At 62.3% G+C, this 112,249-nt stretch carries 111 protein-coding genes (2 of these 111 only partly in view); 60 read left to right on the top strand and 51 right to left on the bottom strand.

Annotation, left to right across the window (positions count from 1 at the left end; translation table 11 throughout):
- From arcD to gltS, 7 genes are all read left to right on the top strand, one after another.
- Positions 1–33, top strand: partial view of an arginine-ornithine antiporter gene (gene arcD / locus AC3RCM_RS05485; protein WP_064493358.1) — the 3' end only. 1,395 nt of this gene lie to the left of the window's left edge; only the last 33 of its 1,428 coding nucleotides appear in the window; its start codon lies beyond the left edge, outside the window; it ends in the stop codon at positions 31–33.
- 33 nt (positions 34–66) lie between these two features.
- Positions 67–1,320: an arginine deiminase gene (arcA, locus tag AC3RCM_RS05480; protein ID WP_021781892.1), complete on the top strand. Its 1,254-nt coding sequence runs from the start codon at positions 67–69 to the stop codon at positions 1,318–1,320.
- 69 nt (positions 1,321–1,389) lie between these two features.
- Entirely contained in the window at positions 1,390–2,400 is a 1,011-nt protein-coding gene (locus AC3RCM_RS05475) for an ornithine carbamoyltransferase (protein WP_010952185.1), read from the top strand.
- 164 nt (positions 2,401–2,564) lie between these two features.
- Positions 2,565–3,494 (top strand): carbamate kinase, encoded by a 930-nt coding sequence (gene arcC, locus AC3RCM_RS05470; RefSeq protein WP_014589851.1) that lies wholly within the window; start codon positions 2,565–2,567, stop codon positions 3,492–3,494.
- A gap of 56 nt (positions 3,495–3,550) precedes the next feature.
- The gene (locus tag AC3RCM_RS05465) at positions 3,551–3,919 is read left to right on the top strand and encodes a DUF5064 family protein (RefSeq protein WP_020189900.1); all 369 of its coding nucleotides are present in this window, start codon (positions 3,551–3,553) and stop codon (positions 3,917–3,919) included.
- A 140-nt stretch (positions 3,920–4,059) separates the two neighbouring features.
- Positions 4,060–5,568, top strand: a complete 1,509-nt coding sequence (gene gcsR, locus AC3RCM_RS05460) for a transcriptional regulator GcsR (protein WP_003255078.1) — start codon at positions 4,060–4,062, stop codon at positions 5,566–5,568.
- Positions 5,569–5,695: 127 nt separating this feature from the next.
- Positions 5,696–6,901, top strand: a complete 1,206-nt coding sequence (gene gltS / locus AC3RCM_RS05455) for a sodium/glutamate symporter (RefSeq protein WP_014589849.1) — start codon at positions 5,696–5,698, stop codon at positions 6,899–6,901.
- Between the two features lie 77 nt (positions 6,902–6,978).
- Here gltS and AC3RCM_RS05450 read toward each other — a convergent pair whose 3' ends face one another.
- Positions 6,979–7,620 carry a DUF1109 domain-containing protein gene (locus tag AC3RCM_RS05450; RefSeq protein ID WP_104960866.1) on the bottom strand — a complete coding sequence of 214 codons (642 nt, stop codon included), beginning with the start codon at positions 7,618–7,620 and terminating at the stop codon, positions 6,979–6,981.
- Complete coding sequence (locus AC3RCM_RS05445; RefSeq protein ID WP_010952180.1) at positions 7,610–8,194, bottom strand: sigma-70 family RNA polymerase sigma factor; 585 nt, start codon at positions 8,192–8,194, stop codon at positions 7,610–7,612. The genes AC3RCM_RS05450 and AC3RCM_RS05445 overlap by 11 nt, the downstream gene beginning before the upstream one ends.
- Positions 8,195–8,417: 223 nt before the next feature.
- Between AC3RCM_RS05445 and AC3RCM_RS05440 the strand changes: the two genes are divergently transcribed.
- The 10 genes from AC3RCM_RS05440 (at position 8,418) to AC3RCM_RS05395 (ending at position 18,160) form a co-directional block, all read left to right on the top strand.
- Positions 8,418–8,705, top strand: coding sequence for a BufA1 family periplasmic bufferin-type metallophore (locus tag AC3RCM_RS05440; protein ID WP_010952179.1), 288 nt, complete (start codon positions 8,418–8,420; stop codon positions 8,703–8,705).
- A gap of 16 nt (positions 8,706–8,721) precedes the next feature.
- The gene (gene bufB / locus AC3RCM_RS05435) at positions 8,722–9,555 is read left to right on the top strand and encodes an MNIO family bufferin maturase (protein WP_492629412.1); all 834 of its coding nucleotides are present in this window, start codon (positions 8,722–8,724) and stop codon (positions 9,553–9,555) included.
- Positions 9,552–10,325, top strand: coding sequence for an HvfC/BufC N-terminal domain-containing protein (locus AC3RCM_RS05430; protein ID WP_492629411.1), 774 nt, complete (start codon positions 9,552–9,554; stop codon positions 10,323–10,325). The genes bufB and AC3RCM_RS05430 overlap by 4 nt, the downstream gene beginning before the upstream one ends.
- Positions 10,318–10,785: a DoxX family protein gene (locus AC3RCM_RS05425; protein WP_014589844.1), complete on the top strand. Its 468-nt coding sequence runs from the start codon at positions 10,318–10,320 to the stop codon at positions 10,783–10,785. Before AC3RCM_RS05430 ends, AC3RCM_RS05425 begins: the two co-directional genes overlap by 8 nt.
- A gap of 303 nt (positions 10,786–11,088) precedes the next feature.
- The gene (gene gcvH, locus AC3RCM_RS05420; RefSeq protein WP_104886633.1) at positions 11,089–11,472 is read left to right on the top strand and encodes a glycine cleavage system protein GcvH; all 384 of its coding nucleotides are present in this window, start codon (positions 11,089–11,091) and stop codon (positions 11,470–11,472) included.
- Between the two features lie 11 nt (positions 11,473–11,483).
- On the top strand, positions 11,484–14,339 hold the full coding sequence (gcvP, locus tag AC3RCM_RS05415; protein ID WP_324737429.1) for an aminomethyl-transferring glycine dehydrogenase: 2,856 nt from the start codon (positions 11,484–11,486) through the stop codon (positions 14,337–14,339).
- 150 nt (positions 14,340–14,489) lie between these two features.
- Positions 14,490–15,866, top strand: coding sequence for an L-serine ammonia-lyase (locus AC3RCM_RS05410; protein WP_003255090.1), 1,377 nt, complete (start codon positions 14,490–14,492; stop codon positions 15,864–15,866).
- Between the two features lie 27 nt (positions 15,867–15,893).
- Positions 15,894–17,015: a glycine cleavage system aminomethyltransferase GcvT gene (gene gcvT / locus AC3RCM_RS05405; RefSeq protein ID WP_492629410.1), complete on the top strand. Its 1,122-nt coding sequence runs from the start codon at positions 15,894–15,896 to the stop codon at positions 17,013–17,015.
- Between the two features lie 357 nt (positions 17,016–17,372).
- Positions 17,373–17,582: a cold-shock protein gene (locus AC3RCM_RS05400; RefSeq protein ID WP_014589840.1), complete on the top strand. Its 210-nt coding sequence runs from the start codon at positions 17,373–17,375 to the stop codon at positions 17,580–17,582.
- Between the two features lie 89 nt (positions 17,583–17,671).
- Positions 17,672–18,160, top strand: a complete 489-nt coding sequence (locus AC3RCM_RS05395; RefSeq protein ID WP_003255094.1) for an RDD family protein — start codon at positions 17,672–17,674, stop codon at positions 18,158–18,160.
- 146 nt (positions 18,161–18,306) lie between these two features.
- Here the strand turns inward: AC3RCM_RS05395 and lptG are convergent, their stop codons facing one another.
- Both lptG and lptF read right to left on the bottom strand, forming a co-directional pair.
- Positions 18,307–19,368, bottom strand: coding sequence for an LPS export ABC transporter permease LptG (gene lptG, locus AC3RCM_RS05390; protein WP_010952171.1), 1,062 nt, complete (start codon positions 19,366–19,368; stop codon positions 18,307–18,309).
- Positions 19,361–20,476, bottom strand: coding sequence for an LPS export ABC transporter permease LptF (gene lptF, locus AC3RCM_RS05385; RefSeq protein WP_004575655.1), 1,116 nt, complete (start codon positions 20,474–20,476; stop codon positions 19,361–19,363). Before lptF ends, lptG begins: the two co-directional genes overlap by 8 nt.
- A gap of 301 nt (positions 20,477–20,777) precedes the next feature.
- On the opposite strand from lptF, the gene AC3RCM_RS05380 reads away from it, so the two are divergent.
- The 5 genes from AC3RCM_RS05380 to rlmF all read left to right on the top strand — a co-directional run bounded on the left by AC3RCM_RS05380 (position 20,778) and on the right by rlmF (position 27,279).
- On the top strand, positions 20,778–22,271 hold the full coding sequence (locus tag AC3RCM_RS05380; protein WP_064493188.1) for a leucyl aminopeptidase: 1,494 nt from the start codon (positions 20,778–20,780) through the stop codon (positions 22,269–22,271).
- A gap of 50 nt (positions 22,272–22,321) precedes the next feature.
- Positions 22,322–22,750, top strand: a complete 429-nt coding sequence (locus AC3RCM_RS05375; RefSeq protein ID WP_010952168.1) for a DNA polymerase III subunit chi — start codon at positions 22,322–22,324, stop codon at positions 22,748–22,750.
- A 5-nt stretch (positions 22,751–22,755) separates the two neighbouring features.
- Complete coding sequence (locus tag AC3RCM_RS05370) at positions 22,756–23,121, top strand: hypothetical protein (RefSeq protein ID WP_003255102.1); 366 nt, start codon at positions 22,756–22,758, stop codon at positions 23,119–23,121.
- A gap of 179 nt (positions 23,122–23,300) precedes the next feature.
- On the top strand, positions 23,301–26,147 hold the full coding sequence (locus AC3RCM_RS05365; protein WP_003255103.1) for a valine--tRNA ligase: 2,847 nt from the start codon (positions 23,301–23,303) through the stop codon (positions 26,145–26,147).
- A gap of 178 nt (positions 26,148–26,325) precedes the next feature.
- A complete protein-coding gene (gene rlmF, locus AC3RCM_RS05360; protein ID WP_010952165.1) occupies positions 26,326–27,279 on the top strand; it encodes a 23S rRNA (adenine(1618)-N(6))-methyltransferase RlmF in 954 nt (317 codons plus the stop codon).
- A 47-nt stretch (positions 27,280–27,326) separates the two neighbouring features.
- Here the strand turns inward: rlmF and AC3RCM_RS05355 are convergent, their stop codons facing one another.
- Entirely contained in the window at positions 27,327–27,608 is a 282-nt protein-coding gene (locus tag AC3RCM_RS05355) for an HU family DNA-binding protein (protein ID WP_003255106.1), read from the bottom strand.
- Positions 27,609–27,977: 369 nt separating this feature from the next.
- On the opposite strand from AC3RCM_RS05355, the gene yejK reads away from it, so the two are divergent.
- Positions 27,978–28,985: a nucleoid-associated protein YejK gene (gene yejK, locus AC3RCM_RS05350; RefSeq protein ID WP_010952163.1), complete on the top strand. Its 1,008-nt coding sequence runs from the start codon at positions 27,978–27,980 to the stop codon at positions 28,983–28,985.
- Here the strand turns inward: yejK and AC3RCM_RS05345 are convergent.
- The 4 genes from AC3RCM_RS05345 to AC3RCM_RS05330 all read right to left on the bottom strand — a co-directional run bounded on the left by AC3RCM_RS05345 (position 28,933) and on the right by AC3RCM_RS05330 (position 31,797).
- Complete coding sequence (locus AC3RCM_RS05345; protein WP_064493187.1) at positions 28,933–29,274, bottom strand: GIY-YIG nuclease family protein; 342 nt, start codon at positions 29,272–29,274, stop codon at positions 28,933–28,935. The genes yejK and AC3RCM_RS05345 overlap by 53 nt on opposite strands.
- A complete protein-coding gene (locus tag AC3RCM_RS05340; RefSeq protein WP_104886638.1) occupies positions 29,267–29,743 on the bottom strand; it encodes a nuclear transport factor 2 family protein in 477 nt (158 codons plus the stop codon). Before AC3RCM_RS05340 ends, AC3RCM_RS05345 begins: the two co-directional genes overlap by 8 nt.
- A 109-nt stretch (positions 29,744–29,852) precedes the next feature.
- Positions 29,853–31,133, bottom strand: a complete 1,281-nt coding sequence (locus tag AC3RCM_RS05335; protein WP_064493186.1) for a CynX/NimT family MFS transporter — start codon at positions 31,131–31,133, stop codon at positions 29,853–29,855.
- A gap of 13 nt (positions 31,134–31,146) precedes the next feature.
- Positions 31,147–31,797, bottom strand: coding sequence for a FadR/GntR family transcriptional regulator (locus tag AC3RCM_RS05330; RefSeq protein ID WP_010952159.1), 651 nt, complete (start codon positions 31,795–31,797; stop codon positions 31,147–31,149).
- 139 nt (positions 31,798–31,936) lie between these two features.
- On the opposite strand from AC3RCM_RS05330, the gene AC3RCM_RS05325 reads away from it, so the two are divergent.
- Entirely contained in the window at positions 31,937–33,121 is a 1,185-nt protein-coding gene (locus tag AC3RCM_RS05325; RefSeq protein ID WP_064493185.1) for an alkaline phosphatase family protein, read from the top strand.
- A gap of 529 nt (positions 33,122–33,650) precedes the next feature.
- Here AC3RCM_RS05325 and hisC read toward each other — a convergent pair.
- From hisC to AC3RCM_RS05275, 10 genes are all read right to left on the bottom strand, one after another.
- Positions 33,651–34,697, bottom strand: coding sequence for a histidinol-phosphate transaminase (hisC, locus tag AC3RCM_RS05320; protein ID WP_104886639.1), 1,047 nt, complete (start codon positions 34,695–34,697; stop codon positions 33,651–33,653).
- A gap of 2 nt (positions 34,698–34,699) precedes the next feature.
- Positions 34,700–36,025 carry a histidinol dehydrogenase gene (gene hisD, locus AC3RCM_RS05315; protein ID WP_064492416.1) on the bottom strand — a complete coding sequence of 442 codons (1,326 nt, stop codon included), beginning with the start codon at positions 36,023–36,025 and terminating at the stop codon, positions 34,700–34,702.
- Between the two features lie 286 nt (positions 36,026–36,311).
- Positions 36,312–36,947 (bottom strand): ATP phosphoribosyltransferase, encoded by a 636-nt coding sequence (gene hisG / locus AC3RCM_RS05310; RefSeq protein WP_003255118.1) that lies wholly within the window; start codon positions 36,945–36,947, stop codon positions 36,312–36,314.
- Between the two features lie 91 nt (positions 36,948–37,038).
- Positions 37,039–38,304, bottom strand: coding sequence for a UDP-N-acetylglucosamine 1-carboxyvinyltransferase (murA, locus tag AC3RCM_RS05305; RefSeq protein ID WP_003255119.1), 1,266 nt, complete (start codon positions 38,302–38,304; stop codon positions 37,039–37,041).
- A gap of 23 nt (positions 38,305–38,327) precedes the next feature.
- The gene (locus AC3RCM_RS05300; RefSeq protein WP_003255121.1) at positions 38,328–38,567 is read right to left on the bottom strand and encodes a BolA family protein; all 240 of its coding nucleotides are present in this window, start codon (positions 38,565–38,567) and stop codon (positions 38,328–38,330) included.
- A gap of 117 nt (positions 38,568–38,684) precedes the next feature.
- The gene (locus tag AC3RCM_RS05295; RefSeq protein WP_003255122.1) at positions 38,685–38,987 is read right to left on the bottom strand and encodes an STAS domain-containing protein; all 303 of its coding nucleotides are present in this window, start codon (positions 38,985–38,987) and stop codon (positions 38,685–38,687) included.
- Entirely contained in the window at positions 38,984–39,631 is a 648-nt protein-coding gene (locus AC3RCM_RS05290) for an MlaC/ttg2D family ABC transporter substrate-binding protein (RefSeq protein ID WP_003255123.1), read from the bottom strand. Before AC3RCM_RS05290 ends, AC3RCM_RS05295 begins: the two co-directional genes overlap by 4 nt.
- Before the next feature lie 9 nt (positions 39,632–39,640).
- The gene (mlaD, locus tag AC3RCM_RS05285; protein WP_014755441.1) at positions 39,641–40,126 is read right to left on the bottom strand and encodes an outer membrane lipid asymmetry maintenance protein MlaD; all 486 of its coding nucleotides are present in this window, start codon (positions 40,124–40,126) and stop codon (positions 39,641–39,643) included.
- Positions 40,126–40,923, bottom strand: coding sequence for a lipid asymmetry maintenance ABC transporter permease subunit MlaE (gene mlaE, locus AC3RCM_RS05280; RefSeq protein WP_003255125.1), 798 nt, complete (start codon positions 40,921–40,923; stop codon positions 40,126–40,128). Before mlaE ends, mlaD begins: the two co-directional genes overlap by 1 nt.
- The gene (locus AC3RCM_RS05275) at positions 40,923–41,732 is read right to left on the bottom strand and encodes an ATP-binding cassette domain-containing protein (RefSeq protein WP_003255127.1); all 810 of its coding nucleotides are present in this window, start codon (positions 41,730–41,732) and stop codon (positions 40,923–40,925) included. Before AC3RCM_RS05275 ends, mlaE begins: the two co-directional genes overlap by 1 nt.
- A 248-nt stretch (positions 41,733–41,980) precedes the next feature.
- On the opposite strand from AC3RCM_RS05275, the gene AC3RCM_RS05270 reads away from it, so the two are divergent.
- The 10 genes from AC3RCM_RS05270 (at position 41,981) to AC3RCM_RS05225 (ending at position 48,992) form a co-directional block, all read left to right on the top strand.
- Complete coding sequence (locus tag AC3RCM_RS05270) at positions 41,981–42,955, top strand: KpsF/GutQ family sugar-phosphate isomerase (RefSeq protein WP_274145385.1); 975 nt, start codon at positions 41,981–41,983, stop codon at positions 42,953–42,955.
- Positions 42,956–42,967: 12 nt separating this feature from the next.
- Positions 42,968–43,492 (top strand): KdsC family phosphatase, encoded by a 525-nt coding sequence (locus AC3RCM_RS05265; RefSeq protein WP_020192841.1) that lies wholly within the window; start codon positions 42,968–42,970, stop codon positions 43,490–43,492.
- An 8-nt stretch (positions 43,493–43,500) separates the two neighbouring features.
- Entirely contained in the window at positions 43,501–44,073 is a 573-nt protein-coding gene (gene lptC / locus AC3RCM_RS05260) for an LPS export ABC transporter periplasmic protein LptC (RefSeq protein ID WP_019438078.1), read from the top strand.
- A complete protein-coding gene (gene lptA / locus AC3RCM_RS05255) occupies positions 44,060–44,584 on the top strand; it encodes a lipopolysaccharide transport periplasmic protein LptA (protein ID WP_003255131.1) in 525 nt (174 codons plus the stop codon). The genes lptC and lptA overlap by 14 nt, the downstream gene beginning before the upstream one ends.
- Positions 44,585–45,310 (top strand): LPS export ABC transporter ATP-binding protein, encoded by a 726-nt coding sequence (lptB, locus tag AC3RCM_RS05250; RefSeq protein WP_003255132.1) that lies wholly within the window; start codon positions 44,585–44,587, stop codon positions 45,308–45,310.
- Positions 45,311–45,485: 175 nt separating this feature from the next.
- Complete coding sequence (locus tag AC3RCM_RS05245) at positions 45,486–46,979, top strand: RNA polymerase factor sigma-54 (protein ID WP_003255133.1); 1,494 nt, start codon at positions 45,486–45,488, stop codon at positions 46,977–46,979.
- Between the two features lie 79 nt (positions 46,980–47,058).
- A complete protein-coding gene (gene hpf / locus AC3RCM_RS05240) occupies positions 47,059–47,367 on the top strand; it encodes a ribosome hibernation-promoting factor, HPF/YfiA family (protein WP_003255135.1) in 309 nt (102 codons plus the stop codon).
- Between the two features lie 12 nt (positions 47,368–47,379).
- Positions 47,380–47,844, top strand: coding sequence for a PTS IIA-like nitrogen regulatory protein PtsN (gene ptsN, locus AC3RCM_RS05235; RefSeq protein WP_003255137.1), 465 nt, complete (start codon positions 47,380–47,382; stop codon positions 47,842–47,844).
- 2 nt (positions 47,845–47,846) lie between these two features.
- A complete protein-coding gene (rapZ, locus tag AC3RCM_RS05230; protein WP_010952145.1) occupies positions 47,847–48,701 on the top strand; it encodes an RNase adapter RapZ in 855 nt (284 codons plus the stop codon).
- A gap of 18 nt (positions 48,702–48,719) precedes the next feature.
- Positions 48,720–48,992, top strand: coding sequence for an HPr family phosphocarrier protein (locus tag AC3RCM_RS05225; RefSeq protein WP_010952144.1), 273 nt, complete (start codon positions 48,720–48,722; stop codon positions 48,990–48,992).
- Positions 48,993–49,019: 27 nt separating this feature from the next.
- Here AC3RCM_RS05225 and AC3RCM_RS05220 read toward each other — a convergent pair whose 3' ends face one another.
- The 6 genes from AC3RCM_RS05220 to pmbA form a co-directional block, all read right to left on the bottom strand.
- Complete coding sequence (locus AC3RCM_RS05220) at positions 49,020–49,913, bottom strand: ZIP family metal transporter (protein WP_049586462.1); 894 nt, start codon at positions 49,911–49,913, stop codon at positions 49,020–49,022.
- An 11-nt stretch (positions 49,914–49,924) separates the two neighbouring features.
- Positions 49,925–50,536: a superoxide dismutase gene (locus AC3RCM_RS05215; protein ID WP_492629409.1), complete on the bottom strand. Its 612-nt coding sequence runs from the start codon at positions 50,534–50,536 to the stop codon at positions 49,925–49,927.
- Position 50,537: 1 nt separating this feature from the next.
- Positions 50,538–50,999 (bottom strand): DUF2753 family protein, encoded by a 462-nt coding sequence (locus tag AC3RCM_RS05210; protein ID WP_064492413.1) that lies wholly within the window; start codon positions 50,997–50,999, stop codon positions 50,538–50,540.
- A gap of 27 nt (positions 51,000–51,026) precedes the next feature.
- Complete coding sequence (locus AC3RCM_RS05205; RefSeq protein ID WP_492629408.1) at positions 51,027–52,403, bottom strand: class II fumarate hydratase; 1,377 nt, start codon at positions 52,401–52,403, stop codon at positions 51,027–51,029.
- A complete protein-coding gene (locus AC3RCM_RS05200; protein WP_012051310.1) occupies positions 52,396–52,797 on the bottom strand; it encodes a hypothetical protein in 402 nt (133 codons plus the stop codon). The genes AC3RCM_RS05205 and AC3RCM_RS05200 overlap by 8 nt, the downstream gene beginning before the upstream one ends.
- Positions 52,798–53,039: 242 nt before the next feature.
- Positions 53,040–54,386: a metalloprotease PmbA gene (gene pmbA / locus AC3RCM_RS05195; RefSeq protein WP_265978171.1), complete on the bottom strand. Its 1,347-nt coding sequence runs from the start codon at positions 54,384–54,386 to the stop codon at positions 53,040–53,042.
- A gap of 109 nt (positions 54,387–54,495) precedes the next feature.
- On the opposite strand from pmbA, the gene yjgA reads away from it, so the two are divergent.
- A complete protein-coding gene (yjgA, locus tag AC3RCM_RS05190; RefSeq protein ID WP_003255152.1) occupies positions 54,496–55,017 on the top strand; it encodes a ribosome biogenesis factor YjgA in 522 nt (173 codons plus the stop codon).
- Positions 55,018–55,074: 57 nt separating this feature from the next.
- On the opposite strand, the gene tldD is transcribed toward yjgA, so the two are convergent.
- From tldD to mreB, 8 genes are all read right to left on the bottom strand, one after another.
- On the bottom strand, positions 55,075–56,514 hold the full coding sequence (gene tldD, locus AC3RCM_RS05185; RefSeq protein ID WP_003255154.1) for a metalloprotease TldD: 1,440 nt from the start codon (positions 56,512–56,514) through the stop codon (positions 55,075–55,077).
- A 2-nt stretch (positions 56,515–56,516) separates the two neighbouring features.
- The gene (locus AC3RCM_RS05180) at positions 56,517–57,368 is read right to left on the bottom strand and encodes a carbon-nitrogen hydrolase family protein (protein ID WP_014589818.1); all 852 of its coding nucleotides are present in this window, start codon (positions 57,366–57,368) and stop codon (positions 56,517–56,519) included.
- 8 nt (positions 57,369–57,376) lie between these two features.
- Positions 57,377–61,198: a YhdP family protein gene (locus tag AC3RCM_RS05175; protein ID WP_492629407.1), complete on the bottom strand. Its 3,822-nt coding sequence runs from the start codon at positions 61,196–61,198 to the stop codon at positions 57,377–57,379.
- 82 nt (positions 61,199–61,280) lie between these two features.
- Positions 61,281–62,738 (bottom strand): ribonuclease G, encoded by a 1,458-nt coding sequence (gene rng, locus AC3RCM_RS05170; protein ID WP_010952135.1) that lies wholly within the window; start codon positions 62,736–62,738, stop codon positions 61,281–61,283.
- 53 nt (positions 62,739–62,791) lie between these two features.
- Positions 62,792–63,403, bottom strand: coding sequence for a Maf family protein (locus AC3RCM_RS05165; RefSeq protein ID WP_064492410.1), 612 nt, complete (start codon positions 63,401–63,403; stop codon positions 62,792–62,794).
- Positions 63,404–63,435: 32 nt separating this feature from the next.
- Positions 63,436–63,924, bottom strand: coding sequence for a rod shape-determining protein MreD (gene mreD / locus AC3RCM_RS05160; protein ID WP_003255161.1), 489 nt, complete (start codon positions 63,922–63,924; stop codon positions 63,436–63,438).
- Positions 63,924–64,916: a rod shape-determining protein MreC gene (gene mreC / locus AC3RCM_RS05155; RefSeq protein ID WP_003255162.1), complete on the bottom strand. Its 993-nt coding sequence runs from the start codon at positions 64,914–64,916 to the stop codon at positions 63,924–63,926. Before mreC ends, mreD begins: the two co-directional genes overlap by 1 nt.
- 226 nt (positions 64,917–65,142) lie before the next feature.
- On the bottom strand, positions 65,143–66,180 hold the full coding sequence (gene mreB, locus AC3RCM_RS05150; protein WP_003255163.1) for a rod shape-determining protein MreB: 1,038 nt from the start codon (positions 66,178–66,180) through the stop codon (positions 65,143–65,145).
- A gap of 205 nt (positions 66,181–66,385) precedes the next feature.
- Here mreB and gatC point away from each other — a divergent pair, with 205 nt between their 5' ends.
- The 5 genes from gatC (at position 66,386) to AC3RCM_RS05125 (ending at position 71,204) form a co-directional block, all read left to right on the top strand.
- Entirely contained in the window at positions 66,386–66,673 is a 288-nt protein-coding gene (gene gatC, locus AC3RCM_RS05145; RefSeq protein ID WP_003255165.1) for an Asp-tRNA(Asn)/Glu-tRNA(Gln) amidotransferase subunit GatC, read from the top strand.
- A gap of 15 nt (positions 66,674–66,688) precedes the next feature.
- On the top strand, positions 66,689–68,140 hold the full coding sequence (gene gatA / locus AC3RCM_RS05140) for an Asp-tRNA(Asn)/Glu-tRNA(Gln) amidotransferase subunit GatA (RefSeq protein WP_004574465.1): 1,452 nt from the start codon (positions 66,689–66,691) through the stop codon (positions 68,138–68,140).
- 11 nt (positions 68,141–68,151) lie between these two features.
- The gene (gene gatB, locus AC3RCM_RS05135; protein ID WP_064492409.1) at positions 68,152–69,597 is read left to right on the top strand and encodes an Asp-tRNA(Asn)/Glu-tRNA(Gln) amidotransferase subunit GatB; all 1,446 of its coding nucleotides are present in this window, start codon (positions 68,152–68,154) and stop codon (positions 69,595–69,597) included.
- Between the two features lie 128 nt (positions 69,598–69,725).
- On the top strand, positions 69,726–70,100 hold the full coding sequence (locus tag AC3RCM_RS05130) for a septal ring lytic transglycosylase RlpA family protein (RefSeq protein ID WP_003255170.1): 375 nt from the start codon (positions 69,726–69,728) through the stop codon (positions 70,098–70,100).
- A gap of 60 nt (positions 70,101–70,160) precedes the next feature.
- Entirely contained in the window at positions 70,161–71,204 is a 1,044-nt protein-coding gene (locus tag AC3RCM_RS05125) for a calcium/sodium antiporter (RefSeq protein ID WP_064492408.1), read from the top strand.
- Between the two features lie 143 nt (positions 71,205–71,347).
- Here the strand turns inward: AC3RCM_RS05125 and AC3RCM_RS05120 are convergent, their stop codons facing one another.
- The 3 genes from AC3RCM_RS05120 to AC3RCM_RS05110 all read right to left on the bottom strand — a co-directional run bounded on the left by AC3RCM_RS05120 (position 71,348) and on the right by AC3RCM_RS05110 (position 74,788).
- The gene (locus tag AC3RCM_RS05120) at positions 71,348–72,709 is read right to left on the bottom strand and encodes an amino acid permease (RefSeq protein ID WP_003255172.1); all 1,362 of its coding nucleotides are present in this window, start codon (positions 72,707–72,709) and stop codon (positions 71,348–71,350) included.
- A 56-nt stretch (positions 72,710–72,765) separates the two neighbouring features.
- Positions 72,766–73,707 carry an AEC family transporter gene (locus tag AC3RCM_RS05115; protein ID WP_064492407.1) on the bottom strand — a complete coding sequence of 314 codons (942 nt, stop codon included), beginning with the start codon at positions 73,705–73,707 and terminating at the stop codon, positions 72,766–72,768.
- A gap of 193 nt (positions 73,708–73,900) precedes the next feature.
- Positions 73,901–74,788, bottom strand: coding sequence for an acyl-CoA dehydrogenase middle domain-containing protein (locus AC3RCM_RS05110; RefSeq protein WP_064492406.1), 888 nt, complete (start codon positions 74,786–74,788; stop codon positions 73,901–73,903).
- Between the two features lie 160 nt (positions 74,789–74,948).
- On the opposite strand from AC3RCM_RS05110, the gene olsB reads away from it, so the two are divergent.
- Together olsB and AC3RCM_RS05100 are read left to right on the top strand one after the other, a co-directional pair.
- Complete coding sequence (gene olsB, locus AC3RCM_RS05105; RefSeq protein WP_003255175.1) at positions 74,949–75,704, top strand: L-ornithine N(alpha)-acyltransferase; 756 nt, start codon at positions 74,949–74,951, stop codon at positions 75,702–75,704.
- Complete coding sequence (locus tag AC3RCM_RS05100) at positions 75,704–76,492, top strand: lysophospholipid acyltransferase family protein (RefSeq protein WP_003255176.1); 789 nt, start codon at positions 75,704–75,706, stop codon at positions 76,490–76,492. Before olsB ends, AC3RCM_RS05100 begins: the two co-directional genes overlap by 1 nt.
- Before the next feature lie 112 nt (positions 76,493–76,604).
- Here AC3RCM_RS05100 and AC3RCM_RS05095 read toward each other — a convergent pair whose 3' ends face one another.
- Positions 76,605–77,189: an acyl carrier protein phosphodiesterase gene (locus AC3RCM_RS05095; protein WP_064492404.1), complete on the bottom strand. Its 585-nt coding sequence runs from the start codon at positions 77,187–77,189 to the stop codon at positions 76,605–76,607.
- A 150-nt stretch (positions 77,190–77,339) separates the two neighbouring features.
- Between AC3RCM_RS05095 and AC3RCM_RS05090 the strand changes: the two genes are divergently transcribed.
- Complete coding sequence (locus tag AC3RCM_RS05090; protein ID WP_003255178.1) at positions 77,340–77,642, top strand: ArsR/SmtB family transcription factor; 303 nt, start codon at positions 77,340–77,342, stop codon at positions 77,640–77,642.
- 17 nt (positions 77,643–77,659) lie between these two features.
- Complete coding sequence (locus tag AC3RCM_RS05085) at positions 77,660–78,709, top strand: alkene reductase (RefSeq protein WP_010952123.1); 1,050 nt, start codon at positions 77,660–77,662, stop codon at positions 78,707–78,709.
- A 106-nt stretch (positions 78,710–78,815) separates the two neighbouring features.
- Here AC3RCM_RS05085 and AC3RCM_RS05080 read toward each other — a convergent pair whose 3' ends face one another.
- From AC3RCM_RS05080 to AC3RCM_RS05070, 3 genes are all read right to left on the bottom strand, one after another.
- Positions 78,816–79,685, bottom strand: a complete 870-nt coding sequence (locus tag AC3RCM_RS05080; RefSeq protein WP_064492403.1) for a hypothetical protein — start codon at positions 79,683–79,685, stop codon at positions 78,816–78,818.
- Positions 79,686–79,758: 73 nt separating this feature from the next.
- Entirely contained in the window at positions 79,759–80,751 is a 993-nt protein-coding gene (locus tag AC3RCM_RS05075) for an NAD-dependent epimerase/dehydratase family protein (RefSeq protein WP_064492402.1), read from the bottom strand.
- 49 nt (positions 80,752–80,800) lie between these two features.
- The gene (locus AC3RCM_RS05070; RefSeq protein ID WP_003255184.1) at positions 80,801–81,691 is read right to left on the bottom strand and encodes a LysR family transcriptional regulator ArgP; all 891 of its coding nucleotides are present in this window, start codon (positions 81,689–81,691) and stop codon (positions 80,801–80,803) included.
- Between the two features lie 101 nt (positions 81,692–81,792).
- Here AC3RCM_RS05070 and AC3RCM_RS05065 point away from each other — a divergent pair, with 101 nt between their 5' ends.
- Positions 81,793–82,392, top strand: a complete 600-nt coding sequence (locus tag AC3RCM_RS05065) for a LysE/ArgO family amino acid transporter (RefSeq protein ID WP_020191198.1) — start codon at positions 81,793–81,795, stop codon at positions 82,390–82,392.
- Between the two features lie 266 nt (positions 82,393–82,658).
- On the top strand, positions 82,659–83,255 hold the full coding sequence (locus AC3RCM_RS05060) for a superoxide dismutase (RefSeq protein ID WP_003255187.1): 597 nt from the start codon (positions 82,659–82,661) through the stop codon (positions 83,253–83,255).
- 153 nt (positions 83,256–83,408) lie between these two features.
- Here the strand turns inward: AC3RCM_RS05060 and AC3RCM_RS05055 are convergent, their stop codons facing one another.
- The gene (locus AC3RCM_RS05055; protein WP_064492401.1) at positions 83,409–84,158 is read right to left on the bottom strand and encodes a hydroxypyruvate isomerase family protein; all 750 of its coding nucleotides are present in this window, start codon (positions 84,156–84,158) and stop codon (positions 83,409–83,411) included.
- Between the two features lie 191 nt (positions 84,159–84,349).
- Between AC3RCM_RS05055 and AC3RCM_RS05050 the strand changes: the two genes are divergently transcribed.
- The 11 genes from AC3RCM_RS05050 (at position 84,350) to AC3RCM_RS05000 (ending at position 100,923) form a co-directional block, all read left to right on the top strand.
- The gene (locus AC3RCM_RS05050; protein WP_020191200.1) at positions 84,350–85,252 is read left to right on the top strand and encodes a GntR family transcriptional regulator; all 903 of its coding nucleotides are present in this window, start codon (positions 84,350–84,352) and stop codon (positions 85,250–85,252) included.
- 205 nt (positions 85,253–85,457) lie between these two features.
- The gene (locus AC3RCM_RS05045; protein WP_336088533.1) at positions 85,458–87,914 is read left to right on the top strand and encodes a membrane-bound PQQ-dependent dehydrogenase, glucose/quinate/shikimate family; all 2,457 of its coding nucleotides are present in this window, start codon (positions 85,458–85,460) and stop codon (positions 87,912–87,914) included.
- Between the two features lie 300 nt (positions 87,915–88,214).
- Positions 88,215–90,266 carry a putative bifunctional diguanylate cyclase/phosphodiesterase gene (locus tag AC3RCM_RS05040; protein ID WP_020192983.1) on the top strand — a complete coding sequence of 684 codons (2,052 nt, stop codon included), beginning with the start codon at positions 88,215–88,217 and terminating at the stop codon, positions 90,264–90,266.
- A 157-nt stretch (positions 90,267–90,423) separates the two neighbouring features.
- Complete coding sequence (locus tag AC3RCM_RS05035) at positions 90,424–91,755, top strand: imelysin family protein (protein WP_010952117.1); 1,332 nt, start codon at positions 90,424–90,426, stop codon at positions 91,753–91,755.
- Between the two features lie 141 nt (positions 91,756–91,896).
- Positions 91,897–92,379: a hypothetical protein gene (locus AC3RCM_RS05030; RefSeq protein ID WP_064492398.1), complete on the top strand. Its 483-nt coding sequence runs from the start codon at positions 91,897–91,899 to the stop codon at positions 92,377–92,379.
- A gap of 14 nt (positions 92,380–92,393) precedes the next feature.
- The gene (locus AC3RCM_RS05025) at positions 92,394–92,780 is read left to right on the top strand and encodes a hypothetical protein (RefSeq protein ID WP_020192047.1); all 387 of its coding nucleotides are present in this window, start codon (positions 92,394–92,396) and stop codon (positions 92,778–92,780) included.
- Positions 92,781–92,889: 109 nt separating this feature from the next.
- A complete protein-coding gene (locus tag AC3RCM_RS05020) occupies positions 92,890–94,317 on the top strand; it encodes a di-heme oxidoreductase family protein (RefSeq protein ID WP_492629406.1) in 1,428 nt (475 codons plus the stop codon).
- 19 nt (positions 94,318–94,336) lie between these two features.
- A complete protein-coding gene (locus AC3RCM_RS05015) occupies positions 94,337–95,401 on the top strand; it encodes an imelysin family protein (protein WP_104960841.1) in 1,065 nt (354 codons plus the stop codon).
- Between the two features lie 2 nt (positions 95,402–95,403).
- Positions 95,404–96,501 (top strand): DUF1513 domain-containing protein, encoded by a 1,098-nt coding sequence (locus AC3RCM_RS05010; protein ID WP_198747331.1) that lies wholly within the window; start codon positions 95,404–95,406, stop codon positions 96,499–96,501.
- A gap of 218 nt (positions 96,502–96,719) precedes the next feature.
- Positions 96,720–97,877 (top strand): efflux RND transporter periplasmic adaptor subunit, encoded by a 1,158-nt coding sequence (locus AC3RCM_RS05005; protein ID WP_064492396.1) that lies wholly within the window; start codon positions 96,720–96,722, stop codon positions 97,875–97,877.
- A gap of 1 nt (position 97,878) precedes the next feature.
- On the top strand, positions 97,879–100,923 hold the full coding sequence (locus AC3RCM_RS05000) for a multidrug efflux RND transporter permease subunit (RefSeq protein ID WP_492629405.1): 3,045 nt from the start codon (positions 97,879–97,881) through the stop codon (positions 100,921–100,923).
- Positions 100,924–101,026: 103 nt separating this feature from the next.
- On the opposite strand, the gene AC3RCM_RS04995 is transcribed toward AC3RCM_RS05000, so the two are convergent.
- From AC3RCM_RS04995 to colR, 5 genes are all read right to left on the bottom strand, one after another.
- Positions 101,027–101,260, bottom strand: a complete 234-nt coding sequence (locus AC3RCM_RS04995) for a hypothetical protein (protein WP_047603320.1) — start codon at positions 101,258–101,260, stop codon at positions 101,027–101,029.
- On the bottom strand, positions 101,260–101,958 hold the full coding sequence (locus tag AC3RCM_RS04990) for a lipopolysaccharide kinase InaA family protein (RefSeq protein ID WP_004574440.1): 699 nt from the start codon (positions 101,956–101,958) through the stop codon (positions 101,260–101,262). The genes AC3RCM_RS04995 and AC3RCM_RS04990 overlap by 1 nt, the downstream gene beginning before the upstream one ends.
- Before the next feature lie 6 nt (positions 101,959–101,964).
- Positions 101,965–102,645, bottom strand: coding sequence for a class I SAM-dependent methyltransferase (locus tag AC3RCM_RS04985; protein ID WP_010952107.1), 681 nt, complete (start codon positions 102,643–102,645; stop codon positions 101,965–101,967).
- A 107-nt stretch (positions 102,646–102,752) separates the two neighbouring features.
- Entirely contained in the window at positions 102,753–104,063 is a 1,311-nt protein-coding gene (locus tag AC3RCM_RS04980) for a sensor histidine kinase (protein ID WP_492629404.1), read from the bottom strand.
- Complete coding sequence (gene colR / locus AC3RCM_RS04975; protein WP_003255215.1) at positions 104,053–104,736, bottom strand: two-component system response regulator ColR; 684 nt, start codon at positions 104,734–104,736, stop codon at positions 104,053–104,055. The genes AC3RCM_RS04980 and colR overlap by 11 nt, the downstream gene beginning before the upstream one ends.
- 183 nt (positions 104,737–104,919) lie before the next feature.
- Between colR and AC3RCM_RS04970 the strand changes: the two genes are divergently transcribed.
- Complete coding sequence (locus tag AC3RCM_RS04970; protein WP_064492393.1) at positions 104,920–105,648, top strand: phosphatase PAP2 family protein; 729 nt, start codon at positions 104,920–104,922, stop codon at positions 105,646–105,648.
- 41 nt (positions 105,649–105,689) lie between these two features.
- On the opposite strand, the gene AC3RCM_RS04965 is transcribed toward AC3RCM_RS04970, so the two are convergent.
- Positions 105,690–106,610 carry an iron-sulfur-binding ferredoxin reductase gene (locus AC3RCM_RS04965; RefSeq protein WP_492629403.1) on the bottom strand — a complete coding sequence of 307 codons (921 nt, stop codon included), beginning with the start codon at positions 106,608–106,610 and terminating at the stop codon, positions 105,690–105,692.
- A gap of 249 nt (positions 106,611–106,859) precedes the next feature.
- On the opposite strand from AC3RCM_RS04965, the gene AC3RCM_RS04960 reads away from it, so the two are divergent.
- Positions 106,860–108,383 carry a fumarate hydratase gene (locus tag AC3RCM_RS04960; RefSeq protein WP_003255232.1) on the top strand — a complete coding sequence of 508 codons (1,524 nt, stop codon included), beginning with the start codon at positions 106,860–106,862 and terminating at the stop codon, positions 108,381–108,383.
- A gap of 121 nt (positions 108,384–108,504) precedes the next feature.
- Here AC3RCM_RS04960 and AC3RCM_RS04955 read toward each other — a convergent pair whose 3' ends face one another.
- Positions 108,505–109,377 (bottom strand): carbon-nitrogen hydrolase family protein, encoded by an 873-nt coding sequence (locus AC3RCM_RS04955; protein ID WP_104886651.1) that lies wholly within the window; start codon positions 109,375–109,377, stop codon positions 108,505–108,507.
- On the bottom strand, positions 109,374–109,964 hold the full coding sequence (locus tag AC3RCM_RS04950) for a GNAT family N-acetyltransferase (RefSeq protein ID WP_003255235.1): 591 nt from the start codon (positions 109,962–109,964) through the stop codon (positions 109,374–109,376). The genes AC3RCM_RS04955 and AC3RCM_RS04950 overlap by 4 nt, the downstream gene beginning before the upstream one ends.
- A gap of 115 nt (positions 109,965–110,079) precedes the next feature.
- Here AC3RCM_RS04950 and AC3RCM_RS04945 point away from each other — a divergent pair, with 115 nt between their 5' ends.
- The gene (locus tag AC3RCM_RS04945; protein ID WP_064492390.1) at positions 110,080–110,478 is read left to right on the top strand and encodes a nuclear transport factor 2 family protein; all 399 of its coding nucleotides are present in this window, start codon (positions 110,080–110,082) and stop codon (positions 110,476–110,478) included.
- Positions 110,479–110,508: 30 nt separating this feature from the next.
- Here the strand turns inward: AC3RCM_RS04945 and AC3RCM_RS04940 are convergent, their stop codons facing one another.
- Together AC3RCM_RS04940 and AC3RCM_RS04935 are read right to left on the bottom strand one after the other, a co-directional pair.
- Positions 110,509–111,087 (bottom strand): DJ-1/PfpI family protein, encoded by a 579-nt coding sequence (locus AC3RCM_RS04940; protein WP_492629402.1) that lies wholly within the window; start codon positions 111,085–111,087, stop codon positions 110,509–110,511.
- Between the two features lie 51 nt (positions 111,088–111,138).
- Positions 111,139–112,249, bottom strand: the 3' portion of a protein-coding gene (locus AC3RCM_RS04935; RefSeq protein ID WP_180688809.1) for a phospholipase D-like domain-containing protein. The gene runs 47 nt beyond the window's last position; the window shows 1,111 of its 1,158 coding nt (coding positions 48–1,158); the start codon falls outside the window, past its right edge; it ends in the stop codon at positions 111,139–111,141.

Below are 112,249 nucleotides of genomic sequence, written 5' to 3'. Positions count from 1 at the left end.
TTTGGCCTGTATGACGGCTTCCTGACCCTTTGACCCACGTCTTCGCTCAATTGGAGGAATGAAACCATGTCCGCTGAAAAACAGAAGTACGGTGTCCACTCCGAAGCCGGCAAACTGCGCAAAGTGATGGTTTGCGCCCCGGGCCTGGCGCACAAGCGCCTGACGCCGAGCAACTGTGACGAACTGCTGTTCGACGATGTGATCTGGGTCGACCAGGCCAAGCGTGACCATTTCGACTTCGTCACCAAGATGCGCGAGCGTGGCGTGGATGTGCTGGAGATGCACAACCTGCTGACCGATATCGTGCAGAACAAAGAGGCGCTCAAGTGGATCCTCGACCGCAAGATCACCCCTGACACCGTCGGCGTAGGCCTGACCAACGAAGTACGCAGCTGGCTCGAAGGGCTGGAGCCACGCCATCTGGCCGAATTCCTGATCGGCGGCGTGGCGGGCCAGGACCTGCCGCAGAGCGAAGGCGCCGAAGTCGTGAAGATGTACAACGACTACCTGGGCCACTCCAGCTTCATCCTGCCACCACTGCCCAACACCCAGTTCACGCGCGACACCACCTGCTGGATCTACGGCGGCGTGACGTTGAACCCGATGTACTGGCCGGCGCGTCGCCAGGAAACCCTGTTGACCACCGCCATCTACAAGTTCCACAAGGAGTTCACCGAGGCCGACTTCCAGGTGTGGTATGGCGACCCGGACAAGGACCATGGCAATGCCACCCTCGAAGGCGGTGATGTGATGCCGATCGGCAATGGCATCGTGCTCATCGGCATGGGTGAGCGCACCTCGCGCCAGGCCATCGGCCAGCTCGCGCAAAACCTGTTCGCCAAGGGCGCCGTCAAGGAAGTGATCGTCGCCGGCCTGCCAAAGTCCCGCGCCGCCATGCACCTGGACACTGTCTTCAGCTTCTGCGACCGCGACCTGGTCACGGTCTTCCCGGAAGTGGTGAAAGAGATTGTGCCATTCATCATCCGCCCGGACGAAAGCAAGCCTTACGGCATGGATGTACGCCGCATCAACAAGTCGTTCATCGAGGTGGTGGGCGAGCAACTGGGCGTTCAGCTGCGCGTGGTCGAGACCGGCGGCAACAGCTTCGCCGCCGAGCGCGAACAGTGGGATGACGGTAACAACGTGGTGGCCATCGAGCCGGGCGTGGTCATTGGCTACGACCGCAACACCTACACCAACACCCTGCTGCGCAAGGCCGGCATCGAGGTCATCACCATCAGCGCCGGCGAACTGGGCCGGGGCCGTGGCGGCGGCCACTGCATGACCTGCCCTATCGTGCGCGACCCGATCGACTACTAACGACCATCACGCCCGGCCGCACCCATGAAGTGGCGGCCGGGACATCACCGAATTCAAGGAGAAACTGTCATGGCGTTCAATATTCACAACCGCAACTTGCTCAGCCTGGAACACCACACCACCCGTGAGTTGCGCTACCTGCTGGACCTGTCCCGCGACCTCAAGCGCGCCAAGTACACGGGCACCGAGCAGCAGCACCTGAAGGGCAACAACATCGCCCTGATCTTCGAAAAAACCTCCACCCGTACCCGTTGTGCCTTCGAAGTCGCAGCCTATGACCAAGGCGCCAACGTCACCTACATCGACCCCAACTCCTCGCAGATCGGCCACAAGGAAAGCATGAAGGACACCGCCCGTGTGCTCGGGCGCATGTATGACGCCATCGAGTACCGTGGCTTCAAGCAGGAAATCGTCGAAGAGCTGGCCAAGTTCGCCGGCGTACCGGTGTTCAACGGCCTGACCGACGAATACCACCCGACCCAGATGATCGCCGACGTGCTGACCATGCGTGAGCACAGCGACAAGCCGCTGCACGACATCAGCTACGCCTACCTGGGCGATGCCCGCAACAACATGGGCAACTCGCTGCTGCTGATCGGCGCCAAGCTGGGCATGGATGTGCGCATCGCCGCGCCCAAGGCACTGTGGCCACACGACGACCTGGTCGAGCGCTGCAAGCAGTACGCTGAAGAAAGCGGCGCACGCATTACCCTCACCGAAGACCCGAAAGCCGCGGTCAAAGGTGTCGACTTTGTCCATACCGACGTGTGGGTATCGATGGGCGAGCCGATCGAAGCCTGGGGTGAGCGCATCAAACAGCTCAAGCCTTATCAGGTGAATGCCGAACTGATGAAGTCCACCGGTAACCCACGGACCAAGTTCATGCACTGCCTGCCGGCATTCCACAACTCCGAAACCAAGGTAGGCAAGCAGATCGCCGAACAATACCCGGACCTGGCCAACGGCATCGAAGTGACCGATGACGTGTTCGAGTCGCCAGCGTGCATCGCCTTCGAGCAGGCGGAAAACCGCATGCACACGATCAAGGCGATCCTGGTATCGACCCTGGCTGATCTATAGGTAGCCCGCAGTCCCTGTGGGAGCGGGCGTGCCCGCGAAGGCGTCAGCCGCATCATCGATGATGTCAGGTCTGGCCTCTTCGCGGGCATGCCCGCTCCCACAGCGAACTCGGCAGCCTCCGTGCAGCGACAGTCCATTCATTCTTTCGCTAAAGGACATTCCACATGCGTATCGTTGTTGCATTGGGCGGCAACGCCCTGCTTCGTCGCGGCGAGCCCATGACCGCTGACAACCAGCGCGCCAATATCCGCACCGCCACCGAACAGATCGCCAAGATTCACCCTGGCAACGAGCTGGTCATCGCCCACGGCAACGGCCCGCAAGTGGGTCTGCTGTCGCTTCAGGCCCTGTCGTACAAGCCAGACGAGGCCTACCCGCTGGACGTGCTGGGTGCCGAGACCGAGGGCATGATCGGTTACATGATCGAACAGGAACTGGGCAACCTGCTGGCCTTCGAGGTGCCATTCGCCACCTTGCTCACCCAAGTGGAAGTGGACGCCAACGACCCGGCCTTCAAGGATCCGACCAAGTTCATCGGCCCGGTCTACAGCAAGGAAGAGGCCGAGCGCCTGGCCAAGGAAAAGGGCTGGGTGGTCAAGGCCGACGGCGACAAGTACCGCCGCGTGGTAGCCAGCCCGAAACCCAAGCGCATCTTCGAAATTCGCCCGATCAAGTGGCTGCTGGAAAAAAGCAGCATCGTGATTTGCGCAGGCGGTGGCGGCATCCCCACCATGTACGATGAAAACCGCAAGCTCAAAGGCATCGAGGCGGTGATCGACAAAGACCTGTGCTCGGCGCTGCTGGCCGAGCAATTGGAAGCCGACCTTCTGATTATCGCCACCGACGTCGATGCAGCCTACATTGACTGGGGCAAACCGACGCAGAAGGCCATCGCCCAGGCCCACCCGGACGCGTTGGAAACGCTGGGGTTTGCCGCCGGCTCCATGGGGCCGAAGGTGCAGGCCGCCTGCGACTTTGCCCGCAACACCGGCAAGGTGGCGGTGATCAGTTCGCTGGAGAACATCGAAGACATCGTCAAAGGCACTGCCGGCACTCGGGTTTCCACCGCGAAGCCGGGGATCAGCTACCGTTGAATGCAGTCGGCGGGCTTACGCGGTCCGCCATTTTCGACCTTCCAAAGGAGATAGCCATGGCCCAGTATCAGCCCGGTCATGTACACATCGAGCGCTCTGCGCTGAACAACGCCGACCACAGCTATGACCTGAACATCGAGTACGAGGCCGTGTCGGACCCCAAGGAAGGCAGAGGCATTCAGTTCCACATGCATGGCAGCATCGAAGGCAAGACAGTGGAAGAAAAGTTCTTCCTGGCCAAGGACCAGGTCTTGCCCAGCTTCCTCATGCTGCTGACCCGCAAGGCGCAGTCGTATCTGGCGCCGCCGAAGAAATTCGAGACCCTGAGTTCGCCGCACAAGCTCTATGACCATATGTTCGCGGACATTCGCGAAAAGCTCGATGTGAAATCGGGCGACCCGATCAAACCGGAACATCTGGAATGACCCTTTTCGCGAGCAAGCCCGCCCCCACAGCAGCAACCCTGTGGGAGCGGGCGCGCCCGCGAATGCGCCACCGCCAACCTTGGGCCTGACACCCGTCTCAGGGCATACTGGCGGCCTCCATTGCCAACTGTTCGAACCCCATGCGCATCCACGTCAGCTTCATCGACCGCGTCGGCATCACCCAGGAAGTCCTCGCCCTGCTCGGTGCCCGCAACCTCAACCTGGACGCCGTGGAGATGGTCCCGCCGAACGTCTACATCGACGCCCCCACCCTCAGCCCCGCCGTACTTGAAGAACTGCACGACGCGCTGTTCGAAGTACACGGCGTGCAATCGGTGGACGTGGTCGACATCCTCCCCGGCCAGCGCCGCCACCTGCAACTCGATGCCCTGCTGGCCGCCATGAGCGACCCGGTGCTGGCGGTGGACAGCGCAGGCCTGGTGCTGTTGGCCAACCCGGCGCTGATCGAACTGTGCGGCCGCGAATCTGCCGGCCGCTCGGTGGGTGAGCTGTTTGGCGACCCCGCGCTGCTGCAGGCGCTGCTGGACAACAACTTCCACCTGCCCATGCGCGAAATGCAGCTGAACGGCCATAGCCTGCTGCTGGACGCCATGCCGATTACCAACGCCGGTGGCCTGCTGACGCTGTACCCACCTTCGCGTATGGGCGAACGCCTGTCGGCCCTGCACCACGACCACGCCGAAGGCTTCGATGCCTTGCTGGGCGAGTCGCCGGCCATCCGCACCCTCAAGGCCCGCGCCTTACGCGTGGCTGCGCTCGATGCACCGCTGCTGGTGCATGGCGAGACCGGCACCGGCAAAGAACTGGTAGCCCGCGCCTGCCATGCCGTCAGCAGCCGCCACGCGGCCCCGTTCCTGGCGCTGAACTGCGCCGCGCTGCCCGAGAGCCTGGCCGAAAGCGAGCTGTTCGGCTACGCGCCCGGGGCCTTTACCGGCGCGCAACGAGGTGGCAAGCCTGGGCTGATGGAACTGGCCAACCAGGGCACCGTGTTCCTCGATGAAATTGGTGAAATGTCGCCCTACCTGCAGGCCAAGCTGCTGCGTTTTCTCAGCGATGGCAGCTTCCGCCGGGTGGGTGGCGACCGTGAAGTGAAGGTGGATGTGCGCATCATCAGCGCCACCCACCGCGATCTGGAGCGCATGGTCGCCGAAGGCAGCTTTCGCGAAGACCTGTTCTACCGCCTGAACGTGCTTAACCTGGAGGTACCGCCGCTTCGCGACCGTGGCCAGGACATCCTGATGCTGGCGCACTTCTTCATGCAGCAGGCGTGCACGCAGATCCAGCGCCCAGCCTGTCGGCTGACCCCCTCCACCCATTCGGCACTGCTGGCCAACCCTTGGCCGGGCAATGTGCGCCAGTTGCAGAACGTGATCTTCCGCGCCGCGGCTATCTGCGAGGGCAACCTGGTGGATATCGGCGACCTGGATATCGCCGGCACCTCGGTGGCACGCGGGCAAGACGGCGAAGTGGCCAGCCTGGAACAGGCTGTAGGTGATTTCGAGCGCGAACTGTTACAGCGCTTATACGCCAGCTACCCGTCAACACGGCAACTCGCCGGGCGCTTGCAAACTTCGCACACGGCTATCGCGCAGAGGCTGCGTAAATATGGAATACCCGGGAAACCATGAGGACTGTGGTCAAAACCCATGATTGAATCGGACTTTTCCTAGCCGCTGAGCCACAATTAACTGGAGTGCTCCCCGTAGAATGGCGACATTGTAATTTTGCTTGTCACCTTGAACGAAGAGTACCCTGATGTTCGAACTCGATTTTTACGGGACACTTGTAGCCGCCTCTTTGGTACTGCTACTGGGACGCGGCCTGGTTGCACGCATTGGTTTCCTGCGCGCATACAATATCCCGGAGCCTGTTGCAGGCGGCCTGGTCGTTGCCTTGTCACTCCTGGCATTGCGCAGTTTCGATGTACACGTCCAATTTGATACCTCGTTGCAAACACCGTTGATGCTGGCATTCTTCGCTACCATCGGCTTGAGTGCAGACTTCGCAAGCCTGAAGAAGGGTGGACGGGTGGTCGCCGTATTCCTTCTGGTGGTGACGGGTTTGCTAATGGTTCAGAACGCCATGGGCATCGGCCTGGCAACAGCATTGGGGCTCGACCCGCTGATGGGCCTGCTGGCCGGTTCGATCAGCTTGTCGGGTGGCCACGGCACAGGCGCTGCCTGGGGCGCGACCTTCACTGAGCGGTTCGGCCTGGCTTCGGCTTCGGAACTGGCAATGGCCTCTGCCACTTTCGGCCTGGTGTTGGGCGGTTTGATTGGTGGCCCAGTCGCCCGGTTGCTGATCAAACGGGTCGAAACGCCTGGGGTGCAAGAAGAAGCACCGCAATTACCCAAAGGCTTTGAACAACCTGACAGAGAGCGCCTGATCACCTCGTTTTCATTTATAGAAACCTTGGCACTTATTGCTGTCAGCTTACTGACCGGTACCTTACTTAATGGCTTGTTGAAAGGCACAGCATTCGAACTGCCGACATTTGTTTGCGTACTCTTCGTCGGCGTACTGTTGCGCAATGGGCTTCGGGCTTTAGGTGTTTACAAAGTATTCGAACGGGAAGTGTCGGTACTGGGCAATGTGAGTTTGTCCCTGTTCCTGGCGATTGCCTTGATGTCGCTAAAGTTGTGGGACCTGGCAGCCCTGGCATTACCCTTCTTTACCTTGTTGGCCGCACAGACACTGGTCATGGCGCTGTTCGCAATCTTCGTGACGTTCAAGGTAATGGGGCGCAACTACGATGCAGCAGTCCTGGCTGCCGGCCACTGTGGCTTCGGCCTGGGTGCTACACCGACAGCCATCGCCAATATGCAAGCGGTGACACAACGCTATGGTGCCTCGCACCTCGCCTTCCTGGTGGTGCCGATGGTGGGGGCGTTCTTCATCGACATCATCAATGTCATCGTGATCAAGCTGTACCTGGCATTGCCTTGGTTTGTTGCGGGTTGAGCGAGGTCACGAACCTGTGAAGCCAGGGCAGGCAATCAGCACGTCGTTCTGAGTTGCGTGGGGCCTGCCGGTACAGCCTACCAACGCAGCATGCGGGGGCCCCACCAGGCACCGAGTACCGTCGGCACGAGCATGCCGAGGACATACCACACACCCCAGAACGGCACGCCCATTTCCGGGCAATGCAGGCAGTAGGCCACCGTTGCGCTCGAGCCCGCCAGCAGGCCACCGGCAGCACCTGCCAGCCGCAACCGGGTCGGCGCCAGGCCTTTCAGCGCCCAGAACACGGTGACAAAGGCCGGCACCGACAGCAACGCGATATTCAGTGCGCAGGTACGCCATGTGCGCCCGAACAACAGGTCGGCGCGCGCCTCCACAGGCGCCCCGGCGATACTCACCGCCGCCCCGCACCAGACCAGCAGCAGTGGCAAGCCAAGCATCTTCCAGCCTGCAGCGCCCTTCCCTCCTGGCCTGGCCAAGCGGCTCGTCAACCACAGCCCGATCAACGCCAAGCTGGTCGGAAAGGCGACTTTGCCCCAGAACAGCGGGGTTTGTGCGACCTCTGTGATATCACTGCGTACACCGTAAAGGGTAATAGTCAGCAGCAGTGCTGCGGTCAGCCCGCCCAGCACAGCCACTGCCATCCGCCTGCCAACGGCGTGGCGCGGCACTGGCCCTTCGCCTGCGGCCAGCAAGGCAATCAAATCGTCAGTCTTCATGGTTGTTGGCTCCTCCAATCAGCCTGGATAGCGCTTTCAGACCTCGATGTATCCCAACCTTTACCGCTGAACTGGAAAGCCCGGTAAGTTGTGCCGTCTCCTCGACAGACAACCCCTCCAGCTTGACATGAACAATCGGCAGTCGTTGCCGCTCTGGCAGTTGCTTGAGCAGCTTGGTCAGGTCTCGGCTGGCCTCGGCTGATTCAACCTCCGAAACGGCAAACAGTTGCGCATCATCGTCCAGCACATCATGCCGGGCGTCGCGACGTGAAACACTTCGCAGATGATCCGCCAGCTTGTAACGGGCGATCGCCTGCACCCAGGCAGTCAAAGGCTGCTGCGGCTGGTAAGTGTGGCGCGCGTTATGCACCGCCAGTAGCACATCCTGCACCATGTCCTCTATCTCGGCCGGGCGCCTGCTCAGACGGCTGCGCAGAAACGCACGTACATGCAGCGCAAGCGTGCCAAGAAAATCCTGATAGGCCAGCTGGTCGCCTGTCAGCCCCTGAAGCAACAGTGCTTTCAACCGGGCCTCGCGAGCCTCGAGCTCATCCTGTGAGTTAGTTCGCTGCATGGGTCGCCTGGGTTACACCCTGAATACAATTGACTTGATTCATCCGCTCCCGCCGTGTGGCACGCAGGTGCTGCAAATATGCCATGCCCTTGGCTTCAACATCAGGTCGTGAAGACTCGCCCTGAAAAAATTTCTTCCAAGGCTGTAACCCGTTTTACGCAAGGCACGAACTACTCCATGAGCCGCCGGTATAGACCACGGCCACACTCTCAGGAGATTGACCATGAAAACCCTCGCCCTCACCACCGCAGCACTCGCGCTTGCCACGCTTGCAGGCGCAGCCATGGCGGCCGACAGCACGCAACCCGCAGGCAATGGCGCTGCCATGGAAAAATGCTACGGCGTCGCCATGGCAGGAAAGAACGATTGCAAGGCCGGTGCCGGCACCAGCTGCGCCGGCAGTGCCAAGAAGGACTACGACGGCATGCACTGGAAAAACGTCCCCGCCGGCACCTGCACATCGATCAAGACACCCGCCGGCATGGGCTCGCTGACACCTATCAAGTCTTGATCAGGGGAAACCGACCATGAACACAGACGCACGAATGGGCGCCGGAGTCAGCCTGAAGGCCGAGCACTACGACCAGGCGCTGGCGTGCAATCTCGAAGGGCTCTGGTTTGAAGTTCACCCGGAGAACTACATGGTCGGTGGCCCTCGCCTTGCCTGGCTGAACCGAATCGCAGAGCGGCACCCAGTCTCATTGCATGGTGTGGCACTTTCGCTTGCGGCTGACGCGGCCCCCGATCAGGACCATCTGCAGCGTCTGCGCGCACTGTGCGATCAGACCGAACCGGTACTGGTATCAGAGCACCTGTCCTGGTCAACCTGGCAGGGGCACTACCATCCAGACCTGCTGCCATTTCCGCGCAGCAACGAAGCTCTGCAGCGCATCGCTGAAAACATCCAGCGATGCCAGGAGGTATTGGGCCGACGGATATCCATCGAAAACCCCAGTCATTACTTGCAACTGGAGGGCCATGACTGGGACGAGATCGACTTTCTTGGCGAACTGACACGTCGCACCGGTTGTGGTCTGTTGCTGGACATCAACAACGTCTATGTGAGTGCTCACAATCTGGGGTTCTCGGCAACTGCCTACCTGGATCGCTTTCCAGCGCAAGCCATCACAGAAGTTCATCTGGCCGGGCACAGCGACGATGACCAAGGCAGCCTGTTGATCGACTCTCATGATGCGCAGGTGGCCGAGCCTGTATGGGCGCTGTACCGCAAACTGGTTTCCCGTGTAGGCCCGCGCCCGACCCTCATTGAACGTGACGACAAGCTTCCCCCGTTCACCGAACTGCTTGCTGAACGGTCCATTGCACAGTCGATCATGACTTGCCCAGGTGTATTGCCATGAACCTTTCCCTTGGTCAGTTCCAGCAAGCGTTCATCGAGGCACTCTATTCCCGTCCCGCTCCCCAGCTTGCGGGCGTGACCGAACAAGCGGCGTTCGCGGTTTATCGCAACACGGTGTTGGCCGGCTGCGTGGATGCGCTTCGCGCAAACTTTCCGAGCGTGTGCACACTCGTCGGGCGCACCTGGATGGACGAGACCGCGGCAATCTATGCGCGGCAATTCCCCCCCAGCGATCCCCGGTTGATCTGCTACGGCGCGACCTTCCCGGATTTCCTCGAAGACATTCAGTCACAGCACGCTGTGCCGTATCTGGCGGAAGTCGCCCGCCTGGACCTGCATTGGACAGAAGCCTTCAGTGCGCCGTACGAAACGTGCCTGAACCTTGTCGAACTGTCAGGCATGACCCCCAGCGATCTTGATCACGGTTGCTTGCACCCCCGTGCCAGTGCTCGCTGGTACTGGTGCGAGGCGCACCCTGCGTACACCCTGTGGCGCTGCGCCCGCGAGCAGGTTGCCTGGCCCGATGACCAGCCATGGGTGGGCGAAGGGGTGCTGTTTGTCGGCACCGCTGATGGCGTATGCCACCAGCCACTGGGAAAAGGTGGCCATGCGTTTCTCAGGGCCTGTGCTGCCGGACAGTCGCTGATGCAGGCCTCGGACCTGGCGCGAGACGCTGAAACCGACCTGGATTTCACCGAGATGCTCGGGCGCCTGATGACGGCCCAGGCGTTTCGCTCACTCGCCTTCACAGGAGAACACCACCATGGCTAGTGCCGATTTCACACCTCCGGCCAGCAGCCTGCGGCGCGCCTGGAACCACGTTGCACAGAGCCTCGAGCGCCGTTTGAGCGATGACCTGTTGTGCCTGGTCGCCCGGTTCGGGATCGCCTCGATATTCTTTCTTTCCGGACGCACCAAAGTGGAGGGTTTCCTCACCCTTACACCCGGCACCTATGAGCTGTTCCGCACCGAATACGCGCTGCCGCTACTCTCGCCCTGGCTTGCAGCGCACCTGGCCGCCTACGCTGAGCACTTGTTCCCGCTATTGCTGGTGCTCGGGCTGATGACCCGGCTATCGGCGCTGGCACTGCTGGGCATGACGTTGGTGATCGAAGTGTTCGTCTACCCCGATGCGTGGCCCACCCACCTGACCTGGGCAGGGCTCTTGCTGCTCCTGGTTGCCCGAGGTGCCGGCGCGTTTTCGCTGGATCATCTGCTGAAAGTGAGATGACCGAAGGCCATTGGCACCTCGGCTGTCCAGGCACCACATGTATCGTTTTCGCTACGTCGTAGCGAAAACGATACACACCCTCCTCGCCGTGGGTGCACAAGGGTTTGATGCTCAAACCCTTTTCCTCCCATAGGCACCTGTAACGATATCATTCCACACGAAAAATACGGCTTCTCCGTCAATTTACGTAATCTATTGATAAATAAGAAGTTTTATAGGTTGGCCGCATTATTGCTAAGGGAATCCTACCCTAAGAGCGCGGCGCCACCGCGCCCCCAACGCCCTGCTTCCCGAGGATTCCCCATGAGCGAGTTGCGTTTCACTGAAGATCACGAATGGCTGCGCGTCGAAGCCGATGGCAGCATCACCGTGGGCATCACCGCCTACGCCCAGAATGCCCTTGGCGACGTGGTTTTCGTGCAACTGCCAGAGTTGCAGCAGTATGAAAAAGGCAACGAAGCGTCCACCGTCGAATCGGTCAAGGCCGCCAGCGGCGTGTACATGCCACTGACGGGTGAAGTGGTCGAGGTCAACGGCCAGCTCGAAGACAGCCCTGAACTGGTCAACGAAGACCCGATGGGCGAAGGCTGGTTCTTCCGCTTCATCCCTGCCGATGCAGAAGCCGTAACCGCTCTGCTCGACCAGGACGCCTACGACCGCCTGCTCAAAGCCAACGACGACGCCTGAGGAATCCCGCCATGACCATCAACCTCGGCACCGCCAACGAATTCATCGCCCGTCACATAGGCCCGCGCGCCGCTGACGAACAGGCCATGCTCACTGCACTGGGCTTCGACTCGCTGGACGCCATGACCGCTGCGGTCATCCCCGACAGCATCAAGGGTACCAGCGTGCTTGGCTCGCACGACGGCCAGAGCGAGGCCGACGCGCTCGCTGCGCTCAAGGCCATCGCTGGCAAGAACCAGCTGTTCAAAAGCTACATCGGCCAGGGCTACTACAACACCCACACTCCGGCACCGATCCTGCGCAACCTGCTGGAAAACCCGGCCTGGTACACCGCCTACACCCCGTATCAGCCAGAAATTTCCCAAGGCCGCCTGGAAGCGCTGCTGAACTTCCAGACCCTGATCAGCGACCTCACCGGCCTGCCGATCGCCAACGCCTCCTTGCTCGACGAAGCCACTGCTGCGGCCGAGGCCATGACCTTCTGCAAGCGCCTGTCGAAGAACAAGTCCAGCCATGCCTTCTTCGCCTCCGTGCACTGCCACCCGCAAACCCTCGACGTGCTGCGCACCCGTGCCGAGCCGCTGGGTATCGAGGTTGTGGTTGGCGACGAGCGCGAGCTGGGCGATGTCAGCGCCTTCTTCGGCGCCCTGCTGCAATACCCTGCCAGCAACGGTGAAGTGTTCGACTACCGCGAGGTCGTGCAGCGCTTCCACGCGGCCAACGCCCTGGTCGCCGTAGCGGCAGACCTGCTGGCCCTGACCCTGCTGACCCCACCGGGCGAATTCGACGCCGACGTGGCCATCGGCAGCGCCCAGCGCTTCGGCGTGCCACTGGGCTTCGGTGGCCCGCACGCGGCTTACTTCGCCACCCGCGACGCGTTCAAGCGCGACATGCCTGGCCGCCTGGTCGGCGTGTCGATCGACCGCTTCGGCAAAACCGCCCTGCGTCTGGCCATGCAGACCCGCGAGCAGCACATCCGCCGCGAAAAGGCCACCAGCAACATCTGCACCGCCCAGGTGCTGCTGGCCAACATCGCCAGCATGTTCGCCGTGTACCACGGCCCTGCCGGCCTCAAGCGCATTGCCGAGCGCACCCACGCCCTGACCGCGATCCTCGCCGCCGGCCTGAAGGCGCTGGGCGTACAAGTGGTGGGCGCCAGCGCCTTCGATACCCTGACCCTGGCCACCGGCACTGCCACCGCCAGCCTGCATGACAAGGCACGCGCCCAGGGCATCAACCTGCGCCAGATCGATGCCGCCCATGTGGGCCTGTCCCTGGACGAAACCAGCACTCAGGCTGACGTCGAGTCGCTGTGGCAGCTGTTGGGTGGCGAGCAGGCACAGCCTGATTTCACCGCACTGGCCGCCAGCACCGGTTCCCTGCTGCCTGCCGCCCTGCTGCGCCAGTCGGCCATCCTCGAACACCCGGTGTTCAACCGCTACCACAGCGAAACCGAGCTGATGCGCTACCTGCGCCGCCTGGCCGACAAGGACCTGGCGCTGGACCGCAGCATGATCCCGCTGGGCTCCTGCACCATGAAGCTGAACGCCGCCAGCGAAATGATCCCGGTCACCTGGGCCGAGTTCGGCAACCTGCACCCGTTCGCTCCGGCCGAGCAGAGCCAGGGCTACCTGCAGATGACCACCGAACTGGAGGCCATGCTGTGCGCGGCCACTGGCTATGATGCCGTGTCGCTGCAGCCCAACGCCGGCTCGCAGGGCGAATACGCCGGGCTGTTGGCGATCCGCGCCTACCACCGCAGCCGTGGTGAAGGCCACCGCGATATCTGCCTGATCCCGTCGTCGGCCCATGGCACCAACCCGGCCACCGCACACATGGCTGGCATGCGTGTCGTGGTTACCGCCTGTGACGCCCGTGGCAACGTCGATGTCGAGGACCTGCGCGCCAAAGCCATCGAGCACCGCGAGCGCCTGGCCGCAATCATGATCACCTACCCGTCGACCCACGGCGTGTTCGAGGAAGCGATCGGCGAAATCTGCGCGATCATCCACGACAACGGCGGCCAGGTGTACATCGATGGCGCCAACATGAACGCCATGGTCGGACTGTGCGCGCCAGGCAAGTTCGGCGGCGACGTTTCCCACCTGAACCTGCACAAGACCTTCTGCATCCCGCACGGTGGTGGTGGCCCGGGTGTTGGCCCGATTGGCGTCAAGTCGCACCTGGCGCCGTTCCTGCCAGGCCATGCACAGCTGGAAAACACCCAGGGCGCGGTATGCGCTGCGCCGTTCGGTAGCGCCAGCATCCTGCCAATCACATGGATGTATATCCGCATGATGGGCGGTGCCGGCCTCAAACGTGCCTCGCAGATGGCAATCCTCAACGCCAACTACATCGCCCGCCGCCTGGAAGAGCACTATCCTGTTCTGTATACCGGCGGTAACGGCCTGGTGGCTCACGAGTGCATTCTCGACCTGCGCCCACTGAAGGACACCAGCGGCATCAGTGTCGACGACGTGGCCAAGCGGTTGATCGACTTCGGCTTCCACGCCCCGACCATGTCCTTCCCGGTGGCTGGCACGCTGATGATCGAACCGACCGAAAGCGAGTCCAAAGAAGAACTGGACCGCTTCTGCAACGCAATGATCCAGATCCGCGAAGAAATCCGCGCGGTGGAGAACGGTAGCCTGGACAAGGACGACAACCCGCTGAAAAACGCACCGCACACTGCGGCTGAGCTGGTTGGCGAATGGACCCATGGCTACAGCCGCGAGCAGGCGGTATACCCCCTGGCGAGCCTGGTGGAAGGCAAGTACTGGCCGCCGGTCGGCCGGGTCGACAACGTGTTCGGCGACCGCAACCTGGTGTGCGCCTGCCCGTCGATCGAGAGCTATCAGGACGCCTGATAGCCCCTCCCCGCCACCTGGCTTGGGTGGCGGGCTCTGTGTAGGCGCGGGTCTACCCGCGAATGCGAGGGTGGCAATACCACTGCATTCGCGGATAAACCCGCGCCTACAGGGCTCAACGTCCGCCCAACAATCTGGCAGGAGGTCACCATGTCACTGAGCGTCTTCGACCTGTTCAAGATCGGCATCGGCCCCTCCAGCTCCCACACGGTCGGCCCGATGCGCGCCGCTGCGCGGTTTGCCGAAGGGCTGCGCCGTGACGGCCTGCTGGCCCGCACCGCCAGCGTCAAAGCCGAGCTGTATGGCTCACTGGGCGCCACAGGCAAAGGCCACGGCAGTGACAAAGCCGTGCTGCTGGGCCTTGAAGGCGAACACCCGGACATTATCGACACCGACAGCATTCCCGCCCGCCTGCAGGTCATCCGCGACAGCGGACGCATCAACCTGCTGGGCGAGCACAGCATTGCGTTCATCGAAAAGCAGCACCTGGCGATGATCCGCAAGCCGTTGGACTACCACCCCAACGGCATGATCTTCCGCGCGTTCGACGACGCAGGCCTGCAAATCCGAAGCCGCGAGTACTACTCGGTAGGCGGTGGTTTCGTGGTCGACGAGGACGCTGCCGGCCACGACCGCATTGTCGAGGACACCACGGTGCTGGCCTATCCGTTCAAGACCGCCAAGGCGCTCCTCGGCCACTGCACCGCGCATGACCTCTCGGTGAGCCAGGTGATGCTGGCCAACGAGTCCGCCTGGCGCCCAGAAGCAGAAACCCGGGCCGGGCTGCTGCGCATCTGGCAGGTGATGCAAGATTGCGTCGCGGCAGGTTGCCAGCATGAGGGCATATTACCGGGAGGGCTCAAGGTCAAACGCCGCGCGCCGGCCCTGTACCGCCAACTGAGCGGCCACCCGGAAGCCAGCCTGCGTGACGCCCTGTCTGTGCTCGACTGGGTCAACCTCTACGCCTTGGCGGTGAACGAGGAAAACGCCTACGGCGGTCGTGTGGTCACCGCCCCTACCAACGGCGCAGCGGGCATCGTCCCGGCAGTCCTTCACTACTACATGCGCTTCGTCCCGGGGGCCAGCGAGGACGGGGTGGTGCGCTTTCTGCTCACCGCCGCAGCCATCGGCATCCTGTACAAGGAGAACGCCTCCATCTCCGGCGCCGAAGTGGGCTGCCAGGGCGAGGTCGGCGTCGCCTGCTCGATGGCCGCCGGGGCGCTGTGCGAAGTGATGGGCGGCAGCGTGCAGCAGGTGGAGAACGCCGCCGAAATTGGCATGGAACACAACCTGGGCCTGACCTGCGACCCGATCGGCGGCCTCGTACAGGTGCCCTGTATCGAGCGCAATGCGATGGGCTCGGTGAAGGCCATCAACGCGGTACGCATGGCCCTGCGCGGCGACGGGCAGCACTACGTGTCGCTGGACAAGGTCATCCGCACCATGCGCCAGACCGGCGCCGATATGAAAAGCAAATACAAAGAGACCGCCCGTGGCGGCCTGGCTGTCAACATCATCGAATGTTGACCCAACAATGACAGCAAGGAGTCATCGATGTCCGAAACACTGCTCAAGACCCCACTGCATGCCTTGCACCTGGAACTGGGTGCACGCATGGTGCCGTTCGCCGGTTACGACATGCCGGTGCAGTACCCGCTGGGCGTGCTCAAGGAACACCTGCACACCCGCGAGCAGGCCGGCCTGTTCGACGTCTCGCACATGGGCCAGATCATTCTGCGTGGCGCTGACGCCGCCAAGGCGCTGGAAAGCCTGGTACCGGTGGACATCATCGACCTGCCGGTGGGTATGCAGCGCTATGCCATGTTCACCAATGAGCAAGGCGGCATTCTCGACGACCTGATGGTTGCCAACCTGGGCGAGGACACCCTGTTCCTGGTCGTCAACGCCGCCTGCAAGGAGCAGGACCTGGCTCACCTGCAAACCCACATCGGCAGCCGTTGCGAGGTGCAGCCGCTGTTCGAGGAGCGTGCCCTGCTCGCCCTGCAAGGCCCGGCTGCAGTCAAGGTGCTGGAACGCCTGGCTCCAGAAGTGGCCGGCATGACCTTCATGCAGTTCCGCCGGGTAAAACTGCTGGGTGTGGACTGCTTCGTCAGCCGCTCGGGCTACACCGGCGAAGACGGCTACGAGATCTCGGTACCGGTGAACGCTGCCGACGCCCTGGCCCGCCGCCTGCTGGCCGAGCCGGAAGTCCAGCCGATCGGCTTGGGCGCACGCGACTCGCTGCGCCTGGAAGCTGGCCTGTGCCTGTATGGCCACGACATGAACAGCGAGACTACGCCGATCGAAGCCAGCCTGCTGTGGGCAATTTCCAAGGTGCGCCGTGCCGACGGTGCCCGTGCTGCCGGCTTCCCGGGGGCCGAGGCGATCTTCGCCCACGTGCGCGATGGTGTTGCGCGAAAACGTGTCGGCCTGCTGCCGCAGGAGCGTACGCCTGTTCGTGAAGGTGCGGACATTGTCGACGCAAACGATAAACCGGTGGGTAAAGTGTGCAGCGGGGGCTTTGGCCCGACACTCGCTGCCCCTGTCGCCATGGGTTATATCGATAGTGAACATGCTGCACTCGACACCGCACTGTTTGCCGTGGTGCGTGGAAAGAAGGTGGCCTTGAAAGTCAGTAAAATGCCTTTCGTGACACCACGTTACTACCGTGGCTGAAACGGCTTTGTGAAGGTTTTGGGCAGCATAGACATATTCGTTTTCGAACCTGCCCAATAACTTTTGAACATGGCGCCAGGCCAGGCGCCATGCCGTTTCCGACAAATCGGTCGGTTATCGGCAAGCCGCCAGTTTTCCATACGACCAAGGGCTTGTTTTTCGCTCGGGAGTTGGCGTAGAGTCACTGCACTGTGTTTGCATGGGTCGCAACAGTTCGTGACCTGGGCCAGTAGCCGAGATTTGCTACAACCCGTTCGACGTCTCTTACTTCCTGCAACCCAGCCCAGTAATCTTTCGCTTACAAAAAAGTGCGAAAGTAACTGTCATCAAAATTTAAGTTTCATAGGAAATAAGACAATGGCTGAGCGTCAGAAGGGTACCGTCAAGTGGTTCAATGACGAAAAAGGTTACGGCTTCATCACCCCAGAAAGCGGTCCGGATCTCTTCGTTCACTTCCGCGCTATCGAAGGCAACGGCTTCAAGAGCCTGAAAGAAGGCCAGCAAGTCACCTTCGAAGCAGTCCAAGGCCAGAAAGGCATGCAGGCTGACAAGGTTCAACCTGTCTGATCCAGCGCCAGACTTTGAAAAGCCCCTGCCAAGTGCAGGGGCTTTTTTTTGCCCGTAGAATAGTGGGCTCGTCTTTTGGAGCGTCCTGCATGTCCAAGCCTCTACTCACTCCCCAGGGGGATTTTCCACCGGTCGGCCTGGGCCGGCGCCTGGCAGCGATGTTCTATGACTTCTTACTGTGCACCGCACTGCTGATCGTGACCGCCGGCGCCTACAAGATGATTCAGATGTCGATCATCGGCGAAGCACGCATGCGCGAGCTGACCGAGGCCGGCGCACTGGATGGCGACCCATTGCTGTCTACGGTATTGCTGTTTGCCCTGTTCGGCTTCTTTGCCAAGTTCTGGACCCACGGCGGGCAGACGCTGGGTATGCAGGTATGGGGCGTTCGGGTGCAGAATGCCGATGGCTCGGCCATCAGCCTGTGGCAGGCGCTGTTGCGGTTCGTCGTGTCGATCGCCTCGTGGCTGTGCCTGGGGCTGGGTTTTTTCTGGGTGCTGATCGACAAGCGCAAGCGCGGTTGGCATGACATTTATTCGGAAAGCCAGCTGGTGCGGGTGCCGAAGCAGAAGAAATAAGCCAGAGGATTGGAGTTGCCTTCGGGCCCTTTCCTGATGCCTGCGTGGTACCTGTAGGCGCGGGTTTACCCGCGAACGGGCCTGGCCAGATCAACACCCACGAAAAAGCCGACCCTGCGGTCGGCTTTCTTGTGCAGCTCAGGCTATTACCCTGCCCGGCGCAACAACCACACACCGGCCAAGGCACAGATGCCCGCCGGTATCACCACCGCCAGCAGCGGCGGGAAGCCAAATACCTGGCTCGAAGGCCCAAGCAGGTCCTGGCCAATACGAAACACAAAGCCCACCAGTACACCCGTGAACACGCGCTGACCAAGGGTTACCGAACGCAGCGGGCCAAAGATGAACGAGATCGCCATCAGCACCAGGGCCGCCGTTACCATCGGCTGCAGCACCTTGGTCCAGAACGCCAGCCAGTAGCGGGAGTTGTTCAGGCCCTGATCAGACAAGTAGTGGATGTAATCCCACAACCCGGTAATCGAAAGCGACTCTGGCGCGAGGATCACAGTATTGAGCAGTTCTGGCGTAAGCGAAACATCCCAGCGCTCCTCCGGCGCGTTGACCACCTCGGTGTGGTCGCCACGGAAGTAGGTGGTACGCACATCGGCGAGCAGCCAGTGGTCGTTCTGGTACTGCGCACGGCGGGCAAAGCTCGAGGTGACAATCTTGCGCTCGCTGTCGAAGCGGTAGCGGGTCACGCCCAGCAGCAGGCCATCGGGCTGTACGGCGTTGATGTGCACGTACTCCTCGCCCTGGCGGTGCCACATGCCACGTTTGGAGCTTTGTGCTTCACCACCACCCTGGGCCAGGGAACGGTCGGCCTGGGCCTTGTTCTCGGTCACCGGTGCCACATATTCGCCAATCAGCAGCCCCACCAGCATCAGCACCAGCATCGGCTTCATCACCGCCCAGACAATACGGCCGATGGACACGCCTGCCGCACGCATGATGGTCAGCTCGCTGCTGCTGGCCAGACTGCCCAGGCCGATCAGGCAACCGATCAGGGCGGCCATTGGCAGCATTTCATACAGCCGCCGAGGTGCGGTAAGCAGGACAAAGTTGCCCGCTTCCATCACCGTGTAGGTGTCACTCAGGTCGCCCATTTCATCGATGAAGGCGAAAAGCGAAGCCAGGCCGAGGATGATCCCCAGCACGGCCAGGATGGCCAGCAGCACGCTCTGGCCGATGTAGCGATCGAGCTTAGCCATGAGCCACCTCCGCACGGCGGGCGGCACGTTTGAGGCGCAGCGGCTCCCAGTACATCAGGCCAAGGCCGATCAGCAGGAACAGACCGTGGACCCACCACATGCCCAGGGCGATCGGCAGTTTGCCCTTCTCGAGGGCGCCGCGTACGGAAATCAGCATTGTCAGGTAGGCCATGTACAGAAGAATTGCCGGCAGCAGCTTGAGGAAGCGGCCCTGGCGCGGGTTGACCCGCGACAGTGGCACCGCCAGCAGGGTGACGACGAACACCAGGATCGGCAGCGACAACCGCCATTGCAGCTCGGCCCGCTCACGCAGGCCCTCCTTGCCGATCAGTTCGGAGGTGGGAAGCGCTTCGCGCTCGGTCACTTCCTCGGCGACTTCCGGCTTGGGCAGCAGCACGCCGTAAGTGTCGTACTTGATGGCGCGGTAGTCGGCCTGGCCCGGGTTGCCGTCGTAGCGGTAACCGTTTTCCAGCACCAGGTAGCGGTTGCCGTCGGCCTGGATTTCCTGGTGGCCTTTCTCGGCGACCAGCACCGAGGGGGCGCGGTCCTTGGTCTTGTCCTGGTTGAAGCGCTTCTCGGAGATGAACACCCCGCCCAGATTGATGCGGTCATCCGACAGTTGCTCGGTATAGGTTACCCGCGAGCCATCACGCAAGGTCTGGAAGCGGCCCGGCACCAAGGTGTCGAACTCGGTCAGGGCATCCTGCTGGCTGATGATCTGCTGCACCTGGGCAACGCCCAGGGGGGCCAGGCTCAGGCTCAGCCAGGCCACCAGCAGGGCAACCAGGGCAGCCGGCGCCATGGTCATGCCCAGCAGGCGCTGCTGGCTCATGCCTGTGGCCGACAGCACGGTCATCTCGCTTTCCAGGTACAGGCGCCCGTAAGCCAGGAGGATGCCGAGGAACAGCCCCAGAGGCAGGATCAGTTGCAGGAAGCCTGGCAAGCGGAAGCCCATGATCAGGAACAACACGCCCGGGTCGAGCACGCCCTGGGCAGCCTGGGCCAGGTACTTGATGAAGCGCCCGCTCATGATGATCACCAACAGCACAGCGCTGACGGCGCTCAAGGTGACCAGGACCTCGCGGGACAGATAACGAAAGACGATCAAACCAGACACTCCTGGGTTGTCAGGGCGGACTGCCATGCAATGGCGCCAAACAATGACTTAGTACATCCAAGACCAATGCCGGTTCGCCAAAGGCGAACCTCCATGTAAAGTGCGCGCATTATCCTGTGATTGACCGCCCCTGTCACTTGGCCGCGTACGAAGGCGCACATCGGGGTTGTCAGCACGCTTGCCACAGGCTCAAACTGGCAGCTTTTCCGCTGGTGCGCGACGACGCGGCCAGGCCCGTCCAGAGCGCTGGAACACACAGCGCCATACGTATCGATCATTCGGGGATCCTGACATGGAACTGGTTGTAAAAAGCGTAGCTGCTGCATCCGTAAAAACCGCCACACTGGTCCTTCCGGTAGGTGAAAACCGCAAGCTCGGCGCTGTTGCCCAGGCTGTCGACCAGGCCTGCGAAGGCGCCATCAGCGCCGTGCTCAAGCGCGGCGACCTGGCCGGCAAGCCGGGCCAGACCCTGCTGCTACAGAACCTTCCGGGCCTGAAGGCCGAGCGCGTGCTGCTGGTGGGCAGCGGCAAGGAAGAAGCCCTGGGCGACCGCGCCTGGCGCAAACTGGTGGCCAGTGTCGCTGGCGTGCTCAAGGGCCTGAACGGCGCTGACGCAGTACTGGCCCTGGACGATATCGCGGTCAGCAACCGCGACGCCCATTACGGCAAGTACCGCCTGCTGGCCGAAACCCTGCTGGACGGCGAATATGTGTTCGACCGTTTCAAGAGCCAGAAAGCAGAGCCGCGCGCGCTGAAAAAGGTCACCCTGCTGGCCGACAAAGCCGGCCAGGCCGAAGTCGAGCGTGCGATCAAGCATGCCAGCGCCATCGCCAGCGGCATGGCCTTCACCCGCGACCTCGGCAACCTGCCGCCCAACCTTTGCCACCCAAGCTACCTGGCCGAACAGGCCAAGGAGCTGGGCAAGGCGCACAAGGCCCTCAAGGTTGAAGTGCTGGACGAGAAAAAGATCAAGGACCTGGGCATGGGCGCGTTCTACGCCGTGGGCCAGGGCAGCGACCAGCCGCCACGCCTGATCGTGCTCAATTACCAGGGCGGCAAAAAGGCCGACAAGCCATTCGTGCTGGTGGGTAAAGGCATTACCTTCGACACCGGCGGCATCAGCCTCAAGCCAGGCGCCGGCATGGATGAAATGAAGTACGACATGTGCGGCGCCGCCAGCGTGTTCGGCACCCTGCGTGCAGTGCTCGAGCTGCAACTGCCGATCAACCTGGTGTGCCTGCTGGCCTGCGCCGAGAACATGCCAAGCGGCGGTGCCACCCGCCCAGGTGACATCGTCACCACCATGAGCGGCCAGACCGTGGAAATCCTCAACACCGACGCTGAAGGCCGTCTGGTGCTGTGCGACACCCTGACCTACGCCGAGCGCTTCAAGCCGCAGGCGGTCATCGACATCGCCACCCTGACCGGCGCCTGCATCGTCGCCCTGGGCAGCCACACCTCCGGCCTGATGGGCAATAACGACGACCTGGTCGGGCAGTTGCTCGATGCCGGCAAGCGCGCCGACGACCGTGCCTGGCAGTTGCCGCTGTTCGAGGAATACCAGGAGCAACTGGACAGCCCGTTCGCCGACATGGGCAACATCGGTGGGCCGAAGGCCGGTACGATCACCGCGGGTTGCTTCCTGTCGCGCTTCGCAAAAGCCTACAACTGGGCGCACATGGACATTGCCGGTACCGCCTGGGTCAGTGGCGGCAAGGACAAAGGCGCCACTGGCCGCCCGGTACCTCTGCTGACCCAGTACCTGCTGGACCGCGCTGGCGCCTGAAGCCGTGAAGCCGGTGGTGCCTTGCGCGCCACCGGCCGGCGATTCCCACCATGAGCAAAGTCGACTTCTACATTCTGCCCACCGACTCGCTGTCGGCGCGGCTCGATTTCGCCTGCAAGCTGTGCGAGAAGGCCTGGCGCCTCGGCCACCGGGTCTATCTGCACTGCCAGGATGCCGAACAGCGCAGTGAACTGGACCAACGCCTGTGGCGCTTCAAGGGCGAGGCCTTCGTGCCCCACGACCTCGCCGAGGTGCATGCCGATGCTGACGTGGTTCTGGGCCTGGCTGACAACGCCGGCGAGCACCACGGTCTGCTGATCAACCTCGGCGCCAGCGTGCCGGGCTTTGTCGGGCAGTTCGAGCGGGTGGCCGAAATCGTTGTTGAAGAGCCGGCTATCCGCCAATCAGCCCGTGAGCGATTCCGTTTCTACCGCGAACAGGGCTATGCTCTGCAAGACCACCGCTTACAGCGACTTTGACGACGATGGACAAGCCCTCCCCTTTGCCCGATTCCGCCCATCTGCTCGATGACCTCGAGTCGATCCGTCAGCTGCTTGGCGACGCCGACCTGCAACCGCCACTGCTCACCGAGACGGTAGAGCAGATTCCGTTGCTGCTGGACGAAGCCGCCAGCGACCCCGCGGCGCCCGCCGAACCGGTAGCTGCCGAACCCGAGGACGACCCGCAGACCCGCCGCCAGGACACCCTGCTGCACCTGGAAAGCGAGCTGCGCGCCGCAGCGCAGATGATCATGCAGGACGTGATCAACGACTTTACCCCGCATATCGAGAACGAAATCAAGCGCCGGCTGGATGCGCGGATCGAGCGGCTGATCAAGCGTTCCGAGTAGAACCGGCAACGGTGTCGCCTGCTTCGCGGGCGCGCCCGCTCCCACAGGTTCGAAGCCTGCGCTTTGCCCGCGACGCAGGCGACACTGTTCCGACAGTTGTCAGCAGCTTGTCGCCTGCGGCCCCCAGCTTGGTTATACTTCCCGGCTTTCCCGAATAAATGCACAGGGTCCCGCCGCGCATGGATAAGACCTACCAGCCGCACGCAATCGAAACTTCCTGGTACAACACCTGGGAGTCCGAGAACTATTTCGCTCCACAAGGTGCAGGCGAGTCCTACACCATCATGATCCCGCCGCCGAACGTAACCGGCAGCCTGCACATGGGCCACGGGTTCAACAACGCGATCATGGACGCCCTGATCCGTTTCCGCCGCATGCAAGGCCGCGACACCCTGTGGCAGCCAGGCACCGATCACGCGGGTATCGCCACGCAGATGCTGGTCGAGCGCCAACTTGAAGCCAAAGGCCAGAACCGTCATGACCTGGGCCGCGAAAAGTTCCTGGAAAAAGTCTGGGAATGGAAGGATCAGTCCGGTGGCAACATCAGCCGCCAGATTCGCCGCCTGGGCTCGTCGGTTGACTGGAGCCGCGAGCGCTTCACCATGGACGACGGCCTCTCCGAAGCGGTAAAAGAAGCGTTCGTGCGCCTGCATGAAGACGGCCTTATCTACCGCGGCAAGCGCCTGGTCAACTGGGATACCAAGCTGCACACAGCCATCTCCGACCTCGAAGTGGAAAACCACGACGAGAAAGGCCACCTGTGGAACCTGCGCTACCCGCTGGCCGACGGTGCCAAGACCGCCGAAGGCCAGGACTACCTGGTAGTTGCCACCACGCGTCCGGAAACCCTGCTGGGTGACGCTGCCGTGGCCGTCAACCCGAACGACGAACGCTATCAGGCACTGATCGGCAAATTCGTCGAACTGCCGTTGGTCGGCCGCCGCATCCCGATCATCGCCGATGACTACTGCGACCCCGAGTTCGGTACCGGTTGCGTGAAGATCACCCCGGCCCACGACTTCAACGACTATGAAGTCGGCAAGCGTCACAACCTGCCGCTGCTGAACATCTTCGACAAGAACGCCTTCGTGCTGGCCAGCGCCCAGGCCTTCAACCTCGACGGCAGCGTTAACGAGCAGGTCGACACCCAGCTGCCGGCCCAGTACGCCAACCTTGACCGCTTTGTCGCGCGCAAGCAGATCGTCGCCGACCTGGACGCCCAGGGCCTGCTGGTCAGCATCGACGACCACGCCCTGAAAGTGCCGAAAGGCGACCGCTCCGGCACGGTCATCGAGCCGTGGCTGACCGACCAGTGGTACGTTTCCACCAAGCCGCTGGCAGAGCCTGCCATCGCCGCCGTGGAAGATGGCCGCATCCAGTTCGTGCCCAAGCAATACGAGAACATGTACTTCTCCTGGATGCGCGATATCCAGGACTGGTGCATCAGCCGCCAACTGTGGTGGGGCCATCGCATTCCTGCGTGGTACGACGAGGCCGGCCAGGTCTACGTTGGCCGCAACGAGGAAGAAGTGCGCGCCAAGCACAAGCTGGGCGCCGACGTGGTCCTGCGTCAGGATGACGACGTACTCGACACCTGGTTCAGCTCGGGCCTGTGGACATTCTCCACCCTGGGCTGGCCGGAACAGACCGAATTCCTCAAGAAGTTCCACTCCACCGACGTGCTGGTGACTGGCTTCGACATCATCTTCTTCTGGGTTGCGCGCATGATCATGCTGACCATGCACCTGATCAAGAACGAAGACGGCACCCCGCAGGTACCGTTCAAGACCGTGTACGTGCACGGCCTGGTACGTGACGGCCAGGGCCAGAAGATGTCCAAGTCCAAGGGCAACGTGCTGGACCCGCTGGACATCGTCGACGGCATCACCCTCGACGCCCTGCTGGAAAAACGCACCAGCGGCATGATGCAGCCCAAGCTTGCCGAGAAAATCGCCAAGCAGACCAAGGCCGAGTTCCCCGAAGGTATTGCCAGCTACGGCACCGACGCCCTGCGCTTCACCTTCTGCTCGCTGGCCTCGACAGGCCGCGACATCAAGTTCGACATGGGCCGCGTCGAAGGCTACCGCAACTTCTGCAACAAGATCTGGAACGCTGCCCGCTACGTGCTGGACAAGGGCGAAGACTGCGGCCAGAACGGCGAAGCCTACGAGCTGTCGCTGGCCGACCGCTGGATCATCTCGCAGCTTCAGCGTACCGAAGCCGAAGTAACCCGCCAGCTGGAGCAGTTCCGCTTCGACCTGGCCAGCCAGGCGCTGTACGAGTTCATCTGGAACCAGTACTGCGACTGGTACCTGGAGCTGTCCAAACCGGTACTGTGGGACGAAAACGCCCCGGTAGAGCGCGCCCGCGGCACCCGCCGCACCCTGGTGCGCGTACTGGAAGTGGCACTGCGTCTTGCGCATCCGTTCATGCCGTTCATCACCGAAGAAATCTGGCAGCGCATCGCGCCGCTGGCCGGCATCGACGGCAAGACCATCATGCTGCAGCCATGGCCAGTGGCCAACGAAGCGCGCATTGACGCCGCTGCCGAAGGCGACATCGAGTGGCTGAAAGAGTTGATGGTCGGCCTGCGTAATATCCGCGCCGAAATGAACATCGGCCCCGGCAAGCCGCTGCCGCTGTTCCTGAAGAACGCCAACGCCGACGACCAGCGCCGCCTGCAGGAAAACGAAGCGCTGCTGAAGAAGCTGGCCAAGGTCGAGTCGTTCACCGTACTGGGTGATGCCGACGAAGCGCCGCTGTCCGCTACCGCCCTGGTCGGTGACCTGCAAGTGCTGGTGCCAATGGCCGGGCTGATCGACAAGGATGCCGAGCTGGCGCGCCTGAACAAGGAAATCCAGCGTCTGCAAGGTGAAGTGCAACGTGTTGGCGGCAAGCTGTCCAACGCAGCCTTCGTCGACAAGGCCCCGCCTGCGGTGATCGAGAAGGAACGCGCCAAGCTGGCCGAGTCCGAACAGGCCCTGGCCAACTTCACCGAGCAGCATGCGCGGATTGCAGCGCTGTAATCACTAGAGAGACCGTTGGGGCCGCTGCACGGCCCTTTCGCGACACAAGGCCGCTCCCACAGGACGGCGCCAACCTTCAAGGCGCCACCACCCTGTGGGAGCGGCCTTGTGTCGCGAAAGGGCTGCGTAGCAGCCCCAGGGTCTTCAAGCCACCGCTCGTATAGGGCTGGACACTGCCATGACCCCGAACAAACCCACCCTGCACCCGCGCAACCGCCACCAGGGTCGCTACGACTTCCCCAGCCTGATCAAGGCCCACCCTGATCTGGCCCGTTTCACCATCACCAACCCCCACGGCAAGCCCAGCATCGACTTTGCCAACCCCGAAGCCGTCCGCGTGTTCAACCGTGCACTGCTCAAGGCCCAGTACGGCATCCAGCACTGGGACATCCCAGCCGATTACCTGTGCCCGCCCATTCCTGGCCGTGCCGACTACATCCATGTAGCCGCCGATCTGTTGGCCGATGACAATGCCGGCGACGTCCCAAGGGGCGCGCAAGTGCGCGCGCTGGACATCGGCGTGGGGGCCAACTGCATCTATCCACTGCTGGGCTACAGTGACTACCGCTGGCGCTTCCTCGGCTCGGACATCGACCCGGTGGCGCTGGCCTCGGCCAAGGCTATCGTCCAGGCCAATGGCCTGGGCAAAGCCATTACCCTGCGCCAGCAGGCCAACCGAGCGCACATCCTCAGCGGCCTGCTGCAGGAGGGCGAACGCTTCGACCTGACCCTGTGCAACCCGCCCTTCCATGCCTCACGCGACGAAGCCACCCGCGGCAGCCAGCGCAAATGGAAGAACCTCGGCAAACAGGATCCCAAACGCAAGCTGCCCGTGCTGAACTTCGGTGGCCAGAACAATGAACTGTGGTGCGAGGGTGGCGAAATCCGCTTTGTCACCCAGCTGATCGGCGAAAGCGTACAGTACGCCGAACGGGTACTTTGGTTCACCAGCCTGGTGTCCAAGGCCAGCAACCTGCCGGGCATCGAGGCCGCGTTGAAGAAGTCCGGCGCCAAGGCCGTACGCATCATTGAGATGGGCCAGGGGCAGAAACAGAGCCGCATGGTCGCCTGGAGCTTCCTTGACGACGCCGCACGCCAAGCCTGGCACGCCCAGCGTAAATCACAGGCATGAAAAAACCGCGCCCGGGCAAGCCGGGCGCGGTTTCGTCAAAGCAACAATTACTTGTTGATGGCGTCGGTCAGCACTTTGGCTGGAACGAACTTGACGACTTTCTTGGCAGCGATTTCGATAGCAGCGCCAGTCGAAGGGTTGCGGCCGGTACGGGCAGGACGCTCGGAGACTTTCAGCTTGCCGATGCCTGGCAGAGTGATTTCAGCGCCGTTTTCCAGTTGGTCAGCAACGATCTGGCCCAGTTGCTCCAGAGCGTTCTTGGCGGTGGCTTTTGGCGCGGCGATCGATTCGGCGATGTCGGCAATCAGTTGGTCTTTGGTCAATGCCATGGTGGTGTTCCTTCCCTATCAAATTCGATGGTTAAGCAGCGGACTACGACGTTATCGGGCCAGCCCCTTGAAATGGAGGGCCGCGCCAATTGCGTATGTAGATACGAAAATCGGCGTTTGGTTCGACACGACGAAAGCTTGCTGCCAGCAATGCGCACACGAGGGGCGCAAGACCGCGCAAAACTACCACATGAATGGATAAATATCCGCTTCGCACTTTGATTAAATGCAGGTTTTTCGGGGGTTTCAGCTGAAAACACAGAAAATTGAACAAAAAACGAACAACCGACATATCTGCCAACATACGGCCACTGCATCACCTCAGGTCTAGGTTAAACTTGGCAACTTTTGCAGCTCGCCGAGAATTCCATGCCAATCCGTCATTGCATCGTTCACCTGATCGACAAAAAGCCCGATGGCAGCCCCGCCGTACTGCATGCTCGCGACTCCGAACTGGCTGCCTCCGATGCCATCGAAAACCTCCTGGCCGACCTCAATGACAGCTACAACGCCAAGCAAGGCAAGGCCTGGGGCTTTTTCCACGGCGAATCGGGCGCCTACCCGCTGAGCGGCTGGCTGAAGCAGTACCTGGATGAAGAAAAAGACTTCACCGCCTTCAGCCGCGTGGCTGTCGAGCATCTGCAGAAGCTGATGGAAGAGTCCAACCTGTCCACCGGCGGCCACATCCTGTTTGCCCACTATCAGCAAGGCATGACCGAGTACCTGGCGATCGCCCTGCTGCACCATAGCGAAGGCGTGGCGGTGAATGCCCAGCTCGACGTGACCCCTTCCCGTCACCTCGACCTTGGCCAGCTGCACCTGGCAGCACGCATCAACCTGTCGGAGTGGAAGAACAACCAGAACTCCAGGCAGTATATTTCGTTCATCAAGGGCAAGAACGGCAAGAAGGTGTCGGATTACTTCCGCGACTTCATCGGCTGCCAGGAAGGCGTCGACGGCCCGGGCGAAACCCGCACCCTGCTCAAGGCCTTCAGCGATTTCGTCGAAAGCGAAGACCTGCCGGAAGAATCCGCCCGCGAAAAGACCCAGACCCTGGTCGAGTACGCCACCACCCAGACCAAGCTGGGCGAGCCGGTGACGCTCGAAGAGCTGTCCAGCCTGATCGACGAGGACCGCCCCAAAGCGTTCTACGACCACATCCGCAACAAGGACTACGGCCTGTCGCCGGAAATTCCTGCTGACAAACGCACCCTCAACCAGTTCCGCCGTTTCACCGGGCGTGCCGAGGGGCTGTCGATCAGCTTCGAGGCACATCTGCTGGGGGACAAGGTGGAGTATGACGAAGCGGCGGGGACCTTGATCATCAAGGGGCTGCCGACAACCTTGGTGGATCAGCTGAAGCGGCGCAAGGACTGATTTCGCCCAAGCCGCCAAAGGAGGCCACCAGTGCCTCCTTCGCCGACTTGCGCAGCCGTTTCACCAACCGCTCCTGGCGCAGGGCCGCGCTCTTGTCCGGCCACTGCTCCACATACACCAGCGCCTGGGCCGGGCTGGTCTTGAAATAGCGGGCGCCCTGCCCTTTCTGATGCGCGGCGAACCGACGCTGCGGGTCATCGCTGATGCCGCAATACAACGAGCCATTGGCAGCCCTTACCAGATAGACAAACCAGGGCTTACCAACGGCAGGTTCGACGACTTCACTCACCCTGGGCCTGCTGGAATGCGCGCAACCCCTTGAATGCCTGCAGGCGGACCTTGTTCTGCATCAGCGGCGACCACCCCAGCAGCATTCCAGGAACACCCAACGCTTGCCGCGACCAGCGCCACAGGTCAAAGGTGTCGTCATGCTGGCAAATCAGCCCATCACGAATGACAAAGCGTGCCTGGATATCGTTGACCACAACACGGCCGGTCTGGCTGAACAGGTAGGTAGCCACCCAGTGCGCGCTGCCACTGTGCTCATCTGCGCGTATGCTGTCGAATGTCAGGGTGAAGTTCTTGGCGCGGGTGGTGAGCATCCGCCACATATCGCCTGCGTCCTTGCCGCGCAGGGTGCCGAACACCGGGTCGCTGAAAACGATATCGTTGTTGTAGCAGGCCAGCATGGCGTCGGCATCCAGGCGCTGGAAAGCCTGGTAGAAACGGGTGATCAGGGCGCGGTTGGCATCGCTCATTGGGGGCTGGTCCGTCCTAGGTTCGAAAACTGCACGATAATCTGCCCCGGTGGCTTATGCCAGTCCCGCCCTCTTGGCAGGCACGAGGACGGGACTGCTAAAACAGGCCTCAGACTTTTTCGCAGGTCACCTGCACATGCAGCGCCCGCCCGGCACCCAGCCCGAACACCACGGCGCCAACGCCCAGCACCGCAAAAATCCAACCCAGTGCCGTCCAGCCGCCGGTCAGGTCATGCACCAGCCCTACCGCAAAAGGCCCCATCGAGGCCAGGGTATAACCCACCCCTTGGGCCATGCTCGACAAGTTCGCCGCAACGTGGGCGTCCTTCGAGCGCAGCACGATCAAGGTCAGCGCCAGGGCAAAGGTACCGCCCTGCCCCAGGCCCAGCACAATGGCCCACCCCCACAGTCCGGAAAGTGGCGCATACAGGCAACCGAACAGCCCCGCCAGCGTGCCCGACATGACCACCACGATTGCCAGCCGCTGGTCCTTGCCGCGGGTGGCCAACCAGGGGGCACTGAGCGAACTGATCAACTGCACGATTACCGACCCTGACAGCACCAACCCTGCCTCGGTCGGGGTGAGGCCGCGGCCGATCAGGATCGATGGCAACCAACCGAACACGATGTAAGCCAGTGATGACTGCAGGCCCATATACAGGGTCACCTGCCAGGCCAGTGGGTCACGCCACAAGCCTCGCACGCGATAGGCCACCTTGTGCAGGCCATGCCCCTGACGGGCCTGTGGCAGCCACACCAGCATGGCCAGCAAAGCCGGCAGCACCCAGAAGCCCAACCCCAGTGCCCAGCTGCCGTCGAAATGCTGGGCCAAAGGTACGGTGGCACCTGCGGCCATGGCCGCGCCCAGGCATAACGCCATGGTGTATACACCGGTCAGCGTGCCAGCGTGCTGTGGAAAGTCGCGCTTGACGATACCGGGTAACAATACGCCGATAATGCCGATGCTGGCCCCCGCCATCAGGCTGCCGAGGAACACCCCGATTGCCCCAAAGGTACTTCGTACCACAAGGCCAAGTGCCAGAGTGAGGAGGATGCCAAGAATCACCCGCTCGCTGCCAAAGCGCCGCGCCAGCAACGGCGCCAAGGGAGCAAACAGGCCCAGGCAGAGCACCGGCAAGGTGGTCAGCAAGCCAGCCTGTGAAGCATTCAGCCCCAAGCCTTCAGATACTTGGCCCAGCACCGGCGCCATGCTCGACAATGCCGGGCGCAGGTTCAAGGCCACCAGCACCAGGCCCAGCAGCAACAGCCAGGGCCGCCGCAACACCACAGCCTGCTGCTGGACCTGTTCGTCGTCCGCTTCAGCGTCGATCAGCAGCTCATCGAGATCCCGCTCGTTCGACGGGGAATTACGGGTGATGGATTCAGCCATGGCCTTCTCGGTGTCAGGATTCAATGAGGATACGGGTCAGGCGCTTGGCCCGTTCAGCGTCACGTTGCTCGATGGCGTCGAGGATCTGTCCATGCAAGTCGAACGTGGCCTGGCAGCGCGGAACGGTGGCCATATTGTGTTGCAGCGCGGCAGCCACGACCCCGGAAAAGTAACGGTACAGCTCGCTTAATGCCGGGTTGTGGGCGGCATCGACCAGCCGCTGGTGGAACACCAGGTCGCAGGCCACATAGGCATCGACATCGCCGTGAAAATGCCCGGCACTGCCTTCCAGGGCATCCCGTAGCGCTTGCAGGTCGGCATCGGTACGGCGCAAGGCCGCCAGCCCGACGGCCTCCGCCTCGAGAATATGGCGGGTTTCACGGGCCTGCTCGGGCGTACACCGGGACATCGCGTGCACCGCCTGCAGCGGGTCCTGGGCAGTGCGCAGGTAGCTGCCGTCGCCCTGGCGAATTTCCACCAGGCCACTGAACGCCAGCACGCGCATGGCCTCACGCACGGTGTTGCGGCTGATGCCCAGCTGCAAGGCAAGCTCTGGCTCGGTAGGCAGGCGCTGACCGACCTGCCAATCGCCCAGCACGATGCATTCGCGCATGCGCTCTACCGCCAACTCCACCAGGGAGCGCTTGGTCAGCTCTGTATTCATGCCACTCAACCAATCATCCGACGAATTGATGCAGCTTACTGGATTGCAGGCAAAGAGGTAAACCACCTGGTATTTCTGCCAGTTGTGGGCATGCCACTTTGTTGCAACGCTCGTTGCGTGCTTTCAAGGATGCGACCCCATGCGACTGGCAAGTTTGCTGTTATTGCTGTTCCTGGCCCTGCAGCCGGGCTGTGACCCGGCCCGGCACCCGAGCCGCCCTAAAACCTTGCTCATCGGCCTTGACGGCGTGCAATTGCAGCAGTACCTGCAACTGGGCGATGCGACCAACCTGAAACAGCGGCTGCACTACGGCAAGGCTTACGCCGGGGGGATCAATGGTAAAGCCAGCGAGCAACCCACCTTGAGTGGCCCAGGCTGGATCACTTTGCTGACCGGCGTGTGGAGCAACAAGCATGGCGTTGAATCGGACGACGACTCGCAACGGGTAAACCCGGCGTTTCCTAGCCTGTTCAAGCGGCTACGCCTGGCCTACCCCAATGCCTATCTCTCCAGCATCGTCAACTGGTCGACCATCAACACGGCATTTCTGCTGGAGGACGCCCATGGCGCCGATGTACGCGAAAGTGGTCTGCCAGATGAACAAGTGATTGAACGAACGTTGCAGATCCTCGGCGACACACCCGCTGATTTCACGTTCATTCAACTGGACGAACCTGACCAGATTGGCCATCACAGGGGTTATGGTGAGCGCTATGCGCAGGCGTTGCGCAAGGCCGACAGCGAGATCGGGCGGCTGTTGGACAAGGTAGACCAGCGGCGTCGCATGTTCCCACAGGAAGACTGGCTGGTACTCGTCAGTACCAACCATGGCCGGGACTATTGGGGCAAAGGCCATGGCGGCGCTTCGGAGCAGGAAAAGAGCATCTTCATCGCCAGCAACAAACCGTTGAATCAGGAACTGACCGAGCTGAGCATTCCTGTGGAAATGCCTGGGCCCGGCGGTCTGTACGGGCTTCCCGCGCAGACCTCGGTAGCGCCCACGGTGCTGCGCCACATGGGCCTCAAGCTGCAGCCGCAATGGCTATTGGACGGCACGCCTTTACTGGGTGATACCGGCGTGCGCAAGGCGCGGGCCGATGAAAACAAAGGACGGCTACGCTGGAACAGTAACGCCAAGGGTTATCTGACCATTATCAAGAACGGCCATGTGGTTGCCCAGGTTGCGGCCAGAGACGAGCAATGGACCGATCCGGAGGGGATGGACAAGCAGAACGATTATGCACTGGTACTGGATGGTACACCGGCGGCAGTGCGCAACAGGCCGGCAGCCAAGCCGTTTGTAATCGAAGACCGCCGCTATTAATCCCTTGGGAAGCAACAGCTCTGTCGTACCTCAAGTGCCCGCCCCCCCGTAGGAGCGGGCTCACCCGCGAAAGGGCCGGACCTGCTGGCCAATTACCACCCGCCATTCACCGTTGCCGCCGCTACCGTATTCGCGGGTAAACCCGCTCCTACATTGGACGCGCACAGGCTGTTGTAGGAGCGGGTTCACCCGCGAAAGGGCCGGCCCTGCTGGCCAATTTCACCAGCCGTTCACCGTTGCCGCCGCTACCGTATTCGCGGGTAAACCCGCTCCTACATTGGACGCGCACAGGCTGTTGTAGGAGCGGGTTCACCCGCGAAAGGGCCGGGCCTGCTGGCCAATTTCCACCGACCGTTCGCCGCTGCCGCCGCTATCGTATTCGCGGGTAAACCCGCTCCTACGATGGACGCGCACAGGCTGTTGTAGGAGCGGGTTCACCCGCGAATGGGCCGGGCCTGCTGGCCAATTTCCACCGACCGTTCGCCGCTGCCGCCGCTACCGTATTCGCGGGTAAACCCGCTCCTACACGTCAGCTCAACGCATCCAGCAGTGCCTGGTTCATTTCCGGCGTGCCGATGGTAATCCGCAGGAACTGGGCAATACGCGGCTGCTTGAAGTGACGCACGATCACGCCCTGCTCGCGCAAGCGTGCCGCCAGCTCGCCGGCATCCTGCTGCGGGTGGCGGGCGAAGATGAAGTTGGCAGCCGACGGCAGCACCTCAAAGCCCTTGGCCTGCAGCTGACCGACCAACACCTCGCGGCTGTCTATCACCTTGCGGCAGGTTTCCTCGAAGTACTCACGGTCTTCGAACGCCACCGCCGCGCCGACGATAGCTGCACGGTCCAGTGGATAGGAGTTGAAGCTGTTCTTGATCCGCTCCAACGCCTCGATCAGGTCCGGATGCCCCACCGCCAGGCCAACTCGCAGCCCCGCCAGCGAGCGCGACTTCGACAGCGTCTGGGTAACCAGCAGGTTATCGTAGCGGTCCACCAGGCTGATCGCCGTTTCACCACCGAAATCGATGTAGGCCTCATCCACCACCACCACCGAATCACGGTTGGCCTGCAGCAACTCCTCCACCACCTGCAACGGCATCAGGCAACCCGTCGGCGCGTTGGGGTTGGGGAAGATGATGCCAGCGTTGGGCTTTTTGTAGTCCTCAATGCGGATCTGGAACTGCTCATCCAGCGCCACCTGTTCGAAGGCAATGCCGTACAGGCCACAGTAGACCGGGTAGAAGCTGTAGCTGATGTCCGGGAACAGCAGCGGCGCATCGTGCTGGAACAGGCCGTAGAAGATGTGCGCCAGCACCTCGTCCGAGCCGTTGCCGACAAACACCTGCGCCGGGGTCACGCCGTAGTACTCGGCCACCGCTTGCTTGAGACGGTCACCGTTCGGGTCCGGGTACAGGCGCAGGTTATCGTTCAGCTCGCCGCGCATGGCCTCCAGCGCCTTGGGCGACGGGCCATAGGGGTTTTCGTTGGTGTTCAGCTTGACCAGGCGGGCCAGCTTGGGTTGCTCGCCCGGCACGTAAGGCACCAGGTCCTTGACGAAGGGGCTCCAGAATCGACTCATGCTCAGTTCCCCTTCTCTTGGGTCAAAATACGGTATTCAGCGCTGCGGGCGTGGGCGGTCAGCGACTCGCCACGGGCCAGGACCGAGGCAGTGTGGCCCAGTTCGGACGCGCCCTGTTCGGAGCAGAAGATGATCGACGAACGCTTCTGGAAGTCATACACCCCCAGCGGCGACGAAAAACGCGCGGTACCTGAAGTGGGCAGCACGTGGTTAGGGCCAGCGCAGTAATCGCCCAGCGCTTCGCTGGTGTGGCGGCCCATGAAGATCGCGCCAGCGTGACGAATGTGTGGCAGCCAGGCTTGCGGGTCGGCCACCGACAGCTCCAGGTGCTCCGGTGCAATGCGGTTGGCCACTTCCATGGCCTGCTGCATGTCACGTACCTGGATCAGCGCACCACGGCCATTGATCGACTTCTCGATGATATCGGCACGTTCCATGGTCGGCATCAGCTTGTCGATGCTGGCAGCCACGCGATCGAGGAAAGCAGCATCCGGGCTGACCAGGATGGCCTGGGCGTCTTCGTCGTGCTCGGCCTGGGAGAACAGGTCCATGGCGATCCAGTCCGGGTCGGTCTGGCCGTCACACACCACGAGAATTTCCGAGGGGCCGGCGATCATGTCAATGCCTACCTGGCCGAACACGTGACGCTTGGCGGTGGCAACGTAGATGTTGCCCGGGCCGACGATCTTGTCCACCTGCGGCACGCTTTCAGTCCCGTAGGCCAGCGCAGCCACGGCCTGAGCGCCACCGACGGTGAACACCCGGTCGACACCAGCGATGCAGGCAGCCGCCAGCACCAGCTCGTTGACCTCACCCCGCGGGGTCGGCACCACCATCACCACTTCAGCCACGCCGGCAACCTTGGCCGGGATGGCGTTCATCAGCACCGACGACGGGTACGACGCCTTGCCGCCCGGCACATACAGGCCAGCACGGTCCAGCGGGGTGACCTTCTGGCCGAGCACGGTGCCGTCGGCCTCGGTGTACTGCCAGGAATCCTGCTTCTGCCGCTCGTGATAAATGCGCACACGGTTGGCGGCCTTTTCCAGGGCCTCGCGCTGGACCGGGGTAATACGGGTCAGCGCCAGTTCCAGGCGCGCGCGATTGAGGATCAGGTCGTCAATCGACTTGGCGTCAACACCATCGAAACGCTGGGTGAATTCCACCAGCGCCGCATCACCGCGTTCACGCACGGCCTTGATGATGTCGAGCACGCGCTGATTGACCGCGTCATCGGACACACTTTCCCAGCTCAGCAGATGATCCAGATGTCGGGCGAAATCCGGATCAGCGGCGTTGAGACGGGCAATTGCAGTGGACACGGTCATGGCGAGGGCCTCGTAATATTAGCGAATGCTCAGGCGCCCTAGGGGATTGTGCGAAAAGTGCCTGCGCGACGATCATGCTACGTTAAAAACAGGCTCGGAATGCTCATTTGCAACCAGCAAAGTCGGGCGCGACCCCGGCCGTTCCTCGCCTGTTTTCGTTCTTGCATGATCGCCGCTCGGCGACTTTTCGCACAATCCCAAGCTACCAGTCCATCCGCGCGGGCACCCGAGAAAAATGGCTATGACGCGGATAGACGGGCGCGACAGCGAAGGTCGCGCGCAGGAGTCAACCGCGGTGTCGCGATTCGACCGCTTGACGCAGCGTGTCGATCAGGCTCTGGATACGGGCGTGCTGCATTTTCATGGAGGCTTTGTTGACCACCAGGCGCGAGCTGATCGTGGCGATCAGTTCCTGGGGCTCCAGGCCGTTGGCACGCAGGGTGTTGCCGGTGTCGACCACGTCGATGATCTTGTCGGCAAGGTTGATCAGCGGCGCCAGCTCCATCGAGCCATACAGCTTGATGATGTCGACCTGGCGACCTTGTTCGGCATAGTAACGCTTGGCTACGTTGACGAACTTGGTTGCCACACGCAGGCGGCCCTTGGGCTCGGCTGCGCCGACTACGCCCGCGGTCATCAGCTTGCATTGGGCAATCTGCAGGTCCAGGGGCTCATACAGGCCCTGGCCGCCGTACTCCATCAGCACGTCCTTGCCGGCCACACCCAGGTCGGCAGCGCCATGCTCGACATAGGTCGGCACGTCGGTGGCACGCACGATCAGCAGGCGTACATCGTCCTGCGTGGTGGGGATGATCAGTTTGCGGCTCTTGTCCGGGTTTTCGGTCGGCACGATGCCGGCCTCGGCGAGCAACGGCAAGGTATCGTCGAGAATACGGCCTTTGGAAAGCGCGATGGTCAACATTGGAACGTCGGTCCTTAAGCGGCTGCTGCCGGCCAGGTCATCGACCTGGCCGCATTCAATTCAAAAGGTGCGTCCTTGCACCCGCGGGGTACTAGCCCGGTACGCGGCGGATTTTCGCGCCGAGCATCTGCAGTTTTTCCTCGATGCACTCGTAACCACGGTCGATGTGGTAGATGCGATCGATCAGGGTATCGCCTTCGGCAACCAGCGCCGACAGCACCAGGCTGGCGGAAGCACGGAGGTCGGTGGCCATGACCGGGGCACCCTTCAGCGCCTTGACGCCAGTGACGATGGCGGTGTTGCCTTCGACCTGGATCTGCGCGCCCATGCGGTGCATTTCGTAAACATGCATGAAGCGGTTTTCGAAGATGGTCTCGATTACCGCGCCAGTGCCTTCGGCAATGGCGTTCAGCGAGATGAACTGCGCCTGCATGTCGGTCGGGAACGCCGGATACGGGGCAGTACGCAGGTTCACGGCTTTCGGCCGCTTGCCATGCATGTCCAGCTCGATCCAGTCCTCGCCGGTGTTGATGTCGGCACCCGCTTCCTTGAGTTTTTCAAGCACGGCTTCAAGGATGGTAGGGTCGGTGTCCTTGACCTTGACGCGGCCACCGGTCACGGCAGCGGCAACCAGGTAGGTACCGGTCTCGATGCGGTCCGGCATGACGCGGTAGTTGGCCGAATCCAGTCGTTCGACACCATCGATGGTGATGGTGTCGGTACCTGCGCCCTGAATGTTCCCGCCCATGGCGTTGATGAAGTTGGCCAGATCGACCACTTCAGGCTCACGCGCGGCGTTCTGCAACACGCTGCGGCCCTTGGCCAAGGCAGCGGCCATCATGATGTTCTCGGTACCGGTCACGCTGACGGTGTCGAAGAAGAAGTGCGCGCCACGCAGGCCACCTTCAGGCGCCTTGGCCTTGATGTAGCCGCCTTCCACTTCGATCTTCGCCCCCATGGCCTCAAGGCCACGGATGTGCAGATCGACCGGGCGCGAGCCAATGGCGCAACCGCCAGGCAGGGCCACTTCGGCTTCGCCGAAACGGGCAACCATCGGGCCCAGCACCAGGATCGAGGCGCGCATGGTCTTGACCAGCTCGTACGGCGCGACCAGGGTCTTGATGGTGCGTGGATCGATCTCCACCGACAGCTTTTCGTCGATCACAGGCTCGATGCCCATGCGCCCGAACAGTTCGATCATGGTGGTGATGTCGTGCAGGTGCGGCAGGTTGCCCACGGTGACCGGGCCATCGGCCAGCAGGGTCGCTGCCAGAATCGGCAGGGCTGCGTTCTTCGCGCCCGAAATGCGGATCTCGCCGTCAAGGCGAGCGCCGCCAGTAATAATCAGTTTGTCCATTGGAGTCTCGCCGCCAAGTTGGCTCAGGTGCGCTCAGCCCAGGCTGCGCTGCTGAAAAATTTCATGGTTACCGCATGGATGCTGCCATTGGCGATCCACGGATTCAGGTGAGCATAGATCGCCTGCTGGCGTTTGACCGGACTCAGGCCAGCCAACTCGTCGCTGATCACGTTCAACTGGAAGTTGCAGCCTTCGCCTTCAACTTCGACCCGGGAACCCGGCAATTTCTCTTCAAGGAAGCTTTTAACTTCTACGGCCTGCATGCTCAACCTCAATCGGCGCCCGATGCGCACGGGTCGGCCATCATACAAAAAAGCCCCTCGCCTGCGAAGCCCAACGAAGGCTTCGCTGACCGAGGGGCCATCATCCGTGCCGGGCCACTAGCTTGCCAGCACTTCATCGAGATCATAGACCTCGGCAATTTCCCGCATGTCGTCAGGCATGCCACGCACTTCGCACGCCTTGCCAGTGGCCTGAGCATCACGCATGTACGCAAGCAATAACGACAAGCCGACACTCGACGACTTCTCGACAGCCGAGCAATCAAGCACCAGTCGCGGCTCGCGCGAGCCATCGATCAGCACCTTGCCTTGCTTGCGCAAGGCCGGGCCGCTGCGGTAATCCAGCACGCCAGCCAGACGCAGCACGCCCGGCTCTGCCATGCTTACAGCGGCCTCGCTCATTTGACGGTCTTCTCTGGCGAGTTGTCGGCAGCCTGCTTGGCCTTGGCCACTTCGCCAGCCCAGCCGTCGATCGTCTTGTCCAGGTCATTGCCGTTGCGCTGCATGGCATCGGCGAACTGGTCACGGAACAGCTTGCCGATGTTGATGCCGTTGACGATCACGTTACGCACCTTCCACTCGCCGCCAATGTTCTCCAGGGTGTACTGCACGGGGTACACGGCACCGTTGTTGCCGGTAACCTTCATGCCGACACTGGCGCGCTTGCCGTCATCGGCTTTAGCCGGGTCGACAGTGATGCCCTGGTTGTTGTACTCGAGCAAGGCATTGCCATAGAACTGCATCAGGCTGCGCTTGAAGTTTTCCTGGAAGCGCTGCATCTGCTCCGGGGTCGCCTTGCGCGAGTACTTCACGGTCATGATGCTACGCGAGATACCGTCGGCATCCACCACCGGGCCGAGAATGCGGTTGAGCGAGTCATAGAAGGCGTTGGGGTTGGACTTGTACTGTTCCTTGTTGGCCTTGAGGTCGCCGAGCAGTTCATTGGTGGTGCTTTGAACCACTTCGTGCGGTGTCTGCACAGCCAGGGCCAGCAGGGGGAAGGCCGCCAGCAGCACCAGCAAGCCACGTCGCAGGATCGAAATCATGGGTACTCCTTAATTAGCCGGTTGCGCTTCTTTCGGTTCCTTGCCAACAGAGTTGAGCAGGAACTTGCCAATCAGATCCTCCAGCACCAGTGCCGACTGAGTGTCATGGATGGTTGCACCATCCTTGAGAACGTCGTCTTCACCGCCAACGCTGATGCCGATGTACTTCTCACCAAGCAAACCGGCGGTCAGGATCGAGGCAGTGGAGTCGGTCGGCAGGTTATCGACCGACTTGTCCAGCTGCAACGTCACCCGACCGGTGTAGGAATCACGGTCCAGATCGATGGCGGTGACCTTGCCGATGGTCACACCGGCCATGGTCACTTTAGCTCTGACCGTCAAACCGGCGATATTGTCGAAGTACGCATAAACTTTATAGGTATCGCTGCTCGGGCTGGCCGACAGCCCGCTGACACGCAGGGCCAGCAGCAGCAGCGCCAGGATCCCGGCCAGGAGGAACAGGCCGACACCGATTTCCAGGGTGCGGTTTTGCATCAGAAATCTCCAAACATCAAGGCGGTCAGAATAAAGTCCAGACCCAGCACTGCCAACGAGGCATAGACCACGGTCTTGGTGGTTGCACGACTGATCCCTTCTGAGGTGGGCTCACAGTCGTACCCCTGGAATACGGCGATCCAGGTCGAGACGAAAGCAAACACCAGGCTCTTGACCAGCCCGTTGAGCACGTCGTCAGTGAAAGAAACACTGTTCTGCATGTTGGCCCAGAACGAGCCCTCGTAGACACCCAGCCAGTCCACCGCTACCCACGAGCCACCCCAGATACCGACCACGCTGAAGATCAGCGCCAACAGCGGCAGCGAGATGAAACCGGCCCACAGGCGTGGCGCAACGATGTACTTGAGCGGGTCGACACCGATCATTTCCAGGCTCGACAACTGCTCGGTAGACTTCATGTTGCCGATTTCGGCGGTCAGCGCGGAACCGGCACGCCCGGCGAACAGCAACGCCGTTACCACCGGGCCAAGTTCACGCAGCAGGGTCAGGGCGACCATCTGCCCTACCGCCTGCTCCGAGCCGTACTTGGTCAGGATGCTGTAGCCCTGCAGCGCCAGCACCATGCCGATGAACACACCGGACACGACGACGATCGCCAGCGACAGCACACCCACCGAGTACAACTGCTTGGTCAGCAACTGGAAGCCGCCGCCAATACCACCGCGACCGACCAGCGCATGGAACAGGAACAGGCACGAACGCCCGAGCACGGCCAGCACGTCGATTGCCGAGCGGCCCAGCAGGCGGACACGTTCGAGTAAGGATTTTCTGCGCATCAACGCGCCCCCAGCAGGTCGGCGCGGTAGTCAGGCGCGGGAAAGTGGAAGGGAACCGGGCCATCCGGGTCGCCTTTCATGAATTGGCGGATCCGTGGATTGTCCGAACCCATCAGCTCATCAGGCGTCCCCTGGCCCAGCACCTGGCCGTCACCTACAACGTAGATGTAGTCGGCGATGCTGGCGGTTTCTGCCAGGTCATGGGAAACCACGATGCTGGTGATGCCCAGGGCATCGTTGAGCAGGCGAATCAGGCGCACCAGTACCCCCATGGCGATCGGGTCCTGGCCGACGAACGGTTCGTCGTACATGAGGATCTGCGGGTCCAGGGCAATCGCCCGGGCCAGCGCCACACGGCGCTTCATGCCACCGGACAGCTCGTCGGGCATCAGGTCGATGGCACCGCGCAGGCCCACGGCCTGCAGCTTCATCAACACGATGTCACGGATCATTTCGTCCGACAGCTGAGTATGCACGCGCAGCGGGAACGCGACGTTCTCGAACACATCGAGGTCGGTGAACAACGCGCCGCTCTGGAACAGCACGCCCATCTGCTTGCGGGCGTCGAACAGGTCGCTGCGCGACAGCGTCGGCAGGTTCTGCCCGGCAACCCATACCTCACCGCTCGCGGGGCGCAACTGTGCGCCCATCAGGCGGAGCAACGTGGTCTTGCCGCACCCCGATGGCCCCATGATGCCGGTGACCTTGCCGCGCGGGATGCTGATGTCCACGTTGCTGAAAATGCTGCGCGAACCACGTTTGAAGGTTACTCCCTTCAACTCGACCGCGTAGGCGCTATCCACACTCATCTAGACTCCTTGCTAATGCAGCCTCGTCCTAATGGACGCCGGCCTCCATCTGGAAGGCACACGCACCCCTGACAGGCCGAATAGCGGCGAACTATAGCACCGCTGACAGCCCCGCCCCAAGGCCGGACAAGCAGTCGTTCAGCCCCGGGACAGGCTTTGGTGGTATTCACTGCAACAATCGAGGAGGTGAGGGTTTTCATCATTGCGCGTATAATCGTTGCCCTTTCATCAGGCATTGCTTTTTCGACATGAGCCAATCCAGCGAGCTGATCCAATCCGCCCAACGCACTCTGCGCCTGGAACTCGAGGCCGTAGAGGGCCTTTTGGCGCGCATCGACGACAATTTCGTCAAAGCCTGCGAACTGATTCTGGCCAGCAAGGGCCGGGTCGTCGTGGTCGGCATGGGCAAGTCCGGGCACATCGGCAACAAGATCGCCGCGACCCTGGCCAGCACCGGCACACCGGCGTTTTTCGTGCATCCGGCCGAAGCCAGCCATGGCGACATGGGCATGATCACCCGTGATGATGTCATCCTTGCGCTGTCGAACTCCGGCAGCACCGCCGAAATTGTCACCCTGCTGCCGTTCATCAAGCGCCTTGGCATCAAGCTGATCAGCCTGACCGGCAACCCGGACTCGCCGCTGGCCCAGGCCGCCGAGGTCAACCTTGACGCACGTGTCGAACAAGAGGCCTGCCCGCTGAACCTGGCACCCACCTCCTCCACCACGGCAGCGCTGGTACTGGGCGACGCCTTGGCCATCGCCTTGCTCGAAGCCCGCGGTTTCACCGCCGAGGACTTTGCCTTCTCGCACCCTGGAGGCGCGCTGGGCCGCCGCCTGCTGCTGAAGGTCGAGAACGTGATGCACGCCGGCGACGACCTGCCTCAAGTACCACGCGGCACCCTGCTCAAGGACGCGCTGCTGGAAATGTCCCACAAAGGTTTGGGCATGACCGTGATCGTCGAAGCCGATGGCAAACTGGCCGGGATCTTCACCGACGGTGACCTGCGCCGCAGCCTGGACCGCAATATCGATGTGCACACCACCCTGATCGACCAGGTCATGACCGTTCATGGCAAGACTGCGCGTGCCGACATGCTCGCCGCCGAAGCCCTGAAGATAATGGAAGACCACAAGATCAACGCCCTGGTGGTGGTGGACCGTGAAGACCGCCCGACCGGCGCCCTGAACATGCATGACCTGCTGCGCGCCGGCGTAATGTAAAGGAGCGATGGAATGAACCAGGACCTCATGCAACGCGGCAAAGGCATCAAGCTGGCAGTGTTCGACGTGGACGGCGTGCTCACCGACGGCCGCCTGTACTTCCTCGAGGATGGCAGCGAATTCAAGACGTTCAATACCCTCGACGGCCAGGGCATCAAGATGCTCATGGCCTCGGGCGTGACCACCGCGATCATCAGCGGGCGCAAGACCCCCGTGGTCGAACGCCGGGCCAGGAACCTCGGTATCCCGCACCTCTACCAAGGCCGGGAGGACAAATTGGTGGTGCTTGACGGCCTGCTCGCCGAACTGGGCCTAAGCTATGATCAAGTGGCTTACCTGGGCGACGACCTGCCCGACCTGCCGGTGATTCGCCGGGTGGCTCTGGGCATGGCCGTAGCCAACGCCGCACCGTTCGTACGCCAGCACGCCCACGGCGTGACCCAGGCACGTGGCGGCGAAGGCGCGGCCCGTGAATTCTGCGAATTGATCATGCAGGCCCAGGGCACCCTGGACGCTGCCAACGCCAACTACCTGTAAGGCTGCCCATGCTCAGCAAGAAAGCCCGAAACATTGCGCTGCTCGGGGCGATAGCCGCCCTGTTGGTAGCCATTGGCTACTGGAATGTCAGCCCGGAGAGCTTCCTCGACAAGCCCGTGGCCCAGGTCGACGAAAGCGCCATCGATTACTACGCGATCAACGCCCACAGCGTGCAGTTCCTGCCCGACGGCAAGCTGCAATACGAAATGACCGCCGACAGGATCGAACACCTCAAGACCAGCGAAATCACCCAGGTGACCACACCGGACCTGCACCTGTACCGCGGTACCGAGTACCCGTGGCATGTGCAGAGCACGCGCGCCGAGGTCAATCCTGACGGTACCGAGGTCGAACTGATCGACAAGGTGCGGATTGCCCGCACCGATGAAAAGCAGCGTGAAACCATCATCACCAGCTCACGCATGACCGTGTTCCCGCAGAAGCAATATGCGCAGACCGAGCAAGCCGTTAGAATCGACGGCGCCGGAGGCACCACTACGGGCAAAGGCATGAAAGCGTATTTGAAAGAAGGCAAGATGGACTTGCTCTCTAACGTAAGAGGACAGTATGAGGCTCGTTAAAACCCTCCCCCTTTTGCTCAGCCTGAGCGCAGCACTGGGAAGCGCGAGCGCCCTCGCCCTGCCGAACGACCGTGACCAGCCTATCCGCATCCAGGCCGACAACGCTCACCTGGATGACAAGCAAGGCGTGGCCACTTACACCGGCGACGTGATCATCACTCAGGGTTCTATGATGATCAAAGGCAACACCGTGACCATTACCCGCTCCGCCTCTGGCGATATCGACGTAGTGACCTCGGTGGGCAACCTGGCCTACTTCGAGCAGCAGCAGAGCGCAGCCAAGCCGGACAAGATGAAAGGCTGGGGCGTAACCATCCAGTACCAGTCGCAGAAGGACTTGGTCATTCTCACCGACCGCGCCAAGGTCGAGAGCGAAGGCAATACCACCGAAGGCGAAAAGATCGTCTACAACACTCAGACCCAGGTGGCGACCGCCGGCCGTGGCGGCAATGTGACAACACCCCGTCAGCGCATCGACATGGTGATCCAGCCCAAGAAGAAGGCCGAGTAAATGGCAACCCTCAAAGCCCAGCACCTGGCAAAGAGCTACAAGGGGCGGCAGGTAGTACGTGATGTCAGCCTGTCTATCGACAGCGGCCAGATCGTCGGCCTGCTCGGCCCCAACGGCGCCGGCAAGACCACTTGCTTCTACATGATTGTCGGGCTGGTCCAGGCCGAACAGGGCCGCGTACTGATCGACAACCTCGATGTCAGCCACCAGCCCATGCACGGCCGCGCCCGCGCCGGAATCGGCTACCTGCCGCAGGAAGCCTCGATCTTCCGCAAGCTGTCGGTCGCCGACAACATCATGGCCATCCTCGAGACCCGCAAGGACCTCGACCGGGACGGCCGCCGCAAAGAGCTGGAAAGCCTGCTGCAGGAGTTCCACATCAGCCACATCCGGGACAACCTCGGCATGAGCCTGTCCGGTGGTGAACGCCGCCGCGTCGAAATTGCGCGCGCCCTGGCAACCGCACCCAAGTTCATCCTGCTGGACGAACCGTTCGCCGGTGTCGACCCGATTTCGGTCGGCGACATCAAGCAGATCATCCACCACCTCAAGGCCAAAGGTATCGGCGTACTGATTACCGACCACAACGTGCGTGAAACCCTGGATATCTGCGAAACCGCTTATATCGTCAACGATGGCCGACTGATCGCCGAAGGCGACGCTGAAACCATCCTGGCAAACGACCTGGTCAAAGAAGTTTACTTGGGTCACGAGTTCCGCCTCTGACCCGGCACGTGCCTGAAGTACTGGCAAACAGCCCTGAAACTGCGGGTAAAGTTGTTACGGTACTCTAGGCAAACGCTACAATTTAAGGCATAAAACTTGCTTGATCTGGCGCTCCGGCGCCCTCGTGTAGTGGATGGCGCATGCGCGCCGGCGAACAAGGTATTAAGCCCCTGCCATGAAACCATCGCTCGTCCTAAAAATGGGCCAGCAACTGACGATGACACCTCAGTTGCAACAGGCCATCCGCCTGCTCCAGCTCTCTACCCTGGACCTCCAACAGGAAATCCAGGAAGCGCTGGAGTCGAACCCGATGCTCGAACGTCAGGAAGACGGCGAAGACTTCGACAACAGCGACCCGATGGCCGACAACGCCGAGAACAAGCCGGCCGCCGAAGTTCAGGACAACAGTTTCCAGGAAAGCACCGTCAGCGCCGACAACCTGGAAGACGGAGAGTGGAGCGAGCGCATCCCCAACGAGCTCCCGGTCGATACCGCCTGGGAAGACATCTACCAGACCAGCGCCAGCAGCCTGCCGAGCAACGATGACGACGAATGGGACTTCACCACGCGCACATCGGCCGGCGAAAGCCTACAAAGCCACCTGCTGTGGCAGTTGAACCTGGCGCCGATGTCCGACACCGACCGCTTGATTGCCGTGACCCTGATCGACAGCATCAACGGCCAGGGCTACCTGGAAGACACACTCGAAGAAATCTGCGCCGGTTTCGACCCCGAGCTGGATATCGAACTGGACGAGGTCGAAGCCGTACTGCACCGCATCCAGCAGTTCGAGCCGGCTGGCGTCGGCGCCCGCAACCTGGGTGAATGCCTGTTGCTGCAACTGCGCCAGCTACCCGCTACAACTCCGTGGATGACCGAAGCCAAGCGCCTGGTCACCGATTTCATCGACCTGCTCGGCAGCCGTGACTACAGCCAGCTGATGCGGCGGATGAAAATCAAGGAAGACGAGCTGCGCCAGGTCATCGAACTAGTGCAAAGCCTTAACCCGCGCCCTGGTTCGCAGATCGAGTCCAGCGAGCCCGAGTACGTGGTGCCCGACGTCATCGTGCGCAAGGACAGCGACCGTTGGCTGGTAGAACTGAACCAGGAAGCCATCCCACGCCTGCGCGTCAACCCACAATACGCCGGCTTCGTGCGCCGTGCCGACACCAGCGCCGACAACACCTTCATGCGCAACCAGCTGCAGGAAGCGCGCTGGTTCATCAAGAGCCTGCAAAGCCGTAACGAAACCCTGATGAAGGTTGCCACGCAGATCGTCGAGCACCAACGCGGCTTCCTCGACCACGGCGACGAAGCGATGAAGCCGTTGGTACTGCATGACATTGCCGAAGCCGTAGGCATGCACGAATCGACCATCTCGCGGGTTACCACGCAGAAATACATGCACACCCCGCGTGGCATCTACGAACTGAAATACTTTTTCTCCAGCCATGTCAGCACCTCCGAAGGCGGAGAATGCTCGTCCACGGCGATCCGCGCGATCATCAAGAAACTGGTTGCGGCGGAAAATCAGAAAAAGCCATTGAGTGACAGCAAGATCGCTGGTTTACTGGAGGCACAAGGCATCCAGGTAGCCCGTCGCACCGTCGCCAAGTACCGCGAGTCCCTCGGCATCGCACCGTCGAGCGAACGCAAGCGACTGATGTAGCCCCTGAGATGTGCCACAGCGTTTTCGTGGCAGGTGCAAGACCTGCCTCTTTATGCACGGGCAACAAAGGAGAAGCTGTATGCAAGTCAATATCAGTGGACAGCATGTAGAAGTCACCCAGCCACTGCGCGATTACGTGCTTGAAAAGCTCGCCCGCGTGGAGAGTCACTTCGACAAGATCACCAACGTGCAGGTAATCATGAAAGTCGAGAAGCTTCAGCAGAAGGTCGAGGCGACCCTGCAGATTCCCGGCGGCGAAGTGGTAGCCAACGCCGAACACGAAGACATGTATGCAGCGATCGACGCCCTGGCCGACAAGCTCGACCGCCAACTGAAAAAACACAAGGAAAAACAGCAAAGCCTGCTGCAAGGTGCAGCTGCCCGCTGATCCCCCTCATCCATGATCCGACTTGAAACCATCCTGACCCCCGGCCGTTCCCTCGTGAACGTGCCGGGCGGCAGCAAGAAGCGCGCCCTGGAAAAGGTCGCCACTGTCATCGCCGACCAAGTGCCAGAACTGGAGATGCAGGACGTCTTCGAAAAACTGGTAGCCCGGGAAAAGCTCGGTTCTACCGGTTTTGGCAATGGCATCGCCATCCCGCACTGCCGGCTTGAAGGATGCTCTGCCCCAGTCAGCGCCCTGCTGCACCTGGAAGCGCCTATCGACTACGACGCCATTGATGGCGCGCCGGTGGACCTGCTGTTTGTGCTGCTGGTGCCCGAAGCGGCCACCGATGCTCACCTTGAACTTCTGCGTCAGATCGCCAGCATGCTCGATCGCAAGGAGGTCCGTGATCGACTGCGTGCGGCCACCAGCAACGAGGCCCTGTTCCAGGTTGTCCTGGACGTACAGAACGAGCACTGAACATGCGCCTGATCATCGTCAGCGGCCGGTCCGGCTCCGGCAAGAGCACCGCCCTCGATGTCCTGGAAGACAGCGGTTTCTATTGCATCGACAATCTGCCCGCCGGGCTACTGCCGCAGTTGGCGGAAAATGCACTGATCAACACCGAATTGCTGCAGCCCAAGGTGGCGGTTTCGATCGACGCGCGCAACCTGCCCAGCCACCTGATGCGTTTTCCCGAGCTGCTTGAAGAAGCCCGCGCCCGGCACATCCAGTGCGACGTGTTGTACCTGGATGCCGATGAAGAGGTCCTTCTCAAGCGTTTCTCGGAAACCCGCAGGCGGCACCCCCTGACCAACGCCAACCGCTCGCTCGCGGAAGCCATCCGCGTGGAAAGCGACTTGTTGGGGCCCATTGCCGACCTGGCCGACCTGAAGATCGACACCACCAACCTGAACCTGTACCAGTTGCGTGACTCGATCAAGCTGCGCCTGCTCAACCAGCCCGAGCCTGGCACAGCGTTTCTGGTCGAGTCGTTCGGCTTCAAGCGGGGCATGCCGGTCGACGCCGACCTGGTTTTTGACGTGCGCTGCCTGCCGAACCCCTACTGGAAACCGGAACTGCGTGAGCACTCGGGCCTCGATCAACCCGTGATCGACTACCTGGCCGCACAACCGGATGTCGAAGACATGTACAACGACATCTCCAGCTACCTGCTCAAATGGTTGCCCCGCTTCGCTGCCAGCAACCGCGCCTACGTAACCATTGCCATCGGCTGCACTGGCGGACATCACCGTTCGGTGTACATCACCGAGCGCCTTGGTCGACAGCTGCAGCAAACCCTGAAAAACGTCCAGGTCCGCCATCGCGACCTCTAGCCCAAGGATCCGCCCCAGATGCCCGCCCGCGAAATCACCATCATCAACAAGCTGGGTCTGCATGCCCGGGCGGCAGCCAAGTTCGTCGGTGTGGCCGGCCGCTTCCCCTGCCAGGTACGGGTGGGTCGCGCCCCGGACAAGCTGGTGGATGGCAAGAGCATCATGGCGGTGATGATGCTGGCCGCAGGCAAAGGCACCCAGGTGCACCTGCATACCGAGGGCGAACAGGACAGCGACGCCATGGACGCACTGGTCGAGCTGATCAACAATTTCTTTGACGAAGGCGAATAGGCCTCGCAAACCTGCGCTTGCACCAGGTCAGGACATCGCGGTATCCATCACCATCATCAGACAGAAGCCTGTACACAGCCCAAGGCTGGCCAGACGATGATGGCCGTTGCTGCGCGATTCGGGGATGATTTCCTGGGTGACCACCAGCAACATCGCCCCCGCTGCACAGGCCAGCCCCAGCGGCAGCAGCAGTTCGGCAACATTTACCAGCCAGGCACAGATCAACGCCGCCAGCGGCTCGACCAAGCCTGAGGCTGCGCCGATCAGGAAGGCCTTGAAGCGCGGCATGCCCGCCCCTGCCAGCACCAGCGCGATCACCAGCCCCTCAGGCACATCCTGCAAGGCAATGCCCATGGCCAGGCTGTCGGCGTCGGCCATGCCACCCCCGGCCGACACACCAATGGCCATACCTTCGGGGATGTTGTGGGCAATGATGGCAATCACGAACAGCCAGATGCGCGCTGCAATCACCGGTTGGTTTGCTGTGCCCACCAACGCCTCCGGCGAAGCCCAGGATACCTTGAGGTCGACCAGGAACAGGCACAACGCCCCGAACATCAGGCCAAAACTGACCAGGCCACCTGCCCCCCAAGGGCTGAAGCCAATAGACTGAGCCGCCGCCAGGCCCGGCATGATCAGGGAAAACGCGGTGGCCGCCAGCATCACGCCAGCACCGAAGCCCAACAGCGTATCCGCCAGCGCCACCGGCATATTGCGAATGACCAGTACCGGTACTGCGCCCAGTGCCGTACCCAGTGCGCATAAAGCACCGCCCTCCAGGGCGCGCAGCATGCGCGGGTCGAGGTCTAGCCAGGCGAGGCCGCGCGCCACCAATAACGCGGCGCCAGCCAGCAAAAGCAAAGTCCCAAGCGCCAGGCGGAACAGGCGCACACTGCTGACAGACATCACCTCAGAGCGCATACCGGTCCGACTCACTTCAGGGCTTCAAGGTAACGACGTTCAACTTCCACCCAGTCAATGACGTTGTAGAAGGCACCGATGTATTCCGGACGACGGTTCTGGTACTTGAGGTAGTACGCGTGCTCCCACACGTCCAGGCCCAGGATCGGCGCATTGCCGTGCATCAGCGGGCTGTCCTGGTTGCCGCTACTCTCCACCATCAAGGTTTTTTGCGGCGTCACGCTGAGCCAGGCCCAACCGCTGCCGAAGCGGGTCAACGCGGCTTTGGTGAAAGCCTCCTTGAAAGCCTCGAAGCCGCCAAGTTGTGCAGTGACGGCTTGCGCCAGCTGGCCCACAGGCTCGCCACCGCCCCGAGGTGACATGACAGTCCAGAACAGGCTGTGGTTGGCGTGACCGCCGCCGTGGTTGGTCACGGCACCACGCAGGTTCTCCGGCAGTTGCTTGACGGCAGCGACCAGTTTTTCCACCGGCCATTCGGCCCACTCGGTACCTTCGAGGGCGGCGTTGAGGCCGTTCACGTAGGTCTGGTGATGCTTGGTATGGTGGATTTCCATTGTCTGGGCATCAATGTGTGGTTCCAGCGCATCGTAGGCGTATGGCAATGCAGGCAAGGTATGGGGCATGTCAGTGAATTCCGTAGGCATGGTTTCTGGGTGCCACATCCGGCAGGGCAGCGAGCTCGCTGGCCCCGGCGCTGTGGCGGTTGAGCAAGCGCTCGGTACGCGGGTACTGGCCATACTCGGCAATGAAACTCAGCAGCTCGGTGTAAGTGCGCGCACTGTGACGCAAGGCTGCATCACGCAGCCCCTGAGGCAGGCGCGCTTCCTGGCAGGCCTGCAGCAGTCGCTGGTGAGCAGCGCACAGGTAGTCGGCGCTTTCATGCGGCTGGTCAAGGCGCAGGTGCAGGTCAGCCAGGTTGTGGTGGGCGATGACGAATGCAGCCACCGCTTCGTCCACGTCATGCCAGCGCTCGAACAGCACCTGGGCCAACGCCAAGGCTTGCAGGTAGTGTTCCCGGGCGTCCACCAGTTCGCCTTGTTCGAATAGGCGGTTGGCGGTTTCCGTGGTGCGTTTCCAGTGCTGCATGGTTGTCTCCTGGGCGGTGACGCAGTGTCAGATGCCGCCGGCGGTGAGTTTTTCCGGGTCCAGCAGCGCTTCAAGCTGGTCGCGGGACAGGTCGGTGTGCTCCAGCGCCACATCGATGATTGGACGACCCTGCTTGTAGGCGGTCTTGGCGATTTCGGCGGCCTTGAGGTAGCCGATGATCGGATTCAACGCCGTGACCAGAATCGGGTTGCGCGCGAGGGCTTCCTTGAGTTTGTCTTCGTTGACCTTGAAGCTGGCGATGGCTTTGTCGGCCAGCAAGCGGCTGACATTGGCCATCAGCTCGAAGCTTTCCAGCAGGTTGCGAGCGATCACCGGCAGCATCACGTTCAGCTCGAAGTTACCGGCTTGGCCTGCGACGGCGATGGTCGCGTCGTTGCCAATCACTTGGGCGGCGACCATGGCAGTGGCCTCCGGGATCACCGGGTTGACCTTGCCTGGCATGATCGAAGAGCCCGGCTGCAGAGCTTGCAGCTCGATTTCGCCCAGACCGGCCAGCGGGCCGGAGTTCATCCAGCGCAGATCGTTGGCGATTTTCATCAACGCCACAGCGGTGGTCTTGAGCTGGCCCGACAAAGCCACGGCAGTGTCCTGCGAGCCGATCAGGGCGAACAGGTTCTGGCCGGGCGTGAACTCGACCTTGGTCAGGCCACTGAGCTGGCGAGCGAAACCGACAGCGAACTGCGGATGGGCATTGATGCCGGTACCCACGGCGGTTCCGCCCTGGGCCAGCGCCTGCAAGTGCGGCAGTATCCCTTCGATGTGCGCCTTGGCAGCATTGATCTGCGCAGCCCAGCCATCCAGCACCTGGCTCATGCGCACGGGCATCGCGTCCATCAGGTGAGTACGGCCGGTCTTCACGAATTGATGTACTTGTGCCGACTTGACCTCAATCACCTGTACCAGGTGCGCCAGGGCTGGCAGCAACTGCTCGTGCAGGGCCAACGCGGCGCTGACATGGATGGTGGTCGGAATGATGTCATTGCTGCTCTGGCCACAGTTGACGTGGTCATTGGCATTGACCGCCTCACCCAGTACATGGGTAGCCAAGGTGGCGATCACCTCATTGGCGTTCATGTTCGAACTGGTGCCAGAACCTGTCTGAAACACATCCACCGGGAAGTGCTGGATGAAGTCCTCGGCCAGCAGTTGCTCGACAGCCTTGACGATAGCCTGGCCCTGCCCGGCAGACAGTTGCTCCAGTTCGACGTTGGCCTTGGCCGCAGCGGCCTTGGCCAGCAACAAGGCACGAATGAACTGGGCCGGCATACGCTGGCCGCTGATCGGGAAGTTGTCGACCGCGCGCTGGGTCTGGGCGCCGTAGAGGGCCTGGGCCGGCACCTGCAGCTCACCCATGCTGTCACGCTCGATACGGGTATCACTCATCATCAAATCCTTGCATCAGTTCATCGGGAGAAATCGAAGGCAGCAGACGGCAATTGGCCAACTGCAGGGCATAGGGTTGCCAGCGTTGGTTCTGTTCCTGGCGGTCGAGGTTGCGCAGGTCCAGCAGAGGGCGCCACGCCTGATCCAGGCACAGGCAACGCCAATGCCAGGGGAGCATGCGATCGCAGGCGGTATCCAGCAGCAGGCGAAACGCTGTCAGCGCCACCGTCCATGGCGAGGTTTCGGTGCAGCACACCAGATAGCGGCCTTCGGCCAGGTAATGCTCGATCAGGCGCGGCTCGTCGGGGTCGAGCGCACAGCGAATGCGCCGGCTGAGCCAGCGCCAGTTTTCCAGGTAGGGCAGTTCGCGGAGGACGGATTTCATGAACATCATCGCCGGGTTACTGGATAATGATATTCATTATTAAATGATAAACAGAATCACTTCAAGGAGAAGGTGATGAAATAAAAACCCGGCGCGAGGGCCGGGTCTTCGGATTTGCAGGGAAAGGTGTAGGGCTGTGCCGGCCTCTTCGCGGGTGAACCCGCTCCTACAACGGCCTATGTCCTCGCCCCGATGTGCGTCTAATATCGTGTAGGTGATGGATCCGCGCTAGGGCCGGCGCAGGCTAAAGATCAGCTACCAGCAACGGTCATCCGCTCGATCAGCACCGAGCCCGTATGAATGTTGCTACGGGTTTCAAGATCGCTACCGATCGCGACAATCTGCTGGAACATGTCCTTCATGTTTCCGGCGATGGTGACTTCCTGTACGGCATGCTGAATCTCGCCATTCTCGACCCAGAACCCCGCCGCACCACGGGAATAGTCCCCCGTCACCATGTTCAAGCCATGCCCCATCAGTTCGGTCACCAGCAGCCCGCGCCCCATGCGGCGAATCAGCGCGGCCTGATCTTCGACACCGTGGCTGACGAACAGGTTGTGCACGCCACCGGAATTGGCCGTACTCGGCAAACCCAGCTTGCGCCCCGAATAGGTACCCAGCAAGTACGACACCAGCTCGCCTTTGTCGACAAACGGTTTGGCATAGGTGGCCAGGCCATCACCGTCGAAGGCGGCGCTGCCCAACGCGCGCGGAATATGCGGGCGTTCGTCGAGGGTCAGCCAGGAAGGGAACAGGCGCTGGCCAATGGTACCCTCCAGGAACGACGACTTGCGGTACAGGTTGCCGCCGGAAATGGCCGACAGGAAGCTGCCGAACAGGCCTCCGGCCAATTCGGCCGAGAACAGCACCGGTACCTCGCAAGTCGGCACCGGCCGGGCGCCAAGGCGGCTGGCGGCACGCTGGGCAGCGCGCAGGCCGATGCTGCTCGGGTCGGCCAGCAGGTTGCCCTGGCGGTTCACGTCGTACCAGTAGTCACGCTGCATCTGCCCGTCGCCTTCGGCAATCATCACGCAGCTCAGGCTGTGCCGGGTCGAGGCGTAACCACCGATGAACCCATGGCTGTTGCCATACACGCGGCAGCCCTGGTGGGTATTGAGGGTGGTGCCATCGGCGTTGAGGATGCGCGGGTCGGCGTCGAACGCCGCCGCCTCGCAGGCCAGGGCCATTTCGATGGCCTTCTCGGGCTCGATATCCCAGTCGTGGTACAGGTCCAGATCCGGGATTTCACGCGCCATCAGCGCTGCGTCGGCCAAGCCCGAGCATTCATCCTCGGAGGTATGCCTGGCAATTGCCAACGCTGCAGTGACGGTCTCGCGAATCGCCTCCGGCCCACTGGCCGAGGTGCTGGCCGAACCTTTGCGCTGGCCAACATAAAGGGTGATACCAAAGCCTTGGTCGCGGTTGAACTCGACCGTTTCGACCTCACGCTGGCGTACGGTGGTGGACAGCCCTTGCTCCAGCGACACCGCCACTTCGCAGGCACTGGCCCCCTGACGACGCGCCTCGGCGATGATCGCCTCGACCTGTTCCTGCAATGCTGGCAGGTCTTTCGGACCTACGCTCTGGACTGCACTCATGGTTCTCTCCACTCAAATTCTGCGTTCGGCTTGGGGTCATTCTACGACCGGGCCGGACAAGCGGCCCCCGACTGGTTATCATGGCGGCGATTTCTAGCGGACTGCCACCATGGTTGATTCAAACGACGACGCCTTCGACGGCGAAAAAAGCAAAACCCAGATCAAGCGCGAACTGCATGCGCTGGTCGAACTCGGCGAGCGGCTTACCACCCTCAAGGCCGATACCTTGGCGCGCCTGCCTTTGACCGACGAGCTGCGCAAGGCACTGGCCGAGGCCAGCAAGCACACCGCTCATGGCGCCCGTAAACGCCACATGTCGTTCGTCGGCAAGCTCATGCGCGTGCAAGACCTCGATGCCATCCATGCCTTGCTCGAACAGATGGACAGCTCGACCCGCCAGTACAACGAACGTTTCCACAGCCTGGAGCGCTGGCGTGACCGGTTGATCGACGGTAACGACGAAGACCTCGAGCGCTTCGTCAATGAGTACCCCGACACCGACCGCCAGCAGCTGCGCTCGCTGGTGCGCCATGCCCAGCACGAGAAGGCGCGGAACAAGCCGCCTGCCGCCGCGCGCAAGGTGTTCAAGTACATCCGCGACCTCGACGAGTTGCAGCGCGGGTTGCGCTGACGGACTGGGGCCCTGTGGGAGCGGACGTGCCCGCTCCTGCAAGGGCCCCCGAAGCCATCAAGCCCCGGTACCGCCCACGGTAATCGCATCCAGTTTCAAGGTAGGTTGCCCCACCCCGACCGGCACCGACTGCCCGTCCTTTCCGCACGTTCCTACCCCGCTGTCCAGTGCCAGGTCGTTACCGACCATCGAAACCCGGCTCATCGCCTCGGGACCATTGCCGATCAGGGTTGCGCCCTTCACTGGCGCGGTAATCTTGCCGTCTTCGATCAGGTAGGCCTCACTGGTGGAGAACACGAACTTGCCGCTGGTGATATCCACCTGCCCACCACCGAGGTTGGCGCAGTAGATACCCTTCTTCACCGACGCGATGATCTCCTGTGGGTCGCTTTCGCCGGCTCGCATGTAGGTATTGGTCATGCGAGGCATCGGCAGGTGCGCGTAGGATTCACGGCGGCCGTTACCGGTCACCGCCATGCCCATCAGGCGCGCGTTCAGCTTGTCCTGCATGTAACCCTTGAGCACGCCATTCTCGATCAGCGTGGTGCACTCGGTCGGGGTACCTTCGTCGTCCACGCTCAACGAGCCGCGGCGGCCTTCGAGGGTGCCATCGTCGACGATGGTGCACAGGCTCGACGCCACTTTCTCGCCAATGCGGCCACTGAACGCCGAACTGCCCTTGCGGTTGAAGTCGCCTTCCAGGCCATGGCCGACCGCTTCGTGCAACAGCACGCCCGACCAGCCCGAGCCCAGCACCACCGGCAAGGTACCGGCCGGTGCCGGGATCGCTTCAAGATTCACCAGGGCCTGGCGCAGGGCCTCGCGGGCATAGCCCATCACCCGCTCTTCGGTGAAGTAGCGGTAATCGGTACGCCCGCCACCGCCCTGCCCGCCACGCTCGCGACGGCCATTCTGCTCGACGATGACGCTGACATTGAAGCGCACCAGCGGGCGTACGTCGGCGGCCAGGCTGCCATCGGCCGCGGCAATCAGAATGCGTTCCCAGACCCCGGCCATGCTCACGCTGACTTGCTGAATGCGCGGGTCCAGGGCACGGGTGGCGGCATCGACACGCTTAAGCAGCTCGACCTTTTCGGCACGGCTGAGCACGTCCAGCGGGTTGTCCGCGGTATACAGGGCGGCCACTTCCTGGCTGCGGAAGGCTTGCACCGTGCCGTTTTGCCCGGCACGGGAAATCGAACGGGCGGCACGGGCCGCCGAGGTCAGCGCTTCGAGGTTGATCGCGTTACTGTAGGCGAAGCCGGTTTTTTCGCCGGACTGGGCACGCACGCCCACGCCCTGGTCGAGGTTGAAGCTGCCCTCTTTGACGATGCCGTCTTCCAGCGCCCAGGTTTCCGAGATCTGGCCCTGGAAATACAGGTCGGCGGCATCGATGCCGGGGCCAGCCAACTCACCCAGCACGCTCTGCAGGCTGTCCAGGGTCAAGCCGCCTGGGGCCAGGAGCTGCTCACTGACGGTGGATAACATCTGGCTCATAGTCACTCCGAGGTATGCGCAGGCCGCAACGCGCCCTGCGAAAAAAAGCGCCGGTGCGATACCACCGGCATGCGCGTCCGAATGGACGCTTGTTCTTCAATGTCGCGCTCGGCAAGCAGTACCGCTTCACCTTGCGCCTGTTCTGCGAGAATGCGCCCCCAAGGGTCGACGATCGCCGCATGGCCATGGGTCTCCCGTGGGCCAGGGTGGGCACCGCCCTGTGCCGCAGCCAGCAGGTAACACTGGGTTTCGATGGCCCTGGCACGCACCAGCACCTCCCAATGTGCTGCGCCGGTCACTGCAGTAAAAGCTGCCGGTGCGGTGATCAGCTCCGCGCCGGCCGCGCGCAGCGCGCTGTACAGTTCGGGAAAGCGCAGGTCGTAACACACGCTCAGCCCCAGCCGCCCGACCGGCGTATCAGCCACCACCACCTGAGCACCCTGTGCGTAGTCATCCGACTCGCGGTAACGGCCCCGGTTGTCGGCCACGTCCACATCAAACAAGTGCAGCTTGTCATACCTTGCCGCCACCTCGCCGTGTTCATCGACCAGCAGCGAGCACGCATGGGCCTTGGCATCGGGCTGGCCGAACGGTGGCAAGGGCAAAGTACCGGCAACAATCCATAACTTGAGGTCGCGGGCGGTGCGTTTCAACCACGGCAGAATGGGCCCTTCCCCCAAGGCTTCGGCACGGCCGATGGCAGCCGCGTCCTTGCGCCCCATGGCGGCAAAGTTTTCCGGCAGCACCGCCAGCCGTGCGCCGCCCAGCGCGGCCTGCTCCAACAGGGCGCCGGCACGCTGCAGGTTGGTCTGCACGTCGTCCTGGCTGACCATCTGGATTACCGCTGCCTTCATGGGTACTCCTAGCGGGATTTCTCGAAAGGTTTCACAAATGTGATTCTAGGCTCTTTCCACGGCCCTTCGACACGGTAGTGCACGCTGGCAAAGCGTGACACGCGGTCACCGATCAGCCGATCGACCAGGAACAGCGCACCGCCCACCGCCGGCGCGCCGACGATCAACGCCGCCAGCGGCAGGTTGTTGGTCACCGGCAGGCTCACCTGCAAGTCAGCATCGACCCGGTCCCTGACCATGTCCAGCGTGCCGTCGAGCTCGAAGTTGCTCGACGGGCCGGTCACGGTAATCGGTTCGCGGGTCACGTACACGCCACTGCTGGCCACCAGCAAGCCCTTGACCCGGTCATAGGCCAGGCCCTTGTCAAACAGGTCGGAAAAGTCCAGACGCAGGCGCCGGCCAATCGAGTTGAAGTTGAGCAGGCCGAACACCCGCAGTGCCTGTGCGCTGCCTTCGACCTCGACGAACTGGCCGGTGCGCAGCGCCGCATCCATGCTGCCCGAGAAGCGCTTCAGGCCCACTGCGGCCGGCGAACCCGGCCAGCGGCCATCCACGTCCAAGCGGAAGTCGCGGCTGGTCACCGTCGGGGCAAAGCCCCAGGCGCTGAGCACATCCGCCAGGTTCTTGCCATCAAGGCGCCCTTTGTACCAACTGCTGGTTTTGCCCGTTTCACCCTCCCAGCCACCACCGCCATCGATGCGCAACCCCTTGAGGTCGAGGTCGATATCACTGGCTGTAACGCCACGTGGGGTCGGCCGCAGCTTGATCGCGGCGCTGCCGTAAAGATCGTCACCGCGATAGAGCTTGTCGATGCTCAGGTCCAGTGCCGGGACTTTGCGCGGATCGAACGAGGCCAGCGGGTCGGGGCCGTCTTCAGCCTGCTGTTCAGCGGCGCTGGCGGCAGGCAGCCGCAAGGTCTGCATGCGCACGACCATCGGCGCGCCCTTGGCATCCGGAACGCGCGCATTACCAATGACTTCCTTGCTGTCGAGGCGCAAATCCCAGGCCGGGCCGCCCCGGGCCAGGCGTACCACGGCCTGGTTCAGGTCCATGCCGAAGGCTTTCAACTGGCCGATGCTCAGGTCGACGCTTTGCAGGTTCTGCCGCGCGCTGCCACCGGGGTCGTCCCCAGCCAGCCAGCCCGCCTGCTCTTGCCAAGGGGCCAGGTCCAGGGTCTCCAGGCGCCCGCGCACCCTCAGCCCCTGGCTGGCAGGTACCCGGGCGTCGCCTGTGCCCAGCACTAGCTCGCCACGGCCCTGGGTCAACTTCTCGGCCGGTGCGGCATAGGCGAAGCGGGCAAGGTCGGCGTAGGCGGCATCGAATTGCCGCTCCGGTCCCTGAAGGCTCATGCTGAAACGGCTGTCGCGGGTATCTGCTGCCGCTTTGCCGAACGGAGCCGGCAGGTCGATGGCCAGCCCCTTGAGGCTGGAAGTGACACTCAGGCGGTTGTCCTGGCTCCCCAGACTGAGCTGCAACTGATAGGGCAGTTCACCGGAGGCCGGCAAGGCCTGCTTGAACTGCAACCAGTCAGTCAGCGCCTTGAGCGATACCTGGCCATTGGCATTGATGCGGGTCTGCATCTGCCCAGCCTGACCTTCAGCGGTTATTTGCGCCGTTACCGGCTTGCCGAAGGCCTGCAGGCTGATGCCTTTGCCACTCAGGCCCTTGTCGAAGTCGAAGCTGAAGTCGCCCTTCAGGCGATTCAACTCCAGGCTTGGCGGGGCAACTTTCAGGCGCGCATCGTGGGTGGCGAAGTCCACCTGCACCTTTGGGCGCTGCCCATGGGCCAGCGGGATATCGAGCTTGACCTTGCCCTTCAGCGGCCCCTCACCTTCCCAGCCGGCGAAAATTTCACCGGTGCCGATTGGCGCTTCCTTGAGAATCTTCAGGCCATCACCCAGGCTACCGTCGAAGTTGCCATCCAGGTAGAGATGGCTGTGCTGGTCGCCGTCGACATGCGGGATATCGACATTCACATCGCTGACCTTGGTGTCGAGCAGCACGCCCTGCTGAGCCTTGATGCGCACGCCACTGTCCTCGATGAACACATCGCCATCGACATGCTGCACCTGTGGCCAACCGGGCTGGAAGTCCAGCGCGGCGTCATGCACCTTGAAGAACAGGCTGATGCTGCGCGCTTGCGGGGATGCGCCATGGTTCAGCGAGCCCTGATACTGGAAGTAGCCTTCATCCACAGCGCCTTTGACGATAGCGCTGCGCAGCCACTCGTCGAGGGCCGGGCTGAGCACCTCGGGCAGATACTTGGCAGTAAAGCGGCCATCGCCTTCGGTCAGGCCGACGCGCAGGTCCATGTAGTCCTCGCGGCCTTCCTCGAACAACAGGCGAATCAGGAAGTCACCGGCGATCTTGCCCTCCTCGCCCAGCACCTTGAGGTAGGGCGCAATCAGGGTGAAACCGTCTTTGTCCAAGGTCCAGGTCAAGCGCGCATTCGCCTTCTGGTAATGCCAGGGCTTGGCGAAGATCGGGTACAGATGCAGCATGAACGCATCGGTATCCAGGCGCAGCTCGCCGTGGCCCAGGTCACCACTGATGCTGCCACTGACGTTACCGGCCGCCGGGGCGTTGTGATAAGCATCGAAGCCTACCTTCTCCAGGTTGGCTGCGAACTGCAGCCGCTGGTCACCCTCGGCCTTGGGCCTGGCCTCGAGGCGCACATTGCGCAACGCACCGGTCACCTTCAAGCCATCGACCACATCCTTGACCTTGTCCGGCAGGGGGGCCAGGGCATCAATCAGCGGAGTCAGCGGGGTGAGGTCGAGGCGGTCGGCCTGTAACTGCCAGCTTTCATCGGCTGCGCTCTGGCCAGGGCGCTGCTGCAACTGCAGGTGAGACTCCCAGCGGGCCTTGCCGAGGTCCATGGCCAACGAGTCGACGACCACATCGAAGCCTTGCTCCCGGCGCTGGAACCAGGCGCCCAAAGCCAGGTTATTCAGGTTGGCAGCCTTGCGCCCGGCATAGGCCCCCTCCAGCCTGGGTGCATTGAGCCTTACGACGGCCCGTTGCAACTGCCCCTTGCCCCAGCCGATCCAGACCTCACCGCCTGCCCGCAGGGTGTCAGCATGCCACTGCCCCAACACCCTGGGCGGCAACCAATGTGCCCAGTCACTTTGCGGCAGGCTCACATAGGCTTCTACCTCGCCATCACGCCAGGCTTCGGCCGACATACGGCTGTTCAGGCTCAACGCCAGGGGCTGGCCGTCAGGCAGGGTCGCACGCAGATCCAGGGCCTGGCGTTTAGCACCGGCCTGCAGGCCGGCACTCACATATGTCAGGGTCAGCGGGTCGCGCTGCCAGGGGTGCAGGGTGACCAGGCTGTCGAACACATCGATACGCCCCAGCTGGCGCAGGCGCTGCAGCAAGTCGGCAGGGTCCAGCGGCGCGTCGTCCTTCTTCGGCAGGCCTTCCAGGCTCCAGGCGCCCTGCTCGTTCTCGCGAAGGATCAGTTGCAGCCCGCCCAGCTGGATGCGCGCCAGGCGCACTTCGCGGGCGGTGAGGCTGGCCCAGATGTCGGGCACCACCATGACGTCATCCAGCCGGAGCGCCTTGGCGCCTTCGCCCAATTGCAGGTCGCGCACCCGCAGCACAGGGGCCAGTCCGCTCCAGTGCCCTTCCAGGGCACCGACATGCACGGGCAGGCCCAGCGCCTGCTCGGCCTTGCTTTCTACGTCGGCACGGTACTCGGCTACCAGCGGCACCAGTTCCCGACCAAGGCTGACATACAGCGCCACCAATACGGCCAGCAGGGCACATATGCCCAACCCCCAGCGGGTCAGAGCAACAAGAACGCGGTTCAGACGTCCCATGGCCATGGCCCTCCAAGTCGTTTATCCATGATGGCCCGTCGTGCCGGTTTTACCAGCGCGACGATGCAGTGGCGTGTTTCAGAAGGCCTCAGAGCAGCACCACGTCGTATTGTTCCTGCGAATACATCGACTCGACCTGGAAGCGAATGGTTCGACCGATGAAGGCTTCCAGTTCCGCCACGTTGCCTGACTCTTCATCCAGCAGGCGGTCGACCACCTTCTGGTTGGCCAGCACACGGTAGCCTTCAGCCTGATAGGCACGGGCCTCACGCAGGATCTCGCGGAATATTTCGTAACAGATGGTCTCGGGCGTTTTCAGCTTGCCGCGGCCCTGACAGGCCAGGCACGGCTCGCAAAGCACCTGTTCCAGGCTTTCCCGCGTGCGCTTGCGGGTCATCTGCACCAGGCCCAGCTCGGTGATGCCGATGATGTTGGTCTTGGCGTGATCGCGCTCCAGCTGTTTTTCAAGGGTACGCAGTACCTGGCGCTGGTGATCTTCGTCTTCCATGTCGATGAAGTCGATGATGATGATGCCGCCAATGTTGCGCAGGCGCAGTTGTCGGGCGATGGCGGTAGCAGCCTCGAGGTTGGTCTTGAAGATGGTTTCTTCGAGGTTGCGATGGCCGACGAAAGCCCCGGTATTGACGTCGATGGTGGTCATCGCTTCGGCCGGGTCGACCACCAGGTAACCGCCGGACTTCAACGGTACCTTGCGCTCCAGAGCCCGCTGGATCTCGTCTTCGACGCCGTACAGGTCAAAGATTGGTCGCTCGCCCGGGTAGTGTTCGAGGCGGTCGGCAATTTCCGGCATCAACTCGCCGACGAACTGCGTGGTCTTCTGGAAGGTTTCCCGCGAGTCGATGCGGATCTTCTCGATCTTCGGGTTGACCAGGTCGCGCAGGGTACGCAGGGCCAGGCCAAGGTCTTCGTAAATGACCGTGGGCGCGCCGCAGGTCTTGATCTGGGTGCCAATCTGCTCCCACAGGCGGCGCAGGTAACGGATGTCCTGCAAGATCTCCTCGGCACGCGCGCCTTCGGCGGCGGTGCGCAAGATGAAACCACCGGCATCCTTGATGTTTTCGCCATCCATGCAGTCGCTGACCACTTGCTTGAGGCGCTCACGCTCGGCTTCGTCCTCGATTTTCAGCGAAATACCGACATGGCTGCTGCGTGGCATGTACACCAGGTAACGCGACGGAATCGATAGCTGGGTGGTCAGGCGTGCACCCTTGGTGCCGATCGGGTCCTTGGTCACCTGCACCACCAGGGCCTGGCCTTCATGTACCAGTGCGGTGATGTTCTCTACCGCCGAGCCTTCGCGCTGGGAGATTTCCGAGGCATGGATAAACGCTGCGCGTTCGAGGCCGATGTCGACGAAGGCCGCCTGCATGCCTGGCAGCACACGCACCACCTTGCCCTTGTAGATATTGCCGACGATGCCACGGCGCTGGGTGCGCTCGACGTGCACCTCCTGCAGCACCCCGTTTTCCACCACCGCCACACGTGACTCCATCGGGGTGATGTTGATCAGGATCTCTTCACTCATGGCAGGCTCTCGTCAAAGGTTCTTCTAATGATGGATGGCGTATGCACTGCTGGCTACTGCGGGTTTGTTACCTCTGGCGTATGCGCGAGCGACTGCCAGCAGGCGATGCCGAACTGGCCAAGCAAATCGGCCGTTTCACAGAGTGGCAAGCCGACCACCGCCGAATAGCTGCCGGAAAGGCCGCTGACGAAGACCGCACCCAGCCCCTGGATGGCATAGCCGCCAGCCTTGTCAGATGGCTCGCCGCTGGCCCAATAGCGTTGCGCTTCATCGGTGCTGATGGCGCGAAAGCGCACCGTGCTGGTCACGCAAAAACTGTGCACACGCTGGCCATCGTCCAGGGCGACAGCGGTCAGCACCTGATGCTCACGGCCTGACAGGTCAGCCAGCATGGCCAAGGCATCTTCACGGTTTTCCGGTTTGCCGAGAATACGACCATCGAGCACCACGGCAGTGTCTGCGCCGAGCACTACAGCCGGGCCGTCGACACTGGCCAGGCCGGCGGCGGCCTTTGCCCGGGCAAGGCGCTCGACGTAGGCAGGGGCGCTTTCGCGGGGTAGCGGAGATTCATCGACCGGGGCACTGATGACAATGAACGGCACGCCGATCTGCGTCAGCAGTTCACGACGACGGGGCGAGCCTGAAGCCAGGTATAGCGGGGTCATGCAGACATCTCCCTGTCAGTGGCGCGTTGCCGTCAGTTGATGTGCAAGCGTCGACGCAGGTCGCGCAAGGCAAAGCTGATCCACGGCCAGAGCAAGGCGCTGATCACCGCCGACCAGACCAGCGCCAGGGTGGGCAGGCGGTTGCCGGTCAGTGCACTGAGCCACAGCTGGATCAACTGGGCGATACCGAAGATCACCAGAATGACCAGGCTTTGCTGCCACATGGGGAACATGCGCAGACGCTGCTGCAGGGACAGCACCAAGAAGGTGATGAGGGTAAGGACCAGCGCATTCTGCCCCAGCAGCGTGCCATACAGCACGTCCTCGGCAAGGCCCAGCACGAATGCCGTGGTCATGCCGACCTTGTTCGGCACGGCAAGGGTCCAGAACGACACCAGCAAGGCCAGCCACATGGGCCGGAACACTTCCATGAACTGCGGCATGGGGGAAACGCTGAGCAGCAGGCCGATGGCGAACGTAAGCCAGATGACCCAGCCGTTATTGCGGCGTGATGCAGCCATCATTGCCTCCGGGGTTGAGCGGGTGCGGCCGGCGTGGCAGGTGCAGCAGACGGGGCTGCTGGCTGCGCGACCGGAGTGGCCGGTGCTGCCGGTGTGACCGACGCGGCAGGCGTGCCAGCGGCGGGTGCGACCTGATCACGGGTAGCGGCCGGCTGGCCAGCAGGTGCAGCGCCCTTGCGGTCAGCCTCTTCCTGGGCAATGGCGGCATCGGTGGCGCGCTGCTCCGGGCTACGCCGGTCACTGAACACCAGCAACATATAGCGACTGCGGTTGAGCGCGGCGGTGGGGATGGCACGGACGATGGCAAAGGGCTGGCCGGAATCGTGGATCACTTCGTTGACCGTGGCCACCGGGTAGCCGGCAGGAAAGCGCTGCCCCATGCCGGAGCTGACCAGCAGGTCGCCTTCCTTGATGTCGGCAGTGTCGGCCACATGGCGCAACTCCAGGCGCTCCGGGTTGCCAGTGCCGCTGGCGATGGCACGCAGACCGTTGCGGTTGACCTGCACCGGAATGCTGTGGGTGGTATCGGTCAGCAACAGCACCCGCGCGGTATAGGGCATCAACTCTACGACCTGGCCCATCAGGCCGCGGGCATCGAGCACCGGCTGGCCCAGGAACACACCATCACGCTCACCCTTGTTGATCAGAATGCGGTGGGTAAACGGGTTGGGGTCGACGCCGATCAGCTCCGCCACTTCAACCTTCTCGTTGACCAGCGCCGAAGAGTTGAGCAACTCGCGCAGCCGCACGTTCTGCTCGGTCAGGGCCGCCAGCTTCTGCAGGCGCCCCTGCAGCAGCAGGGCTTCGGTCTTGAGCTTCTCGTTTTCGGCAATCAGCTCGGTGCGGCTACCGAACTGGCCGGCCACACCTTGCCAGGCACGCTGTGGCAAATCGGTGATCCAGTACGACTCCATCAGCACCAGGCCCATCTGACTGCGCACGGGTTTGAGCACGTCGAAGCGCGCGTCGACAACCATCAACGCGACCGACATCACCACCAGAACGAGCAGGCGAACGCCCAGCGAAGGGCCCTTGGAGAAAAGCGGTTTAATGGGCCGTTCCTCGTGGACGACTCAGGAGGTCATTGGACATGGAACAACGCACCAGCCTGGTTGCGGGTTGACGGATACGGCGCCCCAAACGGGCGCCAGCCCAGCGCATACAGGTAGCACTGTACGTACTACCTGTAAACCGGGCGCTCGTGAACAGCGAGCGGGATCACTCGCTGGAGAGCAGGTCCATCGCGTGCTTGTCCATCATCTCCAGGGCGCGACCGCCGCCACGGGCGACGCAGGTCAGCGGGTCCTCGGCGACGATCACCGGCAGGCCGGTTTCCTGGGCCAGCAGTTTGTCGAGGTCACGCAGCAGCGCACCACCACCGGTCAGCACCAGGCCGCGCTCGGCGATGTCCGAGGCGAGTTCCGGCGGCGATTGCTCGAGGGCGCTCTTGACCGCCTGGACGATGGTCGCCAGCGATTCCTGCAGCGCTTCGAGCACTTCGTTGGAGTTCAGGGTGAAGGCACGCGGTACACCTTCGGCCAGGTTACGACCACGCACGTCGACTTCACGTACTTCGCCACCTGGGTAGGCAGTGCCGATTTCCTGCTTGATACGTTCGGCGGTGGATTCGCCGATCAAGCTGCCGTAGTTGCGGCGCACGTAGGTCACGATGGCTTCGTCGAAGCGGTCACCGCCAACGCGGACGGACTCGGCATAGACCACGCCGTTCAGCGAGATCAGGGCGATTTCAGTGGTACCGCCACCGATATCGACGACCATCGAACCGCGGGCCTCTTCAACCGGCAGGCCTGCACCGATGGCAGCGGCCATCGGCTCTTCGATCAGGAACACTTCACGGGCACCCGCGCCGAGGGCCGACTCGCGGATGGCGCGGCGCTCGACCTGGGTCGACTTGCACGGCACGCAGATCAGCACGCGCGGGCTCGGCTGCAGGAAGCTGTTCTCGTGAACCTTGTTGATAAAATATTGCAACATTTTTTCGCAGACGCTGAAGTCGGCAATGACGCCGTCCTTCATCGGACGAATGGCTGCAATGTTGCCGGGCGTACGGCCCAGCATGCGTTTGGCTTCGGTACCGACGGCGACGACGCTTTTCTGGTTGCCATGGGTACGGATGGCAACAACCGAGGGCTCATTCAGGACGATACCGCGCTCACGCACGTAAATAAGGGTGTTGGCAGTACCCAGGTCGATAGAAAGATCGCTGGAAAACATGCCACGCAGTTTCTTGAACATGGGAAAGTGACCCTGGGGAAAGCGTGGGTAAAAAAGTGCGGCAAACTCTAACAATGGCAGGGATTTTGGGCAAGGAGCCAATATGTTAAATTGGCTGTTTTTCCGAGCACGCCAGCAGAATTTCGCGGCCGTTAGACCGCCAGAAAGCTGACATGTTCCTCACCGCGGACCCAAATTCCGTTCTTTGTTTCCCTTGGAGATCCTCATGGCGCTTGAACGCTGCGACGTGGAAAAGATCGCCCATTTGGCCCGCCTGGGCCTGAATGATGGCGAACTGCCACGCATTACCGACGCCCTGAACAGCATTCTCGGCCTGGTCGACCAGATGCAAGCGGTCGATACCACTGGCATCGAGCCCCTGGCCCACCCGCTGGAGGCCAGCCAGCGCCTGCGTCCTGACCAAGTCACCGAAAGCAACCAGCGCGATGCCTACCAGGCCATCGCGCCGTCGACCGAAAGCGGTCTGTACCTGGTTCCCAAAGTCATCGAGTAAGGGATAGAGCCTGCCATGCATCAATTGACCCTGGCCGAGATCGCCCGCGGACTCGCCGACAAATCGTTTTCTTCCGAAGAGCTGACCGGCGCCCTGCTGGCGCGCATCAAACAGCTCGACCCGCAGATCAACAGCTTCATCAGCATCACCGACGACCTGGCCCTGGCTCAGGCGCGTGCCGCCGATGCCCGTCGCGCCGCTGGCGAAACCGGCGCGCTGCTGGGTGCACCGATCGCCCACAAAGACCTGTTCTGCACCAACGGCGTACGCACCAGCTGCGGCTCGAAGATGCTCGACAACTTCAAGGCGCCCTATGACGCCACCGTGGTCGCCAAGCTGGCCGAAGCCGGCATGGTCACCCTGGGCAAGACCAACATGGACGAATTCGCCATGGGTTCGGCCAACGAATCCAGCCATTACGGCGCGGTGAAGAACCCGTGGAACCTCGAGCACGTTCCGGGCGGATCGTCCGGTGGTTCGGCCGCTGCCGTGGCCGCGCGCCTGCTGCCCGCCACCACGGGCACCGACACCGGCGGCTCGATCCGCCAGCCAGCGGCACTGACCAACCTCACCGGCCTCAAGCCGACGTACGGTCGTGTGTCGCGCTGGGGCATGATCGCCTACGCCTCCAGCCTCGACCAGGGCGGCCCGCTGGCCCGCACCGCCGAGGACTGCGCGCTGCTGCTGCAAGGTATGGCCGGTTTCGACGCCAAGGACTCCACCAGCATCGAAGAACCGGTGCCGGACTACAGCGCCAGCCTGAACGCTTCGCTGCAAGGCCTGCGCATCGGCCTGCCGAAAGAGTACTTCGGTGCCGGCCTCGACCCACGCATCGCCGACCTGGTACAGGCCAGCGTCAAGGAGCTGGAAAAGCTCGGTGCAGTGGTCAAGGAAATCAGCCTGCCGAACATGCAGCATGCCATTCCGGCCTACTACGTGATCGCTCCGGCTGAAGCCTCTTCCAACCTGTCGCGTTTCGACGGCGTACGCTTCGGCTACCGCTGTGAAGAGCCGAAAGACCTCACCGACCTGTACAAGCGCTCACGCGGCGAAGGGTTCGGCGTTGAAGTACAGCGCCGCATCATGGTCGGCACCTACGCCCTGTCGGCTGGTTACTACGACGCCTATTACGTGAAGGCGCAGCAAATCCGCCGCCTGATCAAGAACGACTTCATGGCCGCCTTCAACGATGTCGACCTGATTCTCGGCCCGACCACGCCAAACCCGGCCTGGAAGCTTGGCGCCAAGAGCAGCGACCCGGTTGCCGCCTATCTCGAAGACGTCTACACCATCACCGCCAACCTGGCGGGCCTGCCAGGCCTGTCGATGCCTGCGGGCTTCGTCGACGGCCTGCCGGTCGGCGTGCAACTGCTGGCGCCGTACTTCCAGGAAGGCCGCCTGCTCAACGTCGCGCACCGCTACCAACAGGTGACCGACTGGCATACCCGCGCCCCCAACGGCTTCTGAGGAATTCACACATGCAATGGGAAGTTGTGATCGGGCTGGAAATCCACACTCAGCTCGCCACCCAGTCGAAGATCTTCTCCGGCAGCGCTACCACCTTTGGCTCCGAGCCGAATACTCAGGCCAGCCTGGTTGACCTGGGCATGCCCGGCGTATTGCCGGTGCTGAACGAGCAAGCCGTGCGCATGGCGTGCATGTTCGGCCTGGCCATCGATGCCGAGATCGGCAAGCGCAACGTGTTCGCACGCAAGAACTACTTCTACCCCGACCTGCCCAAGGGCTACCAGATCAGCCAGATGGACCTGCCGATCGTCGGCAAGGGTCACCTGGACATCGCGCTGGAAGACGGCACCATCAAGCGCATCGGTGTAACCCGCGCGCACCTGGAAGAAGACGCCGGCAAGAGCCTGCACGAAGACTTCAGTGGTTCCACCGGCATCGACCTGAACCGTGCCGGCACCCCGCTGCTGGAAATCGTCTCCGAGCCTGACATGCGCAGCGCCAAGGAAGCCGTGGCTTACGTCAAGGCGATCCACGCGCTGGTGCGCTACCTGGGCATCTGTGACGGCAACATGGCCGAAGGTTCGCTGCGCTGCGACTGCAACGTATCGATCCGCCCGAAAGGCCAGACCGAGTTCGGCACTCGCTGTGAAATCAAGAACGTCAACTCGTTCCGCTTCATCGAGCGCGCGATCAACAGCGAAATCCAGCGCCAGATCGACCTGATCGAAGACGGTGGCAAAGTGGTGCAGGAAACCCGCCTGTACGACCCGAACAAGGACGAAACCCGCTCCATGCGCAGCAAAGAGGAAGCCAACGACTACCGTTACTTCCCCGACCCCGACCTGCTGCCGGTGGTCATCGAGGACAGCTTCCTCGAAACCATCCGCGCCGGCCTGCCGGAGCTGCCGCCACAGAAGGTCGAGCGCTTCCAGACTCAGTACGGCCTGTCGGCCTACGACGCCAACGTATTGGCCTCCAGCCGCGAACAGGCAGACTACTTTGAACAAGTGGTGAAGATCGGTGGTGATGCCAAGCTGGCGGCCAACTGGGTCATGGTCGAACTGGGTAGCCTGCTGAACAAGCTGGGTGTCGAAATCGATCAGGCGCCGGTCAGCGCCGCGCAACTGGGCGGCATGCTGCTGCGCATTCGTGACAACACCATCAGCGGCAAGATTGCCAAAACCGTGTTCGAGGCCATGGCCGCCGGTGAAGGCGATGCCGACAGCATCATCGAGAGCAAAGGCCTGAAACAGGTTACCGACACGGGTGCGATCGACAAGATGCTCGACGAAATGCTGGCAGCCAATGCCGAGCAGGTCGAACAGTATCGCGCAGCCGATGAGGCCAAGCGCGGCAAGATGTTCGGCTTCTTCGTCGGCCAGGCCATGAAAGCCTCCAAAGGCAAGGCCAACCCGGGGCAGGTGAACCAATTGCTCAAGGCCAAGCTCGAAGGGTGATGGTTTTACCCCTGTAATGCTGCGAGGGCTTCGCCCTCGTTCGCGGCTGAAGCCGCTCCTACACAAGCCAGCGTTTTCACTGTAGGAGCGGATTTACCCGCGAATGGTCGCACCGGAGAGCACCTGACTTGCTAAAACGTTCCCTCGGCACCCTCGCCCTGTTTTCTTTCCTGGCCGGCTGCGCCAGCCATGACATCGACCCGCGCGGCTACGACCAGACGGGCACCGCTTCCTACTACGGCTCGCGCCACCATGGCAAACGCACCGCCAGTGGCGAACCGTTCAACCAGCACGGCCTTACCGCCGCCCACCGCAGCCTGCCCTTCGGCACACGTGTACGGGTGACCAACATGGCCAATCAGCGCAGTGTGGTGGTACGCATCAACGACCGTGGCCCGCACACCCGCGGCCGCCTGATCGACCTGTCTCGCGCAGCAGCGGAAAAAATCGGCATGCTCCGTAGCGGAACAGCGCGCGTGCGAGTACAAGGGCTTAGCGACTGACGCGACAGGAGTCCGACCATTTTCGACCTGGCCACCCTTCCCACTTTTAGCCTGCTGCAAATGGGCGTTGCCCTGCTGTTGCTGGTCGGCGGCGCCGAGCTACTGGTGCGCTCCGCCTTGCGCCTGGCGCAGCGCCTGCACGTGCGCCCGCTGATCATAGGCCTGAGCCTGGTGGCCTTCGGCAGTACCGCGCCACAATTGACCGTAAGCCTGCAGGCCGCCTACCAGGGTGCGCCGGATGTGGCAGTAGGCAGCGTGATCGGCAGCAACATCTTCAACGTACTGGTCATTCTCGGCCTGGCCGCGCTGATCATCCCGCTGCGGGTGTCACGCCAGCTGGTGCGCCTGGACATTCCTTTGATGATCCTTGCCAGCGGGCTGGTGTATGCACTGTCCGCCAATGCCCACCTGGGCAGGGTTGAAGGGGCACTGCTATTGCTGGGGCTGGCCGGTTACCTGGCAATGCTCTGGCATCAGTCGCGCCATTACGCACGCACCTACCCTGCCCCGGACGCCGCCAGGTCCGGGGCCGGGCGCTTCTGGTCAGGTACGCTGCTGCAGATACTGGTCGGCCTTGGCCTGCTGAGCCTGGCGGGCCACTTGCTACTGGAAGCTGCCATCGAGGTGGCCACCGACCTGGGCCTGTCCGAGCGTATTATCGGCCTGACGGTCGTCGCCATCTGCACCTCCCTGCCGGAACTGGCCGCTGCGCTGATCGCCGCCTTGCGTGGCGAACGGGAGATCGCCGTGGGCACGGTGATCGGCAGTAACCTGTTCAACCTGCTGGCTGTACTGGGCCTGACCGCACTGATCACCCCAGAACCCCTGTCGATCTCGCCTAACGCGCTGTCTTTCGATCTGCCTGTAATGCTCGGCGTTGCCGTCCTGAGCCTGCCAGTGTTCTATTCCGGTTACCGCATCACTCGCGCAGAAGGCCTGGTGTTTCTTTGCCTGTACCTGGCCTACGGCCTTCATGTGGCGGCTTTTACCATGGGTATGCCGCTGGCTGGCCGCCTGGAGCGATTGATGCTGTTCTATGTACTGCCGGTGCTCGCTACAGTGTTGCTGTACACCACCGTGCGTGCCTGGCGGAGGCAGCATTGAGGGGCATGGAAGGGGAGCGCGTCAGGGCCGCCAGACGCATGCCTTTAGGCTTTCATCGCCTGTGAGATCGAGCGCCGCACGGGCGGCGCTCGATCTCACAGGCACCGAAAACCTAACGGCATACCCCTTACGAACAAACCCGATCAGCCCTTGGCCTGGCGAGCCTTCTTCAGCTTGAAAGCCACCCACAGCACAGCGATCCATGCCGGGATCAGCATTACCGAGATGCGAATCGGCGGCGTCAGGTACATCACCACCAGGATCAGCACGATGAACGCCAGGCACAGGTAGTTGGTCAGCGGGTGCCCCAGGCTTTTGTAGAAGGGGGTGATCCCGGCGGCCAGCTTGGCCTTGCGGAATTTGAGGTGGGTAATGCTGATGCTCGCCCAGTTGATCACCAACGCGGACACTGCCAACGCCATCAGCAAGCCAAAGGCCCCGCCCGGCATCAGGTAATTGATCAGCACGCACAGGCCGGTCGCAAAGGCCGACACGGCCAGCGCGGTCAGCGGCACGCCGCTACGGCTCACCTTCAGCAACTGACGCGGCGCATCGCCCTGGCTGGCCAGGCCGAACAGCATACGGCTATTGGCGTACACACAGCTGTTGTACACCGAGAGCGCAGCCGTCAGCACCACGATATTGAGGATGGTCGCCACCAGGTCGCTGTCCAGTTCGTGGAAGATCATCACGAACGGGCTGCCGCCCTGCACCACCTTCTGCCAAGGGTACAGCGACAACAGCACTGCCAAGGCACCGATGTAGAAAATCAGGATACGGTACACCACCTGGTTGGTGGCCTTGGGGATGCTCTCGCGCGGGTTGTCAGCCTCGGCAGCCGTGATGCCGACCAACTCCAGCCCACCGAACGAGAACATGATCACCGCCAGGGCCATTACCAGACCCGTGACGCCGTTAGGGAAGAAGCCGCCGTACTGCCACAGGTTGGCCACGCTGGCATCCGGGCCACCATGACCGCTACCCAGCAACCAGGCACCAAAGCCGATCATGCTGACGATGGCTACCACCTTGACCAGGGCGAACCAGAACTCCATCTCGCCATAGACCTTTACCTGGGTCAGGTTGATCAGGTTGATCACCACGAAGAAAATCGCCGCCGTGGCCCAGGTGGGGAAGTCCGGCCACCAGTACTGCACGTAGATACCGACCGCCGTCAGCTCGGCCATGCCGACCAGCACGTACACCACCCAGTAATTCCAGCCTGAGACAAAGCCGGCAAACTCGCTCCAGTATTGGTGGGCGAAGTGGCTGAAGCTGCCGGCGACCGGCTCTTCCACCACCATTTCGCCCAGCTGGCGCATGATCAGGAAGGCCATCAGGCCGGCGATGGCGTAGCCCAGCAACACGGAGGGGCCGGCCAACTGGATGGTCTGGGCAATGCCCAGGAACAACCCGGTACCGATGGCCCCGCCCAGCGCGATCAGCTGGATATGGCGATTCTTCAGCCCGCGCTGTAACCGCTCGGGCGTGCTCTGGTCTTGCATGAAGTGTCCTTTAGCTCAGTGAGGCAGTGTTGTTGCTGTTATTTGCAGTCAAGGATCTAGATCCATCCGCCCCACTGCAAGATGAAAATACCAATGTTGGTGGTGATCGCCGCCATTAGCGTGGTAATCACGATGATCGACGCAGCCAGTTCATGATTGCCGTTGGCTGCCCGCGCCATCACGTAGCTGGCCGCAGCGGTCGGGCTGCCTATGTACAGGAACAGGATGCCCAGCTCCGCCCCGCGAAACCCGCACAACCAGGCCCCAAGGGTGCCGAGCAGCGGCAGCCAGAGCATTTTCACGAAGCTGGCATCGATGGCCAGCCGACCACAGTTACGCAGCGCTGCCAGCGACAGCGTGCCGCCGATACAGATCAGCGCCAGCGGCAGGGTCATCTGTGCCAGGTAGTCGCCCGAGGTCAGTAGCCAGTTGGGCAGCGGCACCTGGCCGTAAGCCATGGGCGCGGCCACCAGTACGCTGATGATCAGCGGGTTGCTGAAAATGCTCTTGCAGATGCTCCACGGATCGGACTTGAGGTCCGGGCTGTACACCGCCAGTACCACCGCTGACAGCGAGTTGTACATGAGGATGACCAGGCCTGCGAGTACCGCCCCCAGGGAAATGCCATAGTCACCGTACAGGCTGGCGGCCAGGGCCAGGCCGATCACACCGTTGTTGCCGCGGAAGGCGCCCTGGGTATAGATGCCCCGGTCGGCCATCGGGCTGCGCCAGATGGCCATGCCCCAGGCAATGGCGAAACCGACCAGGGTGGCGATGATGAAATACAGGATGACACCGGGCTTGACCGCTGCGGCCAGGTCGGCGTGGTAGATGCCGAGAAAGAGCAGCGCCGGCATGCAGACGTTGAATACCAGCTGCGAGGCGACGCGGTTGAAGTTGTCGTCGATCAAGTGAATGCGTTTGAGCAGGACGCCCATGAACAGCATGGCGAAAACCGGTGCCGTGATGTTCAGGGTCTGGATAAGAAGGGCGAGCATGCGCAAGCGATCCTGGAGGGGTTGCCGTCAGGCGGCCAATGATACGTCAACGGCTGGGATTTGCGGGGATCAAGCGCGATAAAAGGAAATGTCTTTCAGGTTTTCTGCTGCCAGTACCGGCCGCTTTGCACCTAACCCCGCCCCCACAGGTACCACGCCGTGATTCATCGGTTCACACAAACCTGTGAGCCATTCATGAAAAGCCCGCAGCAGCCCAGGCCTTGTTCAGCCGCTTCTCCCGCGCCGACGCCGCCAGTGCCATTACCCCGTGGTCACGCTGCCAGACTTGCGCCCACTGCACCGGCCCTGTCGCCAACGCCGCATCGATCTCCCCCCGCAAGGCCTGGAACTGCGCAAACAACCCGCCAAGCAACAAGTGACAACCCATGCTATCGGCACACTGGCGGCTACCCTCGGCGCAGCCGGCCAACAGCCCAAGCAACTGCAGGCGCAGCCCCTGCGGCCAGGCGCACTCCTGCCCAACGCCATACAACCAGGCGGTCAGCGCCGCGAGCACATACAAATCCTCCAGCGAACGGAACGGCTTCACGTAGGCATCCCAGCCGTCACCGGCCAGCAACTCGCACGATGCCTGCTCCAGCAGCAGCCGGGCGTGCCCGACTTCCGGCATCAGCGGCAGGGTCGGCAATGGCTCCAGTGTCACCCCCGGCTCCCCGGGATAGACCACCGCCAGGCTCAGTTGCGGCGCCGCGCCAGCCGCTTCGCTACGCGCCGCCACCAGCAACCACTCCGCCTCCAGGCCTGCGGTAACGAAGTCTTTGCAGCCCGACAGCCGCAGAGCGTCCAGCCGTGTGTGCATGTCTGCAGGCCGCACGCTGCGCCGCTCGGTGGCACACAAGGCGCCAAGGCTGTGCGGCGCACTGGGCCACAGCACGCGAAGGGCGGCCTGGTAACCCACCAGGAAGGCCAGGCCCGGGGTGGCCATTGCACACCCACCCAGTACCGCCAGTTCGAACGGGGCAACCGGGCCGAGGCGCTCAAGCAGCGCGGCGTAGGTTTCGCCCAGGGTGCCTGTCGGCGCGAGGCGAAGCGGATCGTTGAGTCGTTGCAACCAGGCCATGGAACAGCTCCTTGCTGGAGGGCTTTCAGTTAAGGCTCAGGGTGTGTCACGCAAGCATCACCAAACATTCACAGGGGTGACACTGGGTCTACCTAGGCTGACTTTGCACAACAAAGCCGACCGGCCGCAACCCTTCTTGGCTGGCTTATGGAGACTCGTAATGACTCGGATCGCTACCGCTGGCGACTACAGCACCGAACGCCGTCTGCAAGCCGAACGCCTGGTTGGCGCCGCGGCGTTGCAAGAAGCCCAGGCTCTGCGCTACACCGTATTCAGCGCAGAATTCAAGGCCAAGCTCAAAGGTGCCGAGCAGGGCCTGGACATGGACGACTACGACGTGCACTGCCGCCACATTGGTGTACGCGACCTGAGCACCGGCGAACTGGTTGCCACCACCCGCCTGCTCGATCACCAGGCCGCCAGTAGCCTGGGCCGTTTCTACAGCGAAGAAGAATTCAGCCTGCACGGCCTGTTGCAGCTGCAAGGCCCGATCCTCGAACTGGGCCGTACCTGCGTCGCCCCCGACTACCGCAACGGCGGTACCATCGCCGTGCTCTGGGGCGAACTGGCCGAGGTGCTCAACGAGGGCCGCTACAGCTATCTGATGGGCTGCGCCAGTATCCCCATGCAGGACGGCGGCGTGCAGGCCCATGCAGTGATGCAGCGCCTGCGTGAACGTTACCTGTGCACCGAACACCTGCGTGCCGAGCCGAAGAACCCACTGCCGAAACTGGCCCTGCCCAACAACGTCATTGCCGAAATGCCACCGCTGCTCAAGGCCTATATGCGCCTGGGCGCGAAGATTTGCGGCGAGCCATGCTGGGACGAAGACTTCCAGGTGGCAGACGTGTTCATCCTGCTCAAACGCGACGAGCTGTGCCCACGCTACGCCCGCCACTTCAAGGCGGCGGTCTGATGCCCAAGTTGCGGGTACTGGCCCGCCTCATCCGACTGCTGCTGGTGCTGGCGCAGGGCATGCTGATGGCCAGCATTATCGCCTTGGGCGAACGCTTGGGCTTCAAGGCGCCGATCGAACGGCGCCAGCGCTGGACTTGCCTGTTCATGAAGCGCCTGGTCGCTGCCCTGCCCTTCGACGTCAAGGTAGTCGGCGAACTTCCGCAGCGGCCGATGCTGTGGGTCAGCAACCATGTTTCCTGGACCGACATCCCCCTGCTTGGCATGCTCACGCCGCTGTCTTTCCTGTCCAAGGCCGAAGTGCGCCACTGGCCGGTGGCCGGCTGGCTGGCGGAAAAGGCCGGCACGCTGTTCATTCGCCGTGGTGGTGGCGACAGTCAGCGCCTGCGCGAACAGATCGCCGGGCAACTGGGGCTGGCTCGTCCGCTGTTGATCTTCCCCGAAGGCACCACTACCAGCGGCCGCACGTTGCGCACCTTTCATGGCCGCCTGCTTGCAGGTGCCATCGACCGTGGCGTGGCAGTGCAGCCAGTCGCTATCCAGTACCTGCGTGATGGCCAGATCGACCCGGTAGCGCCGTTCATTGGTGAGGACGACCTGGTGTCGCACCTGATGCGCCTGTTCGCCCTGCCGCGGGGCGAGGTGTGCATCCACCTCCTGCAGCCAATAGGTAGCGTGGGCAAGGAACGTGCGGTGCTGGCATTGCAGGCACAGCAGGCGATTCACCTGGCGCTGTTTGGGGTTGAAGACGTGGAGATGGCGCCACGTCGACAGGCGCGGGCTGCCTGAATGCGTGTACTGCCTGTTCTGGCCCTTTCGCGGGTGAACCCGCTCCTACACCGAGCGCATTGCCCGTAGGAGCGGGTTTACCCGCGAAGAGGCCAGTATCACCCACACACCTCTAACTGTCAGACATCCGCCCTACCGCCGCAAACGCCTGCAGTTGCGGGTAGAACTCGCGAAAATCCGCCAGCAGCGGCTCATACAGCCGCTCCAGCTCCACCATCACCCCGGCCATCCCCTCAGGCCGCGACAAGCGCCGGGCAATGCCGTTGAACACCTGCGCCAGCGTATCGAAGTCGCCATACGCCCCTAGCCAGTCATCCGCTGCCATGAACGGCGCAATCCGCGCCAGCCGCCCAGGCAGCTCAGGCTCTGCCAGCAATATTCGATAGAACGCGCCAGTGAACTGCTCCAGCGGCTGATCGGCGTAGTTGCCCCAGTGCCGTGCCAGGCAATGGTCGAAAAACACATCCAGAACGATGCCGGCAAAACGCCGCCGCTCGCGCGGAAAACGTGCCAGAGCCGCCAGCACCACTGGGTGCCGGTCAGTGTAACTGTCGATTTGCCGGTGCAGCCGGATGGCCGCCTCCAGCGCAGGCGGAAAGCGCCCTTCCAATGAGCCTTTGACAAAGTCGCCATACAGGCTGCCAAGCAGTTGTTGCGGCGCCGGGCCGCCCAGGTGCAAGTGTGCGAGGTAGTTCATGAGCGCAGTCTAGCATCGTCACCGAACATATCGTTATAACGCGATATATCGATTCGTGCTCAGCTCAGAACACGTTCGTATTTGTATATCGGAATTCAGCGAACTATATTTCGCCCCATCGCGATATACCGCTACAACGAGCCTCAAACCATGCCACTCGATCTCGACGAAATCATAAAAGCACTGGCCCACCCGGTCAGGCGAGAAATTCTCAGTTGGCTGAAAGACCCGGCAACCCAGTTCCCGGACCAGTACCACAGCACCGAAAACGGTGTGTGTGCCGGGCAAATCGACCAACGCTGCGGCCTGTCGCAGTCGACCGTCTCTGCCCACCTGGCCACGTTGCAGCGCGCCGGGCTGATCAGCAGCCAGAAGATTGGCCAATGGCACTTCTTCAAACGCGACGAAGCCACCATCCAGGCGTTCCTCGAACAACTGCGCCAAGCACTTTGACAAGGCAGGTAACCACAATGACCACGCTTTTCGATCCGATCAAACTGGGCGACCTGCAACTGCCCAACCGTATCATCATGGCCCCGCTCACCCGCTGCCGTGCCGATGAAGGCCGTGTGCCCAATGCGCTGATGGCCGAATACTACGTACAACGTGCCAGCGCCGGGCTGATCCTCAGCGAGGCGACTTCGGTCAGCCCCATGGGCGTCGGCTACCCAGATACCCCCGGCATCTGGAACGATGAACAGGTACGTGGCTGGAACAACGTGACAAAGGCCGTGCATGCTGCGGGCGGTCGCATTTTCCTGCAGCTGTGGCACGTGGGTCGTATCTCCCACCCCAGCTATCTGAATGGCGAACTGCCTGTGGCCCCCAGCGCGATCCAGCCCAAGGGCCATGTGAGCCTGGTGCGCCCACTGAGTGACTACCCTACCCCACGGGCGCTGGAAACCGAAGAAATCAACGACATCGTCGAGGCCTACCGCAGTGGCGCCGAAAATGCCAAGGCTGCCGGTTTCGATGGTGTGGAGATCCATGGCGCCAACGGTTACCTGCTCGACCAGTTCCTGCAAAGCAGCACCAACCAGCGCACCGACCGTTACGGTGGCTCGCTGGAAAACCGCGCGCGCCTGTTGCTGGAGGTGACCGATGCGGCCATTGAAGTGTGGGGCGCACAGCGCGTAGGTGTGCACCTGGCACCGCGTGCCGACGCCCACGACATGGGCGACGCCGACCGCGCCGAGACCTTCACCTATGTGGCCCGAGAGCTGGGCAAGCGCGGCATCGCCTTCATCTGCTCACGAGAACGGGAAGCCGACGACAGCATCGGGCCGCTGATCAAAGAGGCATTCGGTGGCCCGTACATCGTCAACGAGCGGTTCGACAAGGCCAGTGCCAATGCGGCCTTGGCCAGTGGCAAAGCGGATGCCGTGGCGTTTGGTGTGCCGTTCATCGCCAACCCCGACCTGCCGGCACGGCTGGCAGCGGATGCGCCGTTGAACGAGGCACATCCCGAAACCTTCTATGGCAAGGGGCCGGTGGGTTACATCGATTATCCGCGGTTGTGATTGAGGGCCATTCGCGGGCATGCCCACCACCGGTACAGCGACAGGCTTGAAAGCTGCGCTTGATCCTGTGGGAGCGGGCTTGCCCGCGAACAAGGCTCAGCTGATGTCACGGACGGGCGTTGATCTGTTGCTGCAGGTTCTGAATCTGGCTCTGCAGCGTATTCAGGTTACGCGTCATCTGCGCACGGAAGGCATCGAACTCCTGCACCGAAGCACCACCGGATGACGCCGCAGCCGGGCGGTTGTCGACCTGGCTCTTCAAAACCAGCATGTCCTGCTGCAGGCTCTGAATGTCAGCGCTCGGGTTGCCCTGTTTCTTCAAGGCCGCCACCTCGCTACCCAAACTCTTGAGCTGGCCGTCCAGCTGAGCGCCATCCACCTGTGAGGCCTTCAGCGCGGCAACCTGCTCGCTCAGGCTCTTCAACTGGGCATCCAGCTTGCCACCATCGACCTGGCCCGAACGCAGCGCCGCCAACTCGCCATTCACCAGCTTCAGTTGCGCCTGCAACTGGCTTTGCAGCTCGGTCACAGCCTTCTGCTGTTCTCGGGTATCGGCCAGCACCTGCTCCAGACGCTTGCCCAGGTCGCCGGTCTGCCCGGCAACACCCTGCTGCAACTGGCGCAGCTGTAGCTTCAATGCCTCGCTGCTGGTAGTGGCGCCAGACTCACTGGCCGCCACCTTGCCACTGATTGCCTGAAGGCGGCCAGCCGCCTCTTCACTGATGCGGGCAAAGCTTTCCTGGGTCGCCACCAGTTGCTGCTCCATCAGCGAGATCTGCTGGAAGCTCCACCAGCCCAGCCCCGCCAAGGCGATGAACGAGGCACCGAGCAATGCCCACAACGGCGCCGTGCTGGCCCCGCGGGCGGCTTTCTGGCGGCTGCGCATCACATGCGCCGGCATCAGTTCGTCATCATCAACGGTGCCCGCCCGCAAGGCAGGCACGTCATCAAAGTCATCGTGAGCATGGTTACGCATGGATACATTCAACCGCGGTAGTCACAAAGAGGCACGAGTATAAACCGCCAGCGCAGCGCATTGATGACCATTGTCAGCCGGGCGGCAAATGCTTCCACCAGCCGCAGAATTCATCCACCGCCGTCCACAGGCTGACCTTGGGCTGGTAGTCCAGGTACTGCCGGGCACGGCTGATATCCAGGGTGAAATCACGGCTCATCACCTGCATCCCCAGGCGCGACAAGGTCGGTTGCGGGCGCCCTGGCCATAACATGCAGGCCGCCTCGTTCAGCGCGGCCAGGCTGTAGGCAAGGCCATAGGAACGGTAGCGGGTCACCTGGGGAAGCTGCATCTGGCGCATCACGTAGTTGACCACGTCCCACAGCGGCAGTGGCTGGCCGTTGCTTATGTTGTAAGCCTGGCCCAGCGCCCGGTCATCAGCGAACAATGCACTTAGCAGCGCCTCGTTGAGGTTGTGCACACTGGTGAAATCGACCTTGTTCAGGCCGTTGCCGATGATCGCCACACGCCCTTTGCGCTGCATCTGCATCAGCCGCGGGAAGATACTGGCATCGCCCGCGCCGGTGACGAAGCGCGGGCGCAGCGCCAGCACTTCAAGGCCAAACTCCTGGGCGCCGAACACTTTCTGCTCGGCCAGGTACTTGGTTTGCCCATAGTGATCGTGGAAGCGACGCGGTACCTGGTCTTCACGGACGTCCAGACGCGAACGGCCATTGAAGTAGATCGACGGCGAAGACAGATGCACCAGGCGCCGTACGTGCTCTTTCAGGCAGCCCTCGACCACGTTCTCGGTCACCACCACGTTGCCTTGGTAGAAATCCTGATAGCGCCCCCAGTTACCCACTGCGCCAGCGCAGTGCACCACGGCTTCGACACCCTGGCACAAACGCCGGGCCAGCTCGGCGTCACCCAGGTCGCCCGGGATGAACTGTGCGCCACGCTTGACCAGATGCTCGACCCCTTCGGCACGGCGGCCGCTGACGCGCACGTCCAGGCCTTGCTCCAGGGCGAAACGCGCAAAGCGCCCGCCAATGAAGCCACTCGCGCCGGTGACCAGAATTCGCATGTAACACTCCGTCTTGCCAGATTTCAGATGCAACTGACGCCAGCCATGGCTACAAGGGCACCAGCCAATGCTGCGCGGTGTGCCGCAGGTGGTCGGTCAGTTGCGCGAGCAATTGCCCGCCATTGCGCCAATGATGCCAGTACAGCGGCACATCGATAGGGGTATCGCGGCAGATTTCCACCAATTGCCCACTGGCCAGTTGCTCCCGGGCCTGCAATTCGGGCACCAGGCCCCACCCCAACCCGGCCTCGGTCATGCGCAGGAAGCCTTCGGATGAAGGGCACAGGTGGTGCAGGAAACCACCCTCTATGCCCAGCGATGCCAGGTAGCGATGCTGCAGGAAATCGTCCGGCCCGTACACGATCGCTGGCGTACGGGCCAGGCGGCTGGCGACAAAACCTTGGGGGAAGTGCCGCGCCATGAACACGGGACTGGCCAATGCCCGGTAGCGCATGGCCCCCAGTGGCAAACTGCGTGCGCCGGCTACCGGCCGCTCACTCCCACACAGGCAGGCCGCCACTTCGCCGGCACGCATGCGTTTCAGGCCCACTTCCTGGTCCTCAACCACCAGGTCGGTCAGCACGTTCTGTTGTGCGCAGAAGTTGCCCACCGCGCCGGCCCACCAGGTGGCCAGGCTATCGGCGTTGAGGGCGATGCGCAGGCGCTCCGGCATGCCCTCTTCGTCCAGCGCCGGTACCTGGCGCTGCAGGTCGCGTTCGAGCAGGCGCACCTGCTGCACATGGTTGAGTAGCTGGCGGCCGACTTCGGTCGTGCCGGGCGGCGAGGCACGTACCAGCACCGGCTGGCCGACCCGCGCCTCAAGCAACTTGATGCGCTGGGAAATCGCCGATTGCGACAAGCCCAGCACCTGCGCCGCACGCTCGAAACCGCCTTGTTCGATCACTGCCGCGAGGGCAGCCAGCAGTTTGTAGTCGAACATCGATTTTCCTAATGGGTGATCAGCTTTATTTGTTTTTCTTATACAGCGCCGAACATCACAATGGCCAGCATCTTTCGTGACCCTTTTTGGAGAGCCCTGCCATGTGGCAAAGCTATCTCAATGGCATGCTGGTGGCCTTCGGTCTGATCATGGCCATTGGCGCCCAGAACGCCTTCGTCCTCGCCCAGAGCCTGCGCCGTGAGCATCACCTGCCGGTGGCAGCGCTGTGCATCATCTGTGACGCCATCCTCGTGGCCGCCGGGGTATTCGGCCTGGCTACCGTGCTGGCACACAACCCGACCTTGCTGGCGATTGCCCGCTGGGGCGGCGCAGTGTTCCTGATCTGGTACGGCGCCAAGGCGCTGCGCAGTGCCTGCTCCAAGCAGAGCCTGCAGCACCAGCAAGGCCAGGGCGTTCGCTCACGTCGCGCCGTACTGCTCAGCGCCCTGGCAGTGACCCTGCTGAACCCGCACGTGTACCTCGACACCGTGTTGCTGATCGGCTCGCTGGGCGCCCAGCAGTCCGCCCCTGGCGCCTACGTGGCCGGAGCGGCCAGCGCTTCGCTGCTGTGGTTCTCGACCCTGGCCATTGGCGCGGCGTGGCTGGCACCGTGGCTGGCGCGGCCGGCGACCTGGCGCATGCTCGACCTGATGGTGGCGGTGATGATGTTCGCGGTGGCGGCGCAATTGATCTTCAACTGACCTCGGGGCGCGGCATATTCATCAACGGCAAGATCGTGCAGCACGCGGTCTTGCAGGCAACACCCGCGCAACGCCGAGCCGCCGGTCGGCACAGCCCAGCCCCTGCGGAACCTCTATTCCCTATGTTTGTTGCGTGGTTATGCGCCGGGCCCGGTGCTATGATCCAGCCCTTGCGTCGCAAAGAGTACAGACTCGCCGACGCTTATCGGGCCGCCCGTGATCGGCCTTGCGCAAACCGCAAACAGACCTGAATCAGGAGATCCACCATGGCTTTTGAATTGCCGCCGCTGCCGTACGCCCATGACGCCCTGCAGCCGCACATCTCCAAGGAAACCCTGGAGTATCACCACGACAAGCACCACAACACCTACGTCGTGAACCTGAACAACCTGGTCCCAGGCACCGAATTCGAAGGCAAGACCCTGGAAGAGATCGTCAAGAGCTCTTCGGGCGGCATCTTCAACAACGCCGCTCAAGTCTGGAACCACACCTTCTACTGGAACTGCCTGTCGCCAAACGGCGGCGGCCAGCCTACCGGTGCACTGGCTGACGCCATCAACGCCGCTTTCGGTTCCTTCGACAAGTTCAAGGAAGAGTTCACCAAGACTTCGGTGGGCACCTTCGGTTCCGGCTGGGGCTGGCTGGTGAAGAAAGCTGACGGTTCCCTGGCCCTGGCCAGCACCATCGGCGCCGGCTGCCCACTGACCAGCGGCGACACCCCGCTGCTGACCTGCGACGTCTGGGAACACGCCTACTACATCGACTACCGCAACCTGCGTCCGAAGTACGTCGAGGCGTTCTGGAACCTGGTCAACTGGGCCTTCGTTGCCGAGCAGTTCGAAGGCAAGACCTTCAAGGCCTGAGTCCCTCAGCCTTGAGCAAGAAACCCGGCCTCGTGCCGTAATGCTGGCAGTCCAGCATTGCCATCCACGCCGGGCTTCCTCGAAAAACCGATGCCAGTCTTCTGGCATCGGTTTTTTTTCAAGGGTTCTGGAACGGGCCAGCGCACAGGGCGTTCATGAGGCGTACTGACCAAGCCAGCCAAGGCTATCTGCAGTAGCGCCCGTAGGCCGGTACTCACACCCGACCCAGCCCGCATACCCGCGCTGCTCCAGCGTCGCAAACAACCCTGCAATGTCCATCTGCCCCGTCCCCGGTTGATGCCGCCCAGGACAGTCGGCCACCTGCACATGCACCGTCCGCTCAAAGAACTGCGCCAGCACATCGGCCGCATTTCCGGTCAACAACTGCGCATGGTACAGATCAAGGATCAGCCCGATACTCGCATGCGCCTCCAGCACCTGCTGTGCCTTGTTGAAGTCGGACATGTAATACCCTGGCATTTCCTGCGTGCAGATCACTTCGATCAATGGCCGCAGCCCCTGGTCCTCGAAATATTTCACGCCATAGTCCAGGTTGCTCGCGTACACCTTGCCGGCACCATCCTCGTGGGTTATCCCGGACATCAGGTGCACATCCGTACATGCCAGCGTGCGGGCATAGCTGGCTGCCTGGCGCAACCCGTCACGAAACTCGGGCTCCTTGCCCGCCACCGCAGCAATGCCCTTGGAAACGCCAGCCGGTGCGGCAAACTGGACCAATGGCAACGCATACTTCGCCAGTTCATCAGCCAACAAACTCGCATCCAACTCATAGGGCGAGGGGAATTCCACCGCGCGAAATCCGGCGGCAGCGGCGGCTTCGATACGCTGCAGAAAAGGCAGTTCGTTGAACTGGAAGCCGAGGTGAGCATTGAATTTGAGCATGTGTAAAGATCCATCCCGGGAAGAAAACATTCGTCGTTCCAAATCCTGAGCCGCGGCTCAGGCACTGCGCTGGCGGCAACTGCGCCAGCTCGCTGCGTGCAGATACTCAGGTCCTTCGTGTGGTATTTTCCTGCCCCAGTCCGACCCAAATCTGCCGGATCGACTGAAGTCAAACATTCGGAATACAGCCTGTGATCAAGAAAGACCTCGCCCTCCAATTGGCCCCTCGCGTCATCGAGATGATCCGCGCCCGGTCGATGAAGGCCGGCGAGCCATTGCGCGAGCAGACCTTCGCCCAAGCCTTCGATGTCTCCCGCTCCCCCATCCGCAGGGTATTCGCCCTGCTCGCCGAGTGGAACATCGCGGTGCAGGAGCCCAATCGCGGCTATTTTCTGAAACAGGACGCCGGGCAGATCCAGGAAGCCACTGTACCGCCCGTCTGCGACCCCTTCGAAGACTTCTACCTGCGTGTGGTGGACGACATCCTCAACGGGGAAATCCCTGCCGAATTCTTTGAAGCCCAGCTACTGCGACGCTACTCTGTGCCTCGCGGGCAACTGCTCAAGGTCCTCAACCGGCTGGCAAGCGAAGCCATGGTCGAGCGCAAGCCTGGGCAAGGCTGGAGCCTCAACGAATTCGTGCACAACGCCCAAACCCACATCCAGAGCTACCGCTTCCGCATGGCCATCGAGCCGGCCGCACTGCGTGAGCCGGGCTACAACGTGAACCAGGCCGCCTTTGCCAAAGCCAGGGCACAACAGCAGGCCATGCTCGACGGCGAGATTCACACGCTGTCACGTGCCCAACTGTTTGAAATCGGCGCCCAGTTTCACGAAATGATCGTGCAATGCTCGGGCAACCTCTTCTTCATCGATGCCATACGCCGGCAAAACCAGCTCAGACGCTTCATGAGCTACAAAGCCAACGTCGACCGCAGTCGCCTGATGACGCAATGCCTGGAGCACCTGCACCTGCTCGACCTGATCGAGTCCGGTCGGCGCGAAGAAGCCGCACGGTTTCTGTGGAAACATCTGGACGAAGTCGGCCGCCTCAAAACCGGCCAGGATGCCTTGCAGGAAAGCCAGCAGGCATAACCCCTCTCCTCCTTCCTTCAAACCCGCGCGTGAATCAGGTATGGCAGCTTAGCCATTGCCTCCTTTTGACACAAGATACAAAGCAGCCTGAAAAATCAGCGCTCGCTGTAAAATTTGCGCCACTTATTGTATTTCATTGCAACAATAAGCAATATGCGCACCGCTCGGACGCACTGTGGCACCGAATCACACAGGAATGGATGCAATGGAACAAGGAACGTTGGCTAAAGGGACGGGGGTCTCGAGCCTTCTGTTCGGGGTGTACACGATTCTGCTGGCCCTGCTTGGCCTGACACTGGCCTATCAGGGAGGCACGCTGGTCAATGCCGGTGGCACGCCTTACTACGCGATGATGGGCACCGTATTGCTGCTGGCCGCAGCACTCATGGGCCTGAAGAAGGCGGCCGGAATCTACCTCTATGGCGCAGCATCCCTGGCCACCTACGGTTGGGCGATCTGGGAGTCGGGCTACAACGGCTGGGCCTATATTCCACGCCTGGCCTGGCTGGTACTGCTCAGTGTGATCTTTCTGGCTTTCTGGCCACTGGTCCGCCGCGACTTCGCCAAAATCAACAAGGCACTGTACTTCAGCATCATGGGCGTGCTGCCGCTGCTGATGGCAGCCACCATCCTGGTACCGCTGTTCTTCCCGAACACCGTTCATCTGGCCGACTCGCCGGCTATCACCGCGCATTCACAGCAACCGTTCAGCCGCAGCACGGTGGCATCACCAGACGCCAACGTCGCCGCGTCTCACGACAAGACCAATTGGACCGCCTATGCCGGCTCGAACCTCGGCAACCACTATTCCGCTGCAGCGCAGATTACTCCAGCTAACGTTTCCGGCCTGGTCAAGGCGTGGGAATACCACCATGGCGATGTCAAACAGCCTGGCGAAAAAACCAAGTATCTGAACGAGGCCACCCCCATCAAGGTTGGCGACTCGCTGTATACCTGCACGCCGAAGCAAATCATCATTTCGTTGAACGCGACCACCGGCAAAGAGAACTGGCGCTACGATTCGAAGGTCGACCCGGACTACTTCGCCAACGGCGGTGCCTATTGCCGTGGTGTCTCGTACTACGAAGTACCCAATGCCAGCGGGCTTTGCGCCAAACGCATCATCTGGGGCACCAACGACATCCGCCTGGGTGCAGTTGATGCGCTTACCGGGCAGGCCTGCCCAGACTTCGGCACGGCAGGCTTTGCCGACCTCAAGGACGGCCTGGGTACGTTCCGTAAAGGCTCCACCGGCATCACTTCCGCACCGCTGGTCATCCGCGGGGTGGTCATCACCGGTGGCCGGGTGCTGGACTCGGATGTGCGCCCGGCACCGTCAGGCGTGGTTCGCGCCTACGATGCAGTCAGCGGCAAACAAAAGTGGGCCTGGGATCTTGGCCGTCCCGATAGCACTGCCCCTGCCGACGCAGATGAAACCTATACACTCAGCACGCCCAACTCATGGGCGCCGATTTCCGCCGACGACGAGCTGGGGCTGGTCTACATCACCACGGGTAATGCTGCAGGTGACTTCTATGGCGGTACCCGCACCGAACAGGAAGACAAGTTCAGCTCTTCGCTGGTGGCCCTGGATGCCCTCACCGGCAAGGTCAAATGGCACTTCCAGACCGTCCATCACGACCTCTGGGACTACGACCTGAGCCCACAACCGGCGCTGATCGATTTCCCCACCGCCAACGGCACACGCCCGGCAGTCATCCAAGCCACCAAGTCAGGCCAGTTGTTCGTCCTGGACCGCGCCACTGGCGAACCGCTGGTCGATATCTCGGAGGCTGCCGTCCCACAGGGCACGGCCCCTGGGGACTACACCGCGGCGACACAACCGTTGTCACCGGGCATGCCGAGCACCATGGGCCGCCCATCGAAAAACCCGGAAGTGCTGAACGAAGCCGATGCCTGGGGCCTGACGCCGTTCGATCAGCTGCAATGTCGCATCGAGTTTCGCCAGGCGCGTTACGAAGGGATCTTTACACCACCGGTAGTCGGCCAGCAAAGCCTGATCTTCCCCGGGCACCACGGCGGCCTGAACTGGGGCGGGGTGATGGTGGACCTGCAGCGAGGCCTGCTGATCATCAACAACCAGCGGCTGCCGTACATGCAGGGGCTGGTTCCACGCGAGCAGCTCGATGCGATCAATGCCAAATCGTTCCAGGAATCGCCCGGCAATAACCAGGGGTTCCGCGTCCAGGCCGGCCTGCCGTACGGGGCCATCAAGGACCCATGGATGTCGGCGCTGGAACAACCGTGCATCGCGCCACCCTGGGGGTTCATCTCCGCTATCGACCTGCGCACCCGTGAAGTGCGCTGGAGCCGCCCATTCGGCACCGGCTATGACAGCGGTCCCTTGGGCATCGCCTCGAAACTGCGCTTCGAAATCGGTACACCGAGCGATGCCACCGGCGTTGCTACAGCCGGCGGCGTAACCTTCATCGGCGCTGCCATCGACCGTTCCATGCGCGCCTACAACAGCGAAAGTGGTGAATTGCTGTGGGAAGAACGCCTACCGGCCGGCAACCAGGCGTCGCCCCTGACCTACGTGAGCGAAGGCCGCCAGTACGTGGTTGCCGTGGTCGGCGGGCATGACCGGATTCCGACCAAGCTGGGTGACAGCATCATTGCCTGGGCGCTGCCGGAGAAATAGCGCTGCCTTTCAGGGACAGCCATCGGTTACTTCCGCTCCACAGGCCCTCTGTTCGAGGAGTGTGCCATGCCTGTGGGGGCGGGCTATCCGCGAAGCAGCCAGCGCATATTTCACCTGCGCCCCACCCGCAAAACGCTTGCTCAGACCGCATACCACGCTAACATCAAACCTCTGGAAGATTGATACAGCGCATTCAAGTTGCGGGGTCAGGCAACCGATACACTGCTAATGGTCGGCCGGTAGTGTATCGTCATCGTTGATGGCAAAATGATGCCATGCGCATGGATTAAGGAAACCCCATTGAAGCTGGAATTGCGGAACAGCTTGTCGGTCAAGTTGCTCAGGGTCGTGCTGCTGTCGGCGCTGGCGGTCGGCGTCGTGCTCAGCTGTGCGCAAATCATCTATGACACCTACAAGACCCGCCAGGCCGTGGACAGCGACGCCCAGCGCATCCTCGACATGTTCCGCGATCCTTCGACCCAGGCGGTTTACAGCCTCGACCGTGAAATGGGCATGCAGGTCATGGAAGGCCTGTTCCAGGACGAATCAGTGCGCATGGCCTCCATTGGCCATCCCAACGAAACCATGCTGGCAGAAAAGTCCCGCCCGCTGCAGGACATGTCCATGCGCTGGCTCACCGACCTCATCCTCGGCCAGGAGCGCACCTACACCACGCAACTGGTCGGCCGTGGACCTTACAGCGAATACTACGGCGACCTCAGCATTACCCTCGATACCTCCTCCTACGGCAAAGATTTCCTGATCAACGCGGTGATCATCTTCATATCCGGCGTGCTGCGGGCCATGGCCATGGGCCTGGTGCTTTACCTGGTCTACCACTGGCTGCTGACCAAACCGCTGTCGAAGATCATCGAGCACCTCACCCAGATCAACCCTGACCGCCCCAGCCAGCACCAGATACCGCTGCTCAAGGGCCACGAGAAAAACGAGCTGGGCCTGTGGGTGAACACCGCCAACCAGTTGCTGGCCTCGATCGAGCGCAACACCCATTTGCGCCACGAGGCGGAAAACAGCCTGCAGCGCATGGCCCAGTACGACTTCCTCACCGGCCTGCCCAACCGCCAGCAACTGCAGCAGCAACTGGACAAGATCCTCGTCGACGGCGGCCGCCTGCAGCACCGAGTGGCAGTGCTGTGCGTTGGCCTGGACGACTTCAAGGGTATCAACGAACAATTCAGCTACCAGGTCGGTGACCAGTTGCTGCTGGCCCTGGCCGATCGACTACGCGCCCACAGCGGCCGCCTGGGCGCTCTGGCGCGGCTGGGCGGCGACCAGTTCGCCCTGGTACAGGCCAATATCGAGCAGCCCTACGAGGCTGCCGAACTGGCGCAAAGCATCCTTGATGACCTGGAAGTACCGTTCGACCTCGACCACGAGCAAATCCGCCTGCGCGCGACCATCGGCATCACCCTGTTCCCCGAAGACGGTGACAGCACCGAAAAACTGCTGCAGAAAGCCGAACAGACCATGACCCTGGCCAAGGCCCGCTCGCGCAACCGCTACCAGTTCTATATCGCCAGCGTCGACAGCGAGATGCGTCGCCGTCGCGAACTGGAAAAGGACCTGCGTGAAGCCCTGCCCCGCAACCAGCTGTACCTGGTGTACCAGCCACAGATCAGCTACCGCGACCACCGGGTGGTTGGCGTAGAGGCCCTGCTACGCTGGCAGCACCCGGAACTGGGCATGGTGCCACCCGACCAGTTCATCCCCTTGGCCGAGCAGAACGGCAGCATCATCAGCATCGGCGAATGGGTGCTTGACCAGGCCTGCCGGCAACTGCGCGAATGGCACGACCAGGGCTTCAGCGACCTGCGCATGGCGGTCAACCTGTCTACCGTGCAACTGCACCACAGCGAGCTGCCACGGGTGGTCAACAACCTGCTGCAAGCCTATCGCCTACCACCGCGCAGCCTGGAACTGGAAGTCACCGAAACCGGCCTGATGGAAGACATCAGCACCGCCGCCCAGCACCTTTTGAGCCTGCGCCGCTCCGGGGCGCTGATTGCCATCGACGATTTCGGCACCGGCTACTCGTCCCTCAGCTATCTGAAGTCGCTGCCCCTGGACAAGATCAAGATCGACAAGAGTTTCGTTCAGGACCTGCTCGACGACGATGACGACGCCACCATCGTTCGCGCCATCATCCAGCTGGGCAAGAGCCTGGGGATGCAGGTGATCGCCGAGGGCGTGGAAACGGCCGAGCAGGAAACCTACATCGTTGCCCAGGGTTGCCACGAGGGCCAGGGCTACCACTACAGCAAGCCCCTTTCGGCCCGTGAACTGACCCACTTCCTCAAACAAGCGCAACGCAACCGGGTTTCGGTGTCCTGAGGCACCTGCCCGGTTACAGGCCGAGCCCCTGATTTACATGAATTGCGCGCCCGCCCCTTTACAGCAAATGCAAATCTTTCGCATGATGTTGTAGTTTTGCGTGCCACGGCGCACGGTCCACCCTTTGGTCCAACCACACGATGCAGGAAAACCAATAATGATTCGAATGCCTCTGGCCTCCGCCAGTCTGCTGGCCATTGCCATCGCCCTCGCCGGTTGCGGTGAAGGCAAGGACGAAAAAGCCGCCGCGCCGCAAGCCCAGGCACCTGCTGCTGCCACCACCGCTGCGCCAGGGGCTGTCGACGAAGCAGCCGGCAAAGCCGTGGTCAAGCATTACACCGACATGGTCTACGCCGTGTACAGCGACTCGCTGAGCACTGCCAAGACGCTGCAGACCGCGGTCGACGCGTTCCTGGCCAAGCCCAACGACGAAACCCTGAAAGCCGCCAAGGAAGCCTGGTTCGCCGCGCGCGTACCGTACCTGCAGAGCGAAACCTTCCGCTTTGGCAACACCATCATCGACGACTGGGAAGGCCAGGTGAACGCCTGGCCCCTGGACGAAGGCCTGATCGACTACGTCGACAAGAGCTACGAGCACGCCTTGGGCAACCCGGGGGCCAGCGCCAACATCATCGCCAACACCGAGATCCAGGTGGGTGAAGAGAAGGTCGACGTCAAGGACATCACCCCCGAGAAACTGGCTAGCCTGAACGAGCTGGCTGGCTCCGAGGCCAACGTTGCCACGGGCTATCACGCCATCGAATTCCTGCTCTGGGGCCAGGACCTGAACGGCACCGGCCCTGGCGCTGGCAACCGCCCGGCATCCGACTACCTGGAAGGCCAGGGCGCTACCGGCGGCCACAACGACCGCCGCCGCGCCTACCTGAAAGCGGTTACCGACCTGCTGGTGACCGACCTCGAAGAGATGGTCGGCAACTGGGCACCGAACGTCGCCGACAACTACCGCGCCAAGCTGGAAGCCGAGCCCGTCAACGACGGCCTGCGCAAGATGCTGTTCGGCATGGGCAGCCTGTCGCTGGGCGAACTGGCTGGCGAGCGCATGAAAGTTTCGCTGGAAGCCAACTCGCCGGAAGACGAGCAAGACTGCTTCAGCGACAACACTCACTACTCGCACTTCTACGACGCCAAGGGCATCCGCAACGTCTACCTGGGCGAGTACACCCGCCCGGACGGCACCAAGCTGACCGGCCCTAGCCTGTCGTCGCTGGTCGCCAAGGTTGACCCGGCCGCCGATGCAGCCCTCAAGGCCGATCTGGAAGCCACCGAGGCCAAGCTTCAGGTGATCGTAGACCACGCCCTCAAAGGCGAGCACTACGACCAGCTGATCGCCGCCGACAACGCTGCCGGCAACCAGGTTGTACGGGACGCCATCGCCGCCCTGGTCAAGCAGACCGGGTCGATCGAACAGGCCGCGGGCAAGCTGGGCATTGCCAACCTGAACCCGGACACTGCGGATCACGAGTTCTGATCCTGCTGTAGCGCTTCACCGCAAACGCCCGGCCTTGTGCCGGGCGTTTTCGTTTGCTGCCGGGTAAAACGCTTCCCGCTGCCTGGCGTGCGCGCAGATGCTCATCCTGTAGGCCTTCGATCAAACCTAACAGGAGGCACAGTGCTGCAGATTCTTGATGTCTGGGGCGAAGGCCGAATCGTCCAGCGCATGAATGGGGAAGACCTCATCACCGGATTCAACGATGCGTACAACCTGAACAAGGCTGGCCAGCTCATCTCCAACGGGCCGTTCGCTGGCGGGCACATTCCCAACCTCATCGTCGTATACGAATACGATGCTCCGGACTTTCCCCTCGACGACCATGCAGTCCCTCACGTGACGCTGATGGGCGCTCCGATCACCCACCGTGTGGCCGAGGAAATGTGCCGGGTAGTTGCCCGCCCCGGCAAGATCTACCTCTACGACCCCAACGAAACCGACCGCCGGATGTTCGAGGCAGTCGCCATTGACCATGGGATGCAGCTGCTCGGTCGCTTTCATCCCGCCGAGCTCGACCCCCCGTTCAACGAAATCACCTTGCTCGCGGCCTATGTCTATCGCGCCCCGACCAGCCCATTACCACGCCCGAAAACTGAACATTGAAAGGAAAACACTACATGGCCAACGTCACCTACTTACGCTCCATCGCCAATAACACCCCTTATACCTTGACCCTGATCGACGGTGAAAACCGCAGCAACAGCCTGGCAGTCGGCGCACAGCACGTCTGGAATGGCTCGCTGGCCATCCCGTGGATCGGCAGATCGACTGAGAACCACAAGGCCTTGCGCCTGATACTCGGCCCGTCTGCCGACACCAGCATCTGGATATTCCAGGATTACTGGCAACCTGCGCACATGGACGCGGTCAAGTGCATTACCGCCTCCTCCATGGAATACACCAGCGAAGAAGTCATCGAAGTCACCGGCGATAATCGCGGTGGTGGCAACAAGAACCTGATCGTCAACCTGGTCAACCGACACTTCATGCTCTATATGGCCTGACCAACCGCGCTCGCAGCGATTTCATCAAGCAAACGCAAATTGCTCTTATTCAATGATCCTGGGCCTGCTAAGCTGCACGCCGGTTTTTCGCTCACGCCCAGGATTCTCGATGTCCTTGTCGCTGTCCCGACTCCCCCCCCTGCTGCTGGCCCTGGCCTTGGCTGCCTGTGACGACGCCCCGCGTTTCACCCACGCCGAGCCCGGCGAAGCGTTGTCGGGTGGCCAGGCGACCGTGCAGCGCAGCGACCGCAATGCCTATTCCCTGCCCTCGGCCAACCTCTCGCCAGAGCTGCGCGTGGACTTCGCCGTGGGTAACAGCTTCTTTCGCAACCCTTGGGTGATCGCGCTGTCAACCACCACCGCGCGTGATGGTCTGGGCCCGTTGTTCAATACCAACGCCTGTCAGAACTGCCACGTGCGCGACGGCCGTGGCCACCCACCAGAGCCGGGCGACAGCAACGCGGTGGGTATGCTGGTACGCCTGTCGATCCCCGACCAACCCTACCTGGCCAAAGTGATCGAGCGCCTCGGCGTGGTGCCAGAGCCCGTCTACGGTACCCAGTTGCAGGACATGGCCATCCCCGGCGTGGCGCCCGAAGGCAAGGTGCGGGTGAGCTACACCCGCGAAACCGTGTCATTCAAGGACGGCCACCAGGTCGAGCTGCGCAAGCCGGCCCTGCAAATCACCCAGCTCGGCTATGGAGTGATGCACCCCGACACGCGCTTTTCTGCGCGGGTGGCACCACCGATGATCGGCCTGGGCCTGCTTGAAGCGATCCCCGAAGCCGACCTGCTGGCCAACGAAGACCCGGACGACCGTAACCGCGATGGCATCCGCGGGCGGGCCAACCGTGTGTGGGACGACGCCCAGGGCAAAACAGTGATCGGCCGCTTCGGCTGGAAAGCCGGGCAGCCCAACGTCAACCAGCAGAACGTGCACGCCTTTGCCGGCGACATGGGCCTGACCAGCACCCTGCTGCCCAACGACGATTGCACCCAGGCACAAACCGGCTGCCTGGCTGCGCCCAACGGCGATGGTGCCGATGGCGAGAAAGAAGTCAGCGACAACATCCTGCGCCTGGTCACGTTCTACACCCGCAACCTGGCTGTGCCGGCCCGCCGCGACGTCGGCTCGCCACAGGTACTGGCGGGCAAGAACCTGTTCTACCAGGCGGGTTGCCAAGGTTGCCACACACCGCAGTTCACCACCGCCGCCGACGCCACCGAACCCGCGTTGGCCAACCAGGTCATACGCCCCTACAGCGACCTCCTGCTGCATGACATGGGCCCGGGGCTGGCCGACGAGCGCACCGAATTCGCCGCCAACGGCCAGGACTGGCGTACGCCGCCACTGTGGGGCATCGGCCTGAGCGAAACGGTCAGTGGCCATAGCCAGTTCCTGCATGACGGCCGCGCCCGCAACCTGCTTGAGGCCGTGCTGTGGCACGGTGGCGAAGCCGAGGCGGCACGCAATTTCGTACTCACTTTCGATGCCGAGCAGCGCGCTGCGTTGCTCGCGTTCCTGAACTCACTTTAAACGCGCAAAGGAGCCGGGCATGTTCCGACCCAAACTGTTGTTCACCAGCCTCGCCGCACTCGCCCTCGGTGCCTGCTCGCCACAAGACCCGCAAGCAGTGACCTCCGCCGCCATCGCCAACCAGGTGATCCTGCCTACCTACAGCCGCTGGGTCGAAGCCGATCGAACGCTGGCTGCCAGTGCCCTGGCCTATTGCGAAGGCAAGGAAAGCCTGGACAAAGCCCGCGCCGACTTCCTCAACGCACAAAAAGCCTGGGCCGAGCTGCAACCGCTGCTGGTCGGCCCGTTGGCCGAAGGAAACCGCGCCTGGCAGGTACAATTCTGGCCCGACAAGAAAAACCTGGTCGGCCGTCAGGTCGAGCAACTGGTCAACGGCGACAAGCCCGTTGATGCTGAGGTCTTGGGCAAGTCCAGCGTGGTGGTGCGTGGCCTTTCGGCCTATGAGTACATCCTGTTCGACAGCAAGCCGGACATCGCCACGGCCGAACAGAAAGCCCGCTACTGCCCGCTGCTGGTGGCCATCGGCGCGCACCAGAAGGCCTTGGCAGAGGAGATTCTCAAAGGCTGGAACAGCACCGACGGCATGCTTTCGCAGATGACCAAGTTCCCCAACCAGCGCTATGCCGACTCCCATGAGGCTATCGCCGATCTGCTGCGCGCCCAGGTGACCGCCCTGGACACCCTGAAGAAGAAGCTCGGCGCACCGATGGGCCGTCAGAGCAAGGGCATCCCGCAGCCGCTGCAGGCCGAGGCCTGGCGCAGCCACAACTCGATGAACAGCCTGCAGGCCAGCCTCAAGGCCGCCGAAGCCGTCTGGGTCGGGGTAGACAACCAGGGCCTGCGCGGCCTGTTGCCCAGCGATCAGAAAGCGCTGGCGGACAAGATCGACGCCGCCTACGCTACCTCGCTCAAGTTGCTTGCCGACAACCAGAAAACGCTCGGTGAGCTGCTGGCCGACGACGCCGGCCAGCAAACCCTCAACCAGATCTACGACAGCTTGAATGTCGTCCACCGCCTGCACGAAGGCGATCTGGCCAAGGCACTGAACATCCAGCTGGGCTTCAATGCCAACGACGGTGACTGATCATGCTGCGACGCCAGGCACTCAAACTCGGTAGCGTATTGCTCAGTGCCCTCACCTTGGGCGGCTGGAGCCTGTTCCGCAGCAAAGGCAGCGAACCCTTGCTGCTCTCGGCGCGTGACAACGGCGACGGCCAGCACTATGCCGTAGGTTTTCGCCTGGACGGTACACAGGTGTTCAGCACGCAGGTCGCTCAGCGTTGCCATGCCATCATCCACCACCCCGAGCAGCCAATCGCTCTGTTCGTCGCCCGCCGCCCAGGTACCGAAAGCTACCTGATCGACCTGCGTGACGGGCGCCTGCTGCAAACGGTAGCCTCGCAGCCGAACCGGCACTTCTATGGCCACGCCGTCGTGCACAAAGGCGGCGAATGGCTGTATGCCACCGAGAACGACACCACCGACCCAGGACGCGGCGTGCTTGGCGTGTACCGTTTCGAAGGCGAACGCCTGTCGCACACCGGTGAAATCCCGACCCACGGTATCGGCCCGCACGAGGTTGCCTGGCTGCCTGACGGTGAAACGCTGGTCGTGGCCAACGGCGGTATCCGTACCGAGGCCGAAAGCCGTGTCGAGATGAACCTCGACGCCATGCAACCGAGCCTGGTGCTGATGCAGCGCGACGGCACCCTGTTGAGCAAGGAAACCCTGGCCCAGCAGATGAACAGCGTGCGACACCTGGCAGTGGCCAGCGATGGCACCATCGCCGCCTGCCAGCAGTTCATGGGCGATGCCGATGAAACTGCCGAGCTGCTGGCGATCAAGCGCCCGGGCGAGCCATTCAAGGCCTTCCCGGTACCGGAGCGGCAACTGCAAGCCATGGCCCAATACACCGCAAGCGTTGCCATCCACAGCGAGCTGCGGCTGGTGGCGCTGACGGCACCGCGGGCCAACCGCCTGTTCATCTGGGACCTGGACAGCGGCGCTGTGCGGCTGGATGCCCCGATGCCCGACTGCGCAGGCGTTGGCGCGGTGAAGGACGGCTTTGTCGTCACCTCCGGGCAGGGCCGCTGCCGGTTCTACGATTGCCGCAAGGCCGAACTGGTCGGGCAACCGATGAACCTGCCGTCCGGCTTCTGGGACAACCACCTGCATCTCGTCTGATTTTTCTGTTGCATTCACTGGCCTTCTCCCAGCTGAAGCCGATCCCACAGGGTTCTACACAGTCCCTGTAGGAGCGGCTTTAGCCGCGAAAAGGCCGGCACAGGCATTTCACGCCCCACCTCCGGAAAAACAGTCAATACTTCCCCCATTCACACGTGGGCAGGATCGCCCGTTGTCGTGTAGAAGCGAATAACAACTGCATCCAAGGAACCGGACCTATGCTGCGCCGCCGCATGCTCATCATGTTGGCCGTGGTTCTGCTGATCGTGCTGGCCCTGGGGGGTTACAAAGCCTTCTCGATCTACCAGCAGATCCAGATGTTCACTGCCCCCAAGCCCCCCATCACCGTGGCGGCTGCCATGGCTGAACAGCGCCCGTGGCAAGAGCGCCTGCCCGCTGTCGGCAGCCTCAAGGCGCTGCAGGGCGTGGATCTGAGCCTGGAGGTGGAAGGCATCGTCAAATCCCTGCACTTCGACTCAGGCCAGCAGGTCAAGGCCGGGCAACTGCTCTTGCAGCTCAACGACGATCAGGAAACAGCCCTGCTCGGTACCGCCCTGGCCGACCTGGGCCTGGCCAAGGTCGACTTCGGCCGTGGCAGCCAGCTGGTTGGTGATTCGGCCATCTCCCGCGGCGAGTTCGACCGCCTTTCCTCCCAGTACCGGCGCAACCAGGCGGTGGTCGAGCAGCTTAAGGCGCAGAAGATCAAGAAACGCATCAATGCACCTTTCAGCGGCACCATCGGCATCCGCCAGGTAGACATCGGCCAGTACCTGGCCGCCGGCACTGTGATCGCCACCCTGCAAGACACCTCCAGCCTGTACGTAGACTTCAACGTGCCGGAACAGGCGCTGCCACACCTGAGCCTGGGCCAGCAGGTGCTGGTGCAAGTGGCCGCCTACCCGGGTCAGCGCTTCCCCGGCAGCCTCAGCGCCATCAACCCCAAGGTCGAGGAAACCACGCGCAACCTGCTGGTACGCGCCACCATGGCCAACCCCGACGGCAAACTGCTGCCAGGCATGTTCGCCAGCCTGTTGATCCTGCTGCCCAACCCGCAGCCGCAAGTGGTGGTGCCGGAAAGCGCCATTACCTACACCCTGTATGGCAACTCGGTGTATGTCGCCTCACCGAAAAAGGACAAGGACGGCAAGCCGGAATACGACGACAAGGGCCAACCCCAGCTGGTCGCCGAACAGCGCACGGTAAAGACTGGCGAGCGCCGAGACGGCGTGGTTGTAGTCAGCGAAGGCCTGCAGGCCGGGGAACAGGTGGTCACCGCCGGGCAGCTGAAACTCACACCCGGTGCCGCAATACGCATTGGCCAGGACAACGCCCTCAAGCCCGAACCGGGCGCAGCGGCCAAGGACTCAGGAGGCTGACATGGCGTTCACCGACCCGTTCATCCGCCGCCCGGTGCTGGCCAGCGTGGTCAGCCTGCTGATTCTGCTGCTCGGCTTCCAGGCCTGGAACAAGCTGCAGATCCGCCAGTACCCGCAAATGGAAAACGCCCTGATCACGGTCACCACCGCCTACCCCGGGGCCAACGCCGAAACCATTCAGGGTTATATCACCCAGCCATTGCAGCAAAGCCTGGCCAGCGCCGAAGGCATCGACTACATGACCTCGGTGAGCCGGCAGAATTTCTCGATCATTTCCATTTACGCGCGCATTGGCGCCGACAGCGACCGGCTGTTCACCGAGCTGCTGGCCAAGGCCAATGAGGTGCGAAACAAGCTACCCCAGGACTCCGAAGACCCGGTACTGAGCAAGGAAGCTGCCGACGCCTCGGCGCTGATGTACGTCAGCTTCTACAGCAAGGAAATGAGCAACCCGCAGATCACCGACTACCTGTCACGGGTTATCCAGCCCAAGCTGGCCACTCTGCCGGGCATGGCCGAGGCGGAGATCCTCGGCAACCAGGTGTTCGCCATGCGCCTGTGGCTGGACCCGGTGAAGCTGGCCGGTTTCGGCCTTTCGGCTACCGACGTGACCAATGCCGTGCGCCGCTACAACTTCCTTTCCGCCGCTGGCGAGGTGAAAGGCGAATACGTGGTCACCAGCGTCAACGCCAGCACCGAACTGAAGTCGGCCGAGGCGTTCGCCGCCCTGCCGCTCAAGACCAGCGGTGACAGCCGCGTGCTGCTGGGCGATGTGGCGCGGGTCGAGATGGGCGCAGAAAACTACGACACGGTCAGCTCGTTCGACGGCACCCCGTCGGTCTATATCGGCATCAAGGCCACCCCGGCCGCCAACCCACTGGATGTCATCAAGGAAGTGCGGCGCATCATGCCTGAGCTGGAAAGCCAGCTGCCCTCGGCATTGAAAGTGTCGATTGCCTACGACGCCACGCGGTTCATCCAGGCCTCGATCGACGAAGTGATCAAGACCTTGGGCGAAGCGGTGTTGATCGTCATCGTCGTGGTGTTCCTGTTCCTTGGTGCCCTGCGCTCGGTACTGATTCCGGTGGTGACCATACCGCTGTCGATGATCGGTGTACTGTTCTTCATGCAGGTGATGGGCTACTCGCTCAACCTGCTGACCCTGCTCGCCATGGTGCTGGCCATCGGCCTGGTCGTGGACGATGCCATTGTGGTGGTGGAAAACATTCACCGGCACATGGAAGAAGGCAAGTCGCCGTTCGACGCAGCCCTGGAAGGCGCGCGCGAAATTGCCATGCCAGTGGTGTCCATGACCATCACCCTTGCCGCCGTGTATGCACCGATCGGCTTCCTCACCGGGCTCACCGGTGCGCTGTTCAAGGAGTTTGCCCTGACGCTGGCCGGGGCGGTGATCATTTCCGGTATCGTTGCCCTGACCCTGTCACCGATGATGTGCGCCCTGCTGCTGCGCCGGGAGCAGAACCCGAGCGGCCTGGCCCATCGCCTCGATCAGCTGTTCGAACGCCTGAAAGGGCGCTACCAGCGTGTGCTGCACGCCACCCTCGACAGCCGGCCGGTGGTGCTGGTGTTTGCCGTGATCATCCTGTGCCTGATCCCGGTGCTGCTCAAATTCACCCAGAACGAACTGGCGCCCAACGAGGACCAGGGGGTGATCTTCATGATGAGCAGCTCGCCTCAACCGGCCAACCTCGACTACCTCAACGCCTACACCGACCAGTTCACACCGCTGTTCAAGGCCTTCCCCGAGTATTACTCGTCGTTTCAGATCAACGGCTTCAACGGCGTACAGACCGGTATCGGTGGTTTTTTGCTCAAGCCCTGGAACGAGCGCGAACGCACACAGATGGAGCTACTGCCGCTGGTGCAGGCCAAACTCGAGGAAATCAGCGGGCTGCAGATCTTCGGCTTCAACCTGCCTTCGTTACCCGGCACTGGCGAGGGCTTGCCATTCCAGTTCGTGATCAATACCGCTGGCGACTACCCGGCACTGCTGGACGTGGCCCAGCGCATCAAGATGCGCGCTCAGGAATCGGGCAAGTTCGCCTTCCTCGATATCGATCTTGCCTTCGACAAGCCCGAAGTGGTGGTGGACATCGACCGGGCAAAGGCGGCGCAGATGGGGGTGTCGATGGACACCCTCGGCGGCACCCTGGCGACCCTGCTGGGCGAGGCGGAAATCAACCGTTTCACCCTTGAAGGCCGCAGTTACAAGGTGATCGCCCAGGTTGAACGGCCTTACCGCGACAACCCCGGCTGGCTGAACAACTACTACGTGAAGAACGACCAGGGCCAGTTGCTGCCGCTGTCGACCCTGATCACCCTCACCGACCGCGCTCGCCCACGCCAGCTCAACCAGTTTCAGCAACTGAACGCTGCGATCATCCAGGGCGTCCCCATGGTCAGCCTGGGCGAAGCGCTGAAGACCGTGCAGGACATCGCTCGCGAAGAGGCCCCGGAAGGCTTTGCCTTCGACTACGCCGGCGCGGCCCGCCAGTATGTACAGGAAGGAAGCGCACTGTGGGTCACCTTCGGCCTGGCGCTGGCGATCATTTTCCTCGTGCTGGCTGCACAGTTCGAAAGCTTCCGCGACCCGTTGGTGATTCTGGTGACAGTGCCGTTGTCGATCTGTGGCGCGCTTTTGCCGCTGTTCCTGGGCGTGTCGAGCATGAACATCTACACCCAGGTTGGGCTGGTGACATTGATCGGGCTTATCAGCAAGCACGGTATCCTGATCGTCGAGTTCGCCAATCAGCTACGCGATGAGCGTGGCCTGAGTGTGCGCGAAGCGATCGAGGAAGCAGCGGCCATTCGCCTGCGGCCGGTGCTGATGACCACTGCGGCTATGGTGTTCGGCATGGTGCCGCTGATTCTGGCAAGCGGGGCCGGAGCGGTCAGCCGGTTTGACATCGGTATGGTGATTGCCACCGGGATGTCGATTGGCACGCTGTTTACCTTGTTTGTGTTGCCGTGCATCTACACCCTGCTGGCGCACAAGGCGAGCGCCAAGGCACCTGCAATCGCTTGAACCCTACCTGGGGGCTTGCCCGCGAAGAGGCCGGTAAGCCAGACGCAAAAAGCCAAAGGCCCCGCAATCGCGAGGCCTCTGGCTTTTCCAGCTAACGCAGGGTTCATCCCTGTGGCCGCAACCCTTGACGCAGGCCAAACAGGAACAGCAAAAGGTCCTGGTCCGGCTCGCTCCGGGCCTGCTGCTGCGGTTTTGCATCCCGCGGCAACGCGCACTGGTCTGCCATCTCAGCCTTGCTGAACACGGTTGGCCTCGGCTCTTCCCAGGCAGCCACCGCCACGGTGGTCACCGCCAGGCCAGCTACCAGGAACAAAGCTCGAGCAATTTCTAGTTTCATTACTCTAACCCTTTGACAGCGCTGCCAAACGCCATCTTGTAAAAGTAGAGCAGTGTCTGCCATTCCGCGTCATTGAGCGACGAATGGCGGCGTAGCTGACGCAAGTCATTGCCGGCCGCCCGCTGGCAGCTGATACGCCGCCTGCACTTTTCCAGGTCCAGCAGCGCCACTTCGACGCGGGCCTGCTCGCCCTCGCCGATTACCTTGATGAATACGTGCTTGCCATACAGGCAGCCGTGCTGCCAGTGCCCCAGGTGCATCCGCGCCAGGTTGTCCGCCAGGTCCTTGAGCATGCGCTCATGCACCACCTGCGGGTAACGCTCGCGGGCACCTTCGGCATGCCAGGTGTCGAGTTCGACAAAACCGTCCAGCGCTTCGCTGACCAGCAGCGCGCGCCACTGGTGCTCAGCATCGCGTTGCGCGCCACAGAAGACGATGCGCGGTACACGCACGCCCAACTGCTCGAAACTGTTCAGTGCATCGAGTTCACGCAACACGGTCGGCCGGCCAAAAGGGTGCAACAGGCTGCGGTAGATATGCCCGACCTGGCGTTTGGCATACAACAGCTTGCCATCGGCATCGTTGAGGCGTTGCACGCCACTCTCGCCGCCGCGGCGCTGGTTAGGCTCCTCGACCCACTCGCCTTGCTGGCGCCAGTAAAAATCGAACTGCGCTTCCCCTTTATGGGCTACAGCCATCAAACACTACCCCTTACGCAATACATAGACCCGCCACATGGCATAGAACGGCAGGAAGTCGAGGCGTTCCTGGATTCTGAAGCCGGCGGCCCTGAATTCTTCTTCGACCGTTTCGGCAGGTAACACGAAACGGTTCTGGTAATTATCCTGTTCGGCCTTGGCGCTACGGCGCTGCTCCAGCTTTTTCCGGCGCCAGGCCTTGAAGTTGCCATCCACCCACAGTGACAGGATCACGCTATCACGGCTAACCCGTTGAAATTCCGAAAGAATGGTCTTTCTGTGCGCCGACTCGCCAATGTGATGGAACAGGCGCATGCAGAAAATACTGTCCACCGCGTTATCTGGCAGGTCGATGGCAAATGCAGAAGTCTGCAAAGGCCGTACCCGTGCCACAACTTCTGGCGGTTGCGCCGCACAGGCTGTCTCGATCATGGCCTCGGAGTTGTCGGCACCGATGATTACCCGATTGGGCTTTTCCGCCAACAGCGGCCAGAAACGGCCCGCTCCGCATGGCAGGTCGAGTACCAGGCCAGGCTCGCCCGCCAATGCCAAGGCGCGGCGCGCCAACTGCTCATCTCGCTTGTGGGAAAGGCGTCGCGCCAGGCCGTCCTGGTGCTTGAGAAAGTACTCGCGTGCATGATCTTTGTCGTACTTCTCGGAAAATTCAAGCTTGATGGGGCTACGCATTGGGCATCTCCTGACTCCATTGCGCCCACACTAGTCATGCAAGCGTTGGAATCAGGTCATGCCAATGTGAAAAAAACGTTGGGCACCAGTTGACCTGATACAAGAAATTACTCGACCAGGGCGTCCGGGTCGCCTTTGGCCGCGGTGTTGCTCAGGTCCACCTGGAAGCGGCAGCCATGCGGCAAGGTGGATGTCAGGGTGACACGCCAACCTTGGTCGTCGCAGATCCGCTGCACCAGCGAAAGCCCCAGCCCAAGCCCCTCGCCACGCCGTTCATCGCCGCGCACGAACGGCCTGAACATGGCCTCACGCTGCTCTTCGGGGATACCCACGCCGCTGTCCTCTACGCTGAAACCGTTGGCTTCCAGGCTCAGGCGGATATACCCACTGTCGGTGTAGTGCGCCGCATTGCGCAGCAGGTTGCCCATTACCGACTGCAGGAAGGTGGCGTTGTACAGCACAGGGCTAGCGCTCGCGCGGCCATCGAAATACAGGGTGAGGCCTTTCTGTTCGATGGTGTCGCGCCACACCCCGATGAGCTCGTCGGCCACTTCGCGCAGGGTCGCCCGTGACGCCACTGCCCCCTCATCACGCTGCGCGCGGGCCAACATGAGGAAGGTCTTGACCAGCTCGCGCATCTCTTCGGTGGCCCGCGCCACGCGCTCCACCTGGCTACGCGCACGGGCATCGAGGCCGGGGTTTTCCATCAGAAGCTCACACGACGTAGCCAACACCATCAACGGCGTGCGCAGTTCGTGGCTGACGTCGCTGGTGAACAGCCGCTCGCGGGTCAGCGCATCACGCAGGCGGCCCAGGGTGTCGTCGAAAGCCACTGCAAGCTGGCCGACTTCGTCTGCCGCATAATCCGGAGCCAGCGGCGGGGCCAGGCCCAGTAGTTGATCGCGGTGGCGCACCTGGCGCGCCAGGCGGATGACCGGTGCCATTACCCGACGTGCAACCAGCCAGCCAAGGATGACCGCCAGCACCAGGCTGAGCACGAAGCCCACCACAACCACGGCAAACAGCACGCGCTCGCGCTCCTCGAAGTCGCTCTGGTCCTGCAGCAGTACATAACGGCGACCATCGACGATCTCGACCATGGCGTGGTAGGACAGCTGGTCTCGGAACACCTCGTGGAAACCGCGGTCGAGGTGACGCAGGTCCTTGGGCAGCTCGAAGTCGTCACGCCCGCCGCTGAAATAGAACAGCTGGTCTGGGCGAGGCCGATGACTCCAGTCACTGACGCTGTCCATACGCAGCAGGCGCTGCAGGTCACCGCCCAGTACCGAGGAAATCAGTCGCTCTTCGACCAGGTGCACCGTGCCGACGATACCGAATGCGAAGGCCCCGGCCACCAGCGCGCTCATCAGGGCAAAGGCGATGATGATGCGCTGGGCAAGGCTTTGCTTAAACTCCATCGCGGCCCTCGGCGAGGCGATAGCCGACGCCATGGACGGTATGCAGCAACGGTTTTTCAAACGGTTTGTCGATCACCTGGCGCAGTTGATGCACATGGCTGCGCAGGCTGTCGCTATCAGGGCAGTCGTCGCCCCACAAGGCTTCTTCCAGCACCTCGCGGCGCAGTACGTGCGGGCTTTTCTGCATCAGTACCGCCAGCAGCTTGAGGCCGACCGGGTTGAGCTTCAGCAGACGACCCTGGCGGGTTACCTCGAGGGTATCGAGGTCGTAGCTCAGGTCAGCCACCTGCAGGGTGCGGCGCCCACCGCCCTGGGCACGGCGCAGCACCGCTTCGATGCGCGCCGCCAGCTCCGACAGGGCAAATGGCTTGAGCAGGTAGTCGTCAGCCCCCGAGCGGAAGCCCTGCAGGCGGTCGTCCAGCTGGTCACGGGCAGTGAGCATGATCACCGGCGTGTCACGGCGGGCATCTTCGCGCAGGCGCTTGCACAGGGTGTAGCCATCGATGCCTGGCAGCATGATGTCGAGTACGATCAGGTCGTAGTGTTCGGTGGCGGCCAGATGCAGCCCGGACAGGCCATCCTGGGCGCAGTCGACGGTGTAGCCTTTCATGCCCAGGTAATCGGCCAGGTTGGCCAGGATATCGCGGTTGTCTTCAACCAAAAGAATGCGCATCGGTTTCTCCTGTGCGGCGCTTCTCGCTGTGGTGCGCGGCAGGCGCAGCTTAAGGCCTATGCCTGCACGGTGCCAGCCCTGGGGAAAATTCACCGCACTTGACGGTTTTTTCACTGATCCTTCACGGACACAGGATAGCGGGCGGCCGACAATACCCGATCTTTTTCGCGCCCTGGAGCCGTCATGCAGCAACGCACCCGCCCTCGCCCTATCAACTACTGGCTGTACCTGGGAATTCCCCTGGCGACTGCGGTGGCCTTGATCCTGCTGGAGCTGACTTCAGTCGACATGGATGTCGCCAACCTGTTCTTCGACCCCGCTGCCGGGCAGTTCATTGGCCGCCACAGTTACCTGTTGGAAAACATCCTGCATGATCGGGTCAAGCAAGTGGTGATCCTGTTGGGGGTGATATCGCTGCTGACCTTTGCCGCGAGCTTTTTCTGGAAGCGCCTGTTTGGCTGGCGCCGTGAACTGGGCTGCCTGGCGCTGGCACTGGGCTTGTCCACGGCGTTTGTCACGCCGCTGAAAAAAGTCACCCAGGTGCAGTGCCCCTGGAGCCTGACCCAGTTTGGCGGCACCGAAACCTACAGCAAGCTGCTGGAACCACGGCCGCCTACCGACAAGCCTGGCCTGTGCTGGCCGGGCGGGCATGCAGCGACCGGTTTCTGCCTGTTCGCCTTGTTCTTCATGCTGCGGGATCGCAAGCCGCGTCTGGCACGGGTGGCGTTTGTAGTGGCCTTGACAGCAGGGTCGATACTGTCGGTGGGCAGGATGATGCAGGGGGCGCACTTCCTGTCGCACAATGTGTGGACGGCAGTGTTCTGCTGGTTGATCGGATTGGGGTCGTATTACCTGGTTCTCTATCGGCGGGGGCTGGCCGAGGTGCCCGTCGCCGAGCGCAGCGCCGCATGAAAGAGGGGCCGCTTTGCGGCCCTTCGCACTTCAAATGCTACTCAGGCATGCTCGACGAACACATCAGCAAACACCTGTCCCCGCGGTACCCCTGTCATGAACATGCGCCGGGCAAACCGCTCGACACTCCCCGGTGCCCCACACAGCAGCGCCACCGTCTGTCGCGACAACAGCCGCATCCCGGCCAACGCTTCATCCACATGCTCCACCAGCACCAGCTCGACACTGACCCCTGGCAGCTTCAGCAGCTTCTCCGCCAGATAGTGCCCAGCCGGATCCCGCGCCACATGCACCACCCGGATTTCGCCCCGATGCCCCCGGCGCAACGCTTCGCGCAAGATACCCCAGAGCGGCGCCAGCCCGGTTCCCGCAGCCAGCAACCACAGCGGCCGCTCCTGCCAATCAGGGTCGTAATGAAGGGCTCCGCCTCTGAACTCCCCCAAACGCATCTCATCGCCGACCTGCAGACCACGCGCCTTGTCGCAAAAGGCACCAGGCCGCTGGCAATCGATATGAAACTCGAGAAAATCATCCTCGCCCGGCAGGCTGGCCAAGGAATAAGGCCGAGCAACCGCGCCTAGCCACAGCACCACGTGCTGCCCCGCCTGATAACGCACCACCCGATCGGGGCGCAACCGCAGGCGCAACACATCGCCAAACCAGTCCAACGCACAGACCTGCGCCGGTACGCCACCCTGCTGGGGGTCGTACAACGCCACACGCAGGTCCTCGAACACCCGGCACTGGCAAGCCAGACGCCAGCCCTGGGCGTGTTTCTCCAACGCCAATGCCTCGGGCAAAGCGTCTGCCGGTTGCCCGTCCAGGCAGTGCACCAGGCAGGCGTGGCAACTGCCGGCGCGGCAACTGTAAGGCACATTAAGCCCCGCCTCGTTGAGGGCATCGAGCAGGTTGCTGCCAATGGGCACCAGCCAGCGGCGCTCGCCCACGCAAATTTCGGGCATGTTCGGTACATCTCCTGCTATCCAAGGCTCACTGTAAGCCAAGCAGCGCACACCAGCAAAATAGATGCCTACACGCTGCCGACCATGGTCCAGACCGGCCGCAGGTGTGCCGGGCACGGATGCGCGCTATACTGCCGCGCCTTTTTCCGTCGGCCTGACCTGCCGGCGCCTTGCAAGGCGCTTCGACGTGCTGGTCGGCTATGTCGAGCGTCTTTTTGAATGTTCCCGTCTTTAAGAGGAGCGCGCTGCATGACCGTGATCAAGCAAGACGACCTGATTCAGAGCGTCGCCGACGCCCTGCAATTCATCTCGTACTACCACCCCGTCGATTTCATCCAGGCCATGCACGAGGCCTATCTGCGTGAGGAATCGCCTGCTGCACGCGATTCCATCGCCCAGATCCTGATCAACTCGCGCATGTGCGCCACCGGCCATCGTCCAATCTGCCAGGACACCGGTATCGTCACCGTGTTCATCCGCGTGGGCATGGACGTGCGCTGGGACGGCGCCACCATGAGCGTCGACGACATGATCAACGAAGGTGTGCGTCGCGCCTACAACCTGCCTGAAAACGTCCTGCGCGCTTCGATCCTGGCCGACCCGGCCGGTGCCCGCAAGAACACCAAGGACAACACCCCGGCAGTGATCCACTACTCCATCGTCCCCGGCGACAAGGTGGAAGTCGATGTCGCAGCCAAGGGCGGCGGCTCGGAAAACAAGTCGAAGATGGCCATGCTCAACCCGTCCGACTCGATCGTCGACTGGGTACTGAAGACCGTGCCGACCATGGGTGCTGGCTGGTGCCCGCCTGGCATGCTCGGCATCGGCATCGGCGGTACCGCCGAGAAGGCCGCGGTCATGGCCAAGGAAGTGTTGATGGAGTCCATCGACATTCACGAACTGAAAGCCCGTGGCCCACAGAACCGCCTGGAAGAAATCCGCCTGGAGCTGTTCGACAAGGTCAACCAGCTGGGCATCGGCGCCCAGGGCCTGGGTGGCCTGACTACCGTGCTCGACGTCAAGATCATGGACTACCCGACCCACGCCGCGTCCTTGCCGGTGTGCATGATCCCCAACTGCGCTGCTACCCGCCACGCCCACTTCGTGCTCGATGGCACCGGCCCGGCAGAACTGGAAGCGCCGTCGCTGGACGCTTACCCGGAAATCGTCTGGGAAGCCGGCCCGAGCGCCCGTCGCGTCAACCTCGACGACATCACCCCGGAAGAAGTTGCCAGCTGGAAGCCAGGCGAAACCATCCTGCTCAACGGCAAGATGCTGACCGGCCGCGATGCCGCGCACAAGCGCATGGTTGAAATGCTCAACCGTGGCGAAGAGTTGCCGGTAGACCTGAAAGGCCGCTTCATCTACTACGTCGGCCCGGTCGACCCGGTGGGTGACGAAGTGGTAGGCCCAGCCGGCCCGACCACTGCTACCCGTATGGACAAGTTCACCCGCCAGATCCTTGAGCAGACTGGCCTGCTGGGCATGATCGGCAAGTCCGAGCGTGGCCCGACCGCCATCGAGGCGATCAAGGACAACAAGGCCGTGTACCTGATGGCCGTTGGCGGCGCTGCCTACCTGGTCGCCCAGGCCATCCGCAAGTCGAAGGTACTGGCCTTCGCCGAGCTGGGCATGGAAGCGATCTACGAGTTCGAGGTCAAGGACATGCCGGTGACCGTCGCCGTGGACAGCAACGGTGAGTCGGTACACATCACTGGCCCTGCCCTGTGGCAGAGCAAGATTGCCGAAAGCCTGGCCGTCGAAGTGAAGTAACCTGATGTAACTGCGGCGGCTGCTTCGCGGGCAAGCCCGCTCCCACACGTACAGCGCAAGCCAGAAGGCTACGCATTTGACTGTGGGAGCGGGCTTGCCCGCGATGAGGCCGCCACAGTCATCACAGGACTCTCTCGAACTGCTCCGGCCAGTCCCGCCAGGTAAACACCTGCCCTTCCCGCCTCACCCGCCGCACTTCCTCCAAATCTACCTCACACACCAGCCACTGGCTGCAGTCCGGGTTCAGCTGCTCGCTCAACGCTACCACACCGTCCCCCGGCATCCCGTGATCCGGCGGCACGAACAAGCCTGCCCGGCCGATATTCTCGTCCAATGCCGGCGACCAGGGCGCCACGCCCACCGTCGGGCTCTGCAACACGGCAATCTGGTTCTCCAGGGCGCGCGCCTGGGCGCCAATACGCACCCGGTGGTAACCGGCTTCGGTATCGGTACAACTTGGCGCCAGGATCAGGTCGGCACCACACTCGGCCAGGCGGCGGGCCAGCATCGGGAACTCGTTGTCGTAGCAGATCAGGATGCCCAAGCGCCCCAGTTCGGTTTCGAACACCTGCAGCCCCTGGCCTGCAGCGATGTCCCACTGCTCGCGCTCGAAGCGGGTCATCATCAGTTTGTCCTGATAACCCAGCACACCTTGGGGGCCGAACAGCCAGGCACGGTTGCGGTAGCGCCCATCGTTGTCCAGCACCGGCACACTGCCCGGTTGCAGGTAGATCCCCCAGCGTCGGGCAAGGCTCTCGCACAACGCTTTCCAGGGTTCGATCAGCGGCTGGATGCCGGCAATCGAAGCCTTCAGGTCTTCCCGCTGCCCGGCATTCAGCTGGCCGCTCAGCACCAGCCCGGCGTACTCCGGCAACAGCAGCAAGCGTGCCCCCGCCTCCACCGCTTCGGCGCACAGGCCTTGCAGGTGGTCGGCGTAGGCGTCCCAGGTTTCGTGCAGCTCGATGGCGTACTGGCAGGCTGCCAGGCGGATCATATCGGCAGTGCCTTGAGCCAGAACGACATCAGCTTGTCGGAGCTTTCCTGCTCGTCCAGATCGCGCCAGGCGTAGGTGGTACGCAGCGACGGGTCGTGCAGGAAGCCGCGGTTGCGCCAGAAGCCGTGCAGGGGTTTGTATTCGGCTGGCCGGCGCGGGTGCGCACCGGGGCGCTCGACCGCGCAGAACGCGCAGTAATCGAACTCGGCCAGTTTGTGTGCGTAGGACTCGCGCTCGATGAAGAAGCGAACTCCCAGGCCCTGACCGCGGTATGCCGGCAACACCAGCGACTCACCGAAGTAGTACACACTGGCCGGGTCGCGCCCCTGGGCCAGGAATGGCTGCTGGAATTCGGGCGCGACATCCACCAGCGGCAGGCCGGTAGAGGCGCCGACCACCTTGCCGTCGTCCAGCGCCAGCACAACCAGGCTGCGCCCGGAGCGGGCATAGTTGGCCAGGTAGTCGGCCTCGTACTCCGGGGTGCCGTCGTAAAGGTAGGGGAACTCGCGGAACACAGTAAGGCGCAGGCGAGCGAGGTCATCGATGTAAGGCGCGATAGCGGCACCGTGCAACAGGCGTATTTCCATGTTTGGCGGTCGTTTTGTCGATGTGGATGACGCGCTCGGCTAAGCCGGGCTTGAGGGGAAACCCTATCATCCGAGTTAACGACCCGCCTTTTCCCTACACGACAGGAAATGTTCCATGACCGCAACCGAACTGGTAAATGCTTACTACGCCGCCTTCAACGCGGGTGACATGCAGGCGTTTCTGGCGCTGCTCAGCGAAGACGTGATCCACGACATCAACCAGGGCGAGCGCCAGATGGGCAAGGCCAGGTTCGCCGCGTTCATGGAAAAGATGAACCGCTGCTACCGCGAGCGCCTGGCCGACATCGTGGTGATGCAGAACGCCGATGGCAGCCGCGCGGCGGCGGAGTTCACCGTGCATGGCCAATACCTGGCCGATGACGAAGGGTTGCCGACAGCAAACGGCCAGACCTATGTGCTGCCGGCAGGGGCGTTCTTCTATATTCACTGTGGCAAGATTGCCCGGGTCACCAACTACTACAACCTCAATGACTGGGTGGAGCAGGTTGCCTGAAGCAACCCGCTGCCAATTCAATCAAGCCTGTCAGACAATACGCGTGCCCAGCACTTGCAGGAACGCCGCCAGCCAGGCCGGGTGCGCGGGCCATGCCGGTGCGGTCACCAGGTTGCCATCCACATGCGCCTGGTCCACCGCGATGTCGATGAACGTGCCACCCGCCAGGCGCACTTCTGGCGCACATGCCGGGTATGCGCTGCACTCACGCCCCTCCAGCACCCCTGCCGCCGCCAGCAGCTGGGCACCATGGCACACCGCCGCAATCGGCTTGCCGGCCTGGTCGAACGCCCGCACCAGGTCCAACACCTTTTCATTCAGGCGCAGGTACTCCGGCGCCCGGCCACCCGGGATCAGCAGCGCGTCATAACTCTCGGGCCGCACCCGCACGAAATCATAATTCAGGGCAAAATTGTGCCCAGGCTTTTCGCTGTAGGTCTGCTCACCCTCGAAGTCATGAATCGCGGTACGCACGGTCTGCTCCGCCAGCTTTTCCGGGCACACCGCATGCACCGTGTGGCCCACCATGCTCAAGGCCTGGAACGGCACCATCGCTTCGTAATCTTCGACGTAGTCGCCCACCAGCATGAGAATTTTCTTCGCCGTCATCTCGCCCACTCCTTCGGTTAACTGTGAATAGTCACTGCACGATAGCCGCTGTCAGTCACGGCGGTCGAGGAAGTTGACCACCAGCCGATCGAGCCAGCCCCAGATCCGTTGCTTCACCCTGCGCCACAAAGGGCGCGCATGCCAGTGGGCGAGGTCGACTTCTTCGCTCTGGGCGAAGTCGCGCTCGAAGCTGGCCACCACCGCCGCTGTCAACGGCGGGTCGAGCGCTTCGATGTTGGCTTCAAGGTTGAAGCGCAAGTTCCAGTGGTCGAAGTTGCACGAACCGACGCTGACCCAGTCGTCTACCACAGCCATCTTCAGGTGCAGGAAGCACGGCTGGTACTCGAAAATCCGTACGCCCGCGCGCAACAGACGCGGGTAGTAACGATGCCCGGCGTAGCGTACCGAGGGGTGATCGGTACGCGGGCCGGTCAACAACAGACGCACGTCCAGGCCCTTGCTGGCAGCCCGGCGCAACGACCGGCGCACGCTCCAGGTCGGCAAGAAGTACGGCGTGGCCAGCCACACCCGTTTCTGGCCGCTGTTCAGCGCCCGTACCAGCGCGTGCAGGATGTCCTGGTGCTGGCGGGCGTCGGCATAAGCGACCCGGCCCATGCCCTGCCCCTGCGCAGGCACCTTGGGCAGACGCGGCAGGCCAAAGCCTTCAGCAGGGCGCCAGGCGGTGCGGCGGTTGTTGGCTTGCCACTGACGGTCGAACAGCAACTGCCAGTCGCTCACCACCGGCCCCTGCATCTGCACCATCACTTCGTGCCATTCGCTGGTCGCCTCACCGGGCGTCCAGAACTCGTCGGTAACGCCCGTCCCCCCCACCACGGCCCAACGTTCGTCAACCAGCAGCAATTTGCGATGATCACGGTAGAGATTACGCAGGCCACGCTTCCAGCGCAGGCGGTTATACCAGCGCAAGTACACGCCAGCGTCCAGCAGGCGCTGACGCAACGCGCTGTTGAAGGCCAATGAACCGTAGTCATCGAACAGGCACCGCACCCGTACGCCACGCCGGGCAGCCTGCTCCAGCGCGTCGACCACTGCATCGGCACAGGCCCCGGCCTCGACCAGGTACAGCTCCAGGTCAACCTGGAACTCGGCACGCATGATCGCCTGGAGCATGCGCGGAAAAAACACAGGGCCGTCGATAAGC

The sequence above is a fragment of the Pseudomonas sp. GW823-FHT05G12 genome (genome assembly GCF_058795575.1).
The sequence above is the reverse complement of the archived record's forward strand: the minus strand, read 5'-3'. Positions and strand labels throughout refer to the sequence as shown.

Bases quoted from the DNA above. Each gene is read 5' to 3' on its own strand.
- arcA (WP_021781892.1), top strand. From the start codon at position 67: ATGTCCGCTGAAAAACAGAAGTACGGTGTCCACTCCGAAGCCGGCAAA.
- AC3RCM_RS05475 (WP_010952185.1), top strand. From the start codon at position 1,390: ATGGCGTTCAATATTCACAACCGCAACTTGCTCAGCCTGGAACACCAC.
- arcC (WP_014589851.1), top strand. From the start codon at position 2,565: ATGCGTATCGTTGTTGCATTGGGCGGCAACGCCCTGCTTCGTCGCGGC.
- AC3RCM_RS05465 (WP_020189900.1), top strand. From the start codon at position 3,551: ATGGCCCAGTATCAGCCCGGTCATGTACACATCGAGCGCTCTGCGCTG.
- gcsR (WP_003255078.1), top strand. From the start codon at position 4,060: ATGCGCATCCACGTCAGCTTCATCGACCGCGTCGGCATCACCCAGGAA.
- gltS (WP_014589849.1), top strand. From the start codon at position 5,696: ATGTTCGAACTCGATTTTTACGGGACACTTGTAGCCGCCTCTTTGGTA.
- AC3RCM_RS05450 (WP_104960866.1), bottom strand. From the start codon at position 7,620: ATGAAGACTGACGATTTGATTGCCTTGCTGGCCGCAGGCGAAGGGCCA.
- AC3RCM_RS05445 (WP_010952180.1), bottom strand. From the start codon at position 8,194: ATGCAGCGAACTAACTCACAGGATGAGCTCGAGGCTCGCGAGGCCCGG.
- AC3RCM_RS05440 (WP_010952179.1), top strand. From the start codon at position 8,418: ATGAAAACCCTCGCCCTCACCACCGCAGCACTCGCGCTTGCCACGCTT.
- bufB (WP_492629412.1), top strand. From the start codon at position 8,722: ATGAACACAGACGCACGAATGGGCGCCGGAGTCAGCCTGAAGGCCGAG.
- AC3RCM_RS05430 (WP_492629411.1), top strand. From the start codon at position 9,552: ATGAACCTTTCCCTTGGTCAGTTCCAGCAAGCGTTCATCGAGGCACTC.
- AC3RCM_RS05425 (WP_014589844.1), top strand. From the start codon at position 10,318: ATGGCTAGTGCCGATTTCACACCTCCGGCCAGCAGCCTGCGGCGCGCC.
- gcvH (WP_104886633.1), top strand. From the start codon at position 11,089: ATGAGCGAGTTGCGTTTCACTGAAGATCACGAATGGCTGCGCGTCGAA.
- gcvP (WP_324737429.1), top strand. From the start codon at position 11,484: ATGACCATCAACCTCGGCACCGCCAACGAATTCATCGCCCGTCACATA.
- AC3RCM_RS05410 (WP_003255090.1), top strand. From the start codon at position 14,490: ATGTCACTGAGCGTCTTCGACCTGTTCAAGATCGGCATCGGCCCCTCC.
- gcvT (WP_492629410.1), top strand. From the start codon at position 15,894: ATGTCCGAAACACTGCTCAAGACCCCACTGCATGCCTTGCACCTGGAA.
- AC3RCM_RS05400 (WP_014589840.1), top strand. From the start codon at position 17,373: ATGGCTGAGCGTCAGAAGGGTACCGTCAAGTGGTTCAATGACGAAAAA.
- AC3RCM_RS05395 (WP_003255094.1), top strand. From the start codon at position 17,672: ATGTCCAAGCCTCTACTCACTCCCCAGGGGGATTTTCCACCGGTCGGC.
- lptG (WP_010952171.1), bottom strand. From the start codon at position 19,368: ATGGCTAAGCTCGATCGCTACATCGGCCAGAGCGTGCTGCTGGCCATC.
- AC3RCM_RS05380 (WP_064493188.1), top strand. From the start codon at position 20,778: ATGGAACTGGTTGTAAAAAGCGTAGCTGCTGCATCCGTAAAAACCGCC.
- AC3RCM_RS05375 (WP_010952168.1), top strand. From the start codon at position 22,322: ATGAGCAAAGTCGACTTCTACATTCTGCCCACCGACTCGCTGTCGGCG.
- AC3RCM_RS05370 (WP_003255102.1), top strand. From the start codon at position 22,756: ATGGACAAGCCCTCCCCTTTGCCCGATTCCGCCCATCTGCTCGATGAC.
- AC3RCM_RS05365 (WP_003255103.1), top strand. From the start codon at position 23,301: ATGGATAAGACCTACCAGCCGCACGCAATCGAAACTTCCTGGTACAAC.
- rlmF (WP_010952165.1), top strand. From the start codon at position 26,326: ATGACCCCGAACAAACCCACCCTGCACCCGCGCAACCGCCACCAGGGT.
- AC3RCM_RS05355 (WP_003255106.1), bottom strand. From the start codon at position 27,608: ATGGCATTGACCAAAGACCAACTGATTGCCGACATCGCCGAATCGATC.
- yejK (WP_010952163.1), top strand. From the start codon at position 27,978: ATGCCAATCCGTCATTGCATCGTTCACCTGATCGACAAAAAGCCCGAT.
- AC3RCM_RS05340 (WP_104886638.1), bottom strand. From the start codon at position 29,743: ATGAGCGATGCCAACCGCGCCCTGATCACCCGTTTCTACCAGGCTTTC.
- AC3RCM_RS05335 (WP_064493186.1), bottom strand. From the start codon at position 31,133: ATGGCTGAATCCATCACCCGTAATTCCCCGTCGAACGAGCGGGATCTC.
- AC3RCM_RS05330 (WP_010952159.1), bottom strand. From the start codon at position 31,797: ATGAATACAGAGCTGACCAAGCGCTCCCTGGTGGAGTTGGCGGTAGAG.
- AC3RCM_RS05325 (WP_064493185.1), top strand. From the start codon at position 31,937: ATGCGACTGGCAAGTTTGCTGTTATTGCTGTTCCTGGCCCTGCAGCCG.
- hisC (WP_104886639.1), bottom strand. From the start codon at position 34,697: ATGAGTCGATTCTGGAGCCCCTTCGTCAAGGACCTGGTGCCTTACGTG.
- hisD (WP_064492416.1), bottom strand. From the start codon at position 36,025: ATGACCGTGTCCACTGCAATTGCCCGTCTCAACGCCGCTGATCCGGAT.
- hisG (WP_003255118.1), bottom strand. From the start codon at position 36,947: ATGTTGACCATCGCGCTTTCCAAAGGCCGTATTCTCGACGATACCTTG.
- murA (WP_003255119.1), bottom strand. From the start codon at position 38,304: ATGGACAAACTGATTATTACTGGCGGCGCTCGCCTTGACGGCGAGATC.
- AC3RCM_RS05300 (WP_003255121.1), bottom strand. From the start codon at position 38,567: ATGCAGGCCGTAGAAGTTAAAAGCTTCCTTGAAGAGAAATTGCCGGGT.
- AC3RCM_RS05295 (WP_003255122.1), bottom strand. From the start codon at position 38,987: ATGAGCGAGGCCGCTGTAAGCATGGCAGAGCCGGGCGTGCTGCGTCTG.
- AC3RCM_RS05290 (WP_003255123.1), bottom strand. From the start codon at position 39,631: ATGATTTCGATCCTGCGACGTGGCTTGCTGGTGCTGCTGGCGGCCTTC.
- mlaD (WP_014755441.1), bottom strand. From the start codon at position 40,126: ATGCAAAACCGCACCCTGGAAATCGGTGTCGGCCTGTTCCTCCTGGCC.
- mlaE (WP_003255125.1), bottom strand. From the start codon at position 40,923: ATGCGCAGAAAATCCTTACTCGAACGTGTCCGCCTGCTGGGCCGCTCG.
- AC3RCM_RS05275 (WP_003255127.1), bottom strand. From the start codon at position 41,732: ATGAGTGTGGATAGCGCCTACGCGGTCGAGTTGAAGGGAGTAACCTTC.
- AC3RCM_RS05270 (WP_274145385.1), top strand. From the start codon at position 41,981: ATGAGCCAATCCAGCGAGCTGATCCAATCCGCCCAACGCACTCTGCGC.
- AC3RCM_RS05265 (WP_020192841.1), top strand. From the start codon at position 42,968: ATGAACCAGGACCTCATGCAACGCGGCAAAGGCATCAAGCTGGCAGTG.
- lptC (WP_019438078.1), top strand. From the start codon at position 43,501: ATGCTCAGCAAGAAAGCCCGAAACATTGCGCTGCTCGGGGCGATAGCC.
- lptA (WP_003255131.1), top strand. From the start codon at position 44,060: ATGAGGCTCGTTAAAACCCTCCCCCTTTTGCTCAGCCTGAGCGCAGCA.
- lptB (WP_003255132.1), top strand. From the start codon at position 44,585: ATGGCAACCCTCAAAGCCCAGCACCTGGCAAAGAGCTACAAGGGGCGG.
- AC3RCM_RS05245 (WP_003255133.1), top strand. From the start codon at position 45,486: ATGAAACCATCGCTCGTCCTAAAAATGGGCCAGCAACTGACGATGACA.
- hpf (WP_003255135.1), top strand. From the start codon at position 47,059: ATGCAAGTCAATATCAGTGGACAGCATGTAGAAGTCACCCAGCCACTG.
- ptsN (WP_003255137.1), top strand. From the start codon at position 47,380: ATGATCCGACTTGAAACCATCCTGACCCCCGGCCGTTCCCTCGTGAAC.
- rapZ (WP_010952145.1), top strand. From the start codon at position 47,847: ATGCGCCTGATCATCGTCAGCGGCCGGTCCGGCTCCGGCAAGAGCACC.
- AC3RCM_RS05225 (WP_010952144.1), top strand. From the start codon at position 48,720: ATGCCCGCCCGCGAAATCACCATCATCAACAAGCTGGGTCTGCATGCC.
- AC3RCM_RS05220 (WP_049586462.1), bottom strand. From the start codon at position 49,913: ATGCGCTCTGAGGTGATGTCTGTCAGCAGTGTGCGCCTGTTCCGCCTG.
- AC3RCM_RS05215 (WP_492629409.1), bottom strand. From the start codon at position 50,536: ATGCCCCATACCTTGCCTGCATTGCCATACGCCTACGATGCGCTGGAA.
- AC3RCM_RS05210 (WP_064492413.1), bottom strand. From the start codon at position 50,999: ATGCAGCACTGGAAACGCACCACGGAAACCGCCAACCGCCTATTCGAA.
- AC3RCM_RS05205 (WP_492629408.1), bottom strand. From the start codon at position 52,403: ATGAGTGATACCCGTATCGAGCGTGACAGCATGGGTGAGCTGCAGGTG.
- AC3RCM_RS05200 (WP_012051310.1), bottom strand. From the start codon at position 52,797: ATGATGTTCATGAAATCCGTCCTCCGCGAACTGCCCTACCTGGAAAAC.
- pmbA (WP_265978171.1), bottom strand. From the start codon at position 54,386: ATGAGTGCAGTCCAGAGCGTAGGTCCGAAAGACCTGCCAGCATTGCAG.
- yjgA (WP_003255152.1), top strand. From the start codon at position 54,496: ATGGTTGATTCAAACGACGACGCCTTCGACGGCGAAAAAAGCAAAACC.
- tldD (WP_003255154.1), bottom strand. From the start codon at position 56,514: ATGAGCCAGATGTTATCCACCGTCAGTGAGCAGCTCCTGGCCCCAGGC.
- AC3RCM_RS05180 (WP_014589818.1), bottom strand. From the start codon at position 57,368: ATGAAGGCAGCGGTAATCCAGATGGTCAGCCAGGACGACGTGCAGACC.
- AC3RCM_RS05175 (WP_492629407.1), bottom strand. From the start codon at position 61,198: ATGGCCATGGGACGTCTGAACCGCGTTCTTGTTGCTCTGACCCGCTGG.
- rng (WP_010952135.1), bottom strand. From the start codon at position 62,738: ATGAGTGAAGAGATCCTGATCAACATCACCCCGATGGAGTCACGTGTG.
- AC3RCM_RS05165 (WP_064492410.1), bottom strand. From the start codon at position 63,403: ATGACCCCGCTATACCTGGCTTCAGGCTCGCCCCGTCGTCGTGAACTG.
- mreD (WP_003255161.1), bottom strand. From the start codon at position 63,924: ATGGCTGCATCACGCCGCAATAACGGCTGGGTCATCTGGCTTACGTTC.
- mreC (WP_003255162.1), bottom strand. From the start codon at position 64,916: ATGTCGGTCGCGTTGATGGTTGTCGACGCGCGCTTCGACGTGCTCAAA.
- mreB (WP_003255163.1), bottom strand. From the start codon at position 66,180: ATGTTCAAGAAACTGCGTGGCATGTTTTCCAGCGATCTTTCTATCGAC.
- gatC (WP_003255165.1), top strand. From the start codon at position 66,386: ATGGCGCTTGAACGCTGCGACGTGGAAAAGATCGCCCATTTGGCCCGC.
- gatA (WP_004574465.1), top strand. From the start codon at position 66,689: ATGCATCAATTGACCCTGGCCGAGATCGCCCGCGGACTCGCCGACAAA.
- gatB (WP_064492409.1), top strand. From the start codon at position 68,152: ATGCAATGGGAAGTTGTGATCGGGCTGGAAATCCACACTCAGCTCGCC.
- AC3RCM_RS05125 (WP_064492408.1), top strand. From the start codon at position 70,161: ATGGGCGTTGCCCTGCTGTTGCTGGTCGGCGGCGCCGAGCTACTGGTG.
- AC3RCM_RS05120 (WP_003255172.1), bottom strand. From the start codon at position 72,709: ATGCAAGACCAGAGCACGCCCGAGCGGTTACAGCGCGGGCTGAAGAAT.
- AC3RCM_RS05115 (WP_064492407.1), bottom strand. From the start codon at position 73,707: ATGCTCGCCCTTCTTATCCAGACCCTGAACATCACGGCACCGGTTTTC.
- AC3RCM_RS05110 (WP_064492406.1), bottom strand. From the start codon at position 74,788: ATGGCCTGGTTGCAACGACTCAACGATCCGCTTCGCCTCGCGCCGACA.
- olsB (WP_003255175.1), top strand. From the start codon at position 74,949: ATGACTCGGATCGCTACCGCTGGCGACTACAGCACCGAACGCCGTCTG.
- AC3RCM_RS05100 (WP_003255176.1), top strand. From the start codon at position 75,704: ATGCCCAAGTTGCGGGTACTGGCCCGCCTCATCCGACTGCTGCTGGTG.
- AC3RCM_RS05095 (WP_064492404.1), bottom strand. From the start codon at position 77,189: ATGAACTACCTCGCACACTTGCACCTGGGCGGCCCGGCGCCGCAACAA.
- AC3RCM_RS05090 (WP_003255178.1), top strand. From the start codon at position 77,340: ATGCCACTCGATCTCGACGAAATCATAAAAGCACTGGCCCACCCGGTC.
- AC3RCM_RS05085 (WP_010952123.1), top strand. From the start codon at position 77,660: ATGACCACGCTTTTCGATCCGATCAAACTGGGCGACCTGCAACTGCCC.
- AC3RCM_RS05080 (WP_064492403.1), bottom strand. From the start codon at position 79,685: ATGCGTAACCATGCTCACGATGACTTTGATGACGTGCCTGCCTTGCGG.
- AC3RCM_RS05075 (WP_064492402.1), bottom strand. From the start codon at position 80,751: ATGCGAATTCTGGTCACCGGCGCGAGTGGCTTCATTGGCGGGCGCTTT.
- AC3RCM_RS05070 (WP_003255184.1), bottom strand. From the start codon at position 81,691: ATGTTCGACTACAAACTGCTGGCTGCCCTCGCGGCAGTGATCGAACAA.
- AC3RCM_RS05065 (WP_020191198.1), top strand. From the start codon at position 81,793: ATGTGGCAAAGCTATCTCAATGGCATGCTGGTGGCCTTCGGTCTGATC.
- AC3RCM_RS05060 (WP_003255187.1), top strand. From the start codon at position 82,659: ATGGCTTTTGAATTGCCGCCGCTGCCGTACGCCCATGACGCCCTGCAG.
- AC3RCM_RS05055 (WP_064492401.1), bottom strand. From the start codon at position 84,158: ATGCTCAAATTCAATGCTCACCTCGGCTTCCAGTTCAACGAACTGCCT.
- AC3RCM_RS05045 (WP_336088533.1), top strand. From the start codon at position 85,458: ATGGAACAAGGAACGTTGGCTAAAGGGACGGGGGTCTCGAGCCTTCTG.
- AC3RCM_RS05035 (WP_010952117.1), top strand. From the start codon at position 90,424: ATGATTCGAATGCCTCTGGCCTCCGCCAGTCTGCTGGCCATTGCCATC.
- AC3RCM_RS05025 (WP_020192047.1), top strand. From the start codon at position 92,394: ATGGCCAACGTCACCTACTTACGCTCCATCGCCAATAACACCCCTTAT.
- AC3RCM_RS05020 (WP_492629406.1), top strand. From the start codon at position 92,890: ATGTCCTTGTCGCTGTCCCGACTCCCCCCCCTGCTGCTGGCCCTGGCC.
- AC3RCM_RS05015 (WP_104960841.1), top strand. From the start codon at position 94,337: ATGTTCCGACCCAAACTGTTGTTCACCAGCCTCGCCGCACTCGCCCTC.
- AC3RCM_RS05010 (WP_198747331.1), top strand. From the start codon at position 95,404: ATGCTGCGACGCCAGGCACTCAAACTCGGTAGCGTATTGCTCAGTGCC.
- AC3RCM_RS05005 (WP_064492396.1), top strand. From the start codon at position 96,720: ATGCTGCGCCGCCGCATGCTCATCATGTTGGCCGTGGTTCTGCTGATC.
- AC3RCM_RS05000 (WP_492629405.1), top strand. From the start codon at position 97,879: ATGGCGTTCACCGACCCGTTCATCCGCCGCCCGGTGCTGGCCAGCGTG.
- AC3RCM_RS04995 (WP_047603320.1), bottom strand. From the start codon at position 101,260: ATGAAACTAGAAATTGCTCGAGCTTTGTTCCTGGTAGCTGGCCTGGCG.
- AC3RCM_RS04990 (WP_004574440.1), bottom strand. From the start codon at position 101,958: ATGGCTGTAGCCCATAAAGGGGAAGCGCAGTTCGATTTTTACTGGCGC.
- AC3RCM_RS04985 (WP_010952107.1), bottom strand. From the start codon at position 102,645: ATGCGTAGCCCCATCAAGCTTGAATTTTCCGAGAAGTACGACAAAGAT.
- AC3RCM_RS04980 (WP_492629404.1), bottom strand. From the start codon at position 104,063: ATGGAGTTTAAGCAAAGCCTTGCCCAGCGCATCATCATCGCCTTTGCC.
- colR (WP_003255215.1), bottom strand. From the start codon at position 104,736: ATGCGCATTCTTTTGGTTGAAGACAACCGCGATATCCTGGCCAACCTG.
- AC3RCM_RS04970 (WP_064492393.1), top strand. From the start codon at position 104,920: ATGCAGCAACGCACCCGCCCTCGCCCTATCAACTACTGGCTGTACCTG.
- AC3RCM_RS04965 (WP_492629403.1), bottom strand. From the start codon at position 106,610: ATGCCCGAAATTTGCGTGGGCGAGCGCCGCTGGCTGGTGCCCATTGGC.
- AC3RCM_RS04960 (WP_003255232.1), top strand. From the start codon at position 106,860: ATGACCGTGATCAAGCAAGACGACCTGATTCAGAGCGTCGCCGACGCC.
- AC3RCM_RS04955 (WP_104886651.1), bottom strand. From the start codon at position 109,377: ATGATCCGCCTGGCAGCCTGCCAGTACGCCATCGAGCTGCACGAAACC.
- AC3RCM_RS04950 (WP_003255235.1), bottom strand. From the start codon at position 109,964: ATGGAAATACGCCTGTTGCACGGTGCCGCTATCGCGCCTTACATCGAT.
- AC3RCM_RS04945 (WP_064492390.1), top strand. From the start codon at position 110,080: ATGACCGCAACCGAACTGGTAAATGCTTACTACGCCGCCTTCAACGCG.
- AC3RCM_RS04940 (WP_492629402.1), bottom strand. From the start codon at position 111,087: ATGACGGCGAAGAAAATTCTCATGCTGGTGGGCGACTACGTCGAAGAT.